This window comes from Marinobacter koreensis, assembly GCF_023156285.1.
GTDB classification, from domain to species: domain Bacteria; phylum Pseudomonadota; class Gammaproteobacteria; order Pseudomonadales; family Oleiphilaceae; genus Marinobacter; species Marinobacter koreensis.
Genome location: NZ_JAKZAJ010000004.1, coordinates 397442 through 512784 on the forward strand (window position 1 = coordinate 397442; position 115343 = coordinate 512784).

A 115343-nucleotide genomic window follows, 5' to 3' on the forward strand; every position below is an offset into this window, starting at 1 on the left:
GAGCTCTTTGACGATGTCCTCGGGCGTTTCTTTGCCGGCGGCGCCGGGCCGCATCCCCTGCGGTACGTTATCGAAATGGATCGTCGTTATTTTCTGCTCCAGTTCAGTGGGAAGGAGCCGGGATTCCAGGCCTTCGACAACAAGTCGGCCCTTCTGGAGGCGCTTGCGGCGCCGCAGGACAGCTATCTGCCCATTGTGTTTGACAGGCACGCCCTGGTCGAGGATCCACTTCTGCGGGCGGCCTGTGAGGCCAGCGAGCCGGACACCATTCAGGTGTTCTACCGCCTGGCAGGTACCCGGGCTGATCTGTGGGTCCTGGACGAGCGGGGGTCGCTGACCCAGACGACACAGCCCGTCCAGAGTCGGCGCTATCTTCTGCTGCCGATGATGCGCTTTCTCGATAATCTGGTGGAGCGTCGTATGTTGCGCCATCCCGATGCGCCAGTGGCGCTGGCCTCGGTTCGGGCCTATGAGCTGGTCAATCGCGATGGTCGATGGCTTGCCGAGCCCCGGCCCCATCGGGATGCGGGTCTGCCCCTGCCCGGGTTCGAAGTCCAGGCCGTTGGCGTACTTGAAGGGGATGAGCGTCTGAACTTCGACATTTTCTGCGGCGATCAGGAATTCACCGTCGAAGAATACGGTGACCGGCTGGTTCCGGCAGTGGCGCACTACATCCGGTCCCAACGGAGAAGCGACGAGCCCTATCCGATCTACCTCACCGACCTCCATCTGCCTCACGACCTGGATCCCCAGGTTTACCAGCAGGATATCCAGACCAGTCAGTATCTGGCCTATCGAAGAAGTCTCGAAGAGGCGCTGAATCGCCATCTGGCGACCTGACGGCTCCATCTCGCCCGTGAGTGCCGGTCTCAGGTATACTGCCGCCAAAGACACTTGCGAGGGGCACTCATGCGTGTTCGGGGAATTGCGATCTTTGCTCTGCTGTTGCCGTTGCTGATCTCTGGCTGTGGCCAGAAAGGTCCGCTCTACCGGGAGCAGGGCCTGTCGAAAGACGCCCTGCAGGCGGTCGGCGCCGACCAGTCGAAGGCCGACCAGAAGCAGGACACGGAATAGCTCGCACCTTCGCCAACGAATCAGGAAATCCATGGATCATTTCAATTACCGAAACGGTGAACTCTACGCCGAAGAGGTCCCGGTCAGTCGCATTGCCGAGCAGTTCGGTACGCCGGCGTACGTCTATTCCCGCGCCACGCTTGAGCGCCATTACCGTGCGTATGATGAAGCGCTCAGTGGGCGTCCCCATCTGGTTTGTTATGCGGTCAAGGCCAACAGTAATCTGGCGGTCCTGAACGTGCTTGCCCGTTTGGGTGCGGGGTTCGACATCGTATCGGCGGGTGAGCTGGAGCGGGTTCTCCGGGCTGGCGGCGATCCCGGCAAGGTGGTGTTTTCCGGCGTTGGTAAACAGGAGTGGGAAATGCGGCGCGCACTCGAAGTCGGCGTGCGATGTTTCAACGTGGAGTCCGACACCGAGCTGGATCGCCTGAATCGGGTGGCCGGCGACCTGGGGGTCAAGGCGCCGATTTCCCTGAGGGTCAATCCGGATGTGGACGCCGGCACGCACCCCTACATCTCCACCGGCCTGAAAGAAAACAAGTTCGGCATCGACATTGCCGAGGCGCCTGCGGTCTACGCCCGGGCGGCCGGTATGGCCAATCTGGAAATCCACGGCGTTGATTGCCACATCGGTTCGCAACTGACCTCGGTCTCGCCCTTCCTGGACGCCCTGGATCGGGTTCTGGTCCTGATTGACAGTCTGGCTGAGCAGGGCATCGAGATCCGGCATCTGGATATGGGCGGCGGACTGGGGGTCACCTATGACCAGGAACAGCCACCCCAGCCTTCAGAGTATGTGAAAGCCCTGGCCGAGCGGTTGGGCGATCGGTCGCTTGAGCTGGTTCTGGAGCCGGGGCGGTCTATTGCCGCCAACGCCGGTATCCTCGTGACCCGGGTGGAGTTCCTGAAATGCACGGAACATCACAACTTCGCCATCATTGATGCCGCCATGAATGACCTGATCCGGCCAGCGTTATACAGTGCCTGGCAGTCGATCATTCCGGTGCAGCCGCGGCAGGACGTCGAAGAAAAACGCTGGGATCTGGTCGGGCCGGTCTGCGAAACCGGTGATTTCCTGGGCAAGAACCGCGAGCTCCGGCTTCAGGCGGGCGACCTGCTGGCGGTGAGATCCGCCGGTGCCTACGGCTTTGTCATGAGCTCCAATTACAACACCCGAAACCGTCCGCCTGAACTGATGGTGGACGGCGACCAGGTGCACGTGGTCCGGCGCCGCGAGACGCTTGAGGACCAGTTGGCGCCCGAATGTTCGCTGCCAGAATGACGGAGGATCGGGAGATGAGCCAGCAGCGACGGGGACAGGGGCCAACTTTGCGATTTACCAAGATGCACGGTCTGGGTAACGACTTCGTGGTGATTGATGCCATCAGTCAGCCGTTCCGGTTGCGCCCGGAGATGATCCGGGACCTGGCGGATCGTAATTTTGGCATCGGATTCGACCAGTTGCTGGTGGTGGAGCCTCCCGGATTGCCGGACGTTGATTTCCGTTATCGGATATTCAATGCCGATGGTTCCGAGGTTGAGCAGTGTGGCAATGGTGCCCGGTGTTTCGCCCGCTTCGTGCGGGATCAGCGGCTGACCAACAAGAAGATCCTGCGGGTACAGACTGCCAAGGGAGTGATTGAACTACGGGTAGGGAAGGATGGCTCTGTCCGGGTGAACATGGGCGTGCCGGAACTCAATCCGCCGGCCATTCCCTTTGCCGCAGACCGCCGAAAAGACGTGTACACGGTGGATGTGGCCGGTGAAACGGTCGAGATGAGCGCTGTCTCCATGGGCAATCCCCACGGGGTGCTGGTTGTCGATGACGTGGACCAGGCGCCCGTGGAAACCCTCGGGCCTCAGCTGGAGCGTCATCCCAGGTTCCCGGCCCGGGCCAACATCGGCTTTCTCCAGATCATCGATCGGACCCACGCCCGTCTGCGTGTATTCGAAAGAGGCTCCGGAGAAACCCTCGCCTGTGGCAGTGGCGCCTGTGCCGCCGTGGTGGCGGGCAGGCTGAGGGGCTTGCTCGACAGTCGCGTGGAAGTGGAATTGCGGGGCGGGAAACTGGTGATCGAATGGCAGGGCGAAGGGGCCCCTGTTATGATGGAAGGCCCTGCCACGACAGTATTTGAAGGGCAGTTGCGACTTCCCGGTGATAACAATGCCCGGCGCCGTAAAGGTGGGCGGGCCCATAAGCAACGGTCCTGACAGTTCGGGAGAACACGATGACAGACCAGACGGTCCGCAAGAAGGCCGAGGAACTCACGCCGGAACAGGTTGCCGATTACCTTCGGGCCAACCCTGATTTCTTCATGGGCCAGGATGAGTTGCTCCGCAGTCTCACGCTGCCCCATGACAGTGGCCGCGCCATTTCGCTGGTTGAGCGCCAGGTCCATCTTTTCCGGGAGCAGCGGGACACCCTGCGCCGGGAGTTGGTAGAGCTGGTTTCCATCGCCCGGCATAACGATCGTCTGTTCGAGAAGAGCAAGCGGTTGCTGATGCAGGTGATTGAAGCCCGCACCCTCAATGACATGGCCTCAGCGATCGACGACAGTATCCGTGGCGATTTCGGCCTGGATGCGGCCTCGGTCCTGCTGTTCACGGATCAGGCATTGCCCGATGCCTCCCAGGGGGCTTTGCACGTGGTTGCGCCCGACCTTGCCCGGGAGCGGCTCGGGGCATTACTGGACGGCGAGCGCGCCGTTTGTGGCCAGTTCCGCGAGAGTGAGCGCGCATTTCTGTTCCCGGACCGGGAGGAACCGATCGCTTCTGTTGCCCTGGTGCCCCTGCGTAACGAACACCTCGTTGGTGTCTTTGCGGTCGGTAGCTGTGAGCCGGGTTACTTTGACCAAAGCATGGGATCGCTGTTCCTGAGTTATATCAGCGATACCCTGAGCCGCCTGCTGCCTCCGATGGTTCAGCGCCACGTCTCGGCGGCGCCCGTAACCGATATGTCCCTGGAGTCCCGATAGCGTGTCCGCCCGGCAGGACCCTGCAACGCCACCGAACACACTGGTGCGGCCGGTGGAGGCGTTTGTTGAGCACCTGTCGTCCGAGACCCGCCACTCACCGCGCACCTGCGACAATTATCGCCGTGACCTCGCCCGTCTGACCGACTGGTTGTCGGCATCCGGCGTGCAGGAATGGCATCAGCTGCTGAGCCATGACGTCAGGCGTTACGTGGCTGAGCTGAGCCGGCAAGGCCTGAACGGTCGCAGTATCGCCCGCCATCTTTCCGCCATCCGCCGGTTTTTTGATTTTCTCCTGCGGGAGCGGTTGGTGACCGATAATCCCGCACTGGATATCCGGGCCCCTAAAAGCGGGCGGCGTTTACCCCGCGTCGCCGACGTCGATCAGTTGAGCCAGTTGCTGGACGCCTCGCCGGACGATCCGCTGGAAGTGCGGGACGTCTGCATGTTCGAGCTGATGTATTCTTCCGGACTGCGGCTGGCCGAGCTGGCGGGTCTGGATCTGGCCGCCGTGGACATGCGTGGCGCGGAGGTCCGGGTTCTGGGTAAAGGCAACAAGGAACGAATTCTGCCGATCGGCACCAAAGCGCTGGAAGCTCTGGAACGTTGGCTGGGCGTGCGTTCGTCGCTGGCCGGAGAGGGGCAGCCGGCGGTATTCGTCAGTCGCCGTGGCGATCGTCTCAGTCGCCGGAGTATCCAGGCCCGGCTGGCCCGCTGGGGCCTGGTGAAGGGCGCCGACCAGAAACTGCATCCACACCTGCTCCGGCACTCGTTCGCCAGCCACGTGCTCGAGTCCAGTGGCGACCTCCGGGCGGTTCAGGAGTTGCTGGGCCATGCGGACATCGCCACAACCCAGGTCTACACGCACCTCGATTTCCAGCATCTGGCTCGTGTTTATGATCAGAGTCACCCCCGGGCCCGGCGGAGCCGGTATGATGAGCCTGAGCAATCCTGACTGAATGGACACAAAGGAAGCATTCAATGGCATCGGACCAGTCCTGGAAGGAAAAGTACCTTCGGGAACTCGATAAAGCAGACGCCAGAGAGAAACAATGGCAGTCTGAGCGAAATACCCTCGAGAGAATGCTGGTCCGGACCAGTCTCGCCTCGGAAGGCCAGACTCCTGAGCTGGATCGTCTGCTGGCCCGTATCCGCAAGGATCTTCGCAAGAAAAAGGTCAATGTCGAGACCTGGCGGGAACTCCAGGAACAGATTGACCGGGAGATTACCCTGCTCGATGAACGGTCAGGTAACCGGGCATCCCCGATTCCCCCGACCACGTCCCCATCCAGCACTGCCGCGCCGGGAGATTCCACCGATCTTGAGGATCGTACCAACCGGCTCAGGATTGCGAGGCGGGTGGGGCAGTTGCTCGGGCAGATGCTGACCCAGGTCTCTCTCGATCCGGCGGCCGAGGCCCAGGCCCGCCTGCTCCAGAAGTCGCTGCTGTCCAGCGATAACTGGGATGAACTCCGGGAGGGGCTGAATCAGGTAGCCGAACTGGTCATTGAGGCCGTTACCCGGAGCAAACGGGAATTTGAAACATTTCTGAAGCGGCTTGACGAGCGTCTGGAACTCCTTCGTCAGCATTTTGCGGTGCAAACCGAAGCCCAACATGGTCGGCAGGATGCCACCGATTGCCTGGACCGGGAAATCCGGGCCGAACTGGATAAGGTGAGTGACCGGTTGCGGAGCAGTGACGATCTGCAGGACCTCAAGGCTTCAGTCAGCGATCATCTTGAGTCGGTCCTTGGGGTATTGGACAGGTTCCGAAGCCAGGAATCGGAACGGGAAAAAGTGCTGGCGGAACAGCTGGGGGCGATGCAGGAAAAGGTGGCGGCGATGGAAGCGCACTCCGAGCAGATGCAGGAGCAGGTCCGCAAGGAGCGCGTTCGGGCGATGACCGATCTTTTGACCCAGTTGCCCAACCGCGAAGCCTGGCAGGAGCGCCTCTCCTTTGAATTCAATCGATGGCAACGTTACCAGCACCCGCTGACCATCGCCGTTCTCGATATCGACCATTTCAAGCGGGTCAACGATTCCTACGGGCACAAGGCGGGGGACCGGGTTCTGCAACTCGTCGCCAGGGAACTTCAGCAACGGCTCCGGAATACGGATTTTATTGCCCGGTACGGCGGCGAGGAATTCGTTGCCCTGTTTCCGGAGACGACGGCGGAGGACGCCCGCCAGGTGCTGGATTCATTGCGGGATTATGTCGGGAAGCTGCCCTTTCATTTCAGTGGTGAGCCGGTTCGTATCACCGTCTCGGTGGGGGTGTCGCCCTTTGGCGCTGGTGATTCTGCCGATCAGGTCTTCGATCGTGCGGATCGGGCACTCTACCAGGCCAAGGACGCAGGTCGGGATCAGATCAAGGTGGATGATCCGGCCGCTCAATGACGCATCATAGCGTCGAGCTCATCGATGATTTCCGCCCAGTCGCTGTCGTCTTCGAGGCCTTCTTCCAGGAAGTGGGACTGACTTTCCGACCAGAACGGAGCGTCCTGTATCGCTATCTCCCGGGGCAGTGGTGAATGCCGGGCCACGAAGGTTTCTATGCTGCCCGCGTCCGAGGGCATGCCGAGTTGCTCGAAGAGTGTGCTGAGCGAGTGTTTGCTGGTATCCATGGAGTATCTCCCTGTAACCTTGGCCTAACTGAAATGGTATGTGATTGCGGGTATTGTTCCCTGAAATTTAGCGGATCCCCGGAGGATATCCAGTGAGGGCTTTCCTTTACAGCCTGGTCACCTGTTACCTGCTTGCGCTGGCCCCCGGCTCAGTGCTCGCGGACCCGCCGCAGCCCTCTCCCGCGCCGGTTCTCGGTGAGGCCGACCTGCAGTGGTTGCAGCAGCAGGAGCGGTTTGTGATCGGGGTGCGCAGCGGTCAGGTTCCCCTGGTTTTCGACACCGGCAATGGCGTTCTCGCCGGCACTTACATCGATTACCTGGCCAGGTTGTCGGACAAACTCGGTGTGCCGGTGGATCCCGTCATTCTCGACGACCAGACCGGTGAGCCGGTCGAGGCTGGCAGTCCCCGTCCGGATGCCATCCTGACCACCTACGCGCCGGGAACCCGTGTTCCGGACGGTCAGCGTTTTACCAAACCGCTGATGAGCCTGACCTATGGCCTGTTCATAAACGCCGGGGATGCCGGTATCCAGTCCCTCTCGGACCTGGAAGGTGGCCAGATTGCGATCCTTGCCAATGATCCCAACCAGTACACCATGCTGGATCCGGTGGATGAATTCCACCCGGTACCGGTCACCGGCGTTGGCGAAGCGGTCAGCAGCGTCCTTTCCGGTCGGGCCCAGGCGTTTGTGGGACCGGTGCCGGTGGTGTCCGATTACCTCCAGTCCGCGATGATCAACGGCATCGGACTTGCCCGTCTCCTGGACGACAAGCCCGTTGATGTGGTGCTTCAGGTACCCGGCAAGAAGCGTCAGTTGCTGCGGGTGCTCGACAGTGCCGTGGCGGCGATCAGTCATACCGAACACCGGGTGATTCGTCAGTCCTGGCTGCAAACCGATGTCCGGTCCCTGGAAACCAACGGTTTGGAGCTGTCCGCGTCCGATCTCGATTGGCTCAAGAATCACCAGAATCTACGCGTGGCCTTTCGCTCCGACTGGCCGCCTTTCGAATTCGATCAGGACAGCCGACCCACCGGTCTTGTGCCGGATCTGATCAGCCACCTCGAATCCCAACTCAATGTCCGGTTCAACCGGGCCACTATCGACAGTCGTGCCGAAGCGGAACACAAACTTGAGGATGGAGAACTGGATATCCTCCCGGGATTGTCCAAGACCCCGCGGACCGAAAGCCGGTTTCTGTTTACCCGCCCGTACCTGAGTGTCCCGATTGTCCTGGCCATCCGGGACGACGGTCGGTTCATCGGTGACCTGCGGGAACTGCGGGATGAAAAGGTCGGGGTGGTAAACGGCCATGCGGCCCACGATTACATGCTCATCAATCACCCCAACCTGAACCTGTATCCGGTGGATAACGTTGAGGATGGCCTGTTGGCACTGTCCAACGGGGATCTGGATGTGATGGTCACCCACATTCCAGCGGTCAGCTACACGGTGGCCCGCCTGGGCCTGTCCAACCTGAGGATCACGAGCATCACTCCGTATCAGTACGACCTGCGACTGGCGGTGCGCAAAAGCAATCCGGAGCTGCTTCGAATCCTGAACAAAGCCCTGGCCAGTCTGGACAGCGCAGAGACCGAAGCCATCTATAATCGCTGGATTCACCTCGACATTGAACAGGAAACCGATTACACGGTGGTCCGGCGGGTGGTGCTGATCGCCATCGTTGTGGTGCTGATTTTCCTCTACTGGAACCGAAAGCTGTCCCGGGAGGTCGATGAACGTATCCGTTCCGAGAATGCCCTGCGTCGCAGTGAGGATGAATTGCGGGCGGCCAAGCTGGAGGCGGAACGCCTGGCCCGGGAGGCAGAGGCCGCCAGCCGTTCAAAAAGTGAGTTCCTGGCCAACATGTCCCACGAAATCCGGACCCCCATGAATGCGGTGATCGGTTACAGCGATCTGTTGAGCAATTCGGTTACAGACCCCCAGCAACGCAACTATCTGGATGCCATCCGCGCCGGCAGCCGCAGCCTGCTGATGCTGATCAACGACATTCTGGATCTGTCCCGGATTGAAGCCGGGAAGATGCGTCTGGACTATTCGGCGGTCTCGGTCCGGCGGCTGCTCGGGGATGTCCGGCACATCTTTGACCTGCGCGCCAGAGAGCAGGGGATTACCCTGGAAGTCAGTGTCGATTCCGGGATGCCTGCCGCGATGATGCTGGATGAAACCCGCCTGCGTCAGGTGCTGTTCAATCTGGTTGGCAACGCCATCAAGTTTACCCATGAAGGAGGGGTGACCGTACGTGCCACCGCCACACCGATAGAGCCGGACGAGGCCTCTGCCGAGCGCCAGTATTGCCGACTGACGGTCACGGTTCAGGACTCCGGGATCGGCATTGCCCCCGACCAGCAGGAACGGATCTTCGATGCCTTCGAACAGCAAGAGGGGCAGAATACCCGTCGTTATGGTGGAACAGGCCTGGGGCTTGCCATCAGTCGTAAACTGGCCCAGATGATGGGTGGAGAGCTGTCGGTCGAGAGCGAGGAAGGGGTTGGTTCGGTGTTCACGGTGATTCTGCCAGAGGTTGAAGTCGCAGTAGAGTTGGCCGGTGACGAGGACGGCGAGCCCAAGGAGGAGGAGCGACTACTGGCGCAGACTCTGAGCATGCAGGAGCGGGGCTGGTTGAGGGAGCAGTTGGCCCGGGACTTCGGCGACGAGTGGCAGACGGTGCGGGAAAGCGGGGATCCGGAACAGATGAAAGATTTTGCCCGTCGGCTGATCGCATGGGGCCAGAGGCACCGTTCGCCCTCGGTGACGCGTTATGCCGAGAAGTTGCTGGCGGATGTGGATGCGTTCAACCTGGACGCCGTCAACAGCGCCCTGGAATCGTTCCCGAAATTACTGGGCCGAAAAACCTGATCCGCCGGTCAGAGGCAGTCGAACTGCGACCGACGGTCAAAGGCGATGGATACCATGTCGTAGCCGGACTCGGACAGGTGGCGGATAAGCTCCCGGTCCTTGAGCAGTGTCATGCAGGCTTTGTGGACGTTGGCCTGTAACTGCTCGGTGGGAGGCTCGCCGGCGGCGAATCGGAAGTCGACGATCAGGTATTTCCGATCAATGGACGCCGAGACGGGGATGTCCTGGCGTTCGACGCTTTCGTAGCCAATGTAGGTGATCTTGTTTTGAGGAAAGACCTGGCTCATCAGAACGTCGATGTTCTCCGCATGACTGGCGGAGGCCCAGAGCAGCAGCATCGCCGCGACGGTACGAGTAACGTATTGGAGGGTCATATACCGACTCCCTGGCAGGTTTCCAAATCTATGTAACAGAGTGTAACGCTACGTTACTGGAGATTATCGCAGAGAGTGTCGCATTTTGCGCGACGTGTTGCAGGAATTTTTCAATTGTTTGCACTCCGGATACAGTTCCGGAAAGCGCCGGCCGGCGAGCGATCAACTATTATTATCAGACAGGAAGGGATGGGGAGAGAGTCATGTTCCAGCTGGTTTTCAAAGGTGAATGTGTCCCGGGGACGGACGAACAGACGGCCCGCAATAACGCCCGGGCACTGTTCAAGGCGACGGTTGACCAGGTTGAGCGTATGTTCAGCGGCAGCCCGGTCGTCATCCGGAACAAACTCGAGGAGGCCCAGGCGGAAAAATACCAGGCCGTTCTGAAAAAGCACGGTATGGTGGCCTATGTGCAGCCAATGGCAGGCAGCCAGGCCCCGCAGCCATCGGCAGCCGGTTCGGAACAACCGGCATCGAATCCCTCAAACCCGACACCAGCGCCCGATCGCCCGGCCGCCCAGCCTGCCAGTGAGAAGTCATCCGGCCAGGCAGTGGAGGTGGAGCCCGGCGATCGGCTTCCCGTGGCCGGTGAGAAAGTCGACGATATCCTGTCGCAGTCCGGTCTGAAACTGGATCCGGCGGGTGTCACCCTGGTGGAGCACGAAGAGGTCGAGCCGCCGATGTTTGAACACATCGATGACTGGAGCCTCGCGCCTGCAGGTTCGGACCTGGGTGTTGAGCGGGATCTGCCGCCGCCGATGGTTCCGGATGTATCGCATTTGTCCCTGGCGGATGACGACGATCGGGACAAGCACTGAGCGAAAGGTCAACGTCATGCGGGCACTGTCAGTGCTGATCCTTGCAGCCCTCTGTGGGCTTTATTCTGCCTGCCTGCTCGCCGCGGAGCACGAGCGACCCCGGGTCGGACTGGTCCTCAGCGGCGGCGGTGCCAAGGGAATGGCCCACGTGGGCGTCCTCCGGGTGCTGGAAGAGATGCACATTCCGATCGACGTGGTGGTCGGGACCAGCGCCGGCTCGGCGGTTGGAGCCCTGTACGCATCGGGTATGTCGGTCGCCGAGATCGAACAACGCTTTATCGATATGGACTGGCTGTCCAGTTTCCGGGACGATCCGGGCCGTCTGTACAAACCCATCCGTCGCAAGGAGGATGAGTGGCGGTTTCCGGTCACGCCGGGCCTGGGTCTGCGTCTGGATGGCTTTCATGTGGGAGGGGGGATTGTTGCCGGACAGAACCTCGGCTTCATTCTCAACGAGCTGACCCGCAGCGCCGCACTGGTCGAAGATTTTGATCGCTTGCCCATTCCTTTCCGGGCGGTGGCAACGGACCTGGCCACGGGAGACCAGGTGGTTATCGGCAGCGGCGATCTTGCCGAAGCCATTCGGGCGAGCATGAGTATCCCGGGCGTCTATAGTCCGGTGGAGCGCGACGGCCGCCTGCTGGTGGACGGGGGCGTGGCCAACAATCTGCCCATCAGCGTGGCGCGCCAGATGGGCGCGGATGTGATCATTGCGGTCGATATCACCGATCCGCTTAAAGACACCAACAAGCTCAAGGAAGCCTTTTCGGTGGTCGGGCAACTGACCACAATGCTGACCCGGCGCAACACCGACCAGCAGCTGAAACTTCTGGATAACAACGACGTTCACATCCAGCCCGATCTCAAAGGGCACACCTCGGCGGATTTCTATCAGGCCCCTGTACTTTTCGAATTGGGCGCGTCAGCAGCCCGGAAGCATGCCGTTGAACTTGAACCGCTGTCTGTTTCACCCACTGCCTGGACCGCCTACAAGGCCGGGATGGCGTCCCGGAATTTTGGTGCCTCCGGTCCGATTGACCGAATTGACATCGAAAGCTCCAGGACCCTGGCGCGGGATTTTATCCGCGAACGCATCCGACAGGATTCCGGCGAACCGCTGGATATCCCGCGGTTGGAGGAAGATCTCAAGCGTATCTACGGGCTCGGCTACTACGAGACGGTGTCCTATTCCCTGTCTCCTTCGTCGTCCGGAACCGTCCTGAGAGTGCAGCCCAAGGAGAAATCCTGGGGGCCGAACTATCTCTCTTTCGGGCTGAACTACGAGGATAATTTTGATGGTGAGACCCATTTCAACCTGGCTACCTCATTGCGGGCAACCGAGCTGAACCGGCTTGGCGGCGAGTGGCAGACCGGCATCCAGCTGGGCACCGAGCCCTGGGTGCGCAGCCAGTGGTACCAGCCACTCGGATTCGGCTATGACCGTTTCGTGATACTCGGTGGCCAGTATTCCCGGAACAGTTATGCCATCTACGGGGAGGGTGGCGAACAGGTGGCGGAAGTGGATGTCAGCGCCCGAAGCGCCGATCTGTCGCTGGGGATGGAGTTGGGTGGCGATGCGGAAGTCCGGCTGATCTATAGCCGGGGTTACGCGACGGTGAATCAGCAGATCGGGGCATCCGTTGCTCCGGACGATGCCATCCACCAGGGTAACGTCCAGTTGAGGCTGGTCCACGACTCCCTGAACGACGGTTCCTATCCGACCGATGGCAGCTTCGCGGGCCTGAAGGCCAAATTTGAACGGGAGGATCTGGGATCGGACCGTCACTTTGACTCGGCCACTACCATGCTGCTGGGCGCGGGTGATTGGAAAGGCTTTACGGTGACCGGACTGGTCTTTGCGGAGGATGTGCTGCGCGGCGAATCGGGGATCGAGAACCAGGTTCGCCTGGGCGGGTTCCGACGCCTTTCGGCCTACGCTCCGGGCGAAATTACCGGCGAGAGCGCCGCCATGGGTGCGGTGTATGCGAGTCAGCGGTTTGGCGGACCGATCATGCCCTGGTTTGCCGGTGCCGGCTTCGAAGCGGGTAACGCCTGGTCCTCCCTGAGCGACGCGAGCTGGGGTGGCTCGGTCAAATCCTGGAGTCTGTTCGCCGGCATCGACACCTTTGTCGGTCCGGTTCAGCTGGCTGGCGCCTACAATACGGAAGACAACTGGACGGCTTACCTGAATATCGGGTTTTCCTTCACCCAGCTGTTCTACTGAGCTATCGGCTTCAGGCCGGTTTCTGCTCTCGCGTGATGGCCTCCAGAACCTGCTGGCACTGTTGAAGGGCGTAGCGATGCAGGATGGTCGCGAGATGCTCTTCATCCCGCTCCCGGATGGCATCAATCGATTCGCGCATATGGGCCAGGTTGTCCTCGAGGACCCGGTTTCCGCCATTCTGGAAGGCGACAAACGCGCAGCGACGGGCGGAGGGCCACAGATCTTCGATCGCGGTGACAATGAAATAGTTGTCGGCGTAGGCCAGCGACGCCTGGGTGTATTCGATGCCCAGCTCCAGGAACGTCATCAGGTCGTTTTTCTCGAAGCTGGTCTTCATGCGCTGGTACAGGGATTCGAGGCGATCCATGTCGTCCTGCTGCCAGTTTCGAACCAGCTTCCGGCCGGTGTGCGTGAGGTACAGTTCCAGGGTTTCGTAGAGACTGCGGACGAAGAAGTCATCCAGTGGCGTGACGAAGGCGCCCTTGCGCGGAACGCTGCGGACGAGGTGCCGTTTTTCCAGCAGTAGCAGTGCTTCGCGGATCGAACCATGACTGACATCCATTTCTTTCGCCATCGCACCCTCATAGATACGTTCGCCTGACCGGAGCTGTCCGAACGCAATCCGGTTCTCAAGGTGACGGGCGACCTGTTCGGTCAGGGTTTCTCGCGGCTTGAAAGCATTCATGGTGATATCTACTGCGTGGTTATGATTGTTGACCGCATATTCGCACAGAGCAGCGTGGCGGGGCCAGTCTGTTACCGCTTACAAAAGGGGCGCGCTGAGCCGAATGGCCCGGCAGGCCAGCCGGAACAGGATCGATCGGTCCCGGTAGTCGCTCTCCGTCATCAGCCGGCAGTTCCGCAGGTCGTCCCTGAGCATCTCCTCCACCTCGGCGACAAATCGGCTATCGGTCATGATGGCTGAAATCTCGAAGTTCAGTCGCATCGAACGATTGTCCAGGTTGGCCGTTCCGATAGCCGCGTAGCGATCGTCAACGAGAATGACCTTCTGGTGCAGGAAGCCGGGCTGGTAGCGGTAGATGCCGATCCCGGCCTGGCAGGCCTGAACGAGGTAGGAGTAAGCCGCCAGCTTGACCAGGTGGCTGTCAGGGGTTTCGGGGATCAGGATACGGACGTCGATGCCCCGCAGAGCCGCGAGCTGCAGTGCGTTCATGATCTGGAAATCCGGTACGAAATACGGGGACGCAATCCAGATGCGTGAGCGCGCATTGTTGATGCAGTTCAGGAAAAACAGGGTGCAGGTTTCCCAGGAGTCTGCCGGGCCGGTGGGCAGGATCAGGATGTCCTCCTCACCCGCCGGTCGTTCTCCGGTGCTCCAGTCCAGGGCTGGAAGCTCATCACTGGCCCAGTTCCAGTCCTCCAGCCAGGCCAGTTGAAGGCCGGCGACCGCGGGGCCTTCAATCCGGCAGTGGGTGTCCCGGAGCGGGGCCTGCTGCAGGGCCGTCCCCAGATACTCGTCGCCCAGATTAATGCCGCCCACGAAGCCGACGCGGCCATCGCAGACCAGCAGTTTGCGATGGTTCCGGAAGTTGATCTGGAAACGGCGCCGCCGGATATTGCCATCACCAAAGGACGCCACCCGGGCGCCGGCGTCGGACAGTTCCCGGAGATACCTGCGCGGCAGCCACACGCTGCCAATGTCGTCGTACAGGAACCACACCTCGACGCCCTGAGCCAGTTTGCGTTCCAGGATCGATTTGATGCGCTGTCCGACCCGGTCGGAGCGGACGATATAGAATTCCAGGAGGATGTAGCGGGTGGCGTCTTCCATGGCCTCGAAAAGCGCCTCGAAGGTCGCCTCTCCGTCTCGCAACAGGGTGCATTTGTTGCCGCTGGTAAACGGTTGCCGTCCCAGTTTGCACAGGACCTGCAGTTCGTCGTGAAAACGCTGGTCACCGGGTGACGGTATCGACGTGGTTTGTTGTTCGAAGCGGCTCAGCAGGCCGGTCAGCGACTGATCGCCCATACGCCGGGCCTTGATGTAGCCGCCGAACCGGTAGCGACCGATGAGGAGAAAGAGCGGCACCGTGAGATAGGGCAGTCCCAACAGGCCCACGATCCAGGCGATTGCCCCCTGAGATGTGCGGTAGGTCAGCAGTATACGGTAAATACAGGCCAGGGCTCCGAGATAGAGCAGACCAACGGCGATGGCAACCAGGGAGACATGTTCCATTAGCGGTCGGTCTCTCCATTCACGGGCGACGAGTCGTTGTTCTGATGCTCAGCCCGATACTGGGCAGGGCCGATGCCGGTCCAGCGCTTGAAAGCGCGACTGAACGCAGAGAGCTCGGAAAAGCCCAGGAGGAAGGCGATTTCACCAAGGGCGTACTGGTCTGCCGCGACATAGCGAAGCGCCTTATCCTTGCGGACCCCCTCCACCAGATCGTGAAAGCTCAGGCCCTCCTTCTTGAGCTTCCGGTACAGGGTCTGGCGACTCATATGACATTGACGGGCCAGGGTATCCGCGTCGATCCGGTCGGTCGCCATCTGCTTTGAAATAAGTCGCCGGATCCGTCGGCCGAACGAGCGGCGGGTCTGCAGTTTGGCCAGTAGCACGTTCACCTGTCTCAGCACCGCGGAATAGACGTAGGGATTGCGATGCGGGATGGGGTGGGCGAGGTGTTTGCTGTGAAAGGCCAGCCGGGTTACTTCGTGGTTGAAAGACACCGGGCCGCCCAGCAACTTCTCGTACTCGTCGGCGTAACCTGGCTGACTGTGCGCGATTTCCGCCCATTCCGCCCGGATGCCCCGGTGAATGAAATGTCGGGTGCGGCTCAGGGCTGCCGCCAGGGTCCGATCCATGTCCTGACGGCAGTAATGGGCTGGTGAGTCGGGCTGCCAGGTCAGAATCGCGAGCCCGTCCCGCTGTTCGAAGGTGAGAAACACCGATTCGTTGACCAGCCGATGCAGGCGAACATACTGGGTTACTGCCTCTCCGAGGGTGTCGCAGTTGAAGAAGACGTGGCCCACGAGTCCCATTCGTTCCGGGTCCACGACCTGTCCTGCATGAAGGCCGATCGCAGGATCCCCGGTAAGCTGCTCGGCGTATTCCCACAGCCGGTAGTGGGCATCTGCGGGTACCCGCCGGTCCGGATCTTCCAGTTCTGACAGCGTCAGGCCGGTCAGATCAGACACCTGTTTCTCCACCAACAGCCCCTGTTGATCCAGGTAGTGGACCAGCGCCAGTGTGCTGGAAGCGGCGACCCCGGGGACGCCGGTCGTGGAGATGGAATCAGCCTGCGCGGAGTTCACGTCCTTCCTTCGGAAAATTAACAGCTTGTCATGGTTGCTGATACAAAATGTCAAGTGTATGGGACAGCTTGTCAACGTTCAGTATCAGATACAACGATAGCATCTGAACACAGGATTGGAGCAATGAGTGTGACTCTGGAGGTGTTGTATGGAAGCGCAGATTTTTGTGCCGCACGATCGGCAGGAACGTGAGAACGTGATTGCCCTCGCAGAATACCTGAACAGCATTTTCTATTGCTGATCGGGCAGGCGTAACGCCTATGACCCTGGGCCGGGAATTTTCCCGGCTTTTTTGTGCCTGCCGGATGGCCGCCCCTTGCTCGACAGGCTGGCGGTGTTAATGTATCGGCTCTGATTTCGACCGTTCAATCCGGAGACCGATTGTCCATGACTGTTGAGCTGAATCATAGAATTAGCGGCGAAGGCGCCCCCCTCATTCTGTTGCACGGGCTGTTTGGCTCGCTGGAGAACCTCGGTGGCATTTCCCGCCGCCTGCAGGATGGGTGGCAAATCCACGCACTCGATCAGCGAAACCACGGCAACTCTCCTCACACCGACACCATGGACTATCCGTCGATGGCACAGGATGTTATCGCCTACATGGACGCCAGGGGCCTTGAAAAGGCCAGTCTTCTCGGACACTCCATGGGTGGTAAGGTGGCCATGCAGGTGGCCCTGATGGCGCCGGAGCGGGTGGACCGGTTGATCGTTGCCGACATTGCCCCGGTGTCTTACAAGCCCCGTCACGATGCCATTCTCGAAGGTTTGTCGAAATTGGATCTCAGTGCCGTGAAGTCGCGCCAGGACGCCGATCAGCAATTGTCGGAATTTGTCGAGATGCCGGCCACGCGTCAGTTTCTGCTGAAGAACCTGGAACGGGTGCCACAGGAGGAACAGGCACCGGATGGGCCGGTGTTCCGGTGGCGGCTGAATCTGCCGGTGATTGACGCCTGTTACGACAATCTGGCCAGGGCGCCTGAGGGCGATGGACCATTCAACGGTCCTGTGTTGTTTCTCAAGGGCGCCGAGTCGGCCTACATCCAGGAGAAGCACCGGGACACGATCATGCGCCTCTTTCCGGCCGCAGAGCTCCGGATCATCCAGGACACCGGCCACTGGCTGCACGCCGAAAAAGCCGATACCTTCGCGGCCTTGTGTCGTCGATTCCTGGAGAGCGGGAACGCCTGATAGGCCGTTCAGGTCGGGCCGTTTCCATGTGGGCACTGGCCTCTGGTAAGGTTATTACATTGTCAGTGAGAGGGTGTTGAGCGGATGACGACAGGCGAGCGCGTGCGATGAAGTGGTTGCTGATCGGGCTGTTGGCAGCATTCCTGCTGCTCGGCAGCTTTTTGCTGACACCGTCGCCCATCGACAGCAAAGCCTGGGAACCTCCGTCTGCGCCCCCGCTGACCGGCGTGCTTGCACCGAATGAACGCCTCCGGCTTGCGGATCTTCTGGCCCGCGGGAGGGTCTATGGTCCCGAGGACACGACGGTGGGGCCGGATGGCGTATTGTACACCGGAACCCAGGATGGCTTCGTGGTGCGGGTCTTTCCGGACGGACGGGTTGAAAAGTGGGTCGATACCGGTGGCCGCCCTCTCGGAATGGTATTCGATGGCCAGGGCAACCTGATCGTCGCTGACGCCTGGAAGGGGTTGCTGTCGATTGCACCGGACAAGAACATCACCGTCTTGGCCACGGAGGAAGGCGGAACGCCATTCCGGTTTACCGACGATGTGGATATCGCACCGGACGGTAGCATTTACTTCACGGACGCCAGTTCAAAGTTCCATCAGCCCGATTATCGCCTCGATCTCCTGGAAATGCGGCCGAACGGACGTTTTCTGCGCTATTCCCCTCGCACGGGCAAGGCCGAGCTGTTGCTGGGCAACCTGCATTTTCCCAACGGCGTTGCGGTCTCTCCCGACGGCGATTTCGTTTTGATCAACGAAACCTGGAAATACCGCATTCTCCGGTACTGGCTTCGCGGGCCCCGTGCCGGTCGGGCGGAAGTGTTTGCGGATAACCTGCCCGGTTTCCCGGATAACCTGGCCGTCGATCGGGATGGGCGATTCTGGGTGGCCTTCCCGACCCTGCGCAATGCTCAGGTGGATGCGCTGCATCCGAACCCCTGGCTGAAGGATCTGGTGGCCAAGTTGCCGGACAGCCTGAAACCGAAGCCCCAGGAGTATGGCCTGGTGGTTGCGTTCGATCGCAATGGCAAGATGTTGACCAGCCTGCAGGACACCCGGGGTACGCACCTCAAGGAGATCACCTCGGTGAATCCTCATGATGGGGTTCTATACTTTGGTTCACTTCACAATGACCGTATCGGGCGGCTACCTTTGAAGGCCATACCCGGCCTCGGAGACCAGCACGAATGAACGTCGATCATGACATACAGTGGGACCTCCCCGACCCCTTCACCCTCGAGATTGTCGTGCGTGAGGAGGATACGGACCGGCTCGGGCACGCCAATAACGTGGTCTACGTCCGGTGGCTTGAGGACATCAGCTGGGCCCACATTGAAAGCCTGGGGATGACCTGGTCATTGCACGAGTCCACAGGCAAGGCCATGGCCATCACCCGAACCGAAATAGACTATCTTGCCTCGGCCAACGCCGGCGACCATCTGGTTCTGGGCACCTGGCTGACCGGCTTTGACGGTCGGTTCCGGTCTTCCCGTCAGTTCCAGTTGGTGCGTCCATCCGACGGAAAGACCCTGGTGCGGGCGGTTTCCACCCATGCCTGCGTCGACATGAAAAGCCAGCGCCCGGCCCGGGCCCCGCGCGAATTTGCCGAGATACTGTCGTCGGCCTCGGTCCCGGGTGGCAAGGGGCTGGCGACAGACTGACCGACGGTCCGCCGGTATTTCTGCTAGTCTGAAAACGTTTGTGTCTTTGCCCTTCTGCTTCAGCACAATTGGAGAATTCGATGGAAAACACCAGTGACAACGCGACTGCCGCTTCCATGCGCCATGTGGTTTATGAGCAGTTCGGCGAGCCGGATGTGCTGCAGGTAGTAAGCAGTCCGGTTCCGGAGCCGGGCGACGGACAGGTGTTGATTCGCGTGCACGGCGCCGGTCTGAATCCGATCGACTGGAAAACCCGGAAGGGACTGGGCTTTGCGGCACGGCAGATCGAAGGGTCGCTGCCCTGGACGCCCGGTTACGATGTGGCGGGTGAAGTCGTCGAGGTCGGATCCGGCGTGACGACCTTTGTCCCCGGAGACCGTGTCATGGGAATGGTGGGTTTTCCCGTTGACGGAGGTGGTTACTCGGAATTCGCCCTGGCGTCTGCGGACGAGCTGGCGATCGTGCCGGAAGAACTGGATCTGGTGCAGGCTGGTGGCGTGCCGCTGGCGGCATTGACGGCCTGGCAGGGTCTGTTCGAGATGGGCAACCTGGAGTCGGGGCAGAAAATCCTCATTCACGCCGGTGCCGGCGGTGTCGGGCACTTCGCCGTACAGTTTGCCCTGGAGCGGGGCGCGCACGTAATTGCCACCGCCTCGGCGAGGAACCGGGATTTCCTGGCGGAATTGGGCGTCCATGAGGTGATCGACTATCACGAGACCGATTTTGTCGACGAGTGTTACGGGCTCGATATGGTACTGGACCTGATGGGTGGCGAGATTGGCAAGCGCTCCCTGCATACCCTCGGTGAACAGGGTGTATTGGTGACCATTCCCACGGTTACCGCCGATGACATCATCAGCGAAGCGGAGCGTATGGGGCTCAGGGCCCATGGAATGACGGTTCGTCCGGACGTCTTCCACCTCGAAGAAATCGCCGAACTGATCGAGGACGGGGACGTTCGCGTCCACGTCGATCAGCAATTTGCCCTGGACGATGTCCGGTCCGCCCACGAGACGCTCGAGGGCGGGCACGTGCGCGGCAAGCTGGTCCTGGACTGCCGCTGAGGGCTCTCGCTCTCAGCGCTTGCCAGCCTTCGGTTCCCCGCCGGTTTCCCCGTCTGCGCCCGCTCGTTCGCCCGGATCCTTTTCCTTCCGTTCTTTCGGTGCCTGGGGCGGCACCAGGCTGATCAGCAGCCAGTCGTCGTCCGGTTTGAGTTCTTCCATTCGCTTGACCGGGAAAATCCGTTCCTTGCTGTCGAACACGAAAAGGACCAGTGCCTGGCGCTGGTATTTCTCCAGAAAGTCCTCGTACCGGAAGGTTTCGCTCAACTGGGTAGTCTTGACCGAGTACCCCTGGCTCACCAGGCTGGCGAGTTTGGCGTAGCTGACCCCGTCAAACAGTCCCCGGGTGAGCTGGATCTTCTCGGCGGTCTGGTGACGCGCCTTCTGATCCTGGTCGCCCTCCGCCAGACTGAACACGCAGTTGGTTCCGAACCAGTCCAGGAAATGGTAGGTCGCCAGGGAGTTCATATGTTTGTAGGGCGAGACCACCAGCAGGTTGCCAATACCTGTCAGATCAAGATGCGTGGCCGCATGCTCGGACACCGGATTGCCAAAGTAGACATGCAGGTTTTCCATCCGGGCCTGGCGCACGTTCTCCCAGTTGGTGTCGGCCAGCACAACCGGAACCTCGTGTTTCTTCAGGGCTGTCGCGATCATGCGGGCCACCTGGTTGGCGCCCAGGATCAGGAAACCGTAGTCGGCGGGTTCCGCCACCTTGAGCAGTTGGGCGACCGGCCGGGCCGTGAGGCTTTGCAGGGTGACGGTGGCGATGATCAGTATGAAAACCAGTGGCACGAGTGCCCCGGCGCTCTCATAGCCGAGCTTTTGTAACTGGAAGGAGAACAGCGCCGACACCGCCGCCGCCACGATACCCCGGGGGGCAATCCAGCTCAGGAACAGTTTTTCCCTGACATTCAGCCCGGTTCCGATGGCGGACAGGAAGATGCTCAGCGGGCGCGCTACCAGCAGCAGGGCGCCGATCACGATCACCAGGCCCCATCCCAGATCCGCGATGGCGGAGAATTCCACCCGGGCGGCCAGGATGATGAACAGCGCCGAGATCAGAAGGACACTGAGCGATTCCTTGAATTCCAGGATGCTCTCGATGGGCACCTGCTTCATGTTGGCCATCCACAGGCCCATGATGGTGACCGTGAGCAGGCCCGATTCATGGGCAATCTCATTGGACAGGGCATAGACGCCGAGCATGAAGGTAAGCGTGCCGGCATTGTGGAGATACTGGGGAATCCAGTGTTTGCGAAGCACCAGACCGTTCAGGTAACCGGCTACCGCACCGATCAGAAAGCCCACCACCAGTGTCTTTCCGAAAATGTACAGGGAATGTCCGAACACGTTGCCCTGTCCCCAGGAAACGATCCCTTCAAATACCAGAACGGCGAGCAGGGCGCCCACCGGATCAATGATGATGCCTTCCCAGCGTAGAATGTTGGCCAGTTTGGAGGTGGGACGAACGGAGCGGAGCAATGGCGCCACAACCGTTGGGCCGGTGACAATCGAGATGGCCCCGAACAGCAATGCTACCGGCCATGAGACGGTCAGGATCCATTTGGCGGCGATGGTGCCAATGGCGCAGGTGACCAGAGATCCCACGGGGACTAGGTTCCGGACCATTTTGCCGTGGCCCCGGATTTCCTCATAACGGAGCGTCAGGCTCCCCTCGAACAGAATGATGGCAACTGCCAGGGAAATGACCGGGAACAGGAGGTCGCCGAAGACGGCCTCCGGCACCAGAAACCCGAACATGGGGCCGGCGGCAATGCCCCCTGCCAGCAGGAACAGAATGGCGGGCATGCGAACGCGCCAGGCAAGCCACTGACAGAAGAGTGAGAGAACCCCGATGCTGGCGAGGAGCATGACGGTGCTTATGGGCATAGGCATTCAGATCCCTTGAATCATGAAGTAGCGCGCTTGGCGATGCGACTGAGCAACCGGGAGGCCGCAACGAACCCAAAACTGGCGGTGACAGGGCTGGCGGCACCAAAACCGGATGCGCAGTCGAGGCGGACGGGGCCGTCACCGGACGGCTTCTGGAGACAGACTTCGCCGTCACCGGCCGGATACGTCAGCTGCTCCAGTGAGTATACGGCTTCAACGCCAAATCGCCGTTTCGGGTTGCGCGAGAATCCGTATTCACGGCGCAGAAGATTGCGAATCTTGGCCAGCAGGGGGTCCTGTGTCGTCTTGCTGAGATCGGCCACCCGGATCTGGGTCGGATCCATTTGCCCTCCTGCGCCCCCGGCACAGATCACGGGCAGCTTCCGGCGCTGGCAATGAGCAATCAGTGCCGCTTTGGCCTTGACGCTGTCAATGGCATCCACCACGCCGGTCATGTCCTCGGTCAGCAGATCTGTGACGTTTTTGGTTGTCAGGAAGCCGAAGTGTGCCCGGATGTCCGCGTGAGGATTGATGGCTTTCAGTCGCTCGGCCATGGCGTCGGTCTTGGTTCGGCCATACTGGCCTTCGAGGGCATGGAGCTGGCGATTGGTGTTGGACACACAGATATCGTCCATATCGATCAGGGTCAGCGTCCCGATACCGCTGCGAGCCAGTGCTTCCGCCGCCCAGGATCCGACACCTCCAAGGCCGACAATGGCAATGTGCGACTGCCGGAAAGCCTCCAGGGCCCGCCGGCCGTAAAGGCGTTCTATTCCTCCGAAACGAAAACTGTAATCGTCGGCGTTCATTCGGCCTCCGTTGAAATCCGGCGCGTGCCGGAGCGAATCAAGGGGTGCATTGTAACTCAGGCGCCGGGGGGGAGATGAAAAGCAGGCCCATAAAAAAAGCCACGCAAACGCGTGGCTTCAAAGAAAGGCCCGGATCGACGGGGAACCGGGCTGGACTAGTTCAGAGACACTAATCAACGTGTCCATTATCGTGCCTCGGTCCCGATTCCAGAAGGTCACAAGTTGCCAACTGTCGGTCATTTCCGGCCACGCTCGTCGGACCTTTCTATTGCAGACGTTTACGCAGCCCAATGATCGTCCGAGAAGGCCATCATGCTGCCTTTTCCGCTCTGGATATCGGTGAGCAGCCAATGGATCTCCGGCAGCAGCTTTTCAAAGTAGAACTGCGCAGATACCTGCTTTGCCTCAAGCAGCGGCGCGTTATCCTCGCCGCTTTTCAGCTTTTCGCCGGCGACGCCTGCCATGCGGGACCAGAGGTATCCGATAACAGTCAGCGCCATCAACCGCAGGTAGGGGGTGGCGGCTGCGCCGGCCTGCTCCGGATCCCGAGGGGCATTGGTTGCCAGCCAGGTGGTCGCCTGTTCCAGGCTCTTGATGGCAGACTTGAGCTCTTCGCGGAACGGCGCCTCGGGCTGATCTTTCAGGTAGCCGGTGAGAACCCCGAATAGCGTACGCACCAGTTGTCCGCCTTTGAGGGCGAGTTTTCGGCCCACCAGATCCATTGCCTGGATCCCGTTGGTGCCCTCGTAGATCCGGGCAATCCGACCATCCCGTACCAGTTGCTCGAGAGGCCAGTCCTGGGTGAAACCGGATCCCCCCAATACCTGCAGTCCCCAGTTGGCATTGTTATACCCTTCGTCTGTCAGGAAAGCCTTGACCACCGGAGTCAGCAGTTGGACCAGATTGTCGGCGGAGTCGCGGATTTCCTCGTCCGGATGGGCAACGGAAAGATCAAGCTGATGGCCAGTGAACAGGGCCAGTGCCCGCATGCCTTCGTTCATGACTTTCTGACGCATCAGCATCCGGCGAACGTCCGGGTGAACCAGGATCGGATCGGCCGGCCCTTGTGGGTTTTTCGGTCCGCTCAGGGAACGGCTCTGCAGACGTTCGCGGGCAAACCCGAGACTTTCCTGGTAGGCCATTTCTGCCAGACCGAGGCCTTGCATGCCGACCATCAGCCGAGCTTCGTTCATCATGGTGAACATGGCCCGCATCCCGTCGTTGGCTTCGCCCACCAGCCAGCCCCGGGCGCCTTCGAAATTCATGACGCAGGTGGCCGAGCCCTTGATGCCCATCTTGTGTTCGAGGCCGCCACAGAACGCGGCGTTCCGCTCACCGGAATCCGGCAGGAATTTCGGCACCACGAAAAGGGAGATGCCTTTGGTGGTGTCGGGTGCCCCGGGCAATTTGGCCAGCACCAGATGCACGATGTTGTCGACCAGGTCGTGTTCGCCCCCGGTGATCCAGATCTTGGTGCCCTCGATGTTGTAGCTGCCATCATCGTTGGGGGTTGCCCGGGTACGGATCATGCCAAGGTCGGTGCCACACTGGGGTTCGGTCAGGCACATGGTGCCGGTCCATTCACCGGAAATCAGTTTTTCAAGGTAGGTCTGTTTCAGCGTCTCGGAGCCATGGGCGTGCAGGGCACTGATCGCGCCATGGGTAAGGCCCGGGTACATGCCCAGTGACAGATTGGTGGAGCACACCATTTCGTCCACCACAAATTTCAGGGTGTGAGGCAGGCCCTGCCCACCGAACTCCAGGGGCGCATCCAGCGCTGTCCAGCCGCCTTCGACAAAGGTGCGATAGGCCTCCTTGAAAGGTTCCGGAGTGGTCACACTCCGTGTCTCCGGGTCGTACTGGCAACCTTCACGGTCTCCGACCTGGTTGGTTGGCTGAATCACATCCGCAGCCAGCTTCCCGGCCTCATCAATCACCGCACTGATCAGGTCGGGTGTGGCATCGGCGTACTTTTCAAGTTGGTGCAGTTTATCCGCGCCCAGTACATCAAACAGTAGAAAACGAAGGTCATTCGCAGGTGCCTGGTAACGCATGAATACTCTCCTCTCGTTATCAACAGTCAGTCCGGTGTTTCCATCGGAGCCAGGACCGCTCCGGGTCGAACCGTTGATTCATACGCGTGTTTGAATTGTTTGGCTCTCCTGAAAACCGGATAAATTGATAGAAAATCCGGATCGCCGCGTAAATCCTGTCCAATGGGCCCCGAAGCCGGGGCGAACAGGGTTTGATGCCGGGAGGGAGTGATGACACAGGTGTTGATCGCAGGCGCGAACGGAGCGATCGGATCCGCGCTGGCCAGCCGGGTGCTTGGACATCATGCGGATGCGCGTGTCATTGGCCTGTGTCGGACTCCGGAGGCGTTCGGGTCCGGCGATCGCTGTGAATCGGTCGCCTGGAATGCCGAGACCGACTTCCATGACGACATCGCCGCCCGTGTGGACGACGTGGTTGGTGATTCGGGGCTTGATACGGTCATTTATGCCGCGGGTCTTCTGCACGACCCTTCGCTGTTTCCGGAAAAGCGGCTGGAGGACCTGAATGCTGATGCCATGGTCCGGGCATTCACGGTTAACTGTGTTGGTTTTGGCACCTTGATGAAGGCCCTGATGCCGCATCTCAGGCACAGGCGTTTCAAGCGGATCGTTGCCCTGTCTGCGAAGGTCGGGTCAATTGAGGACAACGGGTTTGGCGGTTGGTACGCATACCGATGCTCAAAGGCAGCTGTCAATATGCTGGTGCGGAACCTTTCGGTGGAGCTGCCACGACGGTGCAAGCCGGTCAGCTGTATCGCCCTGCACCCGGGCACCACGCGGTCACCTCTGAGCGAGCCCTTCCAGCAGTCCCTGTCCCGGCTTCGAGTGCACTCTCCGGACGAGACTGCGGGCAATCTGTGGCGGGTTATCGATGGCCTGAAGGAAGAAGATAACGGGTCTTTCTATAGTTGGGATGGAAGCCGTTTGCCCTGGTAAATCGGGCCCGGCCCGTTCCCCGTTGGCGGGGCGCCGGACCGGACATCGGCTTTCCTGAATTATCGGAGGAACGGATTCAGGAGACGGGTGAAGGTTCCGGTCAGTTTGACCGGTGCACTGAGGACCGACAGTGTGATGCAATCTTCACAGCCCACGGCAACCGGCTTGTGTTCATCCTGGTCGGTCAGGACCACAAAGTCCCACTGGTTGAACACGCCCTTCTGGTCGGCGAAGGCGCCCTGCAACACGATGGTTGTTTCTTCACCCCGATGGGTGTGCGCAGGGGCTTTTCCGCCTGCTGCCAGTTTCTGCAAGACGACCTGTTCTTTCTGGTCCGGGAACTTTTCAGAGATGTCCAGCACGCTGACATCGCCAAGTTGCCGTTTCCAGGGCAGGCTGTTGAGGTCCTCGCCCAACAGCTTCTCGAGAACGCCCACCTTCGGCAGCGACGGTTTGACGGGCTCAAGCTCCGGCTCGGCGCTGATGCGTGCCAGGATATCGTCAAACATGCTTTCGGACACGCTCACCTTGGGCTGTTCTTCCATCATGACAGCCCCGAGGCTGTCCAGTGTGTCAACACGACTCCTGCAATGCGGACACTTGTCCAGATGGAGCCGGATGCACAGAGCATGTGGCTCACTCAGGTTGCCTGCGCTGTATTCCATCAGGCTCAGGCTGTCGGGATGGTGCCGTGTCATACGTTCTGGTCCTGCAAAATCACTTTCAGTTTGTTCAAGGCCAGGCGAACCCGGCTTTTCACCGTGCCAAGCGGAATATCGAGTTCGTCGGCGACCATCTGGTGCGACTTGTTCTCCATATAGACCTTGGCAATCACGGTGATCTGTTCTTCCGGCAGGTGCTTCAGGGAATCCCGGATCCGGCGCTCTGACATCAGACGGTGCAGGGAGGTGACCGGTTCATTCTCATTCTCGCCCGGTATCTGCCAGAGGTCTTCGGTTTCCACTTGCATCTCTGCACTGGTTCGCTGCATCTTGCGGAGCATGTCTATCCGCTGGTTCCGGGCAATCGTGAAAATCCAGGTCGAGGCAGCCGCCTTCCGCCAATCGTACAGGCACGAACGCCGCCAGATTGACACGAACACTTCCTGGACCAGCTCTTCCGCGTGGCTGGCGAGACCGTTGGCCATGGCGTAGTACTTAATCTGTGGGCCAAAGTGCTCGAAGAGCGCGTGGTAAGCCTCGCGATCCTGATGTTTGCCCACTTTGTCCAGCAGCTGGCTCCAGGGGTCCTTGCGACCCTCCGCCTTGGCTGGCTTCTGTTCCAGTGTGGTCACTGGACGCTCCTTGACAGTCGCATGAGTTGAGCTGTTTCTGATCATCATTCTATGCACTCGCCACCGGTTTGTCAGTCTGTTGATTTACGGGGGGGGTGGATGGCTGGATCATTGGCGCCGAAAATTTTCTTCCGGACCGGGGCTTGGCAAGAGCGCCGGAGGTGGCGCGTCGAGACGGTGATTGTGTGGCGACACCGCCCGGGATAATCTTAACGCTCGAGAAAGTCTCTTTGTCCCGAGCGTCCCCTATGAACGCACCCGGCATCACCGGTAACCTGCCTATTATCCGTGCCCACTATGCGGATATCCTGTGCCAGCTGGCCGAGGAGCTGGGGGTGGAGCGACGGCGATTGCTGGCCGATTCCGGCATTCGTCCGGCCTTGCTGGGACACCCGGACAACTTCATTACGCTGGACCAGTTCACCAATCTCTGCCGGGCGGCGGTGGCCCGAACCGGCGATGCCGCATTGGGACTGGCATTCGGCCTGCGACTGAAATTCACCACCCATGGCTCACTGGCGCAGGCTGCTATCAGCTGCGATACGCTGGCCGAGGCGCTGCAGGTACTGATCAAGTATTTCCGCACCCGTTTTGTGTATATGGAACTGACCTTCATCGAAGAGGGCAACGAGGCGGTGCTGCAGTTGGATCCGGGGCACGACGTCGAGGACCTGTACCGGTTCAACGTCGACGTGGTGATGGCTTCGCTCATGGATGTCAATCAACTGCTGTTCGGCGACAGGTTGATCTCGACCGGGTGGTGCAAGGTGAATTACGCGCCGCCGTCTGATCTGGAGCCGTACCGGCGACTGTTCGGCGATCAGATCGAATTTTCGGCAGGTGCCAACCAGTTGCGCTTCGATCGTCGGCTCCTGTCGCTGCCCATGTCGCTCTCCAATCCGGTCACCCGGCGTTTTGCCGAGGCCCAGTGCGAAGAGGAGATGCGTTCCATTGAGGCTGCAACCACCATGGCAGCGCGGGTCACCCGTATTCTCGAGTCGGTTCGGGATAGCCGTTTGCCCGGGCTCGAGACCGTGGCCGAACAGCTGTCGCTGTCGACCAGGACGCTTCGTCGCCAGCTTGCGTCAGAGGGCGTCCGTTTTCAGGATCTGCAGGACGAGCTCAGGCATCGTCGTGCCCTGGAGTTGCTTCGTCGTCGGGAGCTGACGATCGATGAGGTCGCGGATGCTGTCGGCTACAGCGACCCCTCGAATTTCGGACGGGCCTTCCGGAAATGGGAAGGGATGTCTCCCAGCACCTGGCGAAACCATCGGTTCGACCAGTGACGTCACTCCTCCAGGTAGGTATAGCCCTCCAGGCCAGCCGCGAGTTCTTCCAGCAATCGGTTCTGCTCGGTCTTATCCAGTTCGCTGGATGAGAATTTGCGGCGATAGGCAGCAAGCAGTTGTTCCGGCTCGAAGTTCACATAACGCAGCACCTTGGCGACGGTATCTCCGGTAATGGGGGCGCTGATGCCGTAGCCGCCTTTCCCGTCCAGGCGTACGTCCACCGAATGCGTGTCTCCGAACAGGTTGTGCATGTCGCCGAGGATTTCCTGGTAGGCGCCGGTCATGAAAAAGCCCATGACCAGGGGCCCGTCAGCGGTTTCCTCGGGCAGGGGCAGGGTGGTCTCGATGCCCTGTCCATCCACATACTGATCGATACGGCCGTCAGAGTCGCAGGTGATGTCCTGGATCACGGCACGCCGGTTCAGCGGGCGGTCCAGACCGCTGATCGGCATCACCGGAAAGATCTGGTCAATGCCCCAGACATCCGGCAATGACTGGAACAGCGAAAAGTTCACGAACAGTTTGTCGGCGAGTTTCTCATTGAGTTCGTCAATGATTTCCCGATGGGCACGGTTGGCACTGTCGAGCCGGCCTCTCAGCAGGCGACAACAGCGCGCGTAGAGCGTCTCCGCCTGGGCCCGCTCCGGCAATGACAGGACGCCGTGGGCAAACTGACCGTGGACGTCTGCCATGGCGTGCAGGACATCGTGATAGATTTCCGCCAGCGACCGCGGCGAATCCTCGTCTTCGAGACTCTCCAGATCCCGCCAGAGATCGTGCAACGGTGCCGCATCGCCTTCCGATGGTCTGGTTGGCTCCCGGTTTTCCGGTCGTTCCCGGTCAATGACATCGGTGACAAGGACCGAATGGTGCGCGGTCAGAGCCCGACCGGATTCGCTGATGAGATCGGGGTGGGGGATGCCCAGCCGGTCGCACTCGGCCTGCAGGACGTGTACCACGTTGTACGCGTACTCGGAGACGCTGTAGTTCATCGAACAGCTGCTCCGGGAGCGGGTGCCTTCGTAATCCACGCCGAGGCCGCCACCGATATCGACGGTGCCGACCGGGGCGCCAAGGCGATGCAGTTCAGCGTAGAATCGCGCGCATTCCTTGAGCCCGGTCTGGATGTCACGAATATTGGCAATCTGCGAGCCGAGGTGAAAGTGCAGCAGTTGCAGGGCGTCGAGCGCGTTCGCCGCCCGGAGGGTTTCCACCACATCCAGTACCTGGCTGGCCGACAGACCGAACTTCGACTTCTCGCCGCCGGTGTTCTGCCAGTTGCCTTTGCCGATGGTGGCCAGCCTTGCCCGGACACCGATCAGGGGGGCAACGCCCAGTTCCCGGGCCTGATCCAGAATGAGCGGCAGCTCCGATTGCTTCTCCACCACGATGTAGACCCGGTGTCCCAGCTTCTGGCCGATCAGCGCCAGCCGGATGTATTCCCGATCCTTGTAACCGTTACAGACGATGACAGACCCGCTCTGGCGGGCCATGGCCAGTACCGCCATGAGTTCCGGTTTGCTGCCGGCTTCAAGACCCACCTGGCCCTCAGAGCCAGCGGGCTCTGTTGCCAGGAGTTCTTCGACCACCCGGCGCTGCTGATTCACCTTGATCGGATAGACCGCCGTGTACCGGCCCCGGTAACCCTGCTCATCCGCCACCCGGTTAAAGGCGTTACATAACCGGTTGACCCGGTCATGGAGGATGTCGGTGAACCGGATCAGGACCGGGAGCTGGATGCCAGAGCCGGTCAGCGTGCGGGTGAGTTCCGGCAGGTTGATGGCGGAGCTCGACTGGCTGCGATCCGGTCGGATCAATACGTCGCCCTGTCCATCGACATCAATGTAGCCATCGCTCCAGTGAGCAATGTTGTAAACCTTGTGAGCGGGTGTGCCGCTGGCTTTGCTCATACTTGCTATCCTGTCAGGGAACCGGGTCGGCGCGGGCGCCGGAATCTGGGCGTCATTGTAGGAGGAACCTCGATGCTCCGAAAGCCGGGACTGTGGAAAATACCTGCGCATTCGCCGGCATAAACGCTTGGGTTGTCGCAAAGTCTGACTCTACAATACGCCGCTTTGACGCGGTCCACGATGCACAACGGGAGACATTAGATGACGGCACTGAACGAAGGGTGGTTTACCGAGGTATTCCAGGACCAGGGCACGGCGTTTTCGCTGCAGGTGAAAAAGAAGCTGCACGAGGAACAGACACCGTTCCAGAAACTGGAAATCTACGAAACGGAAACGTTCGGCAATCTGATGGTTCTCGACGGCTGCGTCATGCTCACCACGAGGGACAACTTTCTCTACCACGAGATGATGACGCATCCGGCGCTGTTTACCCACCGGGATCCGAAGAAGGTGGTGATCGTCGGAGGCGGTGACTGTGGCACCCTCAAGGAAGTCCTCAAACATCCGGGCGTGGAGGAGGCCTGGCAGGTCGAAATCGATGAGCGGGTAACCCGAATGTCGGAGAAGTACTTTCCGGAGCTGTGTGCAGCCAACGACGATCCCCGGGCCAATTTCTTCTTCGGCGATGGCATCCAGTGGATCCGGGACATTGAACCGGGCAGTGTCGACCTGATCATTATCGACAGCACCGATCCGGTCGGGCCGGCGGAGGGCCTGTTTGCCCTGGATTTCTATCGCGATGCCATGCTGGCGTTGCGTGAAGGAGGCATCATTGTGCAACAGAGTGAGTCACCGCTGTTGCATACGGGCACCATCATCAAGTCCATCCATGAGGATATGCGCAAGGCGGGTTTCGGTCATGTCCAGACGTTGCCGTTTCCTCAGCCTGTGTATCCGACAGGCTGGTGGAGTTGCACGATGGCCAGCAAAGACAACCCGTTGCGGTACTTCCGGGAAGAGGACGCCACCAACCGTCCTTTCGTCACCCGCTACTACAACCCCGGCGTACATCAGGGGGCGCTGGCAATGCCCCAGTTCATGGTGGACGAACTTGACGATTACGTGGTCCCCGGAGAGGGCTGACGACAGATCCGGCAATAAAAAGAGGGGTGCCCGCAGGCACCCCTCTTTCGTTTCTACCGGGTAGTCAGGGTTTACTGCTTGCCGCTGACAAACTCCGGATAGGCTTCCATACCACACTCGGACAGGTCCACACCTTCGTACTCTTCTTCTTCGGTCACTCGCAGACCCATAACCGCTTTGAGGATACCCCAGACGATCAGGCTGGCCACGAAGACCCAGACGAAGATGGTGATGGCGCCGATGATCTGGCCGGAGAAGCTGACGTCGCCGTTGGTGACCGGCACCAGCAGAAGACCCAGCAGGCCACACACGCCGTGCACGGAGATCGCACCGACCGGATCGTCGATCCGCATCTTGTCCATGGCCACGATGCTCAGGACAACCAGCACGCCGCCCAGGGCACCGAAGATGGTGGCCGTCAGCGCGCTCGGTGTGGACGGTTCAGCGGTGATCACCACCAGGCCGGCCAGGGCGCCGTTGAGGAGCATGGTCAGGTCGGCCTTGCCGAACATCAGGCGAGCCGTGATCAGGGCCGCAACCGCACCACCGGCAGCGGCGGTGTTGGTGTTCAGGAACACCATGGCTACCGAGTTGGCGCTGGCGATGTCACCCAGTTTCAGGACAGAACCGCCGTTGAAGCCGAACCAGCCCATCCACAGGATGAAAGTACCCAGGGTCGCGAGCGGCAGGTTGGCACCCGGGAAGGCGCGGATTTCGCCGTTCGGGCCATACTTGCCTTTACGGGCACCCAGCAGGAGGACACCGGCAAGTGCTGCCGCGGCACCGGCCATGTGAACGATGCCGGAACCGGCAAAGTCACTGAAGCCAAGGTCACCGAGGGTGTACATGCCGAAGACGGATGCACCGCCCCAGGTCCAGGCACCTTCCATCGGATAGATGAAGCCGGTCATGGCAACCGCGAAGATCAGGAATGCCCAGAGCTTCATACGCTCGGCGACGGCACCGGACACGATCGACATGGCGGTTGCCACGAACACAACCTGGAAGAAGAAGTCGGACGCACCGGAGTAGATGGAGCCGCCTTCGAAACCACCGTCACGGCCGGCAAAATCGCCGAGGACACTGGCTACATCAATGTCGGCAATGCCCGCGAGGAACACGTTGCCGCCGTACATGATGGCATAACCGCACACCAGGTACATGATGCAGGAGATCGCGAAAAGCGCGACGTTCTTGGTCAGGATCTCAGTGGTGTTCTTGGCACGTACCAGGCCGGATTCCAGCATGGCAAAGCCAGCCGCCATCCACATGACTAATGCGCCACACACCAGGAAATAAAAGGTGTCTATAGCATACTGCAGTTGAAATACGTTGCTTTCCATTTGAAGCCCTCCGCACGAGGCTTTTCAGGTTATAAGTTTTGCGTTGGCTGATTCGAAAGTCAGGTCTGAATCAGACCGCTTCCTCACCGGTTTCGCCAGTCCGGATCCGGATGGCCTGTTCCAGTTCGGTCACGAAAATCTTGCCGTCACCGATCTTGCCGGTGTTGGCCGCTTTGGTGATGGACTCGATGACCTGGTCGAGCAGGTTATCGCCGATGGCGATTTCCACTTTGACCTTCGGCAGGAAGTCCACGACGTATTCCGCGCCACGATAAAGTTCGGTATGTCCTTTTTGCCGACCGAAGCCTTTGACTTCAGTGACGGTAACGCCTTGCACGCCAATCTCGGATAGTGCCTCACGGACATCATCCAATTTGAAAGGCTTGATGATCGCTGTCACAAGTTTCATTGCTTTCTCCTTGGTAAAGCCGTCCCAACAGTGAGGGCCCGTCGGCCGATTGTTGAGTTCGGGATGCTGCCACCTCGCACACCAATTGTGCGGATTGCGTACGTAAGCTTTAGCATCGGTTATGCCAACGCAAAAAAAATAATATAAAACAGTATGTTATATTTTGGCCTCCCCAGTTTGGCGCAGAATGACGCACCAAAACGAGGCGGGTCGCCGGGCGGTGGCTCATAATGGAGCGATCCGGTTTTCCGGCTGGGACTATTATATAGCCGACCGGCCACAGTATGGCAGGCTCTCCGCTGTGATACACTCCCCGGAGACCGATTCGGCGGCGATAAGCCCCGGAATCCACAGGCTTTGAAACCAGTGAGGTAAAACGTGAAAGGTCCTCAGGATATCCTTGCCCAGTTGCAGGGCCAGTTTGGCCAGTTTGTCCCCGACATGGCCCGTGCCGCCCGTGAAGACATTGAAACCCAGGCCCGTGCAACCGTCATGGCGGTGCTGTCCCGCCTGGAGCTTGTGACCCGGGAGGAGTTTGAAACCCAGCAGGCGGTGCTGCTCAAGACCCGTGAGAAAGTGGACGCGCTGGAGAAACGCGTTGCCGAGCTGGAACAGAAGCTCGAGTCCCGCTGATTGACCAAACGGCAGACAGGATGTCTGCCGGACTGACCCATGGAAGGAAAACATGCTCGCTGTTGTTCACTCCCGCGCCAGTATTGGCGTGTCCGCGCCCGCCGTTACGGTGGAGGTGCATCTCTCTGGCGGCTTGCCCGCGCTGTCCATTGTTGGGAACAATAACCCTATATCACGTTTCTTCAATATTTTCAGTATGATAGTACCAATTTTCGGTTTTTATGGTCTTGGGCTTTTGCTTCTTCTTTGTGCCTTCTCCGCTAACGCATCATCAAGTTTTGGGGTTAGGGTTGATGAAGTAATTGATGGAGATACCGTCAAGGCAGTAAGCGACGCTGGAAGGCTAATGCGGATAAGGCTTGCTGGTATCGACTGCCCTGAGAGTGACCAGCCATGGGGAGCCAGTGCTACACAGGCTGCAAGCGTTTACATGGAGCGTAAGCATGGTGTGGTCGAAGAAATTGGACAAGACCGCTATGGGCGGTCAATCGGTAGGGTATTTGTAGACGGTGTAAACATGAATCGAGCACTAGTCAGCGATGGACACTGTTGGGCGTATACCCGCTATGTCAAAGACAAAGTGCTTTTTGAATTGCAGGATCAAGCGGAAGAAAGGCAATCCGGGTTATGGGGGTTAACTGACGCTGAGCCTGTGCCGCCGTGGGAATGGCGCAGAACACGATAGTCTTGTTCTCTGTTCGCTTCGAACTGCTATGGATTTCCGATACAGTTACGCCTGACGAATACCGCAAGGAATGTTGGTTTGATCTCCATAGCGGGGACGCTGGCGGTGACAAATGAAAATTAGTTTGGGGAGAGATTACGTGGCAGTAAACCGCGACAAGGTGGACTCGTGGAAGGCTGACGTTGCCAAGTCAGTTGATTTTTACAACGAATGGTTCATGACTTTTGCACCCAAAGCGTTTCGAGATACCCGTATCGAAACTACCGCCCAAGTTGAGCAAGCCCTTCAATGGACTGAAAATCTGACAAATATTCGTCCAGAGACGCTTAGACGGCATCCTGACGTACTTCCTATGTTGCGGATGACAACTTGCCCACCTATTGCCCGTGATCGGCTGGTTGGTTTGGCGGGGGTGTCTCCGAATCTAGTAAAAAGCATGGAAGTTGACATGCGAGTGCCGCCAAGAATGCCGTTGCCTGAGCTGAATAAACAGCTTGATATGGTTGGCGACATAATTGAAAAGATGGCTGATCCCGATATTTTTGTTTGGAAGAACCGGGGTGACAAGGGTACAGAAGAAGAAATTCACAGGGCTTCAACCATCGTTGCTGATCGGCTTTGTGGGGCGGTAGCCGATCCAATAATACGGAATGCTCAAGAGCAGAGACAACTAGCTGCTATGAAAGCGTGGCTTGAAGCGCGCGGATATAGGGAGCTCAAGACCGGCGAAGCTCAAGATTGGCTTTCAATGCCGAACGGTACATTTTCTTTCCGCCTTAATGTGCCAATCAAGCAGGGCGCAGAGGATAAAAAAGTTAATATTCCGGTTGATGCAGTAATCAAGAGAAAAAATGCTAAAGATGGCGAGTTTCCCGCTTTATTTGAGGCGAAATCAGCGGGCGATTTTACGAATACAAATAAAAGACGGAAGGAAGAAGCAGTCAAAATTCAACAATTGCGTCATACGTATGGCGAGAAAATAACTTTTGATTTATTTTTATGTGGTTATTTTGATTCCGGTTACCTTGGTTATGAAGCGGCTGAAGGGATTGACTGGGTTTGGGAACACCGTATTGATGATCTCGCAAAGTTTGGATTTTGATTATGACGTTTAAAAAAATTGAAAGTCAAAGACAATTGCTTCAGGCTGAGCTTGACCAGAAGAAAACGCAGCAAGAGCGTAACGCTAAAGGGCAATTCTCGACACCGTTTGCTCTTGCGAAAGATGTTCTAAATCATGCAAGCACTCTGTTCCCAAAGAACCGAAAGGTTCGGTTCTTGGACCCTGCAATTGGTACTGGTGCTTTCTATAGTGCATTAAATGTAGCTTTCCCTGAAAAGCAAATTCAAACAGCTTTAGGTTTTGAAATTGACGAACACTATGGAAATCCATCTCTAAAGCTGTGGGGTTCGACTGGAATTGAGTATCGAATTGCGGACTTCACGAAGCAGACTCCGCCGAGTGAAGATGAGAAATTCAACTTAGTTATTTGCAATCCTCCATATGTGCGTCACCATCACATAAAAGGGGAGAAAGAACAGCTTCAATCGCAAGCCGTTAAGGCAGCAAATATGAAGCTTTCTGGGTTTGCAGGGCTCTACTGTTACTTTATGGCTCTTGCCCATCCTTGGATGAAAGAAAATGCAATTTCTGGATGGTTGATTCCCAGTGAGTTTATGAACGTCAATTATGGGCAGGGTGTCAAAGACTATCTTTTAAATGAGGTCACGCTTCTTCAGATTCACCGATTTGATCCTAATGATGTTCAGTTTGAAGATGCGTTGGTTTCTTCTGCCGTAGTCTGGTTTAAGAATAAAAAACCATCGAAATCTCATAAGGTAAAGTTTACTTTTGGCGGTTCTATTGATCAGCCGGTCGTTCAAAAGGATGTTAGTCTCGATACCTTGAGTAAAGAAAGTAAATGGACGCGTTTTCCATTACTCGAAGAACGAGAAGTTACAAATTTACCGAAGCTCGAAGATTTTTTTACTATAAAGCGTGGTATCGCAACGGGCGATAACAAGTTCTTTGTGCTTGACAAGGGTAAAATAAAAAGTCTAGGTCTTCCACTCGATCAGTTTAGACCAATTTTGCCTAGTCCTAGGTATCTGAAGGTTGATGTGGTGGAAGCAGATAACAACGGTTATCCCGACATTGATAAGCAGCTTTTTGTTCTTGACTGTAAGCTACCAATGGATCAGATAAAGACCCTTTACCCTGAACTTTATGATTACTTAGAGAAAGGGGTTGAAAGCGGGGTTTCGGAAAGGTTTCTGTGTCGGACGAGAAAGGTATGGTACTCACAGGAAAATAGACCTGAGAGTAAGTTTTATTGTACATATATCGGGAGAACTGATGTTAAAGGTAAAAAGCCTTTCCGATTTGTTCTCAATAAATCGAAAGCGATTGTCGCTAATTCATATTTAATTTTGTATCCGAAGCCACACCTTCAAAGTGAGCTTGATAAGCGTCCTGAGTTGAATGAACTTATCCTTCAGTCTTTAAACAAAATTACTAGTAGTGCGATGCTTGATGAAGGGCGCGTTTATGGTGGTGGAATGCATAAGCTTGAGCCCAAAGAATTATCAAAGGTTTTAGCTACTGAAATTGAGGCAATTTTTGAAGGTAGACTTTCTGAATTGCAGTCGGATTTTTTTGCAGCGTAAAGGACGAGTATGTACCGGATAGACGCGTCATCCAACAGCATTCAGCGACTGGAGCAAAGAACCTTTTCTTCGCTGGGTTTTCGTGAACGGGACCACCTTCAAGAATGGATCGCCAAACAGCCAGACGTTCTTGGAGAAGAACTGTTAATCATCCAAAAAGAATTTTCTGGATTTGATGACACGCACGAACGTCTTGATCTTCTTGCGCTGGATAAGCAGGGCGCTTTAGTGGTCATTGAAAACAAGCTGGATGACTCTGGTCGTGATGTGACATGGCAGGCGCTCAAGTACGCGTCGTATTGCTCTGGACTATCTAAATCCAACATCGTGAGAATCTTTCAAAAGTATCTGGATGTAGCTGAACCCGGAGTGAACGCTGAAGATCGAATCTGTGAATTTCTTGAGAATCAGGATTTTACAGAAGTTACCCTGAACAAAGGGGTAACCCAACGAATCATGTTAATCGCTGCGAATTTTCGCAAAGAAGTTACCAGCACAGTGCTGTGGTTGATGAACTTCAAATTAAGGCTGCAATGCTTTCGCGCCACGCCATACGCCATGGGGGAAGAACTTTTCCTCAATGTCGAGCAGATCATTCCCACTCAAGACACAGAAGAATACATGATCGGGATGGCGGAAAAGGCGCAAGACGATATTGAAGATCAGGTGGAGCAGAAGCACCGACATGTGATTCGTCGTGAGTTCTGGGGCAGGTTGATTGATGCGATGAATGCGTCACCATCCAACCTCTATCAGAGCATTAGCCCCGGTGTTTATAGTTGGATCGGTGCTGGGTCCGGGGTGGGCGGAATCAGCTTCAACTTCGTTGCAACCAAGCAGTATGGAAGGGCTGAACTGTATATTGACCGTGGCAACAAAACCGAAAATGAACTGGTTTTCGAAGCCTTAGCAGCGCGCAAAAACGAAATCCAGACAGCATTTGGCGGGGAACTTGAGTGGGAGCGCCTAGACGAAAAGCGGGCTTGTCGCATCAAGGCTGAAACCGTCGGAAATGTGTATGACCGAGAGCAGTGGGACGAAATGATTAACTTTATGGTAGACGCAATGTGCCGTTTGGAAGCGTCCTTGAAAAGTCCGGTGCGTGAAGTATGGGAGCAGGTGAAAGCCCGGTCACCAATTAACCCCGAAGCCATGAACTCGCTTTGATTCGCGGCTCAGTTTGGGTGGTCATTTCCCGGCTGTAGTTCTGAGTCTGACAGCAAGGTAGGAACATCCACCCCCAGCTCAACAGCGATAGCCTCAACGACCCCCAAGGTCACATTCCGCCCGCGACGTTCAATCAAGCTGATGAACGTCGCGTGTATCCCCACAGGACATTCATGATGCGTAAAGGCTGAACGGTATCATGCGTACCGGGGCAAATCTGTGTCACATCAACCCCAGTTCAGCAAATGAGCTGATGTTACGTCCCACAACCAGATGATCCAGCACTCTGACATCAACGAGTAGCAATGCGTCCTTGAGGCGTTTGGTAAGGCGTTTGTCTGACTCGGATGGATTGGTAACCCCAGACGGGTGGTTGTGGGCAAAAATCACAGCGGCTGCGTTGTGGAGCAATGCAGCTTTGACCACCTCACGTGGATATACCGCTGCACCATCAATCGTTCCGGTGAACATTTCATCGTAAGCAATGACACCGTGTCGAGAATCCAGAAACAGCACAGCAAAAACTTCATGTTCCCGTTCACACAGCTTCATTCGTAAAAAGTTGCGGGTGTCGTTTGGGCTTTTTATGTAGTCAGTAGGCTTTTGAATCCGGGACTCAAGGATTTCGATTGCGTTCTGGATGATCGCGTTGTCGTGGACATTGGTTTGATGAATGGCGGCGTTGCTCAGCATAGGCATCCCTCATAGCGGATATAGGAGTGTTTGCCAGTGAGGCGGGATCACCGCCTTTCATGCTTTGGATGCGAGATGATGCAACCAAGCAAAGTAACCATTTAAACCCGCGACTCTTTGAATCTCCTGAATCTGAAATAATTCTTGATTCTAGTTATTTGCATAGCATCATTCGTCCTTCAGCAACCGGTAAACGCTGGCTTTGCTGAGACAGTACTCCCACATCAAATCCTTGATCAAAACCCCGCTGGCGCGCTTGTCTCGCATTTCAACGATCTGGCTTGGGGACAGCTTGGGCTTCGCACCAAACTTGACTCCCCGTTCCTGCGCTTTGGCGATTCCATCCAGCTGGCGTTCCTTCCGAATCTCATTTTCGAATTCGGCAATCGCTCCAAGCATGTTGAACAGCAGTTTACCGGTGGGGGTGCTGGTATCGATGTTCTGATCGAGAACCACCAACTCAATCCCCTGTTCCTTCAGGTTCTCCGCAATCTGAGTCAGGTGATAGGTTGACCGGGCAAGACGGTCCAGCTTGGTGATGACCAAGGTATCCCCGTCACGCAGATAGTTCAGGCAGGCTTGCAGCTCCGGACGATTGGCGGTTGTCCCTGACCGTTTTTCTTCAAACACCTTGTCGCAGTGACTGAGCTTGGCGCGCTGCACTTCCAGAGATTGTCCAGTGGACGAAACACGGGCATATCCAACCATCGACATTCTTAAATCTCCTTAGACAATCCAATAAGATCATTATAAGACATTTTTTGAGACATAAGAAGCGAGAGTCTTAAAATGTTTACTTCTTGAGACTGGTCGAAATGACCAATAAGTTCGATGGAACCGGGAAAAGATAAATACTCCTGACATAAACAATATTGAAGGAGTACCCCATGACTACACCCAAGACCACCAAAAAGAACTTCTCGCTTCCCCATTACATCGTTGAGCAGCTGGACGATGTATCCCGGCAAACAGGTTTCAGTCAGTCGAATCTAGTGCTTCAGGCGTTGGGGGAGTACCTGCACCGGTATGAGCAGGATGACACTACAGAGAACTGGATGTATTTCCGGGGAAAGTGTTCTGGGGGTGCTACCGGATAATCGAAAAAAGCGATTAGTTTTGAGTTTGCAATCAAAAATAACAATCAATAAAAGGGCAAAAATTCCAGAAAGTGCGCCTACATATTTCTGGACATTTTTGTTGGGATGGGCACCGCTGCCGTGCAGGGATTCTGCCCACCCTTTACCAACGGGAACCACCACCTTCGGGACGGCTCTTGATGGCGAAGCTATGTCTGTCCGTACCTGTAAGGGGAAGGAAGTGACGATAAGAATAATAAAAGTGAGACAACAGAATGAACACAGTAGTACAGACACCCCAACGGGGTGTATTGGGCGAAGCCCAATCCCCAATGATCAACTATGAAACCACCGCGTTCACGCGGGAAGCCTTGAAACGGGGAATGTCCCGGCTGGCTTTCGATACGAAACCAACGGCTTTACTGACCTTGACCGTTCAGGAACCCCGCATCCGCTACCGGAATGACGATGGTCGTTGGCTGGTGCCAGATCGGACGTTGATGAAGAAGGCGAACAACCTGTTGCACTTCATCAACTCTGATCTGTTCGGGTCAAAGTATCAGGACAAGAACAAAGGGTTCAAAGGATTCGGCTGTATCGAAAAACAGGCGAACCACCAGCCCCATCTACACTTGGCAATCACGAACCCGATGCCGCCCAAATTCTACCTGAAAGCCAAGAAGGTTCTGTTTAAGAAGTTGAAGAAGTTCAGCCTATTCCACGAATCAGGAACGGACTTTCGTCTGATCGGGGGAGACGATGCCGATTATTGGCGCATTGGTGACTATCTGGGCAAAGACGGTCGCCTGCTGACTATAGGTCCGGCTGGCGTGTACTGACGGGGTGCCCACATAACGGTATAATGGTTACGCACCTTCTGGAGAGTTGGCGGATTACAGGCAAGCCAACAACGAAGGTTCATGACCATGAGTTTTCCTGATTTTCCTGCCTTATTGCTGGAACACGGTTTCACCCCTGAAACCGCCTTCGACTCTACCAGTCTTGGATTCCAGCACGAGATATACAACGCACTGATACACCACAGTCCGGTATTCCGGGAACAGTCCCGGATTCGCGAACAGCTGAATGTTCCCGGTGAGATGATCCGCTGTGACCTGTTCACCTATGCCGGTGATCTGGAAACCGCTGTCCCATTCTTCTACCGCCAGTGGTTCGAAGAATTACGGTATGAAAACCCGGTCCGGGAAGTGCTGATTCTGGATCGTGCCCGCCACTCCGCACAGATACGCGCATTGACCATTAGCCGCTGCAACGCCATGACCTTTCGTTTCAACATCCAGTGAGGTGATTGCTATGAACCGATTCAAGAAAGAAGAACTTCGAAAGGAACGGGAAGCCCGTGTTGGTAAAACCGCCAGCGAAATCGAAGCCATTGACCGGGAAGATCGACTGAAAGCAGAAATTGAAGCACTTGCCCGGAAAATCCACATTGACCGGTTTCCGGAAGAGTACGCCCACTACCACGACTCTATTTCTGACGCAGCTGACAGAAGTCGTGGGATCAATCCTATGTCAGCTGATTACATTGCCAAGATCGCAGAAAAGCGCCGGAGAGACGGTGTAGCGCCCCTTGGTGGTGACGGTATGTCCGTTTCCACGGATTCATGGGAAATCGCATACCGTGAAGCTGAAGCCCGGTTACGCGGGGATTCTGACGACTGACACCGGTTATTCATCGGGGTGACCATAAATACGGGGGTCACCTTGATGGAGTATTCAATGACACCAACGAAGAAAAAGAATCTGGTCATTACCGGACTTTCTGAAGAACACCTTCAGGCGTTTCTGGACTGGGCTGATGCCCTTGAATTAAGCCGGGACCAGCTGTTGATTGCCCTGATGGTCAACGCCGGGTTTGTGGATTGTGGGCTTGGAGCGTTTATGCCCAATCAAACCGCGTGTGAGGAATGGGGAGAACTGCTGATTCGGCGAATTGCTCACTTAGCTAATGCATGAGGTGGAAATTTGATTATTTTGCTGTCGGTGATGATGGTCGTCATCTGGTTCGCGGTATCGATGCTGTGTATCAGTTACTTCAACGAACACGTCTACAACAGCTGGGACGAATGGGGTGTCCTGCCCAAATGGGTCAGGGTCACATCCCTACTGTTCGGACCAGTGTTGTTTATCTGGTGGTGGGTTCGCTGATGGCTTATCGCTGGGTTGCGTTGAAAACGCGTCAGGGGAGCTTAATCTGACAAAGTGGTACCGTTCCGCCAGTCTCCATCCTTTGACTTAATCCCACGTTCGTAAAGCTTCAGCATGGTGGAATCGTAGAAGGGAGCTTCTGTCAGTCCTTCGTTATCCCACTTTACATTCATCACAAGTGATCTGGGGTCTTCTGGGTGATGCATTACAAGTCTGCTTTCTCCAGATACATAGCGAACGACAAAGTAGGGGATTTCAGGCTTAGAAGCCTGTTGCTTGATACTTTTCCTGATGGCGGATTCCATTTCAATCAGTTCTTCATCTGATAGGTGCCCACCAGCACTTTCACGAAGATTTTTCAGTTTTTGTTCAGTTGCTGAGTCGCTCGAAAAGTTTCCACGATTATAGACTTCAATTCTATCGATCAATGATTTCAAAATGTTTGAAATTTTCAGTCGCAACTCATACAGCTGAGTATCATTCTCGCATCCGTTCAATGCGCCAATTAAGTCGATAAGAGTGTGGTGTATTTCCTTTCCTTGCTCTTTTCTGGCTTTTAATAGTTTGCGTTCGCTATATAAATTCTTAATCTCATTCGGTATATTTTCTAATTTGGTTTCGTATTTTTTAAGCTGTTTGAGAAGGGTTGTGGAAATTCCATCATATTCTTCCATTGCCCTTTCAAACTTTTCAACTTGTCGTTCAGCATCTAATAGCTGAATTTTTAGTTCTTCAATTTTGGTGTTTATTTCCTGTGCTTTTGATTTATCCTGCTTGTCATCGCCAAATATGGTTGCGACTGAAACATCCTTTATGTGAGTGAAAAAGGCAGTTTCCATATCTTCATATCTGTATAGCTTTCGGCAATCTTTGCATTGTGATCCTGATTCCCTTGAAGCACTGCACTGAAGATAACGTAGTTTATGGACCTTTCCGCCAGAAAATTTTCGGTCTTTGTTTGCGTAAACCATGAAACGGTTGTTGTCCGGGCATTTGTGCTTTGAGACGTTGCCCTCAATTGAATAGCCACAAACGGCAAGCTTCTGGAAAAGGTTTGTAAAAGTTCGACCTTTTCTACCCCCGCCACGCATAATGGCGCCAGCCTTTAGCTTTCCATTTTTGTCACGGTTCAAGTCTCGCGATCTTCGAGCGGCTTGTACTTTTTCAAAATATTCTTCGCTCACGATAGCAGGAAAATGGTTTGGTATGATTTCGATGCGTTTGTTTTTGCCATCGCTATCTTTAACAAGTAGCTCGCGCTCACCTATTAATGCTCGGTTGTTTACTATTCGCGTTATTTGGCTGTTATACCATTGTTTAGGCTTCTTTTTGTCCAGTTTAATGCCGGAACTTGACCCCCAAGGCTGAATGTTCTGTTCTTTCAACTTATCGATAATGTAGCCAGTGCCGCGACCTTCTATTACCCACTCAAGTATTTTCTTTATTGTTTTTGTGCGCTCATGGTTTATCTTGTATCCAGTGCCATCAACCCCTTCATTATCATTAGCAATATCGAGCCACTTAGGTGTGCCCCACTTCCATAGGGTTTTCCGATTTCCACTGAGAAGCTGTTCTTTTGCATTTTGTTTTGCGGCAGTAACTTTCTTTGACTTACTCCGGCTTTCGTCGTGAGCACGTTCCATGTAAAGAATAGTAGCCATGAGCTGAACGAAGCCACTTTGGTCGCTGTGGATTTCGTTGTTATCAATTACGGCTATTTTGATACCCTTATCTACTAGCGTAAGAAACGGACTTAAAGCCTTGCGTGGCTCCATTCTGGAAAAACGATCAAAATTCTCGATTATTAGATATGAACCCTGTTCAATAGAGCCTTCATCCACCAGCTTCATAAAATAGCTAAGTTTTCCGGTTTCAAAGTTAAGTCCTTTAAATCCACTAACTGCTCGGTCATGAAGCTTGAGACTGTCGTCGTAATCCAGCCCGTGTTCGCAAGCAAACTTTTTTGCTTTATCCTGCTGACGGCGTTCCGAGTCGCCCATCTCTTGGATTTGCGTGCTGAATCGGAAGTACGGGTATGCTTTTGGTTTCATGCGTGGCGGTTCCCTTTAGTTGTGGGTTAATCCTACCATCAATCTCGATTGTCGGTTTGCCTGAAACCGGTGTGCGTGAGAGCAAGGAGCGCGTGCGCAGTGCGCTGCTCAACGCCGGTTTCGAATTCCCGGCCCGCCGGATAACGATCAATCTGGGGCCGGCGGATCTTCCCAAAGAAGGCGGCCGCTTCGATCTGCCCATTGCCCTGGGTATCCTTGCCGCATCCGGACAGGTTCCGTCCGAGAGTCTTGCCGACCATGAATTTGTGGGCGAGCTGGCCCTGGATGGGGCGTTAAGGCCGCTCAAAGGTATCCTGCCCGCCGTGCTGGCCGCCCGTAGTGAGGGGCGAAGCCTTCTTGTTCCGCAGGCCAACGCCCCAGAGGCCGCCCTGGCCAGTCGCGGAGACGTCCTCGCGGCCAGTCACATTCTGGCCGTTGTTGAGCACCTGTCAGGACGTGCGCAGCTGGTGCCGCTGCCCAGGGCGGACATGGACCGGCTGGAATCCGCCGGTGGGAGCGCTCCGGATCTCAGTGACGTCCGGGGCCAGGAGGTTCCCCGGCGAGCGCTGGAGGTGGCGGCAGCCGGGGGGCACAATCTTCTGTTATTCGGGCCTCCGGGCACCGGTAAAAGCATGTTGGCAGGGCGGCTGCCTGGCATCCTGCCGCCTCTGGCGGATGACGCCGCCATGGAGGTCGCCAGTGTGCACTCCGTTGCCGGGGTTCCGGTTCGTGAAGGCGGCTGGCGGGAGCCGCCGTTCCGGGCGCCGCACCATACCGCCTCCTCGGTGGCGCTGGTCGGGGGTGGTAGCAGTCCGCGGCCGGGAGAAATCTCGCTGGCCCATCGCGGCGTATTGTTCCTCGATGAGTTGCCGGAGTTCGAGCGTCGCGTGCTGGAGGTTTTGCGGGAGCCGATGGAAACCGGTGAAATCGCGATCAGTCGGGCCGCCCGGCAGGTGCGTTTCCCGGCCCGTTTCCAGGTCATTGCCGCCATGAACCCGTGTCCCTGCGGCTACAGTGGCCACCCCTCCGTTGAGTGTCAGTGTTCGCCGGGGCAGGTCCTGCGCTACCGGTCAAAAATTTCGGGCCCGCTTCTTGACCGGTTCGATCTCCATGTGGAAGTTCCGGTGCAGGAGGGCTCCATGCTGATGCAATCCGCCGACGACGGCGAAAGCAGTGCCTCTGTCCGTGATCGGGTGATCGCTGCCCGGGATCGGCAGGCGAGCCGGGGCGTGGTCAATGCCGAGCTTTCCGGTCGGGCCCTGCAGGAGGCCTGCCGCCTGGATGACAGTAGCGAACGGCTTCTGACCTCGGCGATGGAGCGGCTGGGATTATCGGCTCGCGCACTGCATCGGATTCTCAGGCTGGCCCGTACGCTGGCGGATCTCGCCGGTGTCGAACAGGTAGCTCAGACGCACCTGGTCGAAGCACTGGGGTACCGGCAGCTCGATCGTCAGCGGGGAGGCTCTTCGGTGGTGTCCTCCTGACCGGGCACACTCTGGTAAACTGATGCCATCGTAAGAATCGCAACCCGCGTAAGGACATGAAATGACTGACAAGAACGAACCGCAGGACAAGGCCGAGGTCGCGGATTCGCCCGTTACCACCCGCCGGGGGGTGCGCAGTTTTGTGCTTCGGCAGGGGCGAATGACCGATGGGCAGAAAAAGGCGTTTGATCGTGGCTGGGCGAAATACGGCCTGAGCCGGGAAGACGGCATGATCGACCCGAGGGTGGTCTTCGGGCGGGATGCCATGCTCAACCTCGAGATCGGGTTCGGGATGGGCAAATCCCTGGCGGACATGGCGGAAGCGGCGCCTGAGCAGGACTTTATCGGCGTTGAGGTTCATCTGCCGGGCGTGGGCGCTTTGCTCAAGGAGATCGAAGAACGGGGCCTTGAAAATGTGCGGATCTACAATATCGATGCGAACGACGTGATTGATCTGTGCCTGCCCGACGCCTGTCTGGACCGCGTGATGGTCTTTTTCCCGGATCCGTGGCCGAAGAAGAAACACCATAAACGCCGTCTGGTGCAGCCCGAATTTGTCCAGCGTATCCGGCACAAGTTGCGGGTCGGTGGCATCTTGCACCTGGCCACGGACTGGGAGAACTACGCTGAGCACATGATGGAAGTGATGGGTGAAGCGGAAGGTTTTGCCAACTCACAGGGCGTTGGAGAGTATTCCCCGCGTCCCGATGACCGGCCCATCACCAAGTTTGAAAAGCGGGGTGAGCGGCTGGGTCATGGGGTCTGGGATCTCGTGTTTCACCGCACCAACTGAACAGTGGGGGTCAGCCCGGGGCGATCGGATGGCGCCGGGCGGCCCGTATGATCACCAGGCCTGCGATCCCCAGGGTCAGGCCGGTGAACTTGATCAGGGCACAGAAGGTGGCGGACAGGCTGACCACATCCGTGGGTGGGTTGAAATTGTTCAGCAACAGGACATTTTCCAGGAGATCCCCGATGCCCGCCGCAACGAACAGAGCCCGGACCCACCGGGCCACCATGCGCTCCCGAACGCCGGGTCGGTCACGCATGAAGTGCCGGGTCAGACTCAGGAATGCCATGACGTAAACACCGATGAAGACAAAGTCGAGCCAGAGTGATACCTGCGCCCACGCCTGGCCGTCCGAGCGCCAGCTGCGCAGGATGGCATGGGCCTGGTCGGCGGTAGCGGCCAGCTGGAAGCTGACAATACCCTGTGGCGCCGACGCGGTCTGCAGCGGCTGATTGATGACCAACAGGGCGGCCAGCAGTATGACGGCCGAAAACAGGTTGGTCTTGAGGGCCTTGGACATGGTGCCCCACCCGGTCGGCAGATCCATTACAAAAATCGCTCCAGCAGGCTGTTCAGGTAGCGCTGGCCCAACTCTGTGGCCTGAAGGCGCCCCTTTTCCAGCAGGTTTTCCCGTCTCAGTTCTTCAAGTTTTACTCCAACTGACGTCAGCGGTAAACCCGTACGTTCGACGAACAGTGATTCCTCGACGCCGTGTTTCAGGCGAAGTGCATTCATCAGGAATTCCAGGGCCCTTTCGTCCGGGGCAATGGCCTCCGACCCGGCTGTGCGGCTTCCGATGCGTCCCAGGTAAGCGTCAGGCTGCCGGGTTTTCCAGTAACGGCGGATACTGCCATCCGGCAGGCTGATTTTTCCATGTGCCCCGGCGCCAAGGGCCAGGTAATCGCCGAACGTCCAGTAATTGAGATTGTGTCGGGAAGCCCGCTCTGGCCGGCTCCAGGCAGAGACTTCGTAGTCGTCGAACCCGTGTTCCCGAAGCAGCGCAGATCCCGCCTGGTAGATGTCCCAGAGCCGGTCATCGTCGGGCAGATCGGGCGGACGGCTGAAAAACTCCGTATTCGGTTCGAGGGTGAGCTGATACCAGGAAATGTGCGGTGGCTGATGCTCAAGCGCCGCCCTGAGATCCGCAAGGGCCTGCTCCGGGGTCTGATCCGGCAGCCCGTGCATGAGATCCAGGTTGAAGTTGTCGAAGCCCGAGGCGCGCGCGGCGTCTGCGGCGCGATTGGCGGCTGCCGGATCGTGAATGCGCCCCAGCGTGCGCAGCTGTTGCGGATCGAAACTCTGGACGCCGATCGACAGGCGGTTGATGCCGGCCTGGCGGAAGGCCTCGAATCGGGCCTGTTCGACCGTTCCGGGGTTTGCCTCGAGCGTAATTTCCGCATCCGGGGCGATGTAGAGTCGCTCCCGGAGCGCCTCGAACAGACGAGAATAGAACTCCCCACTCATCAGTGACGGGGTGCCGCCGCCAATGAAGACGGTTTCAATAGGCCGGTCGCCGGCCAAGGAAAGATCCTGTTCCAGGTCTTCGATCAGGGCCTGCAGGTAGGCCTGCTCGGGAATCTCGCCCTTCTGAGCGTGGGAGTTGAAATCGCAGTAGGGGCATTTGCGCACGCACCAGGGCACATGCACGTAAAGGCTAAGGGGCGGGGCTACCGCCACGGCGGAGGTGGCGGTCATGCCGTCAGCGCTCCTCCGTCAGGTGCTCGATCAACTGGGCGAGGGCGCGTCCCCGGTGACCAATGCGGCCCTTTTCTTCCCGTGAGAGCTCGGCGGCGCTGCAGCCGTGCCCGGGGACCAGGAAAACCGGATCGTAGCCGAATCCGCCCGTGCCCTGCCGCGACCTGAGAATGCTGCCGGGCCAACGTCCGTGGCAGATGATGGGTGTGGGATCATCCGCATGCCTGAGAAAAACCAGAACACAATGGAACTGGGCGCCGCGTTGGCCCTCCGGCACGTCCTCGAGTGCTTCCAGCAGGGCATCGATGTTCTGATCATCGGTCGCGCTGTCACCGGCAAAGCGGGCGGACCGGACGCCCGGCGCTCCGCCAAGGGCGTCCACGGCGATACCGCTGTCGTCGGCCAGGGCCGGAAGTCCGGTTTCCCGGGCGGCGTGGCGAGCCTTGAGTATGGCATTCTCCACAAACGTGACGGCGGGCTCCTCGGCTTCCCCAACGCCCAGTTCTCCCTGGGCCACAGGTTGCAGCCCCAGAGGCGCAAGCAGTTCCGTCAATTCGGCAATTTTGCCCCGGTTATTGCTGGCGATGACGAGTCTGTCGGTCATGGGCTCAGTCGCTGAACAGGGTGTGGGCGAAACGTACGGTCAGGTCCTGCTGCAATCCGGCGGGACGGGCCGTGATGTTGAATGTCATCAGCTGGCCGGAGTTGTATTGGTACTGGGCCAGGAAGTAGACAGCATCGCCTTCCTCGATGCGCCGGAATGCCAGGAATTTGACCTGCTGGATGTCATTGCTGACCTTGCCTTCCACCTGGCCGGTGACCGGCTTGAGCGAGCCATTGTCCTGTTCCTTCATGATGGCAATGTTGATCAGGCCGATGCCCTTGCTGCGCTGAAGATCATTGGCCTGCGCCACCTCGGGCGACAGGAAGGTGCTGGGCAGAACGCTCCAGTGCACCTGATAGTCGCCGAAATCCTTGGATCCGGCGGCCTGGGAGGGCAGGGCGATCGCCAACAGCATGAGCGCGATCAGGGTTCTGGCAAAGGCTTGGATGGTGTTCATCAGGATCACTCCTCTTCCCGGGAAATGCGGTAAATGGCGATCTCGCCGAGCAGGTTGGGCCACAGTCGGGCGAGCCAGCTGTTCTGGTGCTGGCCGTCGACTACCCGCCGGCTCCGGATGCGGATGCCTTTCTGGCGACACAGGGCCTCGAAATCCTTGAAGGTACAGAGCCGGATGTTTGGCGTGTTGTACCACTTGTACGGCAGTGCCTCGGATTCGGGCATGCGGCCGCTGAGTGCCAGCCCCCAGCGCAGGCGCCAGTGGGCAAAGTTGGGGAAGGTCACTATGCCTTCGCTGCCCACCCTGAGCATCTCGTCCAGCACCTTGTCCGGTCGCCGGACGGCCTGCAGGGCCTGGGTCATCAACACGATATCGAACATGCCGTCGTCAAAGTTGTCCAGTCCCTGGGTGTCCAGGTTCTGTTCAATAACGGAAACGCCGCGGCCCATACACGTCGTGATGTGATCCGGATTGATCTCAAGACCAAATCCCGTGGCCTGACGCTCACGCTGCAGGTAATCGAGCAGGGTACCATCACCACAACCGAGATCGAGAACATGGTCTCCCGGTTTGATCCATTGCTGGATGATTTCCAGGTCCGGTCTCATGCGCCCACCTCCCGTGCCACTCGATCCATATACGCCGTAAATACGTCGGTGTATCTCGGTGTGGGAATCAGGAAAGCGTCGTGGCCCCAGGGGGCGTCGATCTCGGCATAACTGACTTTCTTCCTCGCCGAGATCATGGCATTGACCAGCTCTTCGGAGCGTTCCGGTGCAAAGCGCCAGTCCGTGCTGAAAGACAGCACCAGAAATTCACAGCGGGCCCGGGCGATGGCTCGGGACAGGTCGCCGCCGTGCTCGTAGGCGGGGTCGAAGTAATCCAGGGCGCGGGTCATCAGCAGGTAGGTATTGGCATCGAAGGATTCGGAAAACCGCTCGCCCTGGTAGCGGAGATAGCTCTCGACCTGGAACTCGGCATCGTAACCGAACTTGTACGCCTCTTCGCGAAGCTCCCGTCCGAACTTTTCCCCCATGGAAGCGTCGGAAAGGTAGGTGATATGACCCACCATGCGCGCAAGCATCAGCCCCCGCCGGGGCACGATGTTGAAATCGTAATAACGCCCGTCATGGAATTCCCGGTCCGACGTGATCGCCTGGCGGGCGACTTCGTTGAACGCAATGTTCTGGGCCGTCAGGCGCGGGGTGGACGCGATGACCACCGAGTGGCGCAACCGGTCCGGAAAATCCAGGCTCCACTGCAGGGCCTGCATCCCGCCCAAGGATCCACCGACCACGGCAGCCCAGCACTGGATTCCCAGCCGATCCGCCAGCAGCGACTGGCTTTTTACCCAGTCGCTGACAGTAATGACCGGAAAATCCGGGCCGTAGGGTTTGTTGGTGGCCGGATTGAGGCTGTTCGGGCCGGTACTGCCGTGGCACCCGCCGAGATTGTTCAGCGACACGACAAAAAAACGGTTGGTGTCGATGGGTTTGCCCGGGCCGATGCAGCTGTCCCACCAGCCCGGCTTACGGTCTTCCATGCTGTGGTAGCCAGCCGCATGGTGATGTCCACTCAGGGCATGGCAGATCAGGACCGCATTGCTGGCGTCGTCGTTCAGTTCCCCGTAGGTTTCCACGACCAGGTCGTAGCTCTCCAGGGTCTGGCCGCAGGCCAGCTCAATGGGCGTGTCAAAATGATAAGACTGCGGGGTGACTATCCCGACAGAATCCGCGGGAAGGGAATCGGGCATCGGCGCGACAGGTTCCTGGTTCGATCCATAATATCTGGGCCGACGATCGCAAAAAGCCATCGCCAGCCCAGCAGTTTATAGCCGGGTGGGAATGGCTGCAACCGATGCCCCGGGGCCGATCAAACGGCGCCCGAGATGTTGACGACTTTCTGCTGGATCAATGTCGGCGCGGGCTTGCGAATCTGTCTCTGCATGGCGTCCGCAAGCTCCAGTTGCCGCCTGAGGTCGGCGATGGTGTTCTGCAGTCGCTCACGCTCGGCGCGGCTGTCCCGATCGCTGCGCACCATGTCGCGCAGGCGCCGGATCTGGTGCTCCAGCAGCTGCTTCTGTTCCATCGAGTACTGCATGATTGGCAGCAGGGCTTCGTGGGGCCAGCGCTCGACATCGTTGCGGACGCGGCTGTAGAGCGTCCGCGCCTCGCTGACCATGACGTTGAAGAACCGCCGGACCAGCAGGGACTGTTCCGTCAGGAGGTTCTTCGGACTGATGCGGAACCGCTTGGCTTTCTTGCGCAGCTCCCGGATGGCAATGACATGGCGACCGGCCCGCAGTGGAATCGGTTCCAGGTGCCGTGCCCGGGTATCCTCGTTATAACGGCGGTAGATGGCGCCGACCATTTTCTCGGCGAGCCGGCCTTCGCTCATCAGATTGGTCAGGTCGCTCTCCAGCAGTTCGAAGAAATGATCCATGGCCCGGTTCATACCGGCTGTGGTCCAGCTCTTTGACATGGACTCGCGGATCCTGGCGGCGTGATCTTCGAAGCGTTGCTCACTCACCATGTCCTTCAGTGTGGCACCCTGGGAGTCCATCAACCGGCGGCTGGACCGCAGGGTGATCAGCTTCTTGTAATAGAAGTCGTAATCCTGCTGGGCCCGGTCCGCAAGGCGTCCCAGGGCGGGTTTGTCCAGACTGGGTCCGGCACAGGCGACAAGCTCTTCTTCCAGCGAGGCCAGTCGTGTCTGCATGGCTGCCTGGCTGTTCTGCAGCATGCCCAGCAGATCGTTGATCAGGCTCTGGGTGATCAGCTGCTCCTTGTGCATAAGGATGCGCTGGATGATCAGCTGTTCCAGCTTGCCGATGTTCGAGCGCTCGAACAGATCGTTGTCCTGTCGCACCCGGGACAGCAGTCCCTGTTTGGCGGAGAGGGGGATGACATCGTGCTGTCGGATACCCAGGTGATCGGCGGTGTAGTTGCGCACCCTTTCGATGGCTTCCTGGGTGTGTTTTTCGCCCTGGAGATCGTCCCAGAGCACGTCAATCTTGTTGAGGACCGCAAAGCGTCCTGCCCGATGATCGGCGTGCTCGGTGTCGATGTGCTCTTTCCAGATGGTCATGTCGCTGGCGGTCACGCCGGCATCGGCGCTCAGCACGAAGATGATCGCGTGGGCGCGGGGCAACATGCTGATGGTCAGTTCGGGCTCGGATCCCAGGGCATTCAGTCCCGGCGTATCGAGAATTCGCAGGCCACGCTCGAACAGTGGGTGCCGGATGCTGATCTGGGCATTACGCCACGCCGGTACCAGGACGTTGCCGGGATTGTTCCGGTCGTGTTCCAGCATGGATTCGTCGAATCCGAGGCCTCGGGCTTCTTCCGGCGGAACGCTCTTGACCCGTGCGACTTCGGCAAGCACTTCGCGCATGACCTCGGGGTCGCGTTCATCGAGCTCGTGCTTGACCCACCGTTCCGGTTGATTCCGGAGTTGCTGCAGCGACAGGTCCCCGGTTCGTGTCTCGATGGGCAGTAGCAGCAGGTAGTTCTGGTTTGCCGTGCGATCGAAGAAAAGTTCGGTCGGGCACATGGTGGTACGGCCGGCCTGGGACGGCAGCATGCGTTGCCCGTAATTGGAGAAGAACAGGGCATTGATCAGTTCGGTCTTGCCCCGGGAATACTCGCCCACGAACGCGATCGTCAGTTCGTCCTCGATGAGCAGTTCCAGGCCATGACGGATGCGGGTGCTGATGTCATCCGAGAACAGGTCGTTGTCCTGCAGCCACAATCGGTATCGGCCAATCTGGCGGATCAGCTCCTTTTTCCAGTTATGGTAGGCCTCGACCTGCTGCGACAGAGTTCCCTGTGGGTTCATTGGAGTTTCCTTCTGCGCGACTTCCCGGTTTGGCGGTATTCGGTCCATGGACGTCCCGAACAGACCCGGTTGTTAGTAGTTATCGTTCATGATATCTGCTCTTTCGGCGTCGTGTACTCGGACGGGTCACACTCTGACTGTGCAGAAGGGTGGATTCACAAAAAAATACCGCAAAATCAGTGGCTTGATTTTGCGGTATGGAATGATTGTTTTCGTCGCCAAGTGTAACGAAATGTAGTTTGGAGGTCTGGTCTACATTCCCAGGCCGATGGAGCCCAGTCCGGCAGCCAGTTTCATGTGGTCGATGACCACCGAGATCACGTTGAGGATCAGGAAAACGATGATCGGCGACAGATCGAGGCCGCCCATGGCCGGCATGATGTTCCGCACCGGGCGCATGACCGGTTCGGTGATCTGGGCCACCAGCTGAATGGCGGGATGCCCGCTGTGCGGTGCAATCCAGCTCACCACCACCACGGCAATGACGGACCAGAAATAGATTTTGACAATCAGGTCCAGCACATTGAGAACGGCCCAGACCAGCAGCGTCACCGGATTGAATCCCGGTATGCCACCGTTGAGCAGCACCAGGATGAAAAAGAAGGTGATCGCCTGGATGAGCACCGCCAGTATGAGAGAGGCACCGTCAATGCCGCCCCAGCCGGGGATGACTTTCCTCAGTGGCCGGAGAGGCGGGTTGGTGGCCTTGACCACGAACTGGGATATCGGATTGTAGAAATCGGCACGGGCGAGCTGCAGGAGAAAGCGCAGCAGCACGATGGTCATGTAAAAAGTCGACGCAATCAGCAGTATCGTGATCAGAATGTCTGCCAGCATGAAGCTGTCTCTCCGTTATCGGTTACTGTTTGCCGGCCAGCTCGCTGGCCATTACTTCCGAGCGCTTGAAGGCCGCCTGGTAAGCCTTTTTCACCAGCTCTCGAAGTCCACCCTCCTCGAAGGTGTTCACCGCCTGCTCGGTGGTGCCGCCGGGCGACATCACGTTGCGCTTGAGCTGCGCCGGGTCATGTTCGCTGCGAGCCGCCATCTCCGCCGCGCCGGCCATGGTCTGGATGGCTAGCTCCCTGGCGGTGGCGGGTTCGATGCCAGCATCTGTGGCGGCTGCTTCCAATGCTTCGAGCATCAGGAAGAAATAGGCGGGACCGCTTCCCGAAAGCGCCGTGACGCCGTGAAGCAGATTCTCGTCATCAACCCACAGAGCGGAGCCAATGCTCTCGAACACGGACTGAACCATGGCTTTCTGATCGTCTTTCACATGCTTGTTGGCAAACAGTCCGGCGGCGCCTTTGCCGACCAGTGAGGGCGTGTTGGGCATAACCCGCACGAGAGGCAGGCCGCCGCCGAGCCATTCATCCAGTGTGTCTGCGGTCAGGCCGGCAGCGATGGAGACCATCAGCGGACGGGTGTTCTGGACCACCGGGGCGATGTCCCGACAGACATCCGCCATCACCTGGGGCTTCACCGCAAGGACCACCATGTTCGCCTGCTGTGTGCAGTAACGGTTGTCGGTGGTCACGCTGACCCCAAAGCGCTTACGGATGGCTTGCAAGTGGCCGTCGTCCGGGGCACTGACCCAGATATCACCGGCCTTGTAGCCGTTGTCCAGCATGCCGCCAATGATGGCGCTGGCCATATTGCCGGCTCCAATAAACGAGATTGTGGGTGATGTGCTCAAGGTTCACTCCAACGATTGATCGGTTAGCAGAATGTCCGCGATGATAGCAGGAACTTGCGTGTTCAGCTCTGATCCCCTTTCGGTGGTCGCGGACCAAATAACGCAGTTCCCACCCGCACCCAGGTGGCTCCCTCGGCGATCGCCAGCTCCAGATCGCCAGACATGCCCATGGACAACGTGTCCAGGGGACCGGCGGCGGGAAAGTCCTGTTTCAGGTTTTTAAGCGCGTTTGCCATTGACCGGAAACGGGCCCGGAGTGTTGCTTCCGGCTGATCTGGTGCCGGGATCGCCATCAGGCCCCGAAGCGACAGGCGCGGCAGGTCGCTGATCGCTTCCACAAGTTCAGGGAGCGACTCGAGTGTGCATCCCGATTTGGTGTCTTCGCCGTCGATATTCACCTGCAGGCAGATATTGAGCGGAGGGAGGTTTTCCGGTCGGTGCTCGCTGAGCCGGCGAGCGATCTTCAGGCGATCCACGCTGTGTACCCAGGAAAAGGATGCAGCGATCTGGCGGGTCTTGTTGGACTGGATCGGACCGATGAAGTGCCACTCAAGGTCGGCAATGTCCCCCAGAGCCTCCATTTTCTCCAGTGCTTCCTGCAGGTAGTTCTCGCCAAAGGCCGACTGGCCCGACTGATGGGCTTCCCGCAGCTCATCCGGGGAGCGGGTCTTGCTGACCGCGAGCAAATGCACGCTCTCGGGCGCTCGCCCGGCCTGCAATGTTGCTTTTTGTATGCGTCGGGTTACGCTCCCGATGTTGTCTGCTATGCTGCTCATAGTGTGAGTTTGCCGCTTCTGGAATAAAAGAAAAAGCCCTCCGAGGAACCCTATGGATATTACTGAACTGCTTGCCTTTTCGGCCAAACAGGGTGCGTCCGATTTGCACCTTTCCGCCGGTTTACCCCCCATGATTCGTGTCGATGGCGATGTTCGCCGGATCAACCTGCCGCCGATGGAACACAAAGAGGTCCACGGTCTGATCTACGACATCATGAACGACAAGCAGCGCAAGGATTACGAGGAATTCCTCGAAACCGACTTCTCCTTCGAAGTTCCTGGCGTGGCCCGCTTCCGTGTCAACGCGTTCAACCAGAATCGCGGGGCCGGTGCGGTATTCCGGACCATCCCCTCGAAGGTCCTTACCATGGAAGATCTGGGCATGGGCCAGGTTTTCAAGGATATTTCATCGGTTCCTCGCGGGCTGGTACTGGTCACGGGGCCGACCGGCTCCGGTAAGTCCACCACCCTGGCGGCGATGATGGACTACATCAACGACACTCGCTACGAGCACATCCTGACCATCGAAGACCCCATCGAATTCGTTCACGATTCCAAGAAATGTCTGGTGAATCAGCGGGAAGTGCATCGCGATACGCTAGGCTTCAACGAGGCGCTGCGGTCCGCCCTGCGGGAAGACCCGGACATCATTCTGGTGGGCGAATTGCGGGACCTGGAAACCATCCGCCTGGCGCTGACAGCGGCGGAAACCGGCCACTTGGTATTCGGTACGCTGCATACCACCTCGGCGGCCAAGACGATTGACCGGGTGGTCGACGTGTTCCCGGCGGAAGAGAAATCGATGGTCCGTTCCATGTTGTCGGAATCGTTGCAGGCGGTTATCTCCCAGACCCTGATGAAGAAGATGGGCGGTGGCCGGATTGCGGCCCACGAAATCATGATCGGCACCCCGGCGATCCGGAACCTGATCCGGGAAGATAAGATCGCCCAGATGTACTCGGCGATCCAGACCGGTGGCTCCATTGGCATGCAGACGCTGGATCAGTGCCTGGAGCGGCTGTTGCAGAAGGGATTGGTTTCCCGTGATGCGGCACGGGCGAAGGCCAAGATGCCGGATAATTTTTAAGCAGGCACCTTAGTTGGCGTCTGCCAGGGTGCAGGGATCGGGGTGTTCCGCCTTTCCGGGACACGCTGTAAATCCATCCCTGTACGCTTGACTGCAGCATCCATGCTGCAGACAGTCCCGGAAAGGCGGAACACCCCGATCCTTCAAGTGGCGACGGGGAGTCCGCATGAGCAAGAAGCAAAGCAGGTAACAAAAAATGGAATTCGAAAAACTGTTGCGGTTAATGGTGGAGAAGGGCGGTTCGGACCTGTTTATCACGGCTGGCGTGCCGCCCAGCATGAAGGTGAACGGGAAAGTGCTGCCGGTCACCAAGAATGCCCTGACACCGGAGCAGACTCGCGAGTTCGTCTACGGTGCCATGAACGACAAGCAACGCGCCGAGTTCGAGGAAACCCACGAATGTAACTTTGCTATCAGCGCCCGAGGCATCGGCCGCTTCCGGGTGAGTGCTTTCTTCCAACGCAATCTGTGCGGCATGGTTCTGCGTCGCATTGAGGTGAAGATTCCCCAGATTGATGACCTGGCGCTGCCGGAAATCGTCAAGGATCTGGCCATGACCAAGCGGGGCCTGATCATTTTCGTCGGTGCAACCGGTACCGGTAAGTCCACCTCGCTGGCGGCCATGCTCGGCCACCGGAACCGGAACAGCCGGGGCCACATCATTTCCATTGAGGATCCGATCGAATTCGTCCACCAGCACCAGGGGTGCATCGTGACCCAGCGGGAGGTCGGAATCGATACGGAGAGTTTCGAAGTGGCCCTGAAAAATACCCTGCGTCAGGCGCCGGATGTGATCCTGATTGGTGAGGTGCGGACCCGTCAGACCATGGAGTATTCCGTGCAATTTGCCGAGACGGGGCACCTCTGTCTGGCAACCTTGCACGCCAACAACGCGAACCAGGCGCTGGACCGGATCATTCAGTTTTTCCCGCCGGAGCAGCACAATCAGATCTGGATGGACCTCTCCCTGAACTTGAAGGCCATCGTCGCCCAACAGCTGGTGCCGACGCCAGATGGTAAGGGGCGGAAAGCGGTCATCGAAGTGCTCATCAACTCACCTCTGGCGGCAGACATCATCCGTAAAGGGGAAGTTCACAAGCTGAAAGAATTGATGGCCAAATCCACCGAATCCGGCATGCAGACGTTCGATCAGGCGTTGTACCGGCTGTATTCGGAGGGTTCCATTACCTACGAAGACGCACTTGCACACGCGGACTCCGCGAACGACCTGCGTCTGATGATCAAGCTGGGTGCGGATGCGCACGGCGCCGATAAACTTTCATCGTCAGTGGACAAGCTGTCGATTCAGGATGACTGAGCTTTTCGGGGTGTTCGACGAAAGTAGTAGATAGTTGTCGCCCCGAATCAATAGTCTTTGCATTTGAGGCCATTGGCCCGTGCTGCGTATACTCCGCGCCGGATTCAATAAGGAGTGACCATGCACAAGAACACCAATGCTCTCGTAAAGGCGATTCGCCTGGCGACTTTCGCCGCCGTAGCGGCTCCGGTTACCGCATTCGCCGGTGGTTTTTCCCTCAACGAGCAGAGCGCCAGCGCCATGGGCGTGGCCAACGCCGGCGTGGCTGCCAACCCGGAAAACGCCACGACCGTTCTGTTCAACCCGGCTGGCATGAGCCAGCTGTCCGGCACCAATATTTCCTTCGGTGCGGCTGTGCTGGATATTGATGCCGAGGCCAAGCCCGACACCATTTCGGTCCAGCGTCAGGTTCCATCTGTTCCGGTGAGCCCAAGCAATAATGGTGGCGACATTGCAGATCCCGCGGTTCTGCCCAATTTCTACATGACCCATGAAGTCAGCGACTCCATTGACGTGGGTTTCGGTATCCACGCACCTTATGGCCTGGCTGCGGATTACAAAGACGGCTTTGCCGGTCGTTTCTTTGCGGACAAGACTGAGCTTACCGCGATTTCATTCAGTCCTTCCGTTTCGGTCAGTAATGGTCAGGGGCTCTCAATGGGTCTTGGCATCAATATTTTGTATGCGGACGGCAGGTTGTCTCGTTATCAGGATCTTGCCGCCGCCGGCTCTTCAGCTGAGCCCTATGCTGATGTTACCGGAGATGACGTCGGTGTCACCGCTCGGGTGGGATTCCTTTACAAGGTATCCCCTCGGACTCAGTTGGGGTTGACGGCCCAGACTGGTACCGAGCTCAACCTCGATGGGGATATCACGATTTCCGGTTTCCCGACCCAGGCTGGTCCTATCCCCTTGACCGAAAAAGCCACCGTGCCGCTTGCCATTCCCGAGAGCGCAACCTTCGGTATTCGTCATCAGTTGACCGATGACATCACCCTGCTGGGCGGAGCGACTTTCGCCAAGTGGAGCCGGTTCGAGGAGTTGGACGTAAACAGTCGTGAAGGCCAGAGTGGCGCCGTTTCTCAGGCGACCGGGCGTCAACCCGGCCAGCCGATTACTCACGTTACCGAGAAATGGAAGGACACGTGGCAGTTCAATGTTGGCGGCATCTGGCAGGCCACCCCGGCCTGGGCGTTCAAGGCGGGCTACGCCTACGATGAATCACCCGTTAACGAGAAATATGTGACCGCGCGAATTCCGTCCGAGGACCGCCATTGGCTGGCTCTCGGCGCTCAGTGGAAAGACGCGCAGAGTGGCTGGACTGTAGATGCATCAATCGGCACACTGATTTTTGCAAACGATCCGAAAGTGGATGACAGGAATTACAGTCACGACAACCCTTCTCAGGTCGCCGAGCTCGCGCCAAACGTTCCTGATCAGAGCAACTACCAGGCCGAATACGACCTGAGCGCCTGGAGTGCGGGCATCGAAGTCAGCAAAGCCTTCTGATACTTCACTCAATGACCTGTCCGCGGTAAATCACCTTGGTTTTCCGCGGCAGGGGCGGGGAGTCCGGTTCGGCAGCGCCGGCCGGGTTCCCCGGTTCTTCTTCAATGACCTGTCCACGATACAGTCGTTTGGGTTGGCCCTCTCCCGGGTCGGTCGATACCGACAGCTGTGGAACCTGTGCTTTCAGCGCCTCCCAGGTTCTGATCAGGTGGGGCGAACGGGTCTTGCCCGCGTAATCCGCCAGTCTTTCTTCCAGATGTTGTTCAGTCAGGTGCAGTTTTACGCCGAACTCGGACTGAATCAGTCGGCGGCACTGGTGCACCAGTTTCAGAAGATTCGGGTCCAGTAGCCAGCTTCGTTCCGATGCCAGGGTACTCATGATGACGGCCTCGATAGGGTGTGTCACAACATGGCGCCATCCGTGGAATCGACGTTGGGATGGCGACCGACGTGAAAGATTAAGCGAATTTCATGCCGTGTCCCGGAGAGCTCAGGATCGCGCTCTGATGGGCAGGTGGGTCACCAGGGTGTGAAAGATTGCCGGCTTTTGGTGCGCGGTGGGGGATATGTGCACCGTTTTGAGATTTGTGCCGGCCCGGTCAGACCATTCAGACCACCGGGCCGGCACATGGATCGCTCAGTGGGCCTCGTCCCAGTTGTCGCCGACGCCGGCGTCCACGACCAGGGGAATGTCCAGTTTCGTGGTTTCCGACATCCGCTTCACCAGACCGTCCCGCACTTTCTCCAGTGCTGATTCCTTGACCTCGACAATGAGTTCGTCGTGTACCTGCATGGTCATGCGGGCATCGTCGGGATGCGTTTCACGCAGCCAGGCATCAACCTCGATCATGGCCCGCTTGATGATATCGGCCGCGGTACCCTGCATGGGGGCGTTGATGGCCGTGCGCTCGGCGGCCTGTTGCAGCTGTTTGTTACGGGCGTTGATCTCGGGCAGGTACAGGCGCCGGCCGAACAGGGTTTCCACGAAGCCGTCCTCATGGGCCTGCTTGCGGATGTTGTCCATGTACTTGAGGACACCGGGATACCGTTCGAAGTAGCGGTCGATGTATTCCTGGGCCAGTTTGCGTTCAACGCCCAGTTGCCGGGACAGTCCGAACGCGGACATGCCATAGATCAGGCCGAAGTTGATGGCTTTTGCGCTTCTGCGCTGTTCCCCGCTGACATCGGAGAGGGCCACGCCGAACACCTCTGCGGCCGTTGCCTTGTGAATATCCTCGCCATGCTCGAAGGCCGTGATCAGGCCTTTATCCCCGGACAGATGCGCCATGATCCGTAGCTCGATCTGGGAATAGTCCGCTGCCACCAGCTTGTAGCCTTCCGGCGCAATGAAGGCCTGCCGGATGCGACGACCTTCTTCCGTCCGTATCGGAATGTTCTGCAGGTTCGGTTCCGAGGACGACAGCCGCCCGGTGGCGGTTACGGCCTGATGATAGGACGTGTGAACCCGACCGGTCCGGTGGTGAATCAGTTCCGGCAGAGTGTCGGTGTAGGTGGATTTCAGCTTGCTCAGGCTGCGATGTTCCACAATGAGCCGGGGCAGTTCGTGTTCGTGAGCCAGTTCCTGCAGAACCGGCTCCGCCGTCGATGGTGCGCCCTTGGGAGTCTTCTTGATGACTTTCAGTCCGAGTTTGTCATAAAGGATGGCCTGAAGCTGTTTGGTGGAACCCAGGTTGAAGCTTTCCCCGGCGACCTCGTGAGCCTCTTTTTCCAGCTCGGCCATACGCTCGGCCAGTTCCTGGCTCTGCTTTCTGAGCACGCTGGCGCTGATCAGCGTACCCCGTTGTTCCATGCGCGAGAGCACGGGCACCAGCGGGAGATCGATCTCCCGGTAGACTGCATCCAGTCGTCCGGTGTTGCGAAGCTTCGGACTCAGCGTCTGGTGCAGGCGCAGGGTGATGTCTGCGTCTTCCGCTGCGTAGGGGCCGGCCTTGTCCAGGTCAATCTGGTTGAAGGTGAGCTGCTTGGCGCCCTTGCCGGCAATGGATTCAAAGGTAATTGTCTGTTCGTCCAGGTATTCCCGGGCGAGGCTGTCCATGTCGTGGCGGGTGGCGACCGAATTGTAGACGTAGGACTCCAGCATGGTGTCCTCGGCAATGCCCTCCAGGTTGATGCCGTGGTTGGCGAGCACGTTTTTATCGTACTTGAGGTTCTGGCCCACCTTTTTCTGGTCGGGATCTTCCAGCAGCGGCTTGAGCTGAGAGAGTACCTGGTCCCGGTCCAGCTGATCCGGCGCGCCCATGTAATCGTGAGCCAGGGGGACATAGGCGGCCTCGCCCGCCTCGACAGCAAAGGACACACCCACAATCTCGGCATCGATATAACGGAGGCTGGTGGTCTCTGTATCGAAGGCGAACAGGTCGGAGGCTTTCAGTCGCTCCAGCCAGTCGTCCAGTTCTTCCTGCTCGGTGATGACGCTGTAGCGCTTTTCGATCGGCGCCTGCGCAGCACTGCTGTCCTTCGCATTCGTTTCGGCGCCGGCGGTCTCCAGCTCGGAGATCCAGTTGCGGAATTCGTATTCCCGGAACAGCGTCAGTAACTGATCATCGTCCTGTTGCCGGAGCTGAAGATCTTCCAGGCCAAATTCGAGGTCGACATCGGTCTTGATGGTCGCCAGGTCTCGGCTCAGGGGCAGGGTTTCCAGTGCCTCGCGCAGGTTCTCGCCAATCTTGCCCTTGATGTCATCGGCGTGCGCCATGAGGTTGTCCAGATCGCCGTAGGATTCCAGCCATTTCACCGCCGTCTTGGGGCCGCACTTGTTGACGCCCGGAATATTGTCGACTTTGTCGCCCACCAGGGCCAGGTAGTCGATGATCTGCTCCGGCGTGACACCGAATTTCTCGACCACGCCCTCGCGGTCCATCCGGGTCTCGGTCATGGTATTGATCAGCGTGACATGATCACTGACCAGTTGCGCCATATCCTTGTCTCCGGTGGAGACCACAACGTCGATGCCCTTGCTGGTGGCCTCGTTGGCCAGGGTGCCGATCACGTCGTCCGCTTCGACCTCCGGCACGATCAGTAAAGGCAGCCCCATGGCCCTGACGATGTCATGGATGGGCTCGATCTGGATGGCCAGATCGTCCGGCATGGGGGGGCGATTCGCCTTGTAGTCTTCGTACATCTGGTGGCGAAAGGTTTTGCCCTTGGCATCGAATACCACGACCATTTTCGACCCGGGGAAATCCTGCTCCAGGCGACGGATCATGCTGATCACACCCTTGATGGCCCCGGTTGGATGATCCTTGCTGTTGGTGAGGGGCGGCAGCGCATGATAGGCACGAAACAGATAGGACGAACCGTCTACCAGTACCACCGGTGGGGTCTTTTGATCATTCATACAAATACGGATCCGGATTCTGATTGAAGCGTGGGTTGGCTTGTGCAACTCTGTAACGAATTCAGTGGACAAAAGGGTAGCACGAAAATGAAACGTATCGCCTGTCCGGCCCTGTTGCTGGCCTGTATGCCGTTGGCAGCCCTGGCCCAGGAAAAAGGCGCCCTGGACCAGACGCCGGTGGAAACGCCTAAAGAGCCGGTGGTCGTGTCCGACTATCAGCCTGCAGATGGCGGCCCGGAGATTGTTATCCGTCCGGGCGACAAGAAAGTGTTCTACGAGTATCGGGTAAACGGGCAGCTGATGGAGATCAAGGTGATTCCGGATGTCGGCAAGGAATACTACCTGGTGCCGGCGGATGGCGGCGGCTGGATCCGGGAAACCAAATCCGACCTGCTGGTCCCCAGCTGGGTGCTTTTCCGCTGGTAGCGTTCTGCTTCCGGCCGGGTCAGATCAGGTCAACAGATACTGGCTCGGACCGTCTGCTTTCCAACCCCTCCGTGTCCACCGTGCTGATGGCAAACTCGTACGCTCCTGGCGGCAGCGATGGCAGTCGGTAACGGGTGACGGTCGAGTCCTGCCGTCCGAGAAGGTGGAAGGTCTGCTCGTGTCTTAGCCTGTAATAGATTTTGAACGATTCGATCTGGCCGACACGCAATGCGCTGCCATCGGCGCGCGTCATGGGGGCGTTCCAGGACAGCGTTGGCTGGTCACTGGCAGAGCCTCCGTTACAGCCCCCAAGCATCAGGGCCAGTATGCAGAGTGCGGGCATAAGGCTTCGTCTGGACGGGTGCCCTGCCCGCCAGAACGTTCGGGATTGCTGCTTCATAGTGCTCGATATTGCTCGCATGCAGGCCCTTGCCGGGCTACGACTGTTTTCGTTATGTGTGGAGCCGGAATAATGCGGGTAGACGAGCTTCCGAAATCGTTTGCATTATGCCCGACTCCATCCCGGGATCAAGTGACCAAAGCGTCATGCAAGGATGCATCGGATTCCTGTTTTAGTATGAACATTCTAATTTTTGCCCGTAATTTGGAACCTGAAAGCTTAAAGAGGCCCGTCAAGGCAAACACCTCAGGGCCGTTGAATGTTCGACAAATCAGGGAGAACTACCATGGGTAAACTTAAATCCTATCAGGAACAACTTCAGGACATCGTTGAGAAGGGCATCAACGCCGCGGAAGAGCAGCAGAAGAAACTGGCTTCCAAGCCGTTCGACTACGCCGAGAAGCTGGAGTCCGAGGCGCGCGAATACAGCGTCAAGACCCTGCGCAAGCGTTACGATGGCTACAGTGAGAGCCTGTTCGAACAGCTTCGCAGCCTGAACAGCCGCTTTGGCAGCTTTGCCGCCGATCTGGTAGCCAAGCTCGAGAAGGAAGCCGCGGAAGGTGCCGATGCTGTTTCCGAAGCAGCCGAAGAAGTGGCTGACTCCGCTCAGGAAGCCAAGAAGACCGTTGCCAAGAAGCCGGCAGCACGCAAGACCACTGCTCGCAAGAGCACCGGTTCTGCCAGCAAGAGCACCGCTTCTGCTTGATAGCGTTGACGGATCGGCTCAGGTCGGTCTGCAATGAAAAAGGGCGTTGCCGATCGGCAACGCCCTTTTTTGTGCGCTTCGGGTGATCCCGTTCGCTCAGTTTTCCTTGGGGGGATCCAGTGGCAGGGTGCGCTCTTCGTCGGTAATCTCCTCCAGACGCTTGATGTCCTTGAGGTACGACTCCTTCATTTCGAGGATTTCCTTCTGCTGACTGGCGATTTCCCGCTCCATATCCTTGATCTGCGACTCGAGTCGCTCGATTTTCTGCAGTGTGGCGTCGGGAATATCCCGGCCGCTCCGCTCCATGTCGGCAGCCCGGCTCTGTTCATTATCGAGTTGGGAGGAGACCACGGCGATGTTGCCGCGCTTGAGCTGAATCAGGCCCTGCATTTCCCGTATCTTCCGGTACATGGCCTTGACCGCCTGGTCGGGATGGCTGTATCGCTTGAGAAGCTTCTCATCCTCTTTGCGCTGTTGTTCGCGTTCTTGCTCGCGTTGCTTTTCGGCCTCACGTGCCGCAATTTCTTCCTTGGTCGGGGCCGGAGGTACGGTTTCGACCACGCGACCATTGCTGCCGAGGATGTCGTAGCCCCTTTTTGTTGCTTCCTGGGGAATCGTGTTGCCGATCACCACCTGTCCATTGTCATCGGTATAGCGATACATCTGCGCGTGGGCAGTCAGTGTCGTGCCCAGGCAGACAGCCAGCAGGGCAGCCGAGGAATAAACAGACAGACGATGGCTCATCGGTCAGACTCCGTAACGATCTCTGTAGTGGGCTACCTGCTCGGCATGCCCGGCGAACTCGGGGTTTGCCTTGAGGTAGTCGAGAATTTGTTCCAGGCGAATGATGCTGACCACCGGAATGTTGAACTCCTTTTCCACCTCCTGGATGGCCGACAGTTCCCCATTGCCTTTCTCCTGGCGATCCAGCGCGATCAGAACGCCCGCCGGTTCTGCTCCGGCCGACTGGATGATCTCGATGGATTCCCGGATGGCCGTGCCCGCTGTGATGACGTCATCCACGATCAGAATACGACCTTCCAGAGGTGCGCCGACAATGTTTCCGCCTTCACCATGATCTTTCTTCTCTTTGCGGTTAAACGCAAAGGGTTTGCTGTTACCTTCTGTAGCAAGCGCCATGGCTGTCACGGTGGCCAAGGGAATGCCCTTATAGGCAGGGCCGAAAATGATGTCATAATCCAGCCCGCTGCGGCTGATGGCGGCGGCATAGGCTTTGCTTAGTTCCAGCAGGTCTTCGCCGGTGTTGAACAGGCCTGCGTTGAAAAAGTACGGGCTGGTACGGCCGGATTTGAGTGTGAATTCGCCAAAACGCAATACATTCCGGCGGATGGCAAATTCGATGAAATCTCGCTGATAGTCGTGCATGACAAGGCTTCTGGCGGGTCCGGATCTTTTATTAACACGTAAAACCGGTATCATACACACAAACCGAATCAGGGAACACGTATGCGGGTAGTATCAATCAGCGTCAATGGTCTGGCCCAGGCTGTTGATCAGGGCTTTTTTGACTGGCTGGCGAACCAGGATGCTGACGTGGTGTGCGTTCAGGATCACCGCATGCGTGCCTATGAGATCGAGGATTACAATCTCATTCCCGAGGGGTACGAAGCCTACTTCATCGATGGCGAGCAAAACGAACACGGTGGCGTTGGCATCTATACCCGCCATTTCCCCAAGGCCATCATGTACGGCTTCGCCAATGAGCAGGCCGACCGCGAAGGGCGGTTCATTCAGGCCGACTTTGACAAGGTCTCCGTAGCCTGTGTTCTGGCCCCGTGCGCCCTTGGTCGTGAGGAAGAGCTGACTGGTGAGGATGATCTGACGGTTCTTGATCACAAGGATGAGTTCATGGAGGCGTTTGGTCTGCATATGCAGAAGACCCTGCGAAAGCGTCGTCAGTTCATCTTCTGTGCAAACCTGCAGACGGCTCACCATGTGACGGACGCCAGTCCGCTTTACCACAAGTTTGATTTTTCAGGCTTCCTGCCCCACGAGCGGGCATGGCTGGATCGTTTGTTCGACGAGATGGGCTGTGTCGATGCCTTCCGTGAGGTCAACAAGCAGAGCAATCAGTTTACCTGGTGGCCGGAGCAGGCCGAGGGTGCCCGCCGGAATGCCGGTATCCGGGTGGATTACCAGTTGCTGACGCCGGGCATTCGCAAGACCATCGAGGATGGCTGGATCGATACATCGACCCGGTTTTCCGACCATGCGCCGGTGATTATGGATTACGACATAGAGATCGGTTTTTAAATCCCGGTTCTGGGGGAGGTCGCCATCACGACAACCATTCCCCAGAACCGCTACGAGCACATCCATGTGCGCTTGTTCTCGGCCGTCCCTGGCCTCCAACATTCTGGGGAATGGTTGCCGCAATGGCTCCCCAGAAGTCTGAATCAGCTTTCCAGCGCTGTTTTCTGAATCTCAAACAGCTGTTCAATTCCCTGCTTTGCCAGCGTCAGCATGCTGTCCAGCTCTGTCTGGTCGAATGGCGCGCCTTCCGCAGTACCCTGGATTTCGATGAAGCCGCCCTGGTCGGTCATGATGACGTTCATGTCGGTTTCGGCTTCGGAGTCTTCCGGGTAGTCGAGGTCCACCACCGGGGTTCCCTTGTAGACACCGACTGACAGTGCCGCAACCATCTGCTTCAGAGGGGATTTCTTGAGGCGCTTCTCGGCCACCAGGTGGTTCAGGGCGTCGACCAGTGCCACGCAGCCGCCGGTGATGGCAGCCGTGCGGGTGCCGCCGTCGGCCTGGATGACGTCGCAGTCGATGGTGATGGTGTGCTCGCCAAGTGCCTCGAGGTCCACCGCGGCGCGGAGGGAGCGGCCGATCAGGCGCTGGATTTCAACGGTGCGTCCACCCTGTTTGCCACGGGCCGCTTCGCGGCCCATGCGGCTGCCGGTGGAGCGGGGCAGCATGCCGTATTCGGCGGTGATCCAGCCTTTGCCTTCGCCCCGGAGGAACGGCGGAACCTTGTTTTCGACGGAGGCGGTGCAGATCACTTTGGTGTCCCCGAATTCCACCAGTACCGAGCCTTCGGCGTGGCGGGTGTAGTGTCGGGTCAGTCGAACGTCTCTGGGCTGTTCGGGCGTTCTGCCGCTTGGTCGCATAGTGAGTCCTGTTTCTGAAAGGAAATGTCCGGAGCATTCCGGTCGGATTCGATAAAGGCGGAGGAGTATAACATGCCGGTTGGCAATGACAGGCCGTGTGTCTGTGCACCTTTGGTCGGGTTCGCCGCGAACGATCGGAGCCTGTTAAACTCGACGGATCTGCCAACAGGATGGGAGTCGATATGATCCGGAGTATGACGTCGTTTGCCCGGAAAGAGGTTCGCGGGGACTGGGGTACACTGACCTGCGAGATTCGCACTGTAAACCACCGGTACCTGGAGCCGTCGTTTCGGTTGCCCGAAGCCTTCCGGGAGCTGGAGAACCGGTTCAGGGAGGCGCTTCGCAGCGGAGTGAAGCGGGGTAAGGTCGACATCTCCATGCGTTTGCAGGCCGCGGAGGAGGTCACGCAGAGCTTCGAGATCAGCGACGAAATGGCACGAGCGGTCAACGAGGCCGCGAACCATATCAACCGGATGCTTGATAACCCCGCCCACATCAGTGCACTCGACATTCTGCGGTGGCCCGGGGTTCTGTCGGTGCCCGAGCAGGATTACAGTGCGGTGCGCTCGGAGGCTGTGGATCTTTTTGCCGAGACGGTGAAGGAATTGGTGGAGGTTCGTCAGCGGGAGGGTGAGCGACTGCGCCCCCTGTTCGAGGACCGGCTGGATACCATGGCCAGCCTGGTTGGTGAAGTGAGGCAGAGCATGCCTCAGCTGATCGACGCGCAGGAAAAGCAGCTTCGGGAGCGTTTCGAGAAGGCCAGGGTTGAGCTGGACCCGGATCGGATAGCACAGGAAATGGTGATGTTGGCGCAGAAAAGCGATGTGGCCGAAGAGCTCGATCGTCTCGATGCCCATATTGGTGAAGTCCGGGATACCCTGCAGACCGATGAACCGATTGGGCGTCGGCTCGACTTTCTCATGCAGGAGCTCAATCGCGAAGCGAATACCCTCAGCAGCAAGAGTATTGATGCCGGTGTCACCCGGGCGGCCGTGGATCTCAAGGTGTTGATTGAGCAGATACGCGAACAGGTCCAGAACATCGAGTAACTGAAATCCCCGCGGAAGGATGCCCAGATCGATGGACGATTATCCGTGGCATGCACGTCCGCTTGAGGAGGTCCTTGAGCGTTTGGACGCTTCGCCACAAGGTCTTGCCACGGCGGAAGCGAAACGGCGGCTGAAGAAGAGCGGGCCCAATCGCATCGAACGCAATCGCCGTCGACCCTGGTACCGGATCCTCCTGCATCAACTTGCTGACCCCATTGTGTATGTGCTGCTGGCTGCGGCGTTGCTTGCCATTCTGATTGGTAAGGTGGCGGACAGTTCGGTGGTTCTCGCCGTTATTGTTCTCAACACAACCATCGGGTTTGTTCAGGAGATGCGCGCCACCCAGGCGATTGAGGCGCTGAGCCGGATGGTGCCGCGAAATGCCACGGTATTGCGCAACGGCGAGCCGAAATCGGTACCCGCCCATACCGTTGTGCCCGGCGATGTGCTCATGTTGCAGGCGGGGGACCAGGTGGCTGCCGATCTCCGGCTGTTCGAAGTGAACGGACTGCAGGTTGAAGAGGCGGCGCTGACCGGGGAGTCGCTGCCAGCGAGCAAGCAGGAGACGCCAGTGGCGGAAGATGCCGTCGTTGGTGATCGTCGTTCGATGGCTTTCGGTGGCACCCTGGTCACCGCCGGCACCGCGGACGGCGTGGTCGTTGCGACGGGCCCCGGCAGTGAGCTCGGCCGTATCTCCCGGTTACTGAGTGAAACCTCGGAGTTGCAAACACCACTGACACGCCGGCTCGCCAGCCTGGTCAAGGCCATTTCGCTGGCGGTGCTCGCTATCGCGGTGCTGATTTTCATCGTCGGGATGTGGCGGGAGAATTCGCTGCTGGACAGTGCCCTGGCCGCCATCACGCTGGCGGTTGCCTCCATCCCCGAAGGGCTGCCGGCGGTGATCACCATCGCCTCTGCCATCGGTGTGCAGCGAATGGCTCATCGCCGTGCCATTGTGCGTCACCTGCCGGCTGTCGAGACGCTCGGCAGCACCACTGTTATCTGTACCGACAAGACCGGAACCCTGACTCGCAATGAGATGACGGTGGAGGCCTTGTGGACCCCGGAAGGAGACGTTGAGGTCACCGGCGTTGGCTACGAGCCCGAGGGCGAGTTGCGTGTCGATGGTCAGTCCGTGTCTTCGTTGGGGGAAAGCCTTGAGGAGTTGCTGCTCGCTGGTTTGCTGTGCAATGACTCGGAACTGGAATGCAGTGGAGGGCGATGGCGCATCGTGGGCGACCCTACCGAGGGGGCTCTCGTCGTCGCCGCTCGCAAAGCCTCGATGGATGAAGATGCCTTGCGGACGCAGTTCCCGCGCAAGGATGAAATTCCGTTCGATTCGGAGGCTCAGTTCATGGCAACGCTGCATGACACCTCCGATCACGGCGCGATGGTCTGTGTGAAGGGGGCTCCGGAGGTTGTTGCCCGGATGAGCCCGCACTTCCTCGACGGTCAGCCCATGAATGTGGACCGGGTGCACGAGGCCGTCGAGGCGTTGGCGGCGCGAGGGATGCGGGTGCTCGCCGTTGCCGCTGCGAAGCCAGCTGCGGACATGACGGATCTGGAAGCTTCCGGTTGGCAGGAACAGCTGTGTTTCCTGGGTTTGGTGGGAATGTCGGACCCGCCCCGGGATGAGGCCATTCAGGCGGTCAGAACGTGCCAGCAGGCCGGGGTTATCGTCAAGATGGTTACCGGTGATCACGCAGAGACGGCCCGTGCCATCGGCCAGAGCATTGGTCTGCTGGAGGCCGGCAACGGAGCCTCAGAGGTGGTGACCGGATCGCAGATCGAGGCGGCGACCGATGCTGAGCTTCTGGAGCTGGCGTGTTCGACCAACGTGTTTGCCCGTGTCGCACCCGAGCACAAACTTCGATTGGTCAAGGCGCTTCAGGCTGATGGTCAGGTGGTTGCCATGACCGGTGACGGTGTAAATGATGCGCCGGCGCTCAAGCGGGCGGAAATCGGGGTTGCCATGGGTATCAACGGCACGGCGGTTGCCAGGGAAGCGAGTGATATCGTTCTTGCCGACGATAATTTCGCCTCAATCAGTGCCGCTGTGGAGGAAGGCCGGCGAGTCTACGACAATCTCTCCAAGTCCCTGGCTTTCGTTCTGCCAACCAGTCTCGGCCAGGCGATGGTCATTCTGGTTGCCGTTCTGTTCTTTCCGGTCACCGATGGTCATCTCCTGATGCCGATCGAGCCGGTACAGATTCTGTGGGTGAACCTGGTCGTTGCCATCGCGCTGGCGTTGCCTCTGGCACTGGAGGCCCGGGAACCGGGATTGATGAATCGAGCGCCGCGGCCGCCGAAGGAACCATTGCTGAGCCCGTTTCTGGTGTTTCGCACGTTTCTGGTGGCGGCCCTGATGACGGCAGGAGCGGCAGGCCTGTTCCTGTTCGAATACGCATCGGACCTGTCGGAAGGTGTCGCGGTTGAGCTCGCCCGTGGCAGGGCGCAGAGCGTAGCCGTCACTACCATCATCCTGTTCCAGATGTTGTATCTGCTCAACTGCCGTTCGCTCAGCCAGACGTTCTGGCGAATCGGGCTGGCCACCAATCTGTGGGTGTACCTCGGGATGGCCGTGACCCTGATCCTGCAGCTGGCGTTTGTCTACCTCGAGCCCCTGAATCAACTGTTCCATACGCAACCGATGGATCCTGGCGGCTGGCTGATGGCGGCGGGCGCGGCGTTTGTGGGATTTCTCGTCATCCTGCTGGAGAAATGGCTGTGGCGGCAGAACGGAACGCCCCCGGATATTCGCCCACCTTGTGGGTTTCACGTATAATCCTCGGCCTTTCCAGCCCCAGGTGGGCGAGCCACACATCGACGTTCGGGAGTTTTCAATCATGAGACAGGCCGGTGAACAGGGGACCCTGTTTGTCATTTCCGCCCCGTCGGGTGCGGGCAAGACCAGCCTTGTGGCGGAGATGCTGAAGCAGGACACCAGGCTCGGTGTGTCGATTTCCCATACGACCCGCCCCATGCGGGAGGGCGAGCGAGATGGGGTGAACTACCATTTTGTCAGCCGTGACGATTTCGAGGGCATGATCGCGCGAGGGGATTTTCTGGAGCATGCCGATGTTTTCGGCAACTACTACGGTACCTCTCAGATCTGGGTCCGGGAGACACTCGCCAAGGGACGCGACGTCATCCTCGAAATCGACTGGCAGGGGGCTGAGCAGGTCCGCCGTCTGATTCCGGAATGCGTGAGTATCTTTATTGTCCCGCCTTCCGCGGAGGTTCTCAGGGAGCGTCTGACCGGTCGCGGAACGGATGCGCCCGATGTCGTGGAGCGTCGTCTGGCCGAGGCGTCGGAAGAATGCGCCCATGCCCTTGAATTCGATTACCTCGTGGTCAATGACGAGTTTGCGGTTGCGCTGGCGGACCTGCTGGCCATTGTCCGTTGTCACCGATTACGGATGCCGGTTCAGCAGGCTCGCCACGAAGGCTTGCTGGCGCGACTGTCCGGAGGGCTCTGATAAGGGCTTTTGCTGTATACAAATTGAGCCGGCCGCAGTACACTACGCGGTCTTCTGAATCAGTTATTTTTTGTCGGGGAAGTTATGGCACGAGTTACCGTTGAAGATTGTCTGGAAAACGTTGATAACCGCTTCCAGCTGGTGATGCTGGCTACCAAGCGTGCCCGCCAGATTGCGACCAAGGGCTTTGAACCGATGGTCGCGGAAGAGAATGATAAGCCGACGGTCATCGCACTGCGCGAAATTGCTGAAGGCAAGGTAACCCGGGATCTCCTCAAGGAAGAAGACGAGGATTGACCCTGCGGCGGGATATCTACCTACCCGCAGGCGAGAGTCATTGAAATCTGTCCCCGCGGTTTTATAGTGTATCTATAGAACGTTGCTGGAAGGATCAGGAAGGACCCGAATGCATGCATTCGGGTTTTTTTGTCCCTGTCATTTGAAGAATGTGGAGGCGCGGTGTCGGCAGAGCCTACGGTTGAAGGTCTGGCGGAAGAGCTCAGTACCTATCTGGATACCACTCGCATCAACCAGGTGCGACGGGCCTACTATTACGCCGAACAGGCCCACGAAGGGCAGATGCGCAAAAGCGGCGATCGCTATATTACCCACCCGTTGGCCGTTGCCAGAATCCTCGCGGACCTGAGGCTGGACCATCAGAGCCTGATGGCTGCCATGCTCCACGATGTCATCGAAGATACCGGAATTCCCAAGGATGCCCTGACCGAACAGTTTGGCGAGGATGTCGCCGAGCTTGTCGATGGCGTCAGCAAACTGACCCAGATTGAATTCCGCTCCCGGGCCGAGGCCCAGGCGGAGAACTTCCAGAAAATGACGCTGGCCATGGCCCGGGATATCAGGGTCATCCTGGTGAAGCTTGCCGACCGGTTGCACAACATGCGGACGCTTGGCCCGATGCCCTACGAGAAGCGTCAGCGAATCGCCACGGAAACCCTCGATATCTATGCCCCCATTGCCAATCGCCTGGGCATGCACTCCATCTGTACCGAGCTTGAGGATCTGGGATTCTCGTCCCTGTATCCCATGCGGGCCAAATACATATCCAAGGCCGTCAACAAGCTCCGGGGCAGCCATCGTGAGATCATCGAGGAGATACGGGGCAAGCTGCAGGAAAAGCTGGAAGAACGGGGATTGCCCGGCCGTATCCTTGGCCGCGAGAAGCACCTGAACAGCATCTACAACAAGATGAAGTTCAAGCACAAATCCTTCCATGAAATCATGGATGTGTACGCCTTCCGAATCATTACCGACACCGAGGACGACTGCTATCGCATCCTTGGCGCCGTGCACAGCCTCTACAAACCACTGCCGGGCCGGTTCAAGGACTACATTGCCATGCCCAAGGCCAATGGTTACCAGTCGCTGCACACCACCCTGTTCGGCATGCATGTGAATATCGAGATCCAGATCCGCACCGAGGAGATGGAGCATATTGCCAACAACGGCATTGCGGCCCACTGGATGTACAAGAACGAGCCGTCGAACGTCACCAGCGTCAACCAGGCCCGTGTCGACCGTTGGGTGAAGGGGCTGATGGAGATGCGTGAGCGTGCCGATGACTCGCTGGAGTTCATCGAGCACGTGAAGGTGGATCTGTTCCCGGACGAAATCTACGTGTTCACGCCCAAAGGCCGGATCATGGAGCTTCCCAGCGGTGCTACACCGGTGGACTTTGCTTATGCCATCCATACGGATATCGGTAATGCGGCGGTGGCATGCCGGATCAATCGCAATCTGGCGTCCCTGAGCCAGCCCCTGCAGAGTGGGCAGACGGTGGAAATCATCACTGCTCCGGGCGCGCGCCCCAATCCCGCCTGGCTCAGTTTTGTCATCACAGGCAAGGCGCGGAGCAGCATCCGTCACGTCCTGAAAACCCAGAAACGGGCGGAGTCGCTGGAGCTTGGACGAACGTTGCTCAAACGGTCCCTCAAAGGCTTCGGAGCCAAACTGGCGGATATCAGTGACGCCCAGAAGCAGGCCGTGGTCAACCATAACCAGGTCAACAGCTTCGACGATCTGATCAGCGACATCGGGCTGGGCAATCGCATGGCCTATCTGGTGGCGCGCCAGCTGGTTGCCGATGCGGACAGCGACGGTCTTGAAGCCTCCGGCGATGAACGCAACGTGGATCGCACGCCTGTCACGATCAGCGGCACCGAAGGGCTGCTGGTGAAATTCGCCAGCTGCTGTAAGCCCATTCCCGGCGATCCGGTTGTTGGCGTGATGGACTCCGGTAATGGCATGGTCATTCACTCCGATACCTGTTCACGTCTGCCGGACAGCGATGAGGGAAGGGCCCGTCTGACCCACCTCAAATGGGCCAAGGACATCACCGACGAGTTTTCCGTGGAGTTGCGGGTGGAGCTGGAGCGCCAGCGTGGTGTGATTGCTGAGGTGGCCAATGCGGTGGCCATGGCCGATGGCAACATCGAGCGGATCAATGTCGAGGATCAGAACGCCAAGTTCGGTATCGTGAGTCTGGTGGTCCACGTGAACGGACGTAAACACCTTGCCCGGGTCATGCGCCGGATACGTAACATCCGGGCAGTGACCCACATAAACCGGGTACGGCATTAGAATCTTCGCCCCCTTGCCGGATCACGACCAAAGACCGGTTGACAGGCCCTGTGCGCAGGGGCGAGCATTGGCGTTTTGAAAGAGAGGAACTCTGAAATCATGACCAATAAGTCCGTTATCCAGACCGAGAACGCCCCTCAGGCAATCGGGACCTACTCGCAGGCCGTCAAGGCCGGAGACACGGTTTACCTTTCCGGTCAGATTCCCCTCGTGCCGGAAACCATGGAAGTGGTTGCGGGCGATTTTGCCGCCAAGACCCGTCAGGTGTTCGAAAACCTCAAGGCCGTTTGTGAAGCCGCTGGCGGAGAGCTCAAGGACATCGTCAAACTGAACATCTACATGACCGATCTTGCGAACTTTGCCACCGTCAATGAAATCATGGCGACCTATTTCCAGGAGCCCTATCCGGCCCGGGCAGCCGTTGGCGTTGCCGCGCTTCCCAAAGGCGTGCCCGTCGAGATGGAAGCGGTGATGGTGCTCAGTTAAGCATCTCGATCATTTCGCGGTACCCCGCCCGAAAGTCGGGGTACCGGAATTCAAACCCCGTCTGCAACAAACTTCTGTTTGAACACCGCTTGCTGCCCGCACGTCCCCCGGTCCGGGCGTCCGGTTTCGGATTCTGGCAAGGCACCTGTTCCCGTATCCAGTTCACTACCGTATCCAACCTGGCCGGCTCGCTGTCGCTGGCAACGTAGAGCCGGGCCAAAGGTTCGTCGCTCAGCGTCCGTTCAACGAGATGCTCAATCGCCCGTGCGGCGTCTGCTTCATGGATTCGGTTTGTGAAGGGTGCCGGACTCCCCGGATTGATGCCGCCTTTCAAAACCTCATCGAGAAAGCGTCTCCGGGACGGACCGTAGATGCCGCTGAAGCGAACGACGGTCGCCGGATGGCCGCTGTTGAGAGCGGTTTCCTCACCTTCGCGAATGCATTGACCGCTGCGGCGACCGGGCTCTGCGGGGCTGGTTTCGTCCACCCAGCTGTCGTCGTCCTGGCCGTAGACGCTGGTGCTGCTGATGAAAAACAGACGTTTCAGACGGGTGGTACCCAGAGCCTTCAGAAGGTTGGACAAACCCGTCACATAGGCAGCGCGGTAGCCCGCTTCGTCGTAGCTGGATGGCGTCAGGCAATAGATAACGATATCCGGCTCCGATGGCAGCACTCCGCGCAAGGTGGCCGGATCTGTCAGGTCTGCGCTTATACCGGTGACGCCCTCAGGCACCTGGTTGCCGTGGCGACGTAGCCCGAAAACGTCGGCTCGCCTTGCCAGTCGTTGGGCAATCTCGCCGCCGAGCTTGCCGCAGCCTGCCAGCAGCACCCGTGGCCGTTGATCGCTTTCAGTGATTGCCATAGACAATTTCAATCCTTATGCTTTGGTTCATAAATAACTGAAACTTCGACCCGTGGATCAGACCGGAGCTCGCCATGACTCTTACCGAGTTACGATACGTCGTTACCCTCGCTCGCGAAAGGCATTTTGGTCGCGCCGCCGAGCGTTGCCATGTCAGTCAGCCGACGCTCAGCGTGGCGGTGAAGAAGCTCGAGGATGAGCTGGGTATCCCGCTGTTTGAGCGTAGTAAAAGCAGTATCCGGGTCACGGAGAGCGGTCAACGTATTATTGAGCAGGCTCAGCGGGTTCTGGATCAGGTGAATGTCATCAAGGATATGGCTCTGGATGGCAAGAACCAGCTCAATTCGCCCCTGAAAGTCGGGGCGATCTACACCATCGGGCCCTACCTGTTCCCGCATCTGCTGCCGGAACTCCGGCGGGCGGCGCCAGATATGCCGCTCTACATCGAAGAAAACTACACGGCGAGCCTGCGTCAGAAACTCCGTCATTCGGAGCTGGACGCCATCATCATTGCGCTTCCTTTTGAGGAACCCGAGGTGCTTACCTTGCCGCTCTATGACGAGCCCTTCGTGGTTCTGTTACCTGCGGCTCACCCACTCGCCAAAAAGGAGCAGCTGACGGCCGAGGAACTGGCGAAGGAGCAGTTGTTGCTCCTCGGTCCCGGGCACTGTTTCCGGGATCAGGTTCTCGAATCCTGTCCGCCGCTGGTGGAAACCGTGACCAAACGGGTCGATCAGGGTTCGCCGGCACTGGTGACGGAGGGCAGTTCGCTGGAGACCATTCGACACATGGTGGCCTCGGGCCTGGGGATTACGGTGTTGCCCCTGTCAGCTGCAACGGGAATGCAGTATCAGGAGGATATCCTTGCGGTCCGGCCGTTTGCCCCGCCGGTGCCATTCCGGACGGTGGCGCTTGCCTGGCGTGTTACCTTTCCCAGACCCAAGGCGATTGATGTCCTCTCGCTGGCGGCCAGCCAGTGCCGGGTGATTGAGAAAGCCAAATCGGACACCCCGAACGTCACGGAAAGTGCCTGAGAAACGTCATGACGTCACTGGATGACATTCCGGTCACCCAGCTCAAGGGGGTGGGAAATGCCCTGGCGGGCACGCTTGCCAGACTGGGTATTCACTCCCTGCAGGATTTGCTGTTCCATCTGCCTCACCGGTATGAGGATCGAACCCGGGTTATTCCCATGGGCAACCTCCGAATCGGCGATGTCGCCGTTGTCGAGGGAGAGGTGGTCAAGACCGACCTGGTGATGGGGCGCCGGCGCAGTCTTCAGGTCACATTGCGAGACCGCAGCGGATTCCTGGTCATGCGTTTTTTCCACTTCAACGCTGCCCAGAAAAACCAGCTATCCGAGGGGGCGACCGTCCGGTGTTTTGGCGAAGTGCGCCCGGGCCGGGCCGGCTACGAATTCTATCATCCCGAGTATCAGGTCAACCCGCCCCCCATGCCCGCCGAGGGTGCCGCGACCCTGACCCCGGTCTATCCGTTGACTGAGGGTATCCAGCAGCCCAGGGTAAGAAATCTGTGTCAGCAGGCACTGACTTACCTGGATCGTTTTCCCATTCGTGACTGGTTGCCGCCGGAATTGCTGTCGGACTATCAACTGCCGGGAATCACGGCGGCGGTAAGGCTGGTTCATGCGCCCCCGGCAGATGCGCCCGTGAACCTGTTGATGGAGGGGCGCCATCCGGCCCAACAGCGCCTGGTGATGGAGGAGCTGCTGGCCCATCAGCTGAGCCTGCTGCAGGTGCGGGAACAGATCCAGGCCCGGTCGGCATTGCCTCTGTTGCCCACGGGCGATCTCTCCGAGCGCTTTCTGGAGGATTTACCGTTTGCCCTGACCGGTGCCCAGCAGCATGTTCTGGCGGATATCCGACAGGATCTCTCCCAGCCGGTGCCGATGCTCCGCCTTGTGCAGGGGGATGTCGGCTCGGGCAAGACCGTGGTTGCCGCCCTTGCCGCGCTTCAGGCCATCGGCTCGGGCGCGCAGGTTGCCCTGATGGCCCCCACCGAGATACTCGCGGAACAGCATTTCCAGAATTTCCGAAGCTGGCTGGAACCTCTGGGGGTCGAGCTGGCCTGGCTGTCGGGTAAGGTCAAAGGCAAGGCCCGTCAGGAGGCTCTGGCGCGTGTTCGCTCCGGCCAGGCCGCAGTGGTTATTGGCACCCATGCGCTGTTCCAGGAGGATGTGGCGTTTGACCGGCTGGCCCTGGTGATCGTTGATGAACAGCATCGCTTTGGTGTGCATCAGCGCCTGGCGTTGCGAGAAAAAGGCGTGGGAGGTTCGCTTGCGCCGCACCAGCTGATCATGACGGCAACGCCCATTCCGAGAACCCTCGCCATGAGCGCCTATGCCGACCTGGACACGTCCGTGATTGATGAACTGCCTCCCGGTCGAAAACCCATCGAGACCATCGTGATTCCAGACAGTCGTCGGGACGATGTCGTCGAGCGGGTTCGCAAGGCCTGTCAGGACGGTCGGCAGGCCTACTGGGTCTGTACCCTTATCGAGGAATCCGAGGCCCTGCAATGCCAGGCGGCGGAGGTGACGGCGGCAGAATTGGCGGACCGCTTGCCCGAGCTGGAGGTGGGGCTGGTGCATGGTCGGTTGAAGGCCCAGGAAAAGGCCGCCATCATGGATCGTTTCAAGACCGGCGAACTGGATTTGCTGGTGGCCACTACCGTGATCGAGGTGGGGGTCGATGTTCCGAACGCGTCCCTGATTATCATCGAAAATCCGGAGCGACTGGGTCTCGCCCAGTTGCACCAGCTACGAGGACGCGTGGGGCGGGGAGAACAGGCCAGCTTCTGTGTGTTGATGTACCATCCGCCCCTGTCTGCGAACGGCAAGGCGAGGCTCCAGGCCCTGCGGGACAGCCAGGATGGATTTTTTATCGCAGAGAAGGATCTGGAGATTCGTGGGCCGGGCGAAGTGTTGGGTACCAGGCAGACCGGTATGATGCAGTTCCGGTTGGCGGATTTCGAGCGGGATAAGGGCTGGATCGAGCCGGTTCGGGCGATGGCGCCGTCATTGATGGGCGATCCCCGGTGCGTCGCGGCGCTGATCGAGCGGTGGTTGGGAGAGAAGATTCGTTACGGTGATGTCTGATCGTCGTCTGTTGCGTGGAGATCTGCGTATGCAATCGGGCAGGCCAGGTTTTATGTCAAAAAATGGCCGGTGTCTTTGTTCTATACTGGAGCTGCCAGACCTGCAGTTCGAGTAGGGAGCGGGCCGATAGCAACATTTGGAGAACTTTATGGAACTACCTGTCGCGGTACAGCAGGCCCTTGGGGAATCCGCTGCTGGCGTATCCCTGAGGCAGAGCGGGCAGGCAAACACAGAGGAACTGCTCAGGATGATTCTGCTCAGCGACGAGCAGGGTCACTTGCAGGCAATCTGCCGGAAAAACGATCTGGTTGACCTCGAGCAGCTGAATAAGCGTCTGGGGCGCGATCTGAAGTTGATGAAGCGCCGGGAGCAGGTGAGAATCCGTGAGCGTGCCGGACTCAAGGAAATGCCCGCGCTGCCCTCCCTGACCGGATGGCCAACTGTTGTCGATGAGGCGGTGTACGATTTGCCGGCGGTCGCCCTGGAGTTGAGTGAACAGGGCATCGCCATGGTGATGCCTGCAGACGATTTCCGGTCCCTGGCAGAAAAGGCGGATCGTCTTTCCTTTGCGGTCGCAATCGATGCTATTCCGGTCAACCTGGACCAGCCCGGCATGGATCGGGATCAGCTGCATTCGGCCATCAAGAAGTTTACCGGCTTGAGGATCCAGCAGCGGCTCGAAGATACACTGGAATTGCCGCCTCTACCGGAAACAGCTCAACGGATCATTCATCTGCGGGTCAATCCCAATGCCGTTATGGGCGATCTGGTCGACATTGTCGAGAGCGATCCGAGTCTTGCCGCCCAGGTGGTCAGCTGGGCGTCGTCGTCCTTTTATGCCGCAGCCGGACAGGTTCGTTCGGTGCACGATGCGGTTTCACGCGTGCTTGGCTTTGATCTTGTGATGAACCTGGCGATGGGGCTGTCGCTGGGACGCGCTCTGAAGCAACCGCAGGATCATCCGGATGGCTATGTGGATTACTGGCAGCAGGCCATCTGGCAGGCTCAGTCTGCCGGCATTCTCGCCAGTATGATGCCGCGTGACCGGCGGCCGATGTTCGGCCTGGCTTATCTCGCGGGCCTCCTGCATAACTTTGGATACCTGGTTCTGGCCCAGGTGTTTCCGCCTCACTTCAAACTGGTGTGTCGCTCGCTGGAGGTGAATCCACACATCGATTCATCGGTGACGGAGCATCACCTGCTGGGTGTGACCCGGGAGCAGATTGCGGCCCAGCTCATGGAAAACTGGGGTATGCCGGACGAGGTGACCACCGCCATCCGGTACCAGAAAAATCCCCAATACAAGGGGCCCTGTGACGTCTACGCGCGCCTGATCTGGCTCGGTCGCCAATTGCTTACCGCCCGGGGGATTGCCCTGGGTGCTGGTGAACCGGTGAGTGATTCGATCTATGACGAGCTTGGCCTGGACCGGGAACGTGTGGAAGAGCAGTTCGACGAACTGGTCCATAACAAGGATAGCATCATGGCCATGGCCGGCATGATGAGCCAATAATCGCGCCTTCCACAAAAAAGCCGGCCCGTGCCAGGGCCGGCAAGCTCACCCGCTTATTGCAGAGTCGTCCAGACTTATCAGGAGAAAACAACGCAGGAGGCGCCTCGCAGAATTAAGCGCCTACTCACCTTTTAATTTAGACGACCCACCGAAAAATAAAAGTCAATGCTCTTGGCAGAAAAGAAATGAGTCTTTAGTCAGTTTTTCAGAAAAATCGAACTGACTGATTTTAAATACAAAATCTTTTGTGTGTCGGGGTCTTTATTTACAAAATGTTACAAAAAACCGGTCTGACCAGTTAGCCGGTTTCCTGAAATTGATGATGCCGGATAGCCGTTGCTGCGCGACGTATCTCGTCGGTATGCGCCCGTTCCACATCGAAGCGTTCTTTGTCCAGCTTCTCGATAAAACGGCTGTCCGTCGCCTGTCGGGCTCTGTGGGTCGGCATATGTTGGAGTTTCTCGTGCACGGTCTGGAAGATTCGAAAGGGCGATTGCTCCAACAGGTCGGGCGCAACATGATCCAGAAGCCCCTTTAACCGGAGACACGCCTCGGAATATTCGATCTGATCCTCTTCGACGGCGAGGGCGATCACCCGGATGCTGTCGATCATGTCCTGACGACGCTTCCGGCGGAATTCTGAAGCCTTTTCTTCTCTTCGCCGGTGCAGGTCAATGGTGTTCCATTGTTTCCGGATGAACAGAGCCAGGCACCCGATGGTCACAAGACCCGCGATAATCAGTGTCCATTGCAACCATGGGGGCATCGGGTAGTCTCCTCATCTATTCAGGCGGATTGACGGGACGTCTGGGCTTGCCAGGCTTTGATACTTACAGACTGTCCGTTCAGCACCGAAGTTCCGGACAGCTGATCGATCTGATCGTCAGCAAGCACGTCATTAATGGACGTGCCGGCATGGGATTGCGCGACGGATTGACCGACGCCCTCCCTGTCGTGGCCCCAGCCGTGGGGAATCGACACCACGCCCGGCATAATGTCCTCATTGATCTCCACGGGCAAAACAATCTGTTGTCCAGCGCCCCGGACCTCGGCCATGTCGCCCGCTCTCAGACCAATACGATCGGCGTCCTGCCGGTGGATGATCAGTGTACACCGCTCCTTTCCTTTAACCAGTCTGCGGCTGTTATGCATCCAGGAATTGTTGCTGCGCACATGGCGCCTGCCTATCAGCAGGAAATCGTCTCCGGGATCCGTCGATAGTGCTTCGTGCAACCGTCCAAGATCCTGCAGGAAGCGTCGCGGGGCCATCTGGATGAGGCCATCGCGTGTAAACAGGCGATCGGGTAGTGACGGTTGCAGAGCGCCCAGATCCACGCCGTGGGGATTGTCCCGCAGCGCGGCCAGCGACAGGCCTTTGGCAAGGCCGTTCCATTCACGGTTGACCGGGCTGAGGCGAACGAGGGCACGAAGGGGGTGCCTTTCGGGTAACACGTCCATGACCAGATCCACGGCGGGCTGCAGGAATTTGCGGGCCGGGCCGGTACTGGCGCCGTAGGGGCCGGTTCGCAGGAGCATATCCAGGATCGGATCCGGTCCAAGCTGTTTGAATGTTCGCCAGCCGAGCTCGCTCCGCAACGGCAGGCGACCGCCCTTTCGGAGTTTCTCCAGCCGATGTGTGAGTTCGAGTAGGATCTGCCAGTCGTGCCGGGTGTCCTCGGCGGGCTGGAACAGGGCGTCGCTGAATTTGGCGACGTTGCGTACTGCGAACATATTGAAGATCAGGTCGTAATGGCTTCGTTCAAGCGCCGCGGTTGGCGGCAGGATGACGTCGGCATGTCGCGTGGTCTCATTCAGGTAGTAGTCCACCGAGACCATGAAATCGAGGCCTTCCAGCGCCTTGTCCAGGCGCCGTCCGTTCGGGTTGGAAAGCACCGGGTTGCCGGCCACGGTGACGAACGCACGAATCTGACCGTCGCCTGGCGTGAGCATTTCCTCCGCCATGGTGCTGGCGGGATACTCACCGGCGAACTCCGGCAGATCACGAACGCGGCTACGGCGTTTGTCGAAATGGCCCTTCTGCCCACTCATGGCGCCCAGGGTGACCAGATCGATCGCGGGTTGGGTGAACAGCAGCCCGCCAACAGTATCCAGTTTGCCGGTGAGAATGTTCAGGCAATAGGTCAGCCACGTGGCGAGACCACCAAATGCCTGGGTACTTGTTCCCATCCGGGAGTAGAGCGCTGCCTTGCGGGTTTTGGCCAGCTGACGTGCCAGGTCCCGGATGGTTTCCGGTTCTATGCCCGTGTGGTGACTAACGGCTTCGGGCGTGTAGGGCACCGACGCGAGCCGGAGCAGATCAATGTCTTTGACCAGCCGTTCGGCAGGGCCCGGGTCAACCAGATCCTCATCAAACAAGGTGTGCACCATCGCCATCAGCAGCAGGGCGTCGGAACCCGGGCGGATAAAATGAAACTCGTCGGCCACTTTCGCGGTTTCGGTCCGGCGCGGATCGATCACGATGAGCTTGCCGCCCCGCTGCTTCAGGGACTTCAGCCGGCCCCGGACATCCGGCACGCTCATCAGGCTGCCATTGGAGGCCATGGGGTTGGCGCCGATGCACATAAACAGATCGGTATGGTCGATATCCGGAATCGGAAACAGGATCTGGTGCCCGAACATCTCCAGGCTCGTCAGCATATGGGGAAGCTGATCGTTGGATGTCGCGGAGAACCGGTTCTGACTCCCTATCGCCCGCAGGAACGGCATGGTGGCCACCAGGGACCCGTGGTTGTGGACATTGGGATTGCCAAGATAGACGCCGATACTGTTTCGCCCATGCTGACTCCGTACCTGATGCAGCCGATTGGCGACCAGGTCAAAGGCTTCGTCCCAGGAAATCTCCTGCCAGCCGTCGCCGGTTTTCCGGATCGGTCGCCGCAGCCGATCCGGATCCTCGTGAAGATCCTGCAAGGCCGTCGCCTTGGGGCAGATGTGACCCTGGCTCAGAGGATCGTTTTCGTCCCCTTTGATCGAGTCGATACGTCCGTCCTTGACGGTAATCGCTACCCCGCACAGGGCTTCGCAGAGGTGACAGGTCCGAAAGTGGGTGCCGTTTTCCATGGGGTCTCCCAGGCTGTTGTTCTTGGGTATCGGGTTGCGTTGTGCCATCAGATTATCAGATGTCGCAAATGAGGGGAGAAACTGACGCACAGAAAAAAGGCCAGCCCGGAGGCTGGCCTTGAACAGTGCCCCTCAGGGCTGTGTGGGGAGTTCCTTTATGGGGTTGGAGATGAAGTTGAGGTACAGTCCTTGCTCCGGAATGATTAGCGGGATGAACACCGCGCCGTCCTCACCGGAGGAAGGCGGATCAACCAGTTGGCTGCAAGCGCCCAAGTCCCCTCCAAACAAGCCCAGAACACAAGAGGCGAAGTCAACGCCGGGGGCTAGCGCGTCATTTTGGGTGGTAACGAGGACGTTGATTTCCGGATCAGGGTGGTCTTGGTCATCACTGGCAATGTTCCGTTGTTCAATCTGCATCCGGCCATCATCAAAAAACACGATCGGCCCTTTGAGATTGAGGCTGAGCGGGTAGCTGAACAGGTTGTGCCGAAGCACACCGCCTAAGGGCAGTTCAAGCTTTGGCGCATCTAGCATTAGGTCGGCCGTGGTCTTGAAGATCGGCTTGCCATCGTCTCCTTCAATAATAATGCCCGAAATCAGACTAGTCCGTGAACAAGCACTGGTGCAGTTCGGGTCGTCTTTGGCATACCGCATGCGAAGGATCTGCGGACCTGTTGATTGGGGTTGGTCCGGAGACAGCACGAAGTCTGTCAGTCCGTTTCCGTCATCAAGGTAGACGTCAACGGAGGTGGCTGCCAGCAGGGTGGGGTACAGTAAAACACGTACGCCGACTTTTCCCGTGTCGGGATCGGTTGCGGGCCCAATGACTTCTGTATTCAATCCATACGTTTGATAGATGAATTTTTTCTCCGGACAGTCTGGACCGGAGGTCTGGCAACCAACGCGGGCTTCGCTCTGACTGCTGCCGAGCACGATGGGATCACGGTTTGGGTTGACTGCGAGCTTTGCGGCGTTCGCCGTTGGCTTGAATCCTCCCTGGCCATCGTCTTCGTGTCGGAACGGCTCAAGGCAGTCCGTTCCGTCGGCTTGGTTGCAATCGACCACATAGTTGGCGTTGGTGTCCCTGATCGGTAGGTTCCGCAGCGGAGTGAACACCGAGCTGTCCGCAGTCGCGCCGGTGAAATAGATAGTTAGGTCTGGGCCACCCACGTCTTCCGGATCTACTAACAAGTCGGTCTGCAGAGGCAGAGCGTTACTGCCACAGATCACCGTGGGTGAGGCCGCAGAGCAGCCACCGGTGTTGGAGGAACGTAGCGTGTACCGGTAGGTCACTCCATCCTCCCAAGGCTGATCTGGCAGGAAACGAATTCGTTCCTGGCTTTTTTGAATACGACCGGCCACCGGTGTACCGCTGCCGACAGGTACATTGGGATCACTGGCTTTTTCGACCACGAACGAGTTGCTGTTGACGGAGGCTAGGTTCATCGGCTGGGAGAACAACACGACGATGGGGCGGTCCGCCGGAAGTGAGGTCACAGGAAGCTGGTCCGGTCCTTGGCCGTCCGGGTATGTCCCGCCGGAATCGGAAATGGCGTCGTTGCAGTAGCCGTGGGAGCCGCCTGGGATGTCCAGGTCGTGGGTCACGCAGGGGTAGCCCGGGTAGGTTGTCAGCGCTAGCGGCGAGCGTGCCTGTGGGTTGTCGCTCCCGCTGGTCGGATCGAGCGAAAATTCAAGCGTCTGGCTGGAAACCCCGTTGCCTGCCGGATCGGCCAGGGCGCTGGTAATGGACAGGGCGTAATCCGCGCCGTGCTTGAGGCCGCCGACCGGGTTGATAACTACCGCGGTGCCGTCCACATAGGCCTTGAGCGTGCCGTCGCCTATGGTCAGAGGTGTAGTGCCCTCGTTGAGAATTAGGCCATTGGCCAAAGTGTCCTCGTCAATCGGCTCATCAAAATTGAGGATCACCGGGTCACCTGGGCGCTGCATGGCCTGTCGAGTATCCGGAAATGCATCTGTCGGTCCCGGCATCCAGCTCACCAGAGTTGGGCTGGTGGTATCCGGCTGCCAGAGATCGGCGGCATCCAGAACGGAATTGGCGTCGGTCTTGGCTTCCAGATGGAAGGCGATGGTCGAATCGGTGTATTCCTGACCCAGGAGGTTGGGTTCGACCACGCCAATCGCGTCGATGTTGAGTACGCCGTCCTTCACCATCGCGATACCGTCCAGTTCAACCCCGAGCAGGTTCTGGGACAGTGATGCGTTCGGTTGCGCCTCGGCGGTGTTCATCGCTACGTCCATGAACAGCCGGACGTGTCGGGGCGCGTTGAGATCGTCGGTGTACGCATTGGGCAGCAGGTAACCGCTGGCGTCGGAAAGCATGGTGACCTTGATGTTGCCGGTCTGCTGGATCTGGTTGGTCTCGGGATTGATCACCGGCACGGTACCGTTGATCCTGACATCCAGGCTGGTGCTGTTCAGGACGCTGTTCTTCGGTACCCGAAGCGGCAGCGCTTCATCGGCACCAAATGAGGGTGCATAGGCCAATTCGGCAAAGAGCCCGCCGGTTTGCTGGGAAGGACCTGCCGTTCCCTGCAGTACCGAGTTGAGTGTTACCCCGTTGATGGGCTGGCCGTTCAGAATGGATTTGGTAGCTTGCTCCTCGGAGGCGCCACTACCCAGTCCGGAATCGACGGCTTCCTGGTAAACCACCACCGTTGGGCCGGCTTCCCGGATCTTGAAGGCCTGGCTGAAATTCAGGGTGGTACCCGGGCTGGTCTGGCTGGGCAGATCCTGCAGCTTGAGGGTGTAGGTGCTTCCCGCTTTCAGCTGATCGTCCTTCGTGCCGCACAGGGACGGATCGTCAGTGAGGCAGGGGTCAACGGTGATACGGCGTTCGTCCACAAGAACGGTGGCCGGAACCGGGTTGCCCTGATCGTCTTCAAGGACGATCTTCCCGCCCATATCCTTCCAACGCGGGTCCACCGGCTGGGTCAACAGCAGGCGGAAGGTCGAGAAGTCGACTGCCTCAAGCAGGCCATTGGGGGATGGAACCATGGTGGCGACCGAGAAATCGGCGGCCGTATCGTCGAGGGACTGGATGCCCGTATAGCCACCCCGGGTCTGGAACTGAATGCCTTCCGGACCAGTGGCATTCGGCGTGCTGATACTGGTTGCGCCATCCGCCTTCAAGGCGTTGGCGAAAGAGACCGAATATTCGGTACCGAGAGCGAGTGGCGAACTCGGTGAGAGCTTGAGGCTCCGGCCACCGTCCACCTTGGTCACGGTGAACCCGATATTGGTCGTGCCGTCGTTTACCAGAATTTCGCTCTGCAAGTCGGCTTCCGCGTCGGTTACCGGATTGGAGAAACGGATGACAATATCGGATTTCGGGCTCACACCCGTTTGCCCATCGGTCGGATAGGAGTAGACCACCGAGCCGGTCGGCAGATGGCTTTGCATGGCCTGCTCCTTGCCGCCACAGGCGGCAAGAAGGATGGCCGGCGCCAACGCCAGAATCTTGTAATGCTTCATGACAGAACCTCCACTCAGAACTTCAGAGTGATCGAGCCGCTGAATACCTGGACTTCGCCGTCAGCCGTGACCGGAGTCTCGTTGCCGTCGTAGTCCACCAGGGTGAAGTCACGCTTCTGCAACTGCTGGTACTGGTAGCCAAAATCGAAGCGGATCGGGTAGGCGAGCAACCGCGTGCGGTTGTAGGTCGCGCTGACGCCAAGACCGACAACGATTTTGTCCGTGTCCAGATAGTTGATTTCCGGGTTACGGGTGGATTTCAGAGGCGACTGCTCGTAGGCGACGCCGCCGCGGATAGCAAAGCTGTCATTGAACTGGTACTCGGCACCGAGCCGGGGAATGAGAATGTCGTCGAACTGGATCCGGTCAGCTGAAGAGACCGAGCCCTGATCCTTGATGGTGTCGCCGGCGAACTTGTCTTCCAGCGCGGACCAGTTCTGTTGCTCGACACTACCACCCACACGCCAGGAGTCGCCCTGATACTGCGCGCCGACGCCATAGGTTTCCGGCTGGAAAGAATCGATGGTGGTGACCGCAAGAGCAAGACCCGGTTCCGGGATGGTCTGGGTGACGACGATGTTGGAGTCGACACTGGTCGACGCCTCGGACTTGGTGCGGTAGATCAGTGCCGCTTCCCAGCCATCCAGAAAGCAGCTGTCATCGGGACAGAAGGTGCTGCCCAGATCGATGTTGGTTCCCAGAATACTCTTGAAGGAGGGCTGGGCATTGACGGACAGGCGCTCCCGGCTGGTTTCACCCCCGAGGGTCGAAACGGCGTCGAGTTTGGCAGCGGCTTCCAGGGTAATACGGAACGAGGCACCGACTGAAATCCCGCGCCAGATTGGAGTAGCGCCCCCCAGGTTCAGGAACAGCGGCTCGCGGCCATATTCGAGGAACTGGCCGTTGTCGGTAGTTCGGGAATCAAACGCGAGCATTTCCTTGCCGTATTTCTCGACGCCAGCAATGAAGCCGAGATACAGCGGATGCTTGAAACGGGTGATGGAGCCCAGGTTGGTTTTCATGCCCAGCAGAACGTGCTGGCTGGGATCGTTGGACAGGATGTCTCCATTTGCATTCGGGTTTTTGGAGCGGAGCTCCTGTTCGGCATGCAGGATGCCCGTTGTCAGTTCACCCCGGGTGTCCTTGGTTAACGCTGCCGGGTTGTAGTAGGTGGCGGACACCTGATCATTGAACATGGATAGGGACTGCGCGGTGGCCACATCAACCGGCATTACCCCGTAGGTCGTGCCAATATTGCCCATGCTGGCCTGAGAGGAAAGAGAAAATCCCGCGGAAAGTGTTGCGACTGCAAGGGACATCGCCCGTACTGAAAACCGGGAGGTGGTAACCATTGATACGCTCCGTTATCTCATTGTTGTTGTGCTTGTGCGCCGCCAAAATGTGAACTGGTGCACGGTTGATCAGGGTCCAGTGTATGCGGCTTGTCTTTTCGGGACTTTGGCTTTTTTGACACAGATCAATGTCTGTAGAACCACATATAGCGCAATCGCAGGTAAAAGTAATTGGAATACATGGGCATAAAAGGCCACAGTTTGTGACTTTTTGTAGCGAAAAGGGCGGAATTTCGGGTGAAAAATGGGATTGTTGAACAGGGCAGGGGTGCTGGGGCAGTTCCAGTAACAGACATGGCCCCGTTCGGGGCCATGTGGAGCCTTAATTAGGATAGGTATGCGAGGTAATGTTCTGAACAGAAAAAGCAAGCCCGCGTTATTTATACGCGGGCTTGCTAGGTAGTAGTAAAAAAAGCTGACGCTCTATGTTACTTCCTGAGTCGACGACGTGTGAGGATCAAGCCGGACAGTCCCAGGCCGAAAAGGGCTAGCGTGCCAGGCTCGGGCACAGGAACGCTCTTGGCGAGATATCGCCACTCTTCAAAACCGCTCCCTACCCGATCGTACTCCGTGTAAAACACGAAATAATCTTCAGGATTTCCCTGGAACATGCTTTGCAAAATAAACAGGTTAAGGTCACCCTTGCCACTGCCGCACTGTCCGTTTGTGTCACAAATGCTGGCTTGAAGGGTGACCTTCACATCGCCATTGGTTGCGTTGTCCAGGTTCCAAACGGGGGCATAGCCAGCCAGTGTGTTCCCGGCGGCACTGCCGTCAAATTGCATTCCAGTATACCCGTAATTATTGCTATAGCTTTCTGGGGTAGCGAGTTCGGAGCCTCCTAGAAAGATCTGAATTTCAGTCAGATCAATCTGATTCGCAAGGCTGTCTGATGCGCCATTCTCATTGGCGTCCAGCGAGAATTGGTAGTAGGCAAAGCCTCCGATATCGACCGTCCCGAGATCACCAAAAAGTACCGAATGCGTCCACATCCCCGCTTTAGTATCGAAGTTCGTATCGGGATTGCCAGTGTCGGTATTATAGCCACTTTGGGTGCCGGAGCTGTCTTGAACGCGAACGAAAGGTTTGAAAACACCAGTCCCAGTCGAGGGCTGGGTTGGATTGGCCTCTGCTTCGAAGATAGTTCCATCTGTGGTGGTTCCCGACGACTGCCCACACCCTTCTGTCGCAGTACACAGAATGTCTATCTGCTGCATAGCTCGGGCTTGCGATGTTCCTAGCAAGCCAACAGCAAAGGGGATTGTCAGAAGGTATAACTTTTTCAGTGAGGTGGATTTGGTTTTCACGGCTTACTCTCCTTGGACGGTTTAAAAAGTCGTCCCTACGTAGGAGCAAGCAGTATTCAGACCAGTTTTTTAACTTTATGATTTGTTGAGAAAAGCGTTTGCTTCTCCGAACGTGCGTGTAAAAAAAATCGGCACACCGCGAAGAAGAGTGAAGTGGTGGGCCCAGCAGGACTCGAACCTGCGACCAAGGGATTATGAGTCCCCTGCTCTAACCAACTGAGCTATAGGCCCGTTCAGCGAACGCTGTTGTGAGAGGTGTTTCCGGAGGGAGGAAACAAAGCGGGCGCCATTATACCGGTGAGGTTGGGCGCCCGCTACTGTTGTGGAGATTAACCGTTGCCCTGATCGTCAATAAAGCCGCGCAGGTGATCTGAGCGGGACGGGTGACGCAGTTTGCGCAGGGCCTTGGCCTCAATCTGACGAATCCGCTCGCGGGTTACATCAAACTGTTTGCCGACTTCCTCGAGCGTGTGGTCGGTGTTCATTTCGATACCAAACCGCATGCGAAGGACCTTGGATTCCCGGGCGGTCAGCCCGGCCAAAACCGAGCGGGTTGCTTCGCGCAGGCCCTCGGCGGTGGCGGAATCCACGGGCGACAGGGCCTGGATATCCTCGATGAAGTCGCCCAGATGGCTGTCTTCGTCGTCACCGATCGGAGTTTCCATGGAAATCGGCTCTTTGGCGATCTTCAGAACCTTGCGGATCTTGTCCTCGGGCATTTCCATGCGCTCGCCCAGCTCTTCCGGGGTCGGCTCGCGGCCCATCTCCTGAAGCATCTGCCGGGAAATCCGGTTGAGCTTGTTGATGGTCTCGATCATGTGCACCGGAATACGGATGGTCCGGGCCTGGTCCGCGATGGAGCGGGTGATGGCCTGGCGAATCCACCAGGTGGCGTAGGTCGAGAACTTGTAGCCACGGCGGTACTCGAACTTGTCCACGGCCTTCATGAGGCCGATGTTGCCTTCCTGAATCAGGTCCAGGAACTGCAGGCCACGGTTGGTGTACTTCTTGGCGATGGAGATAACCAGACGCAGGTTGGCCTCGACCATCTCCTTCTTGGCGCGTCGTGCCTTCGCTTCGCCGATGGAGACGCGGCGGTTGATTTCCTTGATATCCGCCACGTCCAGGTCGACTTCCGCCTGTACGTTGTGGATGCGCTTCTGGAGCCGCACGATTTCGTCGAGCCGCTCGCCAATGGGCGCCGCGTAGGGCTTCTTGCTCTTGGCGATCTTGTCCGCCCACTCAAGATTGACTTCGTTGCCCGGGAAGGACTTGATGAAATCCTTTCGCGGCATTTTGCAGTCGCGCACGCAGATCTGCATGATCGCCCGCTCGTTCTCACGGACCAGATCGTTGGTAGAGCGAACGACGTTGACCAGCTCTTCAAACGCCTTGTTGGCGAGTTTGAAGGGGGCGAAAACCTGTCCCAGCTCGTTCAGGGCAGCCTGGGTTTTCTTGTCGCCACGGCCGTGCTTTTCCAGCGCCGCATTGGCTGCGTCCAGCTTTTCCTTGAGCAGCTCGAACCTCAGGCGGGTTTCTTCCGGATCCGGGCCGTTGTCGTTATCGTCATCGCTGGAATCGTTGTCGTCATCATCGTCCGATGAATCCGAGTCCGCGTCGTCGGAGGAGCTTTCCTCCTGGCTGCTGGTATCTTCGCCCATGAAAGGCTCGGCATCGTCCGGATCGAGGAAGCCGGTGACGATATCACTGATCCGGCCTTCGTTCTCGATGATCCGGTCATACGCCTGGATCACGGTTCCGGCGGTGCCCGGGAAATGGGCAACGGCCGCCATGACGTCGCGGATGCCTTCTTCGATGCGCTTGGCAATAACGATCTCGCCTTCGCGGGTCAGCAGTTCGACGGTGCCCATTTCCCGCATGTACATGCGAACAGGGTCCGTGGTGCGGCCAGCGTCGGTCTCGACGGCAGCGAGCGCGGCAGCGGCTTCGGCAGCAGCAGCTTCGTCGGCGGTGGAGTCGCCCTCGGTCATCAGCAGGGTATCGGCATCGGGTGTTTCTTCGCACACCTGGATACCCATGTCATTGATCATGCGAATGATGTCTTCGACCTGATCCGGGTCGGCGATGTCTTCCGGGAGGTGATCGTTCACCTCCGCGTAAGTCAGGTAACCTTGTTCCTTGCCTCGCGCAATGAGGTCTTTCAAACGTGATTTTTGCGAATTGCCTGACATAGACACCCTGTGAACTCGCTTTTAAAAGGAAAAAAGTTAAACAGCCATTATAGCTGTCGCTTGTTTGCTGTGCCACCGACTGATTAGATTGTGGTCAATCGGTTAAGTTTCAAGTGCGATCACCCCTGCGCGCCGCCGCTCAGTTCCCGGAGTTCATTTCTTTCCTCCGGGGAGAGGTTCGCGAAGTTGCGAAGCAGGGCCGCCAGTCTCTGCTGCCGGGAGGCCTCCTCGCTTGGGCTGATCAGTTCCCGGGCAAGCGCCAGCGTGCTTTCCCGGGAAGGAATATGTTCAATGCCGTCGAACAGGTGGTAAAACCGGTTCCGGGCCTGCTGGTCCAGCGCCAGGGCGCTGATCAGCTTGCGTCTGTCTCCCACGTTACTGGCCAGTATCCACTGGGCCAGGTCCCGTGCCTGGGGAAACTGCCGTGACTGTCGGGCCAGTTCGACGACCTCAGTCGCCAGTTCCGGCGCTTCCACGAGGGCCAGGCACAGCGTGCTGTCCTTGCTCAGGCGCACGTCCACCCGTTCCTCGGTAACCCGATCACGGCGTTCGCCGCCCCGCCATTGCGACCGTTGCCCGGAATCCCGGTTCTGCCACTGGTTCCGGTTGCCGCACAGTCGCAGCATCTCGTGCCACATTGCGTCCCGGAGCGTGCTGCGCGGCATCCTGTTCAATAGTGGCTCGACCCGGGACCGCAGCTCCCCACGATGTTCGGGAAGCTGCAGATCCAGACCTTCACTCTGCCGGTCGAACAGGAAACGGGACAGCGGCGTGGCGCTCTCAATTCGCTTCCGGAAGGCCTCCGCGCCTTCCTTTCGGACCAGTGTGTCCGGATCTTCGCCTTCAGGCAGCATCAGGAACTGCAGGTGCAGTCCATCCGCCATCAGTTCCAGGGCATTCTCCATGGCGCGGTCCGCTGCCCGGAAGCCGGCGGTATCGCCATCGAAACAGAACACCACATGCCTGACCTGTCGGAGCAGGGCCTGCAGGCTGTCCTGGTTGGTGGCCGTTCCCAGCGTTGCCACGGCGTAATCGATGCCATGCTGGGCGAGGGCGATCACGTCCATGTAGCCTTCGACCACCAACAGCCGGTCCAATTGCCGGATGGCCTGGCGTGCCTCAAAAAGCCCGTAGATTTCGCGGCTTTTATGGAACACGTCCGATTCCGGCGAGTTGATGTACTTGGCTTTGTCGTCTCCGAGGGTTCGCCCCCCGAAAGCGACGGTTCGGCCGCGGGTGTTGCGAATCGGGAACATGACCCGGTTGCGAAACAGATCCCGCGGTCGACCGTACCGGTCAGACACGGTGCCGGTCTCGATCAGGGGCGTCCGGAGGTCTGCTGCCGCCGCGTCGAACAGGGCGGTTCCGGTGCCGGGCGCGTAACCGAGCTGATAGCGTTCGATGATCTCGTCGTTCAGCCCCCGCTGCCTGAGGTAGTCCAGCGCGTAGTTGCCGCCCTGGCTGAGCAGCGAGGTCCGATAGAAGCGGCTGGCGAAATCCAGTGCGTCGGTCAGTGTCCTCGCTTGCTGCATTTCCTGCTTGGCGGCGCGATCGTGAGGCACTTCCAGCCCGGCCCGTTTGGCCAGTTCCTCGACTGCATCTGTGAAGCCCAGCCCGTCGAATTCCCGGACGAAACTGATGGCATCGCCGTGCGCGCCGCACCCGAAACAATGGTAAAAGCCCTTGTCCGGACGAACATTGAAGGATGGCGTTTTCTCATCGTGGAAAGGACAGCAGGCCTTGTAGTTGGCGCCTGCCTTTTTCAGAGTGATGCGGGATCCGATCAGTTCTGCCAGATCGATGCGATCGAGCAGGTCTTCAACGAAGCGTTGAGGGATCAGTCCACTCATGAAAACTCCAGATCAGCCGGTCAACCCGTTCCGTGCGGGCCACGAGCCAAAGCCAAAAATGCCGCCGAAGCCAGGCCTCGGCGGCATTTGGTATCGCTCTGTGCAGCCTGTTTGCTGAACAGGCAATCAGTGCTTTGCAGTCAAGCGGCGCCAGTATTAACTTAGTACAGACGCTCGAACTTGCGCTGTTCCCGCTGAAGCTTCTTGAGATGACGCTTAACGGCAGCAGCTGCTTTGCGCTTGCGAACAGCGGTCGGCTTTTCATAGTGCTCGCGACGACGCACTTCAGACAATACACCGGCCTTTTCGCAGGAGCGCTTGAAGCGACGCAGTGCTACGTCAAACGGTTCATTCTCTTTCACTTTAACAGCTGGCATTCGAAAATCACCTACCTGATAGATTCGGTTTCATTTTGCTCCGCCGGGCTTGGCCCGTGCGGCTCGATCCCTGGTCAGATTGGCTAAAACTCGACCAGTGCATAATTTAGGGCGGCAATAATAGCGCCCCGGCAGTGCGGAGGTCAATGTTTGTTCGGTGAATCTGCTTCGCGTTTCGGGTTTCTGCTAAAATGCCGCCTGTTTTCATTCATGGTAATCCAGCGTGGCTCCACCTTATGCTCATCCTTGGTATTGAAACCTCCTGTGACGAAACCGGCGTTGCCCTGTTCGACACCAATGAAGGACTCCTTGCCCACGGGCTTTTCAGTCAGATCGACATGCATGCCGATTACGGTGGCGTGGTGCCCGAACTGGCCTCCAGGGACCATGTGCGCAAGCTGCTGCCGCTGTGCGATCAGGTTCTGGTGGACGCCGGTCGGGCGCGAAGTGACATTGAGGGTATTGCCTATACCGCGGGGCCTGGTCTGATTGGCGCGCTGATGGTGGGCGGTTCGGTCGCCCATGCGCTGGGATTTGCCCTCGGCGTGCCGGTGCTCGGGGTCCATCACATGGAAGGGCACCTGCTGGCCCCCATGCTGGAAGAAAATCCGCCGGCGTTTCCTTTCGTGGCACTGCTGGTGTCCGGAGGCCATACCCAGCTGGTTCGAGTGGACGGTATTGGCGAGTACGAACTGCTGGGCGAATCCGTTGACGATGCGGCTGGCGAGGCATTCGATAAAACGGCCAAGATGTTGGGCCTCGATTACCCGGGTGGCCCCCGTGTGGCGGCGCTGGCTGAAAAGGGAACGCCTGGTCGTTACCGGTTTCCCCGGCCGATGACCGATCGTCCCGGGCTGGATTTCAGCTTCAGTGGCCTGAAGACCTACACCCTGAATACCGTGAATGCGGCAAAAGACGCGGGCGGTCTCGATGAGCAGGCCAGGGCGGACATTGCGCTGGCGTTTGAATCTGCTGTGGTTGATACCCTGACCATCAAATGTCGCCGCGCCCTTGAGGCCACAGGTTGTAAGCGTCTGGTTATTGCCGGGGGCGTCAGCGCCAATCGGCGCCTGCGGGCAGGGCTTGAAGCCATGGCTTCAAAACTCTCCGCGGGTGTTTTCTATGCCCGTCCCGAATTCTGCACCGACAACGGAGCGATGATTGCCTACGCCGGAGCCCAGCGGCTGCTGGCTGGCCAGCGCGATGGGGAGCGCATTGTCGCTGTGCCACGTTGGCCGATGAACACGCTCCCGTCGCTGGCTGAACCCAGAATGAACGGGTTGGTGGACTGACGCAGGGTTACAGGCCGGCCTCGCGCCCCTGTGCCAGGCGAATCAGGTTGGACCGGTGGCGGACGACGATCAGAATCGTCAGAAGGCCGAAGAGCGGCAGTGTTTCGGGCTCCAGTATGGCGCTTACCAGGGGGCCGGACACGATGGCGACGAGCGACGCCAGTGCCGAAATGCGCCAGCGCCACATGACCAGCAGCCACAGAGCCGCCATGATCAGCGTTGTGGCCGGGGCCAGTGCCAGGCCGGTTCCGAGGGCTGTGGCAACCCCTTTGCCGCCCCGGAACCGGTAGAAAACCGGGATCATGTGGCCGGTGACGGCGCACAGTGCCACCATGGCCTGGGCCAGCAGGGACAGCTCGGCCATCCCGGCCAGCCAGACCGGGAGCCAGCCTTTGAAGGCATCAAGGCCGAGCGTTACGGCAGCTGGTGCCCATCCCCCGGTGCGATAGACGTTGGTGGCGCCGGGATTGCCAGACCCCAGCGCCCGCGGGTCCGGCAATCGCCACCAGCGGCAGACCGGAAGGGCGAACAGGACCGACCCGAACAGATAGGCGGCAAAGCAGAGTGTGACAGTAATGACCGGTGTGCTGGTCGGATCCATGGGTTCTGCCCCGGGCGGAGACGAATCAGTGCAATGTGTGCGAAAATGCCGGCCCGATTCGCGCCGGCCGGATAAATCACAGTATCCGCAGGTTGTGTACATTTCAATCAGCCAACAGTGGAAGATCCCGGGAGAAGCCATTGGCAGACTGTGTCCTGATCGAAGGCCTGGCGGTGGAAACCGTTATTGGTGTCTATGCGTGGGAGCGAGAAGTCACCCAACGTTTGCTGATTGACCTTGAGCTGGGCTGGGATAACCGCAAGCCCGGCCACAGTGACCGGGTGGAAGATGCGTTGGATTACGCCGCCGTGAGCGAGCGGGTCACCGAATGCCTGCAGTCGATGCAGCCGCAGCTCCTGGAGCGTGCCGCCGAGGCAGTGGCGGAGCTCCTCATGAACGAGTTCGGAGTTGCACGGTTGATATTGACGTTGCGCAAACCGGGCGCCGTTCCGGCGGCCCGGTCTGTCGGAATCCGAATTGAGCGGGGGAATGCCTGATGCCAGATACGGTGCGCGTGTACATCAGCGTAGGTACCAACATCGACCGGGAGCACCATGTCTCGGCGGCTCTGGACGCCCTGGCAGACTGGTTCGGTGAGCTGGTCATTTCCCCGGTGTATGAGAGCGAGGCGGTCGGATTTGATGGCTCGGCCTTTTTCAATCTGGTTGTCGGGGTTGACACCGAGCTGTCAGTGGGCGAACTGTCCCGGCGTTTCAAGCAACTGGAAGCGGACAATGGTCGGCGACGGAATGTGCCCCGGTTCAGCGCCCGGACTCTCGACCTGGATATCCTGACCTATGGCACTCGAACGGGGGTTGTAGACGGGGTGGAGTTACCCCGTGGAGAGATCCTGAAAAACGCCTTTGTGTTGCGCCCGCTGGCGGATATTGCGCCGGACGAGCGGCACCCTGTATGCGGTGAACGTTACCAGGATCTGTGGCAGGAATACCGTTCCGGCCAGAAACTCTGGCCGGTGGACTTTAAATGGCAGGGACGTCAGATTTCACAGGCCGTTGGCTGAGCGGAATTTCCGGATCAGGTGGTCGGTGGAACTGTCGCCGGCGGAGCTGATTGCGTCCTGGCTGAGCAGTTTCGGGAGGATGCTTTTCCCGAGCTGTTTTCCCAGTTCCACGCCCCACTGATCGAACGGATCCACATTCCAGACCACACCCTGCACGAAGGTCCGGTGTTCATACAGTGCGATCAGGGCACCCACGGTCTCCGGTGAAACCGTTTCCATGGTCAGCGTGTTGCTGGGTTTATTGCCCGGTATGGCCTTGTGCGGCGCAAGTTGCCGGGCCACTTCTTCCGTAACGCCTTCCTGTAGCAGTTCCTGTCTCGCTTCATCGAGCGTCTTGCCCGCCATCATGGCCCGGGACTGGCTGAGGCAGTTGGCGAACAGCTCCGCGTGGTGGGTCGCCACCGGGTTGTGGGTGGTCAGGGGGATAATGAAGTCCGCCGGTATCAGCCGGGTGCCCTGATGGATCAACTGGTGGTAGGCGTGTTGGCCATTGGAACCGACGCCGCCCCAGATGACCGGGCCGGTCTGGTAATCCAGGGAGGCACCGGATTCGGTCACACTCTTGCCGTTGCTTTCCATATCCAGTTGCTGAAGATGGTCCGGCAGGCTGCGGAGGTAGTGGTCGTAGGGCAGGATCGCATGGGTTTCGGCCTGCCAGAAGTTGTTGTACCAGACGCTTAACAGGCCCATGATGACCGGCAGGTTGCGCTCAAGGGGCGCGTCCCGGAAGTGACGATCCATGGCGTGGGCGCCTGCGAGCAGGCTTCGGAAATGATCCATGCCGATGGTCAGGGCAATAGGAAGGCCGATGGCCGACCACAGGGAGTAGCGTCCGCCAACCCAGTCCCACATCGGGAAAACGTTATCCGCTTCGATACCGAAGCTCTCCGCCGCAGGTACGTTCGCAGTCACCGCTACGAAGTGGCTGGCGATGCTGGCTTCGTCGCCACCGTTATCCAGGAACCACTGTCGGGCTACCTTGCTGTTTTCCAGGGTTTCCTGGGTCCGGAACGATTTGGACTGGATCAGGAAAAGGGTGGTTTCGGGGTTCAGGCGTTTCAGCGTTTCGCAAACATCGGTGCCGTCGATGTTGGCAACGTAGTGGCAGCTGATGGCGCCGTTCCAGTAGGGTTGCAACGCTTCAACCACCAGCTTGGGCCCCAGGTAGGAGCCGCCGATGCCAATGCTGACGACGTCGGTAAAGGTCTTGCCGGTGAAGCCGGTCCGGCTTTGGTCCAGAACGCTGTTGACGAACACCTCCATGCGGTCCAGCGTGTTCTGCACTTCCTTCACCACATCCACGCCATCTACCAGGATCTGTTCGCCGCCGGGGTGTCTCAGGGCAGTGTGCAGTGCGGGTCTGCCTTCGGTGGTGTTGACCTTCCTGCCTTCCAGCAGATCCGTCCTGCGTTCCTCCAGCCAACGCTGCCGGGCCAGCGATATCAGCGCGGCGAGGGTCTCATCGGTGATCAGGTTCTTGGAAAAGTCCAGAGCCAGCCCGGCACCTTCAATGCAGTACCGGTTGCTGCGTTCCGGATCACTGGCGAACAGTGATCTCATGGACGTTTTTTTCAGGGAGTCCCGTTGCTCGGCCAATGCCCGCCATTCGGGCGTCGAAGTCAGTCCTGGTGGCTGGTCGGGCATCGCAGAGTCCTTTTCTGTCGGTGGTTGTCTTAACGGGATACGGACAGGTTGTCGATCAGGCGGGTGGTGCCAAGAAAGGCTGCCACCAGCAAGGTCAGATCACGGTCACCGTCGGTCGCCGGTTTGAGGGTGAGGCTGTTTACGATATTAAAGTAGTCCGGTCGTAATCCAGCCTCGCTCAGCGCCTGTTCGGCTTCTTTTTCCAGGGCACGGAAATCCGTGTGTCCATTGGCCAGCTTTTCCGCGGTGGTCGTGAGTGTCCGGTATACCGCGGGCGCAATGGCACGCTCCTGTTCATTGAGATAGCCGTTGCGGGAGCTTTTCGCAAGCCCATCCTCCTCGCGCACCGTCGGGGCGCCTAGGATTTCAACCGGAACCATCAGATCGCGGACCATTTTCCGGATCACCGCCAGTTGCTGGTAATCCTTCTCGCCAAAGACGGCAAGGTCAGGCTGGACCATGTTGAACAACATGGTAACCACCGTGGCGACACCCTCGAAATGGCCCGGCCGGCTTGCGCCACAATGGCCATCGCTGACTTCAGGAACCACCACCCGTGTCTGCTGGGCCAGGCCCTCCGGGTAGATTTCCTCGGCCGATGGCGCGAAAACCAGCGTGTTGCCCGCGGCTTCAAGCTGCTCCTGGTCTTCTGCCAGGGTCCGGGGATAGGTGGCCAGGTCTTCATTGGCACCAAACTGCATGGGATTGACAAAAATACTGGTGACAACAATATCGGCAGACTCGACCGCTTTACGCACCAGGGATATGTGTCCCTCGTGGAGATTGCCCATGGTCGGTACCAGGCCGATGGTCTTGCCCTGCCGGCGATAGCCGCGGAGGATGGTCCGGAGTTCCTTGAGGGAGTGTATGGTTCTCATGCCTTGAACGTATGCTCCTCGGCCGGGAATGTGCGGTTACGTACCTGTTCAACGTAAGCCTTGATGGCATTCTGCACGGAATCGGTCTCCGCCAGGAAGTTTTTAACAAAGCGCGGTTTGCGGCCCGTGGTCAGCCCCAGCATATCGTGAACAACGAGGACCTGGCCGTCGGTGTCAGCACCGGCACCGATGCCGATGACCGGCGCACGGACGGCCTGGGTGATGCGGGCCGCCAGGGGCGCGGGCACACACTCCAGCAGAATGACGTCCGCGCCGGCCTCGACGAGCTCACAGGCGTGTTCGATCATCAGCTCAGCGGCTTTCTCGTCCCGACCCTGAACCTTGTAGCCGCCAAATTTGTTGACGAACTGTGGTGTCAGCCCCAGATGCGCGCATACCGGCACCCCCCGCTCGCTCAGGGCCTCGATGGTGTCTTTCATCCAGTCGGTGCCTTCCAGCTTCACCATGTGCGCGCCGGCCCTCATCAGTTCGGCTGCATTCTCCAGGGCGGCCTCAACCGTGCCGTAAGACATGAACGGCATGTCCGCCATGATCAGGGAGCCGCGGTTGCCTTTGGCCACGCAGCTGGTGTGATACACGATCTCATCCATGGTGACGGGCAGGGTGCTATCGTTACCCTGAAGCACCATTCCCAGGGAATCGCCGATCAGGATGACATCGACACCCGCTTCGCTGACGATCTGGGCGAAGGTTGCGTCATAGGAGGTCAGGGCCGAGAAGGCTTCGCCTTTCTGCTTGTATTCCCGCAGGGTATTGATAGTAACAGCCATAGGATCCTTGCCTTTTGGGTGGATGAGTGTGGACTGTGCCGGGGTTCGGCTTCAGGTGTTAAGGGTAATCCGGGGGTATGTTCGAGGCAATAGTACCACGCTGTGGGCCGGTGCGGATGGCCCGGGCGTTCAGTCAATCAATCCGGGGTGCCGTGGCCTTGGCGGCAGTTTGCGAAGATTGTTGTCCGGGCAGAGACGGCGCAGGGTGGCAATCGATTCCCCGTCCGGCAGGATCAGGTCCGGCTTCAAATCCAGAAGCGGCTGGAGCGCAAAGTCCCGGTTCCGGAGTTCCCGGTGGGGCACGGTCAGGCGTTCGTCGCCAAGGGTTTGCTCTCCAAACACGAGAATATCCAGGTCCAGGGTTCTTGGTCCCCAGTGCCTGAGGCGTTCTCGGCCGTGGGCCTGTTCGATTGCCTGCAGGTGGTCCAGTAATTCATGGGCGGTCAGGTCGGTACGGAGCCAGACTGCGCCATTGACGAAGTCCGGCTGATCCTGGGGCCCAACCGGACGACTGGCATAAAAGGCAGACTGGGCCACCAGCGTTGTCTGGGGGAGTTGGGCCAGTTCTGACACAGCCAGCGCAAGCTGGGCCGTTGGGTCCTCCAGGTTGCTGCCAAGGCCAATAAAGGCATCCGTGCTCATTGGGGCGACTGACGCTTGACCGGTTTCCGGCGACGCCGCCGCTTCTTGGGCGCGTCTGTGCTCAGTTGGGACAGCATTCGTTCCTGGCCCCGTTCATCGGCCTGCTGGAACTCGGTCCACCATTGCCCCAGTCCCGGTTCCAGTTCGCCCGCCGCTTCGCGCACGAGCAGGAAGTCGTAGGCGGCACGAAAGCGTGGATGCGTCATGGTGGCAAACGCCCGCTTTCCCTGTCGGCGGGGCAGGCGCATCTGGAGTTCCCAGATTTCCTTCATGGGCCCGGAGAAGCGTTTAGGGATAGACGTTGCCTGGACCTGGCGGCCGATGACCTTGCCGATGGCGCCGTGCAGCGCAGGCTGCACCGGATCGCCGTTGTCCTGCCTACGTTGCCATTCGGCTTGCAGCGCCGGCCAGAGCATGGCGGCAAACAGGAAGTAGGGGGTTACCGATTTTCCCTGGGCGATTCGGGCATCGGTATTGCGCAGTGCCTGGCGAATCAGTTCATCTGGCGCGCCGGCATCCAGCGCCCTGGCGGTTTCCGGAAACAGCGGCGCCAACAGACCGTAGTCCCTGAGCAGGTCGTAGGTTTTTTCCCCATGGCCGGCGGAGAACAGTTTCAGCACTTCGTCGAACAGCCGGGCGGCCGGTATGTGGGTCAGCAGTGGCGCAAGCTCGCGAATGGGGGCTTCGGTCTCGGGTTCGATGTCGAAATCCAGTTTGGCGGCAAACCGGATCGCCCTGAGCATCCGGACCGGATCCTCACGATACCGGGTTTCCGGGTCGCCAATCAGCCGGATTTGCCGGTTGCGCAGATCCTCGATGCCATTGGCAAAATCGATGACCGTGAAGTCCCGGATGCAGTAGTAGAGCGCGTTTACCGTGAAATCCCGGCGCAGCGCATCTTCCTCCTGGGAGCCGTACACGTTGTCTCGCAGCAAGAGGCCATGTTCGCTGGTCTTGCGATCGTCATCGGCGGAGTCGTTGTCCGCGTCGTTGGCGTTGCCGCGGAACGTGGTCACCTCGATGACTTCCCGTCCGAAGACAACGTGGACGATTCGGAAGCGGCGCCCGATCAGGCGTGAGTTCCGGAACAGATCGTGTACTTCTTCGGGAGTGGCGTTGGTGGCAATGTCGAAGTCTTTGGGTTTGCCACCGAGGAGAATGTCCCGGACGCCGCCGCCAACGAGGTAGGCCTCGAAGCCGGATTTATTGAGACGGTGCAGGACTTTCTTTGCGGGTTCGCTGATCACCGAACGCGACACGGTGTGCTGGTCACGCGGGATTTCCCGTCGCTGGTAAGTGCGGCTTTTTTTCCGCCCGCCGGGCATGAATGATTTTATTCTGTCGACAAGTCGTTTAGGCATTGAAATCCGTATTTGCGGTGAGCAAAAACCGAGAGTTTAACGGTTTGGGCAGGATTTGCACACGCCAGATAATCAAAAGGCGGATCCGTTTTCACGAATCCGCCCTGAAAGCGTTGACGATCTGCATTGTTTTTATTGTTGCCGGGATTTTTCTTCGTTTTTGTACCCCACTGTCAGTCTCCAAACCCGGAGACGATCAGGAGTGCAAACGGAAAGCTTTGAATACACAGAGCGGTCAGGAGCAACGAGGGAGTCGGGAGCAGATGCAGCGTCGGCTTTCAGCGATTCTTCTCTACATCTACAACTCACACGTGCAAAGGGACCACTAAAAAGCAAAGTACCCAAAACACTCAGTTCGCTTACGTTCTATTTTTGTTTTTGTTGCTGAACGTTTTCCTGCAGCTTTTTGTTCTTGTTTTGACGCTGCGTTTGCCACTGTTGTTTTTGTTGTTGTGCGCCCTATAGAGTGCAGAGCTCGTGCCAGTTTTTGAAAAGTCTTAGTTAACAGTACCTTACGTTTTTGTAGGAAATAAGTGTTACCCCGTACACGCCGAAACTGTTACCCAGATCACGTTAGCGTCTGATGGAGTGTTACCGTCAGGAACACGGGGTAACAACCGAAACCTGGTTCACAGTTTAGGGCGCCGGAAATAAAAAAGGCCCCGTGGGGCCTTTGATTAACTTCCGGCTTTTTTTCGGGGTATGCCCAGCCTTTGGCGTCGCTCCCAGAGGGACTTTCGGCTGATGCCAAGCTTTTGCGCCAGCTCGGTTTCGCTCATGCGGTCCTGATTTTCGAGCACGAAATGCTGGAAGTAATCTTCCAGGGACAGATCGCTCGCGGAGTCCACATCCCGGGTGATTTGCTCATTATTCCCTTCCACCAGGGTTTCCGGGATGTGTTCGTCTCCGCCATCGCTGTCCAGGTCAAGCAGCGAGGGTGAGATGACGTCGCCGTCACACAGTATTGTTGCTCGCTCGATGGCATTTTCCAGTTCGCGGACGTTGCCTGGCCAGCGGTGCCGCTCAAGGGCACGCATGGCTTCCGGACTGAACTGGAGGTTCGGCTTGTTCATGCGCTCGCCCTGCCGCTTGAGGAAGCGACGTGCGAGTCCGAGGATGTCGCTCTGCCGTTCGCGGAGCGGCGGGATGCGGATCTGCATGACGTTGAGCCGGTAGTAAAGATCTTCCCGGAATTCCCCGGTTCGGGTCATGGCCTTGAGATTGCGGTGCGTGGCCGCAATCATGCGCACGTTAACTTTCCGGCTCTGGGTTGAACCCACTTTCCGGATTTCACTTTCCTGCAGCACTCTTAACAGTCTTGCCTGGGCCTCCGCTGGCAACTCCCCGATCTCATCAAGGAACAGGCTGCCGCCATCGGCCGCTTCAATAAGGCCGGTGCGCGCTGACACCGCTCCGGTGAAGGCCCCCTTTTCGTGGCCGAACAGTTCCGATTCAATCAGGCTTTCGGGAATGGCCGCGCAGTTCACCGAAATCAGGGGTTTTGAGGCCCGGGGACTCAGCAGGTGGAGTGCCCGTGCTGCCAACTCCTTCCCTGTGCCGGATTCTCCCTGGATGAGGACGGTAGTCTCGGTCGGTGCCACCTTGCGAATCAGCGTGAAAACCTTCTGCATGGCATCGCAGTGGCCGAACATGATCTGGCCGGGATCGGATTCCTCAGGGCGGCTGTCGGACGTATCGGAGGCTTCCTGTGCCTGGTCGCCGCTGCCTTTCCTGGCCAGGATGTTCTCGACCGCGGCGAGCATCTCGTCATGATCAAATGGTTTGGCGATGTATTCCACGGCGCCCATCTTCATGGAGTCCACAGCGGAACGAAGACTGGCATAGCTGGTCATGATCAGTACCGGCGTGTTGGGGGCCCGGTTGATCAGTTCCGTGCCGGCAGCGCCGGGAAGCCGCAGGTCTGAAATGATCAGGTCGAACTGGTCCGGATCGTGGCTGTCGGCCTCCTCCACCGAACGGGCGTCGGCCACCTCGTAGCCGGCGTGCTGAAGCAGTTTGCGCACGGCGGAGCGAATGATGTCTTCATCTTCTACGATCAGAATGCGGGGCATAACTCTTTCACGACCTTTCGTGCTGGCTGGCGGTGGTTTCGCCGGATTCAGGCTGGTAAGCCGGCAGTCTCAATCTTACCAGTGTACCGGACCCGGTGTCGGGATCCGCCGGGCTCTCGACCTGGATATTGCCGTAGTGTTCCTCAACGATGCTGTAGACCAGTGACAGACCCAGGCCGGTGCCCTTGTTGGGTGCCTTGGTGGTGTAGAACGGCTCGAAAACATGATCGAGCTGATCTGCGGGTATGCCTGAGCCCTGATCAACGACCTCGATGATAGCGGAGTAGCCGTCGCCGTTTCCACTGACCGTGATCGCTCCGCCTTCTGGCGAGGCGTCCCTGGCATTGGCGAGGAGATTCACGAAGACCTGTACGAGTCGCTGTTCGTCGCCGAGTACCTGAAGGTCTTCCGGAATCTCGTTCCGGTAACGGATGCCCATTCCCTTGTCGCTCAGGGACAGCAGATTGATCGATTCCCCCACGCAGCGGTGCAGCGAAACGGGCTCATACCGATTGGCCTGGGCGTGGTTGCCGGTGCGCGCGAAATTCATGAGGGACTGGAGAATGGTGGAGATCCGGCGCGTCTGTTGCTGGATCTGATCGGCGGTGTCGAGAATGTCCGGATTGTCGGTCTCGAGTTTGAGGTTCTGGGCCAGCGAGGAAATGCCGGTCACCGGGTTGCCGATTTCATGGGCGACACCCGCAGCCAGTCGACCGACCGACGCCAGCCGCTCGCTGTGCATCAGTTCATCTTCCAGCAACCGTGTTTCGGTCTGGTCTTCCACCAGAATGATGCTGCCACCCTCGGGATGGTCGGGCCCGCTGAGAGCCGCCTTGTGAAGATTCAGCCAGTGGGGTTTGCCCTTCAGATCCAGTCGGTGTTTGTAGCGATGCAGTTCTTCGCCATTGTTGAAGTCTTCCAGCAGGTGATGCCAGTGCTCGGGCAGCGCCATCAGGCGGGCGCCCACAACGTCATCGGCGGTGATGCCGGTCAGTTCCTCCATGGCGTGGTTCCACATGAGAACCTCGCCATCCTCGCCGACGGAGCAGGCCGGGATCGGCAGGTTCTGGAGCGTTTGCCGGTAGTGGCGTCGCAGGTTGTCCAACTCCCCGGCCAGACCGGTCAGCCGGTTCTGGTACTCGCCCAGAGCCCGCTCGACGTAGCGGATGTCCTGCCCGGTGTTGCCCCGGGCCAGCGGCTTGAACCCGAGGTGGCGCTGGACCATGTCGCGGGCCACGGAGGGACCGAGCAGTCCCGACAGGTTGATTTCCACCTGGTCGCGCAGACGTCTCAGCTGGTAGGGACGATATTCGATGGCCGGAAGTTTGAGTTTGGTCAGCGCCCGCTCGACCTCGCGTCTGGCTACCTCCTCGCCCAGCGGATCGGACAGTTGCCGGATGAAGTCCGTGGAGGACGTGGCCAGGAGTTCCCGTCGCTGGGGACGGGACAGCGCACCCAATGAACAGGCCTGGGCAGCGCTGGTCTCCTCGGCGGAGCTGGCGCTGAGGATCGAGAACAGACCGAAGACGGTAATGTTCGCGGTGATGCTGGCGAAGGTGAAAATATGCCAGTTGCCATAATCCGGCACCAACGGCATTCCCAGCCAGGCCAGGGGGTTGATGGTATGACTGAAGGGCAGTACCAGGGTGATGAACCAGATGGACAGGCCGGTGATCAGGCCGGCAATCAGGCCACGCCGGTTCCCTTCGGGCCAGTAGATGACGCCCAGCGCCCCTGGTAACAGCTGCAGCATGCCGGAGAGGGAAATGGCGCCTAGTATCGCAAGATCCAGATGCTGGCCGACAGTTTCGTGGAAGAGCAGTGCGAAAAAAATGATAACCGCAATCAACAGCCGTTTGACCCACTGCAGCCAGCGATAGATATCGGCCTGGTCCCGGGGTGTTTTCAGTGGCAGCACGATATGGTTGAGCACCATTCCGGCCAATGAAAGGGTGCTGACAATCATCAGCCCACTGGCAGCGGAAAGGCCGGCAATGTACATCAGAAGCGTCAAAAACGGGCTTTCCAGTGACTGGGCAATCCCCAGGACGTAGAAGTTTGGCGGCGTGGTAACCCCAAGTGCCTGGCCACCCCAGAGAATGATGGGTACCGGCAGGGCCAGTAACAGCAAATAGAGAGGCAGTCCCCAGCTCGCTTTGGCCAGAGCCTTGGGTGAGGGGTTTTCGCTGAAGGTCATGTGGTACATGTGCGGCAGGACGACGGCGCCGGCAAACGACATCAGCATCAAGGCCCGCCAGCTGCCATCTTCGATGGCGAGCGTCATGGTGCTCGTGGTCGCCTTGTTGACCGCCAGCCAGTCGTCGAGGCCGTTCATCCCGCCAAACACGTTGAACAGCACGATGGCTCCGATGGCCAGAAGGGCGCCCAGTTTGACGAGCGAATCGAAGGCGATGGCCAGGACCAGTCCCTGGTGATTCTCCGAGTTCTGGTCCCGGCGGGCGCCAAACAGAATCGCAAACAGCAACACAATCAGGCAGAACAGCAGGCTCATGGCCTTCGGTGAGGTGTCCGGGGCCAGGATGCTGGCGGATTTCGCCACCGCCTGTATCTGCATGCTGAGCAACGCCAGAATGGCGAGTCCTGAACACACTGTCGCCAGGGTGCCGGCCCACTGGCTTCGATAGCGATAGGCAAACAGGTCAGCCAGGGAGGTCAGCTGGTAGGCCCGGCCAATCCTCATGATCGGATTGAGCAAAACCGGCGCCAGCAAAAAGGCGCCGCTGATGCCGAGATAGTAGGCCAGGAAGCCGTAGCCTGAATCTGCGGCCATCCCGACCGCCGCGTAGACCGCCCAGATGCCGGCGTAGACACCGAGGCTGAGGGTGTAAACCAGCGGATGCCGGACCCACTGCCGGGGAAGCAGGCCCTGTTCGGTGACCCAGGCGATGCCGAATAACAGAAGCAGGTAGGCCAGGCTCGCCATCACCAGGCCGGTGGCACTAAAACTCATTGGGATCGCGCCGCCATTCGAGCCAGAAACCGATTGCGATCAGCCCGGCCCAGATCACGTAAGGGCTGTACCAGACGTTTCCGGGTGCCGTCCACCAGTCCAGGATGTTCGGCGAAAAAATGTAGATGGCCAGAACCAGTAGAAAGACCAGACGGTAGATATACATCAGGCTTAAAGTCCGCACTGAGGTGTGAGACAGGCTTTATACCATGCCTGTCACTGGGCTGTCAGGTGAATGGCCCGGTAGTTCCAGTGGTTGCAGGCCCATTGCAGAATCTGGTTCACGGAGTCGGTGCGCAGAGCGGCCGGGGGCTGCTGGCCGAGCGCCGTCAAAGCGTCCACCAGATTATACGTTGCCCGGCTGTCGTCGAGGGCCGGCGCGTGGGTCTGCTTGCTCAGTTTCTGGCCCTGTTCGTTCAGTATGACCGGTATGTGCAGCCAGGTGGGTGGGCGCTCGCCCAGTGCCTCGTAGATCTGAAGTTGCTGGGCGGTCATGTCCAGCAGGTCTGAGCCCCGGACGACATCCGTGATGCCCTGATCAATGTCGTCGACGACCACGGCGAGCTGATAGGCATAGAATCCTTCTTTCCGGAGCAGTACCGGATCGTCGATTTCCGCCCGCACGATCTGGGTCTGGGGGCCGAGCAGTCGATCTGTCCAGTGACAGCGTTCGTCGTGAAGCCGGAATCGAATGGCGCAGGGGCGATCCGCCAGAGCAGCCGGGGAATCGCGGCAATGCCGGGGGTGGCGGCCTTCATGCTCGGCCAGTTCCTTGCGCGAGCAGGGGCATCGATAGGCATGGCCGCTGGCCAGAAGCTGATCTATGGCGGCTTGATAAGCGTCGTGGCGCCGGGACTGGAAACGTACGGGTTCATCCGGGAAGAGGCCATGGGCCTCCAGGCTCTGGAGGATCTGGCCAGTGGCTTCCGGTGGCTCCCGGAGCGGATCGAGATCCTCGATACGAATCAGCCATTCGCCCCGCCTGGTTCGGGCTTCAAGGTAGCTGGCAACGGCGGTGACGAGAGATCCGAAATGCAGTGGGCCGGTGGGGGAGGGCGCAAAACGGCCGCGATATCTCGGTTCTGACATGGTCGGTCAACGCGGCGGCAGCCCGGAGACTGCCACCGAATCTTTGGCAGCGGATTCAGATGCCGGTCTGGCGCTCACGAATCTCGGCGAGCGTTTTACAGTCGATGCAGAGCGTCGCGGTTGGCCGGGCTTCGAGACGGCGAATGCCGATTTCGACACCGCACTGGTCGCAGAAGCCGTAGTCATCCTTGTCGATCCGATCAATGGTCTGATCAATCTTCTTGATCAGCTTGCGCTCACGATCCCGGGTGCGCAGTTCCAGACTGAACTCTTCTTCCTGGGTTGCGCGATCACTGGGATCGGCGTAATTTGCTGCGTCTTCCTGCATGTGGTGCATGGTGCGGTCCACTTCTTCCATCAACTCCTGTTTCCACTGCAGGAGCAGATCCTTGAAGTGCTGCAACATCTCTGCACTCATGTATTCTTCACCCTTCTTCATTTCATAGGGGGTGAAGTTGGTAAAACGTTCGCGTGGTTGTTCTGCGGTATTTGCCATTGAACCCGGCCTCTTGTTTGTACTTCACAAGAACGCTTTGCTTCCCGACGTGCCAGCCTGCTTGACTGCGCGCTTGTACCCTGGATGAAGCATTCGTCCTGAAACGGGAATTTGCGGAAAATAGCAGATAAGTTCCGGGGGTGCCAGCCTTGTGACACTGACTTTGTACGGAGAGCCCATGAAGTTTTCAGAACCTTTGGTGGAAGGGCAGCTGATTCGCCGCTACAAGCGGTTTCTGGCCGATGTGCGTCTGTCCGACGGCACAGAAGTGACGGCCCATTGTCCGAATACTGGTTCCATGCGCGGTTGCCAACCCGAGAATGCGCGGGTGTGGTTGAGTGAAAGCAACAATCCCAAGCGGAAGTTGAAGTACACCTGGGAACTGGTGGAGACCGGGCCGGGACAGTTGGCCTGCGTGAATACCGCTCGCCCCAATGCCCAGGCCCGTCATGCCGTGCAGGCCGGACAGGTGCCCGAACTCGCCGGTTACCGCGAGTGTCGTTCGGAGGTGAAGTACGGGGCGGAGAACAGCCGGATCGATCTGTTTCTGGGTGGGCACGAGAGCGCTCCGGATGCCTGGGTTGAAGTCAAGAATGTGACTCTGGCGGAAGAGGATGAGGGCTTCTTTCCGGATGCCGTGACCACTCGCGGCCAGAAACACCTTCGCGAACTGATGGCCCAGGTGGCAGCCGGTGATCGGGCGGTCCTGTTTTTTGTGGTGAACCACACCGGCATTGGCCGGGTGCGTCCCGCCGACCACATCGACCCGGTATACGGTCGCCTGCTGCGGGAAGCCGCCGCGGCGGGGGTGGAAATCATTGCCTATCGCGCTGCCCTGGCGGACGTCGACGGGAATCCATCGGGAAACCTGACACTGACCGAACGGGTCCCGGTCAGTCTGGAAGCCTGATCTGCCAGTGCCCATCCTGTTCGCGGATATCCAGCGCCGTCAGGGCATCTCCCTGGCAGGGACCGGCGACGCATTCGCCGGAATCAGGCTTGAACAGAGCCCCGTGAGTGCTGCACTGGATGAAATGGCCATCGCTGTCACGGAATCGTCCGGGCATCCAGTTCAGCTCGATGCCAAGGTGTGGGCACTGGTTCAGGTACGCCTTTGCGCGGCCCTGTTCCAGGAACAGAAAGCCCGTCAGGGGCATGCCCTCGGGTTCCCGCGCCTTGACGGATAGCCGGAATTCGACGAACTGACCGGGTTCCAGCTCGTTCAGGGCGCACACGGTCTGCCACGGATTTGGCTGTTCTGGCATCACTGACTCCGCCGATCAGCCCGGGACGTTGGGCGAGAAATGCTGACGGATCCGGTCAGCCACCGCCTCGGCAACGTGTTCCTCGTCGGTGCGGAGATGAACCGTGTGGGCCTTCTCCTCAGCCGAGAGTGGCTCGAACCAGCTTTGCTGGGCATCCAGCAGGGCTTCGGTCGCCTCCGAGGCGTCACCCTTCCGGTCCCGGATCCACTGCCGCCTCAGTGCTTCGGGGGCTTCGCAATGAATCAGGATGAACGGCACGCCCTGCGCCTCCGCTACCTGTGCGAAGAGGTCCCGTTCTTCGTGTTTGAGGCAGGCGGCGTCCACGATGACGGAAATGCCCGCCCCCAGGAGTTCGCCCGCCAGGTCGGCAAGGCGCTGGTAGGTCTTCGCGGACGCTTCCTGTGTGTAAAGCCCTTCTCCGGTGCCGGATTTGCTGTCGGCCAGCGGCGCGAGCCCGTGCAGGCGCTTGCGCTCGACGTCTGAACGCAGGCGAATCAGTCCCAGTTCCGCTGCCATGGCGGCACTGACGAAGCTTTTTCCGCTGGCGGAAAGCCCGGTGGTGGCCAGCAGGTAGTGGTTTGGAATGTCGCTGTAATCCTCCGCCAGCTGCGCATAGGCCTTATAGCGATCGAGGAGGTCCGATTTTTCGGCATCGGTCAGATCGGGATTGCCCAGGGTGAACAGGGCGATCTTGGCCCGCACCAGTGCCCGGTAGGCTTTGTAGAGCGGCAGCAGCGGCAGTGCCGCGAAGTCACCCCGATATTCCAGATAGGTGTTCAGGACGCGGTTGGCCAGCCCGTATTCGCCCCGGGACTCCAGGTCCATAAGCAGGAAGGCGAGATCGTTGATGACGTCGATCCAGCGGAATGGCTCATTGAACTCGATACAGTCGAAAACGGTCACCTCACCCTCGAACACGGTAATGTTGGCGAGGTGCAGGTCGCCATGGCATTCCCGAACGAAGCCATTGGCCCGGCGCTCTCCGATCAGGTCACGATGGCGCTCGAAGGTGGACTGGGTCCAGGCTTCCAGGTTGTCCAGCTGGGCGTGTAGCGTCTTGTCATCGATCAGCGGGCGGATCTGGTCAAAGTTCTCCTGCATCGCCGCGTAGACCGCTTCCGGCGTTCCCAGAGGCTTGTCGTCGGCAATGGACGGCAACTGCTCATGGAACTCGGCGGTCTGTCTTGCCACGCTTGCCAGTAGCTCCGGTGTGAGTTCTCCGCGCTCCTGCAGCCGGTCGAACAGTTGGCTCTGATCGAACTGGCGCATCCGGATGGCGTATTCGAAGGGTTCGCCGTTGCCACCGATTACCGGCTGCTCCGGAGTGCCGGTGATGGGCAGAACCTCCAGGTAGAGTTTGCTGGCCAGCCGGCGGTTCAGGCGGACTTCTTCCTCGCAAAAATGCTTCCGGCGGTCCAGCGTGGAAAAGTCGAGGAAGCCGAAATCCATCGGCTTCTTGATCTTGTAGGCGTAGTCGCCGGTCAGGATCACCTGGGAAATGTGGGTTTCAATCAGCTGGAACGAGCGGACCGGGTGGTCGTAGAGCGCCGGATTCTGAAGCGCCTGGATCAGCGTATTACCCGAAGTTTCTCCCACACTATTCTCCTCGATTTCCCTGAAGCTGTTGATTTTTGTTGGCCTATCATAACGGGCAGATTACAGAAATAACACACGGCAGGTCTGCCTACCGGGCAAGTGGGTTCGTTATAATCCGGCCATGCCAAAATCAAAGACTTCCCGAAAATCTCCCCGTAAGACGACAAACACCAACCGGACATCCGGTTTCTGGCGTCTTTTCCTGCGTCTCTCGCTCATTGGCCTTGCGCTCTTGATCGGTTGGATGGTGTATCTGGATGCGGTTGTCACTTCTCGTTTCGAAGGGCGTCGCTTCGAGGTGCCCTCCCGGGTCTATGCCCGTCCGCTGGAGTTGTACGAGGGCGCCAGCGTGGGTGCCGGGGCGCTTCAGCAGGAATTGTCACTCTCCGGGTTCCGCAAGGGCGATGGTGTCGCGCCTGGCAGTTACCGTCGAAGCGGTTCCCGATTTGTGATCAGCACCCGGGGGTTCCGCTTCCCGGACGGTGAAGAGCCGAGGCGCCGTGTGGCTCTGACGATCCGTGATGATCAGGTGGATGATTTCCGCATTGTCAGCGGCGAATCGTCGCCCATCGTCCGTCTCGAGCCGGCGCAGATTGGTGGTATCTATCCCTCCCACAGGGAAGATCGCATCCTTGTCCAGCTCCAGAATGTGCCCAAACTGCTACCGGCGACCCTGATGGCGGTTGAGGACCGGAATTTCTACCATCATTTTGGCATTGCCCCGCTGTCGATTGCCCGGGCCATGCTTGCGAACCTCCGGGCCGGCGAGATTGTCCAGGGAGGCAGTACCCTGACCCAGCAGCTGGTCAAGAACCTGTTTCTCACCCGGGATCAGACCCTGTTGCGCAAGGCGAACGAGGCGCTGATGTCGATTCTGCTGGAATGGCATTACGACAAGGACGATATCCTGGAAACCTACCTCAACGAGGTCTACCTGGGCCAGGCCGGAACCCGCAGCATCAACGGCTTCGGGCTGGCCAGTCAGTTCTATTTTGGTGAGTCACTCAAAAACCTGAAGCCCCATCAGATTGCCCTGCTGGTCGGCATGGTGAAAGGGCCGAGTTACTACAATCCCAGGCGCAACCCGGACCGGGCGCTCAAGCGCCGTAACCTGGTGCTTTCGGAGATGGAAAAGACGGGGCTGCTGAGTTCGCAGGAGGCTGCACACGCCCGCGGCCTACCGCTGGGCGTCAGCGAGAAACCGTCTTACTCGGAAAACCGGTACCCTGCCTACATCGATCTGGTACGGCGCCATCTGGCGCGGGACTATCGGGAGGAAGACCTGAGCTCGGCCGGTTTGCGGATTTTCACCACTCTCAATCCGGCTATTCAAGCGGCGGCTGAAGAGTCCGTGCGGGATACCCTGCCGCGCCTCGGGCACGGTGAGGTCCGGGATAAACTGGAATCGGCGCTGGTGGTCACGGCCAAGGACACCGGGGAAGTGCTTGCCCTGGTGGGCGGCAAGAAGCCCGAATTCGCCGGGTTCAACCGGGCCCTGGATGCCCGTCGCCCGATCGGATCGCTGATCAAGCCGTTTATCTATCTGTCGGCGTTGTCGCAGCCCGATCGCTATACCCTGATCTCTCCGGTCAAGGACGCATCGTTCGTCCTGGAGTTCGATGACGGTCGCCGATGGGAACCAAAGGATTACGACAGCAAGGAGCGGGGGGAGGTGCCCCTGCACCAGGCGCTGGCCCACTCCTACAATTTGCCGGCGGTCCGGGTTGGGCTGGATGTGGGCGTGGATGTCGTGGCCCAGACGCTTCAGGATTTCGGGGTGACTTCGTCCATATCCCGGTATCCCGCCATGCTGCTGGGCTCGGTGTCCATGACACCGGTGACGGTCGCCCAGATGTACCAGGGGCTGGCGACATCCGGTTTCAACACGCCATTGCGCACCATTCGTGAAGTAACGGATGCCCATGGCAAAGCACTGTCCCGCTACCCGCTCGAGGTGGACCAGGTGGCCGACCCGGCGGCGGTACATCTGGTCCAGTACGCCATGCAGGAAGTCATGCAGGAGGGTACCGGCCAATCCGCGTATTATACCGTTCCGAAATCACTGTCCCTGGCTGGCAAGACGGGTACCACGGACGATGGCCGGGATTCCTGGTTTGCCGGCTTCAGCGGCGATTACCTCGCTGTGGCCTGGGTCGGCCGGGATGACAACGGCCCTACCTCCCTGACCGGTGCCAGCGGTGCCTTGCCGGTGTGGTCACGTTTTATGGCGAAGGTGCCCCAGCATGGTTTTGCGCCGGTTGTTCCGGACGGAGTGGGGTATCATTGGGTGAACGATCAGCGGCAGGCGCTGACCGATGAGTATTGTGAAAATGCACGCTATGTACCGTTTATAACCGGCAGTGAACCGGACCGTGAGGTATCCTGTTCGGGAGCGCTGCAAAAGCGGATACAGGGCTGGTTTAAAGGATTGTTCGAATGACGTTTTCTGTTTTGGGGCGTACCAGTGTTCTGAGTGCTGTCCTGGTATTTGCCGGCTGCGCCAGTGGCCCAGGGTCCATTTATGTTCCTGTCGGGGAGCAGCCGACTCAGGCACCCGAGCCGCCGAAGGCAAACACTGACGACGCTCCGGATTCCCGGGTCTGGCGCAAGAGTGAGCAGCCGGACGAGCCGGCCCAGCCCGAGACGGAGCGCGACTCCTCATCGCCGAGCTACAGTGCCTCGGGAGATACCCTGTCTCCTGCCGCACTGAGCCTGGTGCGCCAGGCTGATAACTTGCTGGCCTCTGGCGATACCCGCGGAGCCATTGCCCGCCTGGAACGGGCGCAACGGATCGCGCCTCGCTCGGCCGAGGTGTACTTCAAGCTGTCGCAAGCCTATGTTGCTGCTGATCAGTTGGGAAGCGCCGAACAGTTTACCCTCAAGGGATTGTCGCTGGCGGGAGATAACGCGAGATTGCAGAGAGCCGGCTGGTTGCTGCTGGCGGATATCCGGCGCGCCCGCGGTAATGTCGCCGGCGCCGATCAGGCGGAAGCTCGCGCGGCAGCCCTGTAGGCGGGAACGAAAAAGCCCCTGCGCAAGGGCAGGAGCAATCAGGGGGTCTTCACTTTTCTTATCAGGGGGTCAGTGGAAAGCTGTCTGCCTGCGTTTTCTCGCCTGCAACCACAGAGACGGTCTGTTTGTCCTCGAACTTTACCGTGTCGTCGGTGGTTTCGTTATCGTCCAGCTGGCAGGTATAGCTGATCGTATAGTCACCCTCGGTCAGATAGGCGGCGGTGTAGGTGTATATCCCTTTGCTGTCATCGTATTTGACGGGGAC

The 115343-nt window shown here is 58.5% G+C and carries 106 protein-coding genes, 1 tRNA gene and 1 pseudogene (2 of these 108 running past the window's edge); 52 read left to right on the plus strand and 56 right to left on the minus strand.

Annotation, left to right across the window (positions count from 1 at the left end):
- The 7 genes from MLD04_RS13150 to MLD04_RS13180 all read left to right on the plus strand — a co-directional run.
- A protein-coding gene (locus MLD04_RS13150; RefSeq protein WP_248159110.1) for a class I adenylate cyclase crosses the window boundary here: on the plus strand, positions 1-840 show its 3' end. Its footprint begins 2013 nt before the window's first position; 840 of the gene's 2853 nt are visible here — the last part of the coding sequence; the start codon falls outside the window, past its left edge; it ends in the stop codon at positions 838-840.
- 69 nt (positions 841-909) lie between these two features.
- Positions 910-1074 (plus strand): LPS translocon maturation chaperone LptM, encoded by a 165-nt coding sequence (lptM, locus tag MLD04_RS13155; protein ID WP_008940544.1) that lies wholly within the window; start codon positions 910-912, stop codon positions 1072-1074.
- A gap of 31 nt (positions 1075-1105) precedes the next feature.
- On the plus strand, positions 1106-2356 hold the full coding sequence (gene lysA / locus MLD04_RS13160; RefSeq protein ID WP_248159116.1) for a diaminopimelate decarboxylase: 1251 nt from the start codon (positions 1106-1108) through the stop codon (positions 2354-2356).
- Positions 2357-2370: 14 nt separating this feature from the next.
- Complete coding sequence (gene dapF, locus MLD04_RS13165) at positions 2371-3285, plus strand: diaminopimelate epimerase (RefSeq protein WP_248159118.1); 915 nt, start codon at positions 2371-2373, stop codon at positions 3283-3285.
- Positions 3286-3302: 17 nt separating this feature from the next.
- On the plus strand, positions 3303-4049 hold the full coding sequence (locus MLD04_RS13170) for a DUF484 family protein (RefSeq protein ID WP_248159119.1): 747 nt from the start codon (positions 3303-3305) through the stop codon (positions 4047-4049).
- A 1-nt stretch (position 4050) separates the two neighbouring features.
- The gene (gene xerC / locus MLD04_RS13175; RefSeq protein WP_248159120.1) at positions 4051-5001 is read left to right on the plus strand and encodes a tyrosine recombinase XerC; all 951 of its coding nucleotides are present in this window, start codon (positions 4051-4053) and stop codon (positions 4999-5001) included.
- A 26-nt stretch (positions 5002-5027) separates the two neighbouring features.
- Entirely contained in the window at positions 5028-6443 is a 1416-nt protein-coding gene (locus tag MLD04_RS13180; RefSeq protein ID WP_248159121.1) for a GGDEF domain-containing protein, read from the plus strand.
- Here the strand turns inward: MLD04_RS13180 and MLD04_RS13185 are convergent.
- A complete protein-coding gene (locus MLD04_RS13185; RefSeq protein WP_248159123.1) occupies positions 6437-6670 on the minus strand; it encodes a DUF2789 domain-containing protein in 234 nt (77 codons plus the stop codon). The genes MLD04_RS13180 and MLD04_RS13185 overlap by 7 nt on opposite strands.
- 92 nt (positions 6671-6762) lie before the next feature.
- Between MLD04_RS13185 and MLD04_RS13190 the strand changes: the two genes are divergently transcribed.
- A complete protein-coding gene (locus tag MLD04_RS13190; protein WP_248159125.1) occupies positions 6763-9549 on the plus strand; it encodes an ATP-binding protein in 2787 nt (928 codons plus the stop codon).
- Between the two features lie 8 nt (positions 9550-9557).
- Here the strand turns inward: MLD04_RS13190 and MLD04_RS13195 are convergent, their stop codons facing one another.
- Positions 9558-9923, minus strand: coding sequence for a hypothetical protein (locus tag MLD04_RS13195; protein ID WP_248159126.1), 366 nt, complete (start codon positions 9921-9923; stop codon positions 9558-9560).
- Between the two features lie 203 nt (positions 9924-10126).
- Here MLD04_RS13195 and MLD04_RS13200 point away from each other — a divergent pair, with 203 nt between their 5' ends.
- Together MLD04_RS13200 and MLD04_RS13205 are read left to right on the plus strand one after the other, a co-directional pair.
- Positions 10127-10741 carry a hypothetical protein gene (locus tag MLD04_RS13200; RefSeq protein WP_248159127.1) on the plus strand — a complete coding sequence of 205 codons (615 nt, stop codon included), beginning with the start codon at positions 10127-10129 and terminating at the stop codon, positions 10739-10741.
- A 16-nt stretch (positions 10742-10757) separates the two neighbouring features.
- On the plus strand, positions 10758-12965 hold the full coding sequence (locus MLD04_RS13205; RefSeq protein WP_248159128.1) for a patatin-like phospholipase family protein: 2208 nt from the start codon (positions 10758-10760) through the stop codon (positions 12963-12965).
- A gap of 10 nt (positions 12966-12975) precedes the next feature.
- Here the strand turns inward: MLD04_RS13205 and MLD04_RS13210 are convergent, their stop codons facing one another.
- From MLD04_RS13210 to MLD04_RS13220, 3 genes are all read right to left on the minus strand, one after another.
- Entirely contained in the window at positions 12976-13650 is a 675-nt protein-coding gene (locus MLD04_RS13210) for a GntR family transcriptional regulator (RefSeq protein WP_248159129.1), read from the minus strand.
- 78 nt (positions 13651-13728) lie between these two features.
- The gene (cls, locus tag MLD04_RS13215) at positions 13729-15159 is read right to left on the minus strand and encodes a cardiolipin synthase (protein WP_248159133.1); all 1431 of its coding nucleotides are present in this window, start codon (positions 15157-15159) and stop codon (positions 13729-13731) included.
- A complete protein-coding gene (locus MLD04_RS13220) occupies positions 15159-16238 on the minus strand; it encodes an AraC family transcriptional regulator (RefSeq protein ID WP_248159135.1) in 1080 nt (359 codons plus the stop codon). The genes cls and MLD04_RS13220 overlap by 1 nt, the downstream gene beginning before the upstream one ends.
- 387 nt (positions 16239-16625) lie before the next feature.
- Here MLD04_RS13220 and MLD04_RS13225 point away from each other — a divergent pair, with 387 nt between their 5' ends.
- From MLD04_RS13225 to MLD04_RS13240, 4 genes are all read left to right on the plus strand, one after another.
- Positions 16626-17426, plus strand: coding sequence for an alpha/beta fold hydrolase (locus MLD04_RS13225; protein WP_248159141.1), 801 nt, complete (start codon positions 16626-16628; stop codon positions 17424-17426).
- Positions 17427-17533: 107 nt separating this feature from the next.
- Positions 17534-18622 carry an SMP-30/gluconolactonase/LRE family protein gene (locus MLD04_RS13230; RefSeq protein ID WP_248159148.1) on the plus strand — a complete coding sequence of 363 codons (1089 nt, stop codon included), beginning with the start codon at positions 17534-17536 and terminating at the stop codon, positions 18620-18622.
- Positions 18619-19092 (plus strand): acyl-CoA thioesterase, encoded by a 474-nt coding sequence (locus MLD04_RS13235; protein WP_248159149.1) that lies wholly within the window; start codon positions 18619-18621, stop codon positions 19090-19092. The genes MLD04_RS13230 and MLD04_RS13235 overlap by 4 nt, the downstream gene beginning before the upstream one ends.
- A gap of 80 nt (positions 19093-19172) precedes the next feature.
- Complete coding sequence (locus MLD04_RS13240) at positions 19173-20156, plus strand: NADP-dependent oxidoreductase (RefSeq protein ID WP_248159150.1); 984 nt, start codon at positions 19173-19175, stop codon at positions 20154-20156.
- 12 nt (positions 20157-20168) lie between these two features.
- On the opposite strand, the gene MLD04_RS13245 is transcribed toward MLD04_RS13240, so the two are convergent.
- The 3 genes from MLD04_RS13245 to MLD04_RS13255 form a co-directional block, all read right to left on the minus strand.
- Positions 20169-22046 (minus strand): cation:proton antiporter, encoded by a 1878-nt coding sequence (locus tag MLD04_RS13245; protein ID WP_248159154.1) that lies wholly within the window; start codon positions 22044-22046, stop codon positions 20169-20171.
- A 20-nt stretch (positions 22047-22066) separates the two neighbouring features.
- A complete protein-coding gene (tcdA, locus tag MLD04_RS13250) occupies positions 22067-22858 on the minus strand; it encodes a tRNA cyclic N6-threonylcarbamoyladenosine(37) synthase TcdA (RefSeq protein WP_248159156.1) in 792 nt (263 codons plus the stop codon).
- A gap of 278 nt (positions 22859-23136) precedes the next feature.
- Positions 23137-24912 (minus strand): acyl-CoA dehydrogenase C-terminal domain-containing protein, encoded by a 1776-nt coding sequence (locus MLD04_RS13255; RefSeq protein WP_248159157.1) that lies wholly within the window; start codon positions 24910-24912, stop codon positions 23137-23139.
- Positions 24913-25122: 210 nt separating this feature from the next.
- On the opposite strand from MLD04_RS13255, the gene MLD04_RS13260 reads away from it, so the two are divergent.
- Positions 25123-25848 (plus strand): SDR family oxidoreductase, encoded by a 726-nt coding sequence (locus MLD04_RS13260; RefSeq protein WP_248159158.1) that lies wholly within the window; start codon positions 25123-25125, stop codon positions 25846-25848.
- Between the two features lie 59 nt (positions 25849-25907).
- On the opposite strand, the gene MLD04_RS13265 is transcribed toward MLD04_RS13260, so the two are convergent.
- Both MLD04_RS13265 and MLD04_RS13270 read right to left on the minus strand, forming a co-directional pair.
- Entirely contained in the window at positions 25908-26546 is a 639-nt protein-coding gene (locus MLD04_RS13265) for a ChrR family anti-sigma-E factor (protein ID WP_248159163.1), read from the minus strand.
- Complete coding sequence (locus MLD04_RS13270) at positions 26543-27142, minus strand: sigma-70 family RNA polymerase sigma factor (protein ID WP_008940568.1); 600 nt, start codon at positions 27140-27142, stop codon at positions 26543-26545. Before MLD04_RS13270 ends, MLD04_RS13265 begins: the two co-directional genes overlap by 4 nt.
- Positions 27143-27390: 248 nt before the next feature.
- On the opposite strand from MLD04_RS13270, the gene MLD04_RS13275 reads away from it, so the two are divergent.
- Positions 27391-28428, plus strand: coding sequence for an AraC family transcriptional regulator (locus tag MLD04_RS13275; protein WP_248159166.1), 1038 nt, complete (start codon positions 27391-27393; stop codon positions 28426-28428).
- A 2-nt stretch (positions 28429-28430) separates the two neighbouring features.
- Here MLD04_RS13275 and speA read toward each other — a convergent pair whose 3' ends face one another.
- Positions 28431-30341, minus strand: a complete 1911-nt coding sequence (gene speA, locus MLD04_RS13280) for a biosynthetic arginine decarboxylase (protein ID WP_248159207.1) — start codon at positions 30339-30341, stop codon at positions 28431-28433.
- Positions 30342-30542: 201 nt separating this feature from the next.
- On the opposite strand from speA, the gene speE reads away from it, so the two are divergent.
- A complete protein-coding gene (speE, locus tag MLD04_RS13285; RefSeq protein ID WP_248159209.1) occupies positions 30543-31424 on the plus strand; it encodes a polyamine aminopropyltransferase in 882 nt (293 codons plus the stop codon).
- Positions 31425-31495: 71 nt separating this feature from the next.
- Here the strand turns inward: speE and MLD04_RS13290 are convergent, their stop codons facing one another.
- The gene (locus tag MLD04_RS13290; RefSeq protein ID WP_248159211.1) at positions 31496-32767 is read right to left on the minus strand and encodes an ammonium transporter; all 1272 of its coding nucleotides are present in this window, start codon (positions 32765-32767) and stop codon (positions 31496-31498) included.
- Between the two features lie 70 nt (positions 32768-32837).
- On the minus strand, positions 32838-33176 hold the full coding sequence (gene glnK / locus MLD04_RS13295) for a P-II family nitrogen regulator (protein WP_008940573.1): 339 nt from the start codon (positions 33174-33176) through the stop codon (positions 32838-32840).
- Positions 33177-33554: 378 nt separating this feature from the next.
- Here glnK and MLD04_RS13300 point away from each other — a divergent pair, with 378 nt between their 5' ends.
- From MLD04_RS13300 to MLD04_RS13320, 6 genes and pseudogenes are all read left to right on the plus strand, one after another.
- On the plus strand, positions 33555-33809 hold the full coding sequence (locus tag MLD04_RS13300; protein ID WP_008940574.1) for an accessory factor UbiK family protein: 255 nt from the start codon (positions 33555-33557) through the stop codon (positions 33807-33809).
- Positions 33810-33861: 52 nt separating this feature from the next.
- Positions 33862-33966: pseudogene (locus MLD04_RS17780) on the plus strand (ATP-binding protein); the annotation flags it as partial.
- Positions 33967-34155: 189 nt separating this feature from the next.
- Positions 34156-34494 (plus strand): thermonuclease family protein, encoded by a 339-nt coding sequence (locus MLD04_RS17785; protein WP_379883716.1) that lies wholly within the window; start codon positions 34156-34158, stop codon positions 34492-34494.
- A 139-nt stretch (positions 34495-34633) separates the two neighbouring features.
- The gene (locus tag MLD04_RS13310) at positions 34634-35596 is read left to right on the plus strand and encodes a XamI family restriction endonuclease (RefSeq protein WP_248159220.1); all 963 of its coding nucleotides are present in this window, start codon (positions 34634-34636) and stop codon (positions 35594-35596) included.
- Positions 35597-35598: 2 nt separating this feature from the next.
- Complete coding sequence (locus MLD04_RS13315) at positions 35599-37161, plus strand: Eco57I restriction-modification methylase domain-containing protein (protein WP_248159226.1); 1563 nt, start codon at positions 35599-35601, stop codon at positions 37159-37161.
- Positions 37162-37170: 9 nt separating this feature from the next.
- Entirely contained in the window at positions 37171-38328 is a 1158-nt protein-coding gene (locus MLD04_RS13320) for a DUF4268 domain-containing protein (RefSeq protein WP_248159230.1), read from the plus strand.
- A 222-nt stretch (positions 38329-38550) separates the two neighbouring features.
- Here MLD04_RS13320 and MLD04_RS13325 read toward each other — a convergent pair whose 3' ends face one another.
- Positions 38551-39021: a JAB domain-containing protein gene (locus MLD04_RS13325; protein WP_248159233.1), complete on the minus strand. Its 471-nt coding sequence runs from the start codon at positions 39019-39021 to the stop codon at positions 38551-38553.
- Between the two features lie 168 nt (positions 39022-39189).
- Entirely contained in the window at positions 39190-39735 is a 546-nt protein-coding gene (locus tag MLD04_RS13330; RefSeq protein WP_248159236.1) for a recombinase family protein, read from the minus strand.
- 173 nt (positions 39736-39908) lie between these two features.
- Between MLD04_RS13330 and MLD04_RS13335 the strand changes: the two genes are divergently transcribed.
- The 6 genes from MLD04_RS13335 (at position 39909) to MLD04_RS13360 (ending at position 42266) form a co-directional block, all read left to right on the plus strand.
- Positions 39909-40118 (plus strand): type II toxin-antitoxin system HicB family antitoxin, encoded by a 210-nt coding sequence (locus MLD04_RS13335; protein WP_216007715.1) that lies wholly within the window; start codon positions 39909-39911, stop codon positions 40116-40118.
- Positions 40119-40429: 311 nt separating this feature from the next.
- On the plus strand, positions 40430-40936 hold the full coding sequence (locus MLD04_RS13340; protein WP_248159239.1) for a hypothetical protein: 507 nt from the start codon (positions 40430-40432) through the stop codon (positions 40934-40936).
- Between the two features lie 87 nt (positions 40937-41023).
- Positions 41024-41401 (plus strand): hypothetical protein, encoded by a 378-nt coding sequence (locus MLD04_RS13345; protein WP_248159240.1) that lies wholly within the window; start codon positions 41024-41026, stop codon positions 41399-41401.
- A gap of 10 nt (positions 41402-41411) precedes the next feature.
- A complete protein-coding gene (locus MLD04_RS13350) occupies positions 41412-41780 on the plus strand; it encodes a hypothetical protein (protein WP_248159243.1) in 369 nt (122 codons plus the stop codon).
- A gap of 57 nt (positions 41781-41837) precedes the next feature.
- Positions 41838-42074: a hypothetical protein gene (locus MLD04_RS13355; protein WP_248159246.1), complete on the plus strand. Its 237-nt coding sequence runs from the start codon at positions 41838-41840 to the stop codon at positions 42072-42074.
- Positions 42075-42083: 9 nt separating this feature from the next.
- Entirely contained in the window at positions 42084-42266 is a 183-nt protein-coding gene (locus MLD04_RS13360) for a hypothetical protein (protein ID WP_248159249.1), read from the plus strand.
- Between the two features lie 41 nt (positions 42267-42307).
- On the opposite strand, the gene MLD04_RS13365 is transcribed toward MLD04_RS13360, so the two are convergent.
- Positions 42308-44317: a recombinase family protein gene (locus tag MLD04_RS13365; protein ID WP_248159252.1), complete on the minus strand. Its 2010-nt coding sequence runs from the start codon at positions 44315-44317 to the stop codon at positions 42308-42310.
- Here MLD04_RS13365 and MLD04_RS13370 point away from each other — a divergent pair.
- Together MLD04_RS13370 and trmB are read left to right on the plus strand one after the other, a co-directional pair.
- On the plus strand, positions 44302-45801 hold the full coding sequence (locus tag MLD04_RS13370) for a YifB family Mg chelatase-like AAA ATPase (RefSeq protein WP_282451894.1): 1500 nt from the start codon (positions 44302-44304) through the stop codon (positions 45799-45801). The two genes, MLD04_RS13365 and MLD04_RS13370, sit on opposite strands and share 16 nt — an antisense overlap.
- A 61-nt stretch (positions 45802-45862) precedes the next feature.
- The gene (gene trmB / locus MLD04_RS13375; protein ID WP_248159263.1) at positions 45863-46594 is read left to right on the plus strand and encodes a tRNA (guanosine(46)-N7)-methyltransferase TrmB; all 732 of its coding nucleotides are present in this window, start codon (positions 45863-45865) and stop codon (positions 46592-46594) included.
- A gap of 10 nt (positions 46595-46604) precedes the next feature.
- On the opposite strand, the gene MLD04_RS13380 is transcribed toward trmB, so the two are convergent.
- The 10 genes from MLD04_RS13380 to MLD04_RS13425 all read right to left on the minus strand — a co-directional run bounded on the left by MLD04_RS13380 (position 46605) and on the right by MLD04_RS13425 (position 55653).
- Entirely contained in the window at positions 46605-47138 is a 534-nt protein-coding gene (locus MLD04_RS13380; RefSeq protein ID WP_008940577.1) for a hypothetical protein, read from the minus strand.
- Positions 47138-48286, minus strand: a complete 1149-nt coding sequence (gene hemW / locus MLD04_RS13385) for a radical SAM family heme chaperone HemW (RefSeq protein WP_248159265.1) — start codon at positions 48284-48286, stop codon at positions 47138-47140. The genes MLD04_RS13380 and hemW overlap by 1 nt, the downstream gene beginning before the upstream one ends.
- Positions 48287-48290: 4 nt before the next feature.
- The gene (gene rdgB, locus MLD04_RS13390; protein WP_248159267.1) at positions 48291-48890 is read right to left on the minus strand and encodes an RdgB/HAM1 family non-canonical purine NTP pyrophosphatase; all 600 of its coding nucleotides are present in this window, start codon (positions 48888-48890) and stop codon (positions 48291-48293) included.
- Positions 48891-48894: 4 nt separating this feature from the next.
- Positions 48895-49347: a DUF4426 domain-containing protein gene (locus MLD04_RS13395; RefSeq protein WP_248159269.1), complete on the minus strand. Its 453-nt coding sequence runs from the start codon at positions 49345-49347 to the stop codon at positions 48895-48897.
- A 5-nt stretch (positions 49348-49352) separates the two neighbouring features.
- A complete protein-coding gene (metW, locus tag MLD04_RS13400) occupies positions 49353-49955 on the minus strand; it encodes a methionine biosynthesis protein MetW (RefSeq protein ID WP_248159271.1) in 603 nt (200 codons plus the stop codon).
- Positions 49952-51100 (minus strand): homoserine O-succinyltransferase MetX, encoded by a 1149-nt coding sequence (gene metX / locus MLD04_RS13405; RefSeq protein WP_248159273.1) that lies wholly within the window; start codon positions 51098-51100, stop codon positions 49952-49954. Before metX ends, metW begins: the two co-directional genes overlap by 4 nt.
- Positions 51101-51219: 119 nt before the next feature.
- The gene (locus tag MLD04_RS13410; protein WP_248159275.1) at positions 51220-53184 is read right to left on the minus strand and encodes a dynamin family protein; all 1965 of its coding nucleotides are present in this window, start codon (positions 53182-53184) and stop codon (positions 51220-51222) included.
- A 252-nt stretch (positions 53185-53436) separates the two neighbouring features.
- Entirely contained in the window at positions 53437-54021 is a 585-nt protein-coding gene (locus MLD04_RS13415; RefSeq protein WP_008940584.1) for a YggT family protein, read from the minus strand.
- Between the two features lie 22 nt (positions 54022-54043).
- Positions 54044-54877: a pyrroline-5-carboxylate reductase gene (gene proC / locus MLD04_RS13420; RefSeq protein WP_248159277.1), complete on the minus strand. Its 834-nt coding sequence runs from the start codon at positions 54875-54877 to the stop codon at positions 54044-54046.
- Positions 54878-54939: 62 nt separating this feature from the next.
- Positions 54940-55653: a YggS family pyridoxal phosphate-dependent enzyme gene (locus MLD04_RS13425; RefSeq protein WP_248159278.1), complete on the minus strand. Its 714-nt coding sequence runs from the start codon at positions 55651-55653 to the stop codon at positions 54940-54942.
- Between the two features lie 52 nt (positions 55654-55705).
- On the opposite strand from MLD04_RS13425, the gene MLD04_RS13430 reads away from it, so the two are divergent.
- From MLD04_RS13430 to MLD04_RS13440, 3 genes are all read left to right on the plus strand, one after another.
- Positions 55706-56740, plus strand: a complete 1035-nt coding sequence (locus MLD04_RS13430; protein ID WP_008940587.1) for a type IV pilus twitching motility protein PilT — start codon at positions 55706-55708, stop codon at positions 56738-56740.
- Between the two features lie 196 nt (positions 56741-56936).
- Positions 56937-58058, plus strand: a complete 1122-nt coding sequence (locus tag MLD04_RS13435) for a PilT/PilU family type 4a pilus ATPase (RefSeq protein WP_248159280.1) — start codon at positions 56937-56939, stop codon at positions 58056-58058.
- Between the two features lie 120 nt (positions 58059-58178).
- Positions 58179-59567: an OmpP1/FadL family transporter gene (locus tag MLD04_RS13440; protein ID WP_248159283.1), complete on the plus strand. Its 1389-nt coding sequence runs from the start codon at positions 58179-58181 to the stop codon at positions 59565-59567.
- 4 nt (positions 59568-59571) lie between these two features.
- On the opposite strand, the gene MLD04_RS13445 is transcribed toward MLD04_RS13440, so the two are convergent.
- Positions 59572-59946, minus strand: coding sequence for a hypothetical protein (locus tag MLD04_RS13445; RefSeq protein ID WP_248159507.1), 375 nt, complete (start codon positions 59944-59946; stop codon positions 59572-59574).
- A 258-nt stretch (positions 59947-60204) separates the two neighbouring features.
- A complete protein-coding gene (polA, locus tag MLD04_RS13450) occupies positions 60205-62925 on the minus strand; it encodes a DNA polymerase I (protein ID WP_248159286.1) in 2721 nt (906 codons plus the stop codon).
- Positions 62926-63012: 87 nt separating this feature from the next.
- Here polA and MLD04_RS13455 point away from each other — a divergent pair, with 87 nt between their 5' ends.
- Entirely contained in the window at positions 63013-63351 is a 339-nt protein-coding gene (locus MLD04_RS13455; RefSeq protein WP_248159289.1) for a DUF2782 domain-containing protein, read from the plus strand.
- Positions 63352-63370: 19 nt separating this feature from the next.
- On the opposite strand, the gene MLD04_RS13460 is transcribed toward MLD04_RS13455, so the two are convergent.
- The gene (locus MLD04_RS13460) at positions 63371-63694 is read right to left on the minus strand and encodes a fibronectin type III domain-containing protein (RefSeq protein ID WP_248159292.1); all 324 of its coding nucleotides are present in this window, start codon (positions 63692-63694) and stop codon (positions 63371-63373) included.
- 343 nt (positions 63695-64037) lie between these two features.
- Here MLD04_RS13460 and MLD04_RS13465 point away from each other — a divergent pair, with 343 nt between their 5' ends.
- Positions 64038-64457 carry a hypothetical protein gene (locus MLD04_RS13465; RefSeq protein ID WP_248159295.1) on the plus strand — a complete coding sequence of 140 codons (420 nt, stop codon included), beginning with the start codon at positions 64038-64040 and terminating at the stop codon, positions 64455-64457.
- Between the two features lie 96 nt (positions 64458-64553).
- Here MLD04_RS13465 and MLD04_RS13470 read toward each other — a convergent pair whose 3' ends face one another.
- Positions 64554-65201: a DUF4124 domain-containing protein gene (locus tag MLD04_RS13470; RefSeq protein ID WP_248159296.1), complete on the minus strand. Its 648-nt coding sequence runs from the start codon at positions 65199-65201 to the stop codon at positions 64554-64556.
- Positions 65202-65204: 3 nt separating this feature from the next.
- Positions 65205-65843 (minus strand): orotate phosphoribosyltransferase, encoded by a 639-nt coding sequence (gene pyrE / locus MLD04_RS13475; RefSeq protein WP_248159299.1) that lies wholly within the window; start codon positions 65841-65843, stop codon positions 65205-65207.
- Between the two features lie 81 nt (positions 65844-65924).
- On the opposite strand from pyrE, the gene MLD04_RS13480 reads away from it, so the two are divergent.
- Entirely contained in the window at positions 65925-66731 is an 807-nt protein-coding gene (locus MLD04_RS13480) for an exodeoxyribonuclease III (RefSeq protein WP_248159300.1), read from the plus strand.
- Positions 66732-66874: 143 nt separating this feature from the next.
- On the opposite strand, the gene rph is transcribed toward MLD04_RS13480, so the two are convergent.
- On the minus strand, positions 66875-67591 hold the full coding sequence (gene rph / locus MLD04_RS13485) for a ribonuclease PH (protein WP_248159302.1): 717 nt from the start codon (positions 67589-67591) through the stop codon (positions 66875-66877).
- Between the two features lie 182 nt (positions 67592-67773).
- On the opposite strand from rph, the gene MLD04_RS13490 reads away from it, so the two are divergent.
- From MLD04_RS13490 to MLD04_RS13515, 6 genes are all read left to right on the plus strand, one after another.
- Positions 67774-68640, plus strand: a complete 867-nt coding sequence (locus MLD04_RS13490) for a YicC/YloC family endoribonuclease (protein WP_248159304.1) — start codon at positions 67774-67776, stop codon at positions 68638-68640.
- 31 nt (positions 68641-68671) lie between these two features.
- Complete coding sequence (locus tag MLD04_RS13495) at positions 68672-71425, plus strand: cation-translocating P-type ATPase (protein WP_248159306.1); 2754 nt, start codon at positions 68672-68674, stop codon at positions 71423-71425.
- 61 nt (positions 71426-71486) lie between these two features.
- Positions 71487-72119 (plus strand): guanylate kinase, encoded by a 633-nt coding sequence (gene gmk / locus MLD04_RS13500; RefSeq protein ID WP_248159309.1) that lies wholly within the window; start codon positions 71487-71489, stop codon positions 72117-72119.
- An 84-nt stretch (positions 72120-72203) separates the two neighbouring features.
- The gene (rpoZ, locus tag MLD04_RS13505) at positions 72204-72416 is read left to right on the plus strand and encodes a DNA-directed RNA polymerase subunit omega (protein WP_008940602.1); all 213 of its coding nucleotides are present in this window, start codon (positions 72204-72206) and stop codon (positions 72414-72416) included.
- Between the two features lie 162 nt (positions 72417-72578).
- Complete coding sequence (locus tag MLD04_RS13510) at positions 72579-74717, plus strand: RelA/SpoT family protein (RefSeq protein WP_248159312.1); 2139 nt, start codon at positions 72579-72581, stop codon at positions 74715-74717.
- Between the two features lie 99 nt (positions 74718-74816).
- Positions 74817-75203, plus strand: coding sequence for a RidA family protein (locus MLD04_RS13515; protein WP_008940604.1), 387 nt, complete (start codon positions 74817-74819; stop codon positions 75201-75203).
- Here the strand turns inward: MLD04_RS13515 and MLD04_RS13520 are convergent.
- Positions 75196-76065 (minus strand): NAD-dependent epimerase/dehydratase family protein, encoded by an 870-nt coding sequence (locus tag MLD04_RS13520; protein WP_248159315.1) that lies wholly within the window; start codon positions 76063-76065, stop codon positions 75196-75198. The genes MLD04_RS13515 and MLD04_RS13520 overlap by 8 nt on opposite strands.
- A 74-nt stretch (positions 76066-76139) precedes the next feature.
- Between MLD04_RS13520 and MLD04_RS13525 the strand changes: the two genes are divergently transcribed.
- The 3 genes from MLD04_RS13525 (at position 76140) to MLD04_RS13535 (ending at position 80696) form a co-directional block, all read left to right on the plus strand.
- On the plus strand, positions 76140-77099 hold the full coding sequence (locus MLD04_RS13525) for a hydrogen peroxide-inducible genes activator (RefSeq protein ID WP_248159318.1): 960 nt from the start codon (positions 76140-76142) through the stop codon (positions 77097-77099).
- A gap of 8 nt (positions 77100-77107) precedes the next feature.
- Positions 77108-79183, plus strand: a complete 2076-nt coding sequence (gene recG / locus MLD04_RS13530; RefSeq protein WP_248159321.1) for an ATP-dependent DNA helicase RecG — start codon at positions 77108-77110, stop codon at positions 79181-79183.
- Between the two features lie 148 nt (positions 79184-79331).
- Positions 79332-80696, plus strand: coding sequence for an aminoacyl-tRNA deacylase and HDOD domain-containing protein (locus MLD04_RS13535; RefSeq protein WP_248159323.1), 1365 nt, complete (start codon positions 79332-79334; stop codon positions 80694-80696).
- A 298-nt stretch (positions 80697-80994) separates the two neighbouring features.
- Here the strand turns inward: MLD04_RS13535 and MLD04_RS13540 are convergent, their stop codons facing one another.
- The 9 genes from MLD04_RS13540 to rpsU all read right to left on the minus strand — a co-directional run bounded on the left by MLD04_RS13540 (position 80995) and on the right by rpsU (position 94347).
- The gene (locus MLD04_RS13540) at positions 80995-81462 is read right to left on the minus strand and encodes a DUF2489 domain-containing protein (RefSeq protein ID WP_248159326.1); all 468 of its coding nucleotides are present in this window, start codon (positions 81460-81462) and stop codon (positions 80995-80997) included.
- Between the two features lie 20 nt (positions 81463-81482).
- Positions 81483-83777, minus strand: coding sequence for a molybdopterin-dependent oxidoreductase (locus MLD04_RS13545; RefSeq protein ID WP_248159509.1), 2295 nt, complete (start codon positions 83775-83777; stop codon positions 81483-81485).
- Between the two features lie 132 nt (positions 83778-83909).
- Positions 83910-87269 carry an Ig-like domain-containing domain gene (locus MLD04_RS13550; protein ID WP_248159330.1) on the minus strand — a complete coding sequence of 1120 codons (3360 nt, stop codon included), beginning with the start codon at positions 87267-87269 and terminating at the stop codon, positions 83910-83912.
- A 14-nt stretch (positions 87270-87283) separates the two neighbouring features.
- A complete protein-coding gene (gene aupA / locus MLD04_RS13555; protein ID WP_248159333.1) occupies positions 87284-88621 on the minus strand; it encodes an alkane uptake protein AupA in 1338 nt (445 codons plus the stop codon).
- Between the two features lie 428 nt (positions 88622-89049).
- Positions 89050-89928, minus strand: a complete 879-nt coding sequence (locus MLD04_RS17715; protein ID WP_248159336.1) for a PEP-CTERM sorting domain-containing protein — start codon at positions 89926-89928, stop codon at positions 89050-89052.
- A gap of 154 nt (positions 89929-90082) precedes the next feature.
- Positions 90083-90159: transfer RNA gene (locus tag MLD04_RS13565), tRNA-Ile, on the minus strand.
- Between the two features lie 98 nt (positions 90160-90257).
- Positions 90258-92120 carry an RNA polymerase sigma factor RpoD gene (gene rpoD, locus MLD04_RS13570; RefSeq protein WP_248159348.1) on the minus strand — a complete coding sequence of 621 codons (1863 nt, stop codon included), beginning with the start codon at positions 92118-92120 and terminating at the stop codon, positions 90258-90260.
- 119 nt (positions 92121-92239) lie between these two features.
- Positions 92240-93970, minus strand: coding sequence for a DNA primase (gene dnaG / locus MLD04_RS13575; RefSeq protein ID WP_248159351.1), 1731 nt, complete (start codon positions 93968-93970; stop codon positions 92240-92242).
- 161 nt (positions 93971-94131) lie between these two features.
- Complete coding sequence (rpsU, locus tag MLD04_RS13580) at positions 94132-94347, minus strand: 30S ribosomal protein S21 (protein ID WP_007153483.1); 216 nt, start codon at positions 94345-94347, stop codon at positions 94132-94134.
- A gap of 236 nt (positions 94348-94583) precedes the next feature.
- Here rpsU and tsaD point away from each other — a divergent pair, with 236 nt between their 5' ends.
- Positions 94584-95639 carry a tRNA (adenosine(37)-N6)-threonylcarbamoyltransferase complex transferase subunit TsaD gene (gene tsaD, locus MLD04_RS13585; protein WP_248159362.1) on the plus strand — a complete coding sequence of 352 codons (1056 nt, stop codon included), beginning with the start codon at positions 94584-94586 and terminating at the stop codon, positions 95637-95639.
- 7 nt (positions 95640-95646) lie between these two features.
- Here the strand turns inward: tsaD and plsY are convergent, their stop codons facing one another.
- Positions 95647-96240, minus strand: coding sequence for a glycerol-3-phosphate 1-O-acyltransferase PlsY (gene plsY, locus MLD04_RS13590; protein ID WP_248159371.1), 594 nt, complete (start codon positions 96238-96240; stop codon positions 95647-95649).
- Between the two features lie 140 nt (positions 96241-96380).
- Between plsY and folB the strand changes: the two genes are divergently transcribed.
- Together folB and folK (MLD04_RS13600) are read left to right on the plus strand one after the other, a co-directional pair.
- A complete protein-coding gene (folB, locus tag MLD04_RS13595) occupies positions 96381-96737 on the plus strand; it encodes a dihydroneopterin aldolase (protein ID WP_248159373.1) in 357 nt (118 codons plus the stop codon).
- Entirely contained in the window at positions 96737-97261 is a 525-nt protein-coding gene (folK, locus tag MLD04_RS13600; RefSeq protein WP_248159381.1) for a 2-amino-4-hydroxy-6-hydroxymethyldihydropteridine diphosphokinase, read from the plus strand. Before folB ends, folK (MLD04_RS13600) begins: the two co-directional genes overlap by 1 nt.
- On the opposite strand, the gene pgi is transcribed toward folK (MLD04_RS13600), so the two are convergent.
- The 10 genes from pgi to dksA all read right to left on the minus strand — a co-directional run bounded on the left by pgi (position 97244) and on the right by dksA (position 109205).
- Entirely contained in the window at positions 97244-98905 is a 1662-nt protein-coding gene (gene pgi / locus MLD04_RS13605; protein ID WP_248159383.1) for a glucose-6-phosphate isomerase, read from the minus strand. The two genes, folK (MLD04_RS13600) and pgi, sit on opposite strands and share 18 nt — an antisense overlap.
- Positions 98906-98934: 29 nt before the next feature.
- On the minus strand, positions 98935-99783 hold the full coding sequence (panC, locus tag MLD04_RS13610) for a pantoate--beta-alanine ligase (protein WP_248159385.1): 849 nt from the start codon (positions 99781-99783) through the stop codon (positions 98935-98937).
- Entirely contained in the window at positions 99780-100574 is a 795-nt protein-coding gene (panB, locus tag MLD04_RS13615) for a 3-methyl-2-oxobutanoate hydroxymethyltransferase (RefSeq protein WP_248159387.1), read from the minus strand. The genes panC and panB overlap by 4 nt, the downstream gene beginning before the upstream one ends.
- A 129-nt stretch (positions 100575-100703) precedes the next feature.
- Positions 100704-101216: a 2-amino-4-hydroxy-6-hydroxymethyldihydropteridine diphosphokinase gene (folK, locus tag MLD04_RS13620; RefSeq protein ID WP_248159389.1), complete on the minus strand. Its 513-nt coding sequence runs from the start codon at positions 101214-101216 to the stop codon at positions 100704-100706.
- Positions 101213-102577 (minus strand): polynucleotide adenylyltransferase PcnB, encoded by a 1365-nt coding sequence (gene pcnB, locus MLD04_RS13625; RefSeq protein WP_248159391.1) that lies wholly within the window; start codon positions 102575-102577, stop codon positions 101213-101215. The genes folK (MLD04_RS13620) and pcnB overlap by 4 nt, the downstream gene beginning before the upstream one ends.
- 677 nt (positions 102578-103254) lie before the next feature.
- Entirely contained in the window at positions 103255-104649 is a 1395-nt protein-coding gene (locus tag MLD04_RS13630) for a sigma-54-dependent transcriptional regulator (RefSeq protein ID WP_248159393.1), read from the minus strand.
- Positions 104650-104656: 7 nt separating this feature from the next.
- Complete coding sequence (locus tag MLD04_RS13635; RefSeq protein WP_248159395.1) at positions 104657-107620, minus strand: ATP-binding protein; 2964 nt, start codon at positions 107618-107620, stop codon at positions 104657-104659.
- A complete protein-coding gene (locus MLD04_RS13640; protein ID WP_008940627.1) occupies positions 107610-107786 on the minus strand; it encodes a hypothetical protein in 177 nt (58 codons plus the stop codon). Before MLD04_RS13640 ends, MLD04_RS13635 begins: the two co-directional genes overlap by 11 nt.
- Before the next feature lie 50 nt (positions 107787-107836).
- Entirely contained in the window at positions 107837-108709 is an 873-nt protein-coding gene (gluQRS, locus tag MLD04_RS13645) for a tRNA glutamyl-Q(34) synthetase GluQRS (RefSeq protein ID WP_248159397.1), read from the minus strand.
- A 55-nt stretch (positions 108710-108764) separates the two neighbouring features.
- On the minus strand, positions 108765-109205 hold the full coding sequence (dksA, locus tag MLD04_RS13650) for an RNA polymerase-binding protein DksA (RefSeq protein ID WP_008940629.1): 441 nt from the start codon (positions 109203-109205) through the stop codon (positions 108765-108767).
- A gap of 178 nt (positions 109206-109383) precedes the next feature.
- Between dksA and sfsA the strand changes: the two genes are divergently transcribed.
- Entirely contained in the window at positions 109384-110115 is a 732-nt protein-coding gene (sfsA, locus tag MLD04_RS13655) for a DNA/RNA nuclease SfsA (RefSeq protein WP_248159399.1), read from the plus strand.
- On the opposite strand, the gene MLD04_RS13660 is transcribed toward sfsA, so the two are convergent.
- A complete protein-coding gene (locus MLD04_RS13660; protein ID WP_248159401.1) occupies positions 110099-110470 on the minus strand; it encodes a Rieske (2Fe-2S) protein in 372 nt (123 codons plus the stop codon). The genes sfsA and MLD04_RS13660 overlap by 17 nt on opposite strands.
- 15 nt (positions 110471-110485) lie before the next feature.
- Positions 110486-112066, minus strand: a complete 1581-nt coding sequence (locus tag MLD04_RS13665) for a bifunctional aminoglycoside phosphotransferase/ATP-binding protein (protein WP_248159403.1) — start codon at positions 112064-112066, stop codon at positions 110486-110488.
- A 121-nt stretch (positions 112067-112187) separates the two neighbouring features.
- Here MLD04_RS13665 and mrcB point away from each other — a divergent pair, with 121 nt between their 5' ends.
- Both mrcB and MLD04_RS13675 read left to right on the plus strand, forming a co-directional pair.
- The gene (gene mrcB, locus MLD04_RS13670) at positions 112188-114506 is read left to right on the plus strand and encodes a penicillin-binding protein 1B (RefSeq protein WP_248159410.1); all 2319 of its coding nucleotides are present in this window, start codon (positions 112188-112190) and stop codon (positions 114504-114506) included.
- A complete protein-coding gene (locus MLD04_RS13675; protein ID WP_248159412.1) occupies positions 114503-115078 on the plus strand; it encodes a tetratricopeptide repeat protein in 576 nt (191 codons plus the stop codon). Before mrcB ends, MLD04_RS13675 begins: the two co-directional genes overlap by 4 nt.
- Before the next feature lie 61 nt (positions 115079-115139).
- Here MLD04_RS13675 and MLD04_RS13680 read toward each other — a convergent pair whose 3' ends face one another.
- Positions 115140-115343, minus strand: the 3' portion of a protein-coding gene (locus MLD04_RS13680; protein ID WP_248159414.1) for a DUF4382 domain-containing protein. It continues 717 nt past the right edge of the window; the window shows 204 of its 921 coding nt (coding positions 718-921); the start codon falls outside the window, past its right edge — the gene reads right to left on this strand; the stop codon is at positions 115140-115142.

Bases quoted from the DNA above. Each gene is read 5' to 3' on its own strand.
- lptM (WP_008940544.1), top strand. From the start codon at position 910: ATGCGTGTTCGGGGAATTGCGATCTTTGCTCTGCTGTTGCCGTTGCTG.
- lysA (WP_248159116.1), top strand. From the start codon at position 1,106: ATGGATCATTTCAATTACCGAAACGGTGAACTCTACGCCGAAGAGGTC.
- dapF (WP_248159118.1), top strand. From the start codon at position 2,371: ATGAGCCAGCAGCGACGGGGACAGGGGCCAACTTTGCGATTTACCAAG.
- MLD04_RS13170 (WP_248159119.1), top strand. From the start codon at position 3,303: ATGACAGACCAGACGGTCCGCAAGAAGGCCGAGGAACTCACGCCGGAA.
- MLD04_RS13180 (WP_248159121.1), top strand. From the start codon at position 5,028: ATGGCATCGGACCAGTCCTGGAAGGAAAAGTACCTTCGGGAACTCGAT.
- MLD04_RS13185 (WP_248159123.1), bottom strand. From the start codon at position 6,670: ATGGATACCAGCAAACACTCGCTCAGCACACTCTTCGAGCAACTCGGC.
- MLD04_RS13195 (WP_248159126.1), bottom strand. From the start codon at position 9,923: ATGACCCTCCAATACGTTACTCGTACCGTCGCGGCGATGCTGCTGCTC.
- MLD04_RS13200 (WP_248159127.1), top strand. From the start codon at position 10,127: ATGTTCCAGCTGGTTTTCAAAGGTGAATGTGTCCCGGGGACGGACGAA.
- MLD04_RS13205 (WP_248159128.1), top strand. From the start codon at position 10,758: ATGCGGGCACTGTCAGTGCTGATCCTTGCAGCCCTCTGTGGGCTTTAT.
- MLD04_RS13210 (WP_248159129.1), bottom strand. From the start codon at position 13,650: ATGAATGCTTTCAAGCCGCGAGAAACCCTGACCGAACAGGTCGCCCGT.
- cls (WP_248159133.1), bottom strand. From the start codon at position 15,159: ATGGAACATGTCTCCCTGGTTGCCATCGCCGTTGGTCTGCTCTATCTC.
- MLD04_RS13225 (WP_248159141.1), top strand. From the start codon at position 16,626: ATGACTGTTGAGCTGAATCATAGAATTAGCGGCGAAGGCGCCCCCCTC.
- MLD04_RS13230 (WP_248159148.1), top strand. From the start codon at position 17,534: ATGAAGTGGTTGCTGATCGGGCTGTTGGCAGCATTCCTGCTGCTCGGC.
- MLD04_RS13235 (WP_248159149.1), top strand. From the start codon at position 18,619: ATGAACGTCGATCATGACATACAGTGGGACCTCCCCGACCCCTTCACC.
- MLD04_RS13240 (WP_248159150.1), top strand. From the start codon at position 19,173: ATGGAAAACACCAGTGACAACGCGACTGCCGCTTCCATGCGCCATGTG.
- MLD04_RS13245 (WP_248159154.1), bottom strand. From the start codon at position 22,046: ATGCCCATAAGCACCGTCATGCTCCTCGCCAGCATCGGGGTTCTCTCA.
- tcdA (WP_248159156.1), bottom strand. From the start codon at position 22,858: ATGAACGCCGACGATTACAGTTTTCGTTTCGGAGGAATAGAACGCCTT.
- MLD04_RS13255 (WP_248159157.1), bottom strand. From the start codon at position 24,912: ATGCGTTACCAGGCACCTGCGAATGACCTTCGTTTTCTACTGTTTGAT.
- MLD04_RS13260 (WP_248159158.1), top strand. From the start codon at position 25,123: ATGACACAGGTGTTGATCGCAGGCGCGAACGGAGCGATCGGATCCGCG.
- MLD04_RS13265 (WP_248159163.1), bottom strand. From the start codon at position 26,546: ATGACACGGCACCATCCCGACAGCCTGAGCCTGATGGAATACAGCGCA.
- MLD04_RS13275 (WP_248159166.1), top strand. From the start codon at position 27,391: ATGAACGCACCCGGCATCACCGGTAACCTGCCTATTATCCGTGCCCAC.
- speA (WP_248159207.1), bottom strand. From the start codon at position 30,341: ATGAGCAAAGCCAGCGGCACACCCGCTCACAAGGTTTACAACATTGCT.
- speE (WP_248159209.1), top strand. From the start codon at position 30,543: ATGACGGCACTGAACGAAGGGTGGTTTACCGAGGTATTCCAGGACCAG.
- MLD04_RS13290 (WP_248159211.1), bottom strand. From the start codon at position 32,767: ATGGAAAGCAACGTATTTCAACTGCAGTATGCTATAGACACCTTTTAT.
- glnK (WP_008940573.1), bottom strand. From the start codon at position 33,176: ATGAAACTTGTGACAGCGATCATCAAGCCTTTCAAATTGGATGATGTC.
- MLD04_RS17785 (WP_379883716.1), top strand. From the start codon at position 34,156: ATGCGGATAAGGCTTGCTGGTATCGACTGCCCTGAGAGTGACCAGCCA.
- MLD04_RS13315 (WP_248159226.1), top strand. From the start codon at position 35,599: ATGACGTTTAAAAAAATTGAAAGTCAAAGACAATTGCTTCAGGCTGAG.
- MLD04_RS13320 (WP_248159230.1), top strand. From the start codon at position 37,171: ATGTACCGGATAGACGCGTCATCCAACAGCATTCAGCGACTGGAGCAA.
- MLD04_RS13325 (WP_248159233.1), bottom strand. From the start codon at position 39,021: ATGCTGAGCAACGCCGCCATTCATCAAACCAATGTCCACGACAACGCG.
- MLD04_RS13330 (WP_248159236.1), bottom strand. From the start codon at position 39,735: ATGTCGATGGTTGGATATGCCCGTGTTTCGTCCACTGGACAATCTCTG.
- MLD04_RS13335 (WP_216007715.1), top strand. From the start codon at position 39,909: ATGACTACACCCAAGACCACCAAAAAGAACTTCTCGCTTCCCCATTAC.
- MLD04_RS13340 (WP_248159239.1), top strand. From the start codon at position 40,430: ATGATCAACTATGAAACCACCGCGTTCACGCGGGAAGCCTTGAAACGG.
- MLD04_RS13345 (WP_248159240.1), top strand. From the start codon at position 41,024: ATGAGTTTTCCTGATTTTCCTGCCTTATTGCTGGAACACGGTTTCACC.
- MLD04_RS13350 (WP_248159243.1), top strand. From the start codon at position 41,412: ATGAACCGATTCAAGAAAGAAGAACTTCGAAAGGAACGGGAAGCCCGT.
- MLD04_RS13355 (WP_248159246.1), top strand. From the start codon at position 41,838: ATGACACCAACGAAGAAAAAGAATCTGGTCATTACCGGACTTTCTGAA.
- MLD04_RS13370 (WP_282451894.1), top strand. From the start codon at position 44,302: ATGCTTTTGGTTTCATGCGTGGCGGTTCCCTTTAGTTGTGGGTTAATC.
- MLD04_RS13365 (WP_248159252.1), bottom strand. From the start codon at position 44,317: ATGAAACCAAAAGCATACCCGTACTTCCGATTCAGCACGCAAATCCAA.
- trmB (WP_248159263.1), top strand. From the start codon at position 45,863: ATGACTGACAAGAACGAACCGCAGGACAAGGCCGAGGTCGCGGATTCG.
- MLD04_RS13380 (WP_008940577.1), bottom strand. From the start codon at position 47,138: ATGGATCTGCCGACCGGGTGGGGCACCATGTCCAAGGCCCTCAAGACC.
- hemW (WP_248159265.1), bottom strand. From the start codon at position 48,286: ATGACCGCCACCTCCGCCGTGGCGGTAGCCCCGCCCCTTAGCCTTTAC.
- rdgB (WP_248159267.1), bottom strand. From the start codon at position 48,890: ATGACCGACAGACTCGTCATCGCCAGCAATAACCGGGGCAAAATTGCC.
- MLD04_RS13395 (WP_248159269.1), bottom strand. From the start codon at position 49,347: ATGAACACCATCCAAGCCTTTGCCAGAACCCTGATCGCGCTCATGCTG.
- metW (WP_248159271.1), bottom strand. From the start codon at position 49,955: ATGAGACCGGACCTGGAAATCATCCAGCAATGGATCAAACCGGGAGAC.
- metX (WP_248159273.1), bottom strand. From the start codon at position 51,100: ATGCCCGATTCCCTTCCCGCGGATTCTGTCGGGATAGTCACCCCGCAG.
- MLD04_RS13410 (WP_248159275.1), bottom strand. From the start codon at position 53,184: ATGAACCCACAGGGAACTCTGTCGCAGCAGGTCGAGGCCTACCATAAC.
- MLD04_RS13415 (WP_008940584.1), bottom strand. From the start codon at position 54,021: ATGCTGGCAGACATTCTGATCACGATACTGCTGATTGCGTCGACTTTT.
- MLD04_RS13425 (WP_248159278.1), bottom strand. From the start codon at position 55,653: ATGAGCAGCATAGCAGACAACATCGGGAGCGTAACCCGACGCATACAA.
- MLD04_RS13430 (WP_008940587.1), top strand. From the start codon at position 55,706: ATGGATATTACTGAACTGCTTGCCTTTTCGGCCAAACAGGGTGCGTCC.
- MLD04_RS13435 (WP_248159280.1), top strand. From the start codon at position 56,937: ATGGAATTCGAAAAACTGTTGCGGTTAATGGTGGAGAAGGGCGGTTCG.
- MLD04_RS13440 (WP_248159283.1), top strand. From the start codon at position 58,179: ATGCACAAGAACACCAATGCTCTCGTAAAGGCGATTCGCCTGGCGACT.
- MLD04_RS13445 (WP_248159507.1), bottom strand. From the start codon at position 59,946: ATGAGTACCCTGGCATCGGAACGAAGCTGGCTACTGGACCCGAATCTT.
- polA (WP_248159286.1), bottom strand. From the start codon at position 62,925: ATGAATGATCAAAAGACCCCACCGGTGGTACTGGTAGACGGTTCGTCC.
- MLD04_RS13455 (WP_248159289.1), top strand. From the start codon at position 63,013: ATGAAACGTATCGCCTGTCCGGCCCTGTTGCTGGCCTGTATGCCGTTG.
- MLD04_RS13460 (WP_248159292.1), bottom strand. From the start codon at position 63,694: ATGCCCGCACTCTGCATACTGGCCCTGATGCTTGGGGGCTGTAACGGA.
- MLD04_RS13465 (WP_248159295.1), top strand. From the start codon at position 64,038: ATGGGTAAACTTAAATCCTATCAGGAACAACTTCAGGACATCGTTGAG.
- MLD04_RS13470 (WP_248159296.1), bottom strand. From the start codon at position 65,201: ATGAGCCATCGTCTGTCTGTTTATTCCTCGGCTGCCCTGCTGGCTGTC.
- pyrE (WP_248159299.1), bottom strand. From the start codon at position 65,843: ATGCACGACTATCAGCGAGATTTCATCGAATTTGCCATCCGCCGGAAT.
- MLD04_RS13480 (WP_248159300.1), top strand. From the start codon at position 65,925: ATGCGGGTAGTATCAATCAGCGTCAATGGTCTGGCCCAGGCTGTTGAT.
- rph (WP_248159302.1), bottom strand. From the start codon at position 67,591: ATGCGACCAAGCGGCAGAACGCCCGAACAGCCCAGAGACGTTCGACTG.
- MLD04_RS13490 (WP_248159304.1), top strand. From the start codon at position 67,774: ATGATCCGGAGTATGACGTCGTTTGCCCGGAAAGAGGTTCGCGGGGAC.
- MLD04_RS13495 (WP_248159306.1), top strand. From the start codon at position 68,672: ATGGACGATTATCCGTGGCATGCACGTCCGCTTGAGGAGGTCCTTGAG.
- gmk (WP_248159309.1), top strand. From the start codon at position 71,487: ATGAGACAGGCCGGTGAACAGGGGACCCTGTTTGTCATTTCCGCCCCG.
- rpoZ (WP_008940602.1), top strand. From the start codon at position 72,204: ATGGCACGAGTTACCGTTGAAGATTGTCTGGAAAACGTTGATAACCGC.
- MLD04_RS13515 (WP_008940604.1), top strand. From the start codon at position 74,817: ATGACCAATAAGTCCGTTATCCAGACCGAGAACGCCCCTCAGGCAATC.
- MLD04_RS13520 (WP_248159315.1), bottom strand. From the start codon at position 76,065: ATGGCAATCACTGAAAGCGATCAACGGCCACGGGTGCTGCTGGCAGGC.
- MLD04_RS13525 (WP_248159318.1), top strand. From the start codon at position 76,140: ATGACTCTTACCGAGTTACGATACGTCGTTACCCTCGCTCGCGAAAGG.
- recG (WP_248159321.1), top strand. From the start codon at position 77,108: ATGACGTCACTGGATGACATTCCGGTCACCCAGCTCAAGGGGGTGGGA.
- MLD04_RS13535 (WP_248159323.1), top strand. From the start codon at position 79,332: ATGGAACTACCTGTCGCGGTACAGCAGGCCCTTGGGGAATCCGCTGCT.
- MLD04_RS13540 (WP_248159326.1), bottom strand. From the start codon at position 81,462: ATGCCCCCATGGTTGCAATGGACACTGATTATCGCGGGTCTTGTGACC.
- MLD04_RS13545 (WP_248159509.1), bottom strand. From the start codon at position 83,777: ATGGAAAACGGCACCCACTTTCGGACCTGTCACCTCTGCGAAGCCCTG.
- MLD04_RS13550 (WP_248159330.1), bottom strand. From the start codon at position 87,269: ATGAAGCATTACAAGATTCTGGCGTTGGCGCCGGCCATCCTTCTTGCC.
- aupA (WP_248159333.1), bottom strand. From the start codon at position 88,621: ATGGTTACCACCTCCCGGTTTTCAGTACGGGCGATGTCCCTTGCAGTC.
- rpoD (WP_248159348.1), bottom strand. From the start codon at position 92,120: ATGTCAGGCAATTCGCAAAAATCACGTTTGAAAGACCTCATTGCGCGA.
- dnaG (WP_248159351.1), bottom strand. From the start codon at position 93,970: ATGAGTGGACTGATCCCTCAACGCTTCGTTGAAGACCTGCTCGATCGC.
- rpsU (WP_007153483.1), bottom strand. From the start codon at position 94,347: ATGCCAGCTGTTAAAGTGAAAGAGAATGAACCGTTTGACGTAGCACTG.
- tsaD (WP_248159362.1), top strand. From the start codon at position 94,584: ATGCTCATCCTTGGTATTGAAACCTCCTGTGACGAAACCGGCGTTGCC.
- plsY (WP_248159371.1), bottom strand. From the start codon at position 96,240: ATGGATCCGACCAGCACACCGGTCATTACTGTCACACTCTGCTTTGCC.
- folK (WP_248159381.1), top strand. From the start codon at position 96,737: ATGCCAGATACGGTGCGCGTGTACATCAGCGTAGGTACCAACATCGAC.
- pgi (WP_248159383.1), bottom strand. From the start codon at position 98,905: ATGCCCGACCAGCCACCAGGACTGACTTCGACGCCCGAATGGCGGGCA.
- panC (WP_248159385.1), bottom strand. From the start codon at position 99,783: ATGAGAACCATACACTCCCTCAAGGAACTCCGGACCATCCTCCGCGGC.
- panB (WP_248159387.1), bottom strand. From the start codon at position 100,574: ATGGCTGTTACTATCAATACCCTGCGGGAATACAAGCAGAAAGGCGAA.
- folK (WP_248159389.1), bottom strand. From the start codon at position 101,216: ATGAGCACGGATGCCTTTATTGGCCTTGGCAGCAACCTGGAGGACCCA.
- pcnB (WP_248159391.1), bottom strand. From the start codon at position 102,577: ATGCCTAAACGACTTGTCGACAGAATAAAATCATTCATGCCCGGCGGG.
- MLD04_RS13630 (WP_248159393.1), bottom strand. From the start codon at position 104,649: ATGCCCCGCATTCTGATCGTAGAAGATGAAGACATCATTCGCTCCGCC.
- MLD04_RS13635 (WP_248159395.1), bottom strand. From the start codon at position 107,620: ATGAGTTTTAGTGCCACCGGCCTGGTGATGGCGAGCCTGGCCTACCTG.
- MLD04_RS13640 (WP_008940627.1), bottom strand. From the start codon at position 107,786: ATGTATATCTACCGTCTGGTCTTTCTACTGGTTCTGGCCATCTACATT.
- gluQRS (WP_248159397.1), bottom strand. From the start codon at position 108,709: ATGTCAGAACCGAGATATCGCGGCCGTTTTGCGCCCTCCCCCACCGGC.
- dksA (WP_008940629.1), bottom strand. From the start codon at position 109,205: ATGGCAAATACCGCAGAACAACCACGCGAACGTTTTACCAACTTCACC.
- sfsA (WP_248159399.1), top strand. From the start codon at position 109,384: ATGAAGTTTTCAGAACCTTTGGTGGAAGGGCAGCTGATTCGCCGCTAC.
- MLD04_RS13660 (WP_248159401.1), bottom strand. From the start codon at position 110,470: ATGCCAGAACAGCCAAATCCGTGGCAGACCGTGTGCGCCCTGAACGAG.
- mrcB (WP_248159410.1), top strand. From the start codon at position 112,188: ATGCCAAAATCAAAGACTTCCCGAAAATCTCCCCGTAAGACGACAAAC.
- MLD04_RS13675 (WP_248159412.1), top strand. From the start codon at position 114,503: ATGACGTTTTCTGTTTTGGGGCGTACCAGTGTTCTGAGTGCTGTCCTG.